Source organism: Pseudomonas sp. PME37.24/025, assembly GCF_055556615.1.
Map to the genome: position 1 here is coordinate 114,381 of NZ_JBVHNK010000003.1, position 113,912 is coordinate 228,292.

The following is a 113,912-nucleotide window of genomic DNA, read 5'->3' on the forward strand; positions in this document are numbered from 1 at the left end:
AACGATCGCGTCGATCAAATCCGCAGGCGTCACATCGAACACCGGGTTGAACGCATCGACATCCGCCCCCACCCGCTTGCCGCCGACTTCCAGCAACTCGCGGCCATCGCGCTCTTCGATGGGGATCTCGTCGCCGCTGGCCAGGTTCATGTCGATGGTCGAACTCGGCGCCACCACCATGAAGCGCACGCCGTGATGCATGGCGTTGACCGCCAGTTGGTAGGTGCCGATTTTGTTCGCCACGTCGCCATTGGCGGTGATGCGGTCGGCGCCGACGATCACCCAGGTCACACCCTTGGTTTTCATGATATGCGCAGCGGCGGAATCGGCATTGAGGGTCACTGGAATGCCTTCATTGGCCAATTCCCATGCGGTCAATCGCGAACCTTGCAGCCACGGCCGGGTTTCATCGGCATAGACGCGTTCGACCATGCCCTCGATGAAAGCTCCGCGAATCACCCCCAGCGCTGTTCCGAAGCCGCCGGTGGCCAGTGCGCCGGTATTGCAATGCGTGAGGATTGCCTGGGCGTTGCCCTGATGCTTGCGGATCAGATCGACACCCAGTTGGGCCATGGTCAGGTTGGCTTCGCGATCACTTTCATGGATGGCGATGGCTTCGGCCTCCAGCGCCGCCAGAGGGTCCGCGTCTTCCTTGAGGCGGTCCAGGCGGTCACGCATGCGACTCAAGGCCCAGAACAGATTAACCGCTGTTGGACGGGAATCGGCCAGCAACGCGTAATCCTCTTCCCACGCTGCCTGCCAGTCACCGCCCTCGGCAATTCGAGCGCGGGCTGACAGCACCATGGCATACGCCGCACTGATGCCAATGGCCGGCGCGCCACGCACCACCATCGAGCGAATGGCTTCGGCCACGCCCGCAGCGCTGGTGTAGGCGATCCAGGTTTCCTCGAACGGCAAAATACGCTGATCCAGCAGATACAGGGCGCCATCACGCCAATCGATGGCCTTCACCTTCTCCGCAGCCAACAGTCGATCGCGCATCCACTTACCCCGCACTCATGAACAAAAGCCGCCGATTATAGCGATCCCCCCGCGAAGACGCTCGGGTATACTTCGCCATCCTTTACAAAAGCACTGGAACCGACTTTCGATGCCGACCCCCACCGCTGCGCTCGACCTATTATTGCTGCCAACCTGGCTGGTACCCGTCGAACCGGCTGGCGTGGTCCTTAAAGAGCATGCCCTGGGCATCCGCGACGGTCGTATCGTATTCATCGGCCCGCGCGCGGCAGGCTTGAAGCTTAATGCAACCGAAATCCGCGAATTGCCGGACATGTTGCTCGCCCCCGGCCTGATCAATGCCCACGGTCATGCGGCAATGACGCTGTTCCGCGGGCTGGCCGATGATCTGCCGCTGATGACCTGGCTGGAAAAGCACATCTGGCCGGCCGAAGCTAAATGGGTAGACGAAGCGTTTGTACGCGACGGCACTGACCTGGCCATTGCCGAGCAGATCAAAGGCGGCATCACCTGTTTCTCCGACATGTATTTCTTCCCGAAGGTCGCCAGCGAACGCGTACATAACAGCGGCATTCGCGCCCAGATCGCCATTCCGATCCTCGATTTCCCGATTCCAGGCGCCGCCACGGCGGATGAAGCCATTCGTCAGGGCGTCGAATTATTTGGCGATCTCAAGCATCACGAGCGGATCAAAATCACTTTTGGTCCTCATGCACCCTACACCGTGGGCGACGAAACCCTGGAAAAAATCCGGGTGATCGCCGAAGAGCTTGACGCCTCGATTCATATGCACGTCCACGAAACCGCTTTCGAAGTAGCGCAGTCGGTCGAGCAGTGCGGCGAGCGCCCATTGGCCCGCCTTGGCCGCCTGGGCCTGCTCGGGCCGCGCCTCCAGGCCGTTCACATGACCCAGATCAGCGATGAAGACCTGGTGCTGCTGGTAGAAAGTAACACCAGTGTGATTCATTGCCCGGAGTCGAACCTGAAGCTGGCCAGCGGTTTCTGCCCGGTCGAGCGCTTGTGGCAGGCTGGGGTCAATGTGGCGGTCGGCACCGATGGTGCGGCCAGCAATAATGACCTCGATTTGCTCGGCGAAACCCGCACCGCTGCGTTGCTGGCCAAGGCCGTCGCCGGCTCAGCCACCGCGCTGGACGCCCATCGCGCCCTGCGCATGGCCACGCTCAATGGCGCCCGTGCGCTGGGGATCGAAGCTGAGACGGGTTCGCTGGAAGTCGGCAAAGCGGCGGACATCGTTGCGTTCGACCTGTCGGGCCTGGCACAGCAACCGGTCTACGACCCGGTTTCGCAACTGATCTATGCCACTGGCCGCGACTGCGTGAAACACCTTTGGGTCGCCGGCAAGCAACTGCTCGACAACCGCCGCCTGACCCGCCTGGATGAAGCGCAGCTGTGCGCCACTGCCAAGGCCTGGGGCCAGCGCATCAGCGGCCATACCGAATCGTAAGCACCGAATTGTAAGCACCCTGGACCAAAACCGGGGCAACAGGATTTTTCAAGTTTTAGAGGACTGACACCATGAGCAACGTCGACTACGCCGAAATCGCCAAATTCGAAGCCCTGGCCCATCGCTGGTGGGATCGCGAGAGCGAGTTCAAACCGCTGCACGACATCAACCCGCTGCGGGTCAACTGGATCGACGAGCGCGTCAATCTGGCCGGCAAGAAAGTTCTCGACGTCGGCTGCGGCGGCGGCATCCTCAGCGAAGCCATGGCCCAGCGCGGCGCGACCGTGATGGGTATCGACATGGGCGAAGCGCCGCTGGCTGTCGCTCAACTGCATCAGCTGGAATCCGGCGTGAGTGTCGAGTACCGGCAGATCACCGCCGAAGCCCTGGCCGAAGAAATGCCCGAGCAATTCGACGTGGTGACCTGCCTGGAGATGCTTGAACACGTGCCGGACCCATCGTCGGTCATCCGCGCCTGCTTCCGCATGGTCAAACCGGGCGGCCAGGTGTTCTTCTCCACCATCAACCGCAACCCGAAGGCCTATCTGTTCGCCATCGTCGGCGCCGAATACATCATGAAGTTGCTGCCGCGCGGCACCCACGACTTCAAGAAATTCATTCGCCCTTCGGAGCTTGGCGCCTGGAGCCGCATGGCCGGCCTGACCGTCAAGGACATCATCGGCCTGACCTACAATCCGTTGACCAAGCACTACAAACTGGCCGCCGATGTCGACGTCAACTACATGATCCAGACCCTGCGCGAGGAGTAAGCCGATGCGTATCAGAGCAGTCCTTTTCGACATGGACGGCACCCTGCTCGACACCGCGCCGGATTTCATCGCCATCTGCCAGGCGATGCGCGCTGACCGTGGTTTGCCGCCGATGAACGACAAACACATTCGCGACGAGATCTCCGGTGGCGCCAAGGCGATGGTCGCAGTGACCTTTTCCATGGACCCGGAATCGCCAGGTTTCGAGGCGCTGCGCCTGGAGTTTCTGGAGCGCTATGTCAAAGGTTGCGCGGTTCACAGCAAGCTCTTCGACGGCATGGGCGAATTGCTGGCGGACATCGAGAAGGCCAACCTGATCTGGGGCGTGGTCACCAACAAGCCGCTGCGTTTCGCCGAACCGATCATGCAGCAACTGGGGCTGGCCGAGCGCTCGGCGCTGTTGATCTGCCCGGACCATGTGAAGAACAGCAAACCGGATCCGGAGCCGTTGATCCTGGCGTGCAAGATGCTCGACCTCGACCCGGCCAGTGTGCTGTTTGTCGGCGATGACCTGCGGGATATCGAGTCCGGGCGTGATGCCGGCACCAAGACGGCTGCCGTGACCTATGGCTATATTCATCCGGACGATAACCCGCGCCATTGGGGCGCGGACGTGGTGGTCGATCATCCGCTGGAGTTGCGCCAGGTGCTGGATAGTGCCCTCTGTAGCTGCTGAGAACCGGTTTTATGCCCTGAAACTGGGTTGTCGGTGCTGACGCCATCGCGGGCAAGCCCGCTCCCACAGGTATTGCGAGATACATGTGGGAGCGGGCTTGCCCGCGATGGCCGCACCGCGATCTGTTTTCTGTTTTAGTCGAGGTTTTTTATGTTTGATTATTCCGCCCGCCCTGAATTGCTCAAAGACCGGGTCATCCTGGTCACCGGCGCTGGCCGTGGCATCGGCGCTGCTGCTGCAAAAACCTACGCCGCCCATGGCGCCACCGTATTGTTGCTGGGCAAGACCGAAGCCAATCTGACTCAGGTCTACGACGAGATCGAAGCGGCCGGGCATCCACAACCGGCCGTGATTCCGTTCAATCTGGAAACCGCACTGCCTCATCAATATGATGAACTGGCGGCCATGATCGAGACCGAGTTCGGCCACCTCGACGGCTTGTTGCACAACGCCTCGATCATCGGGCCGCGCACACCGATCGAGCAGTTGTCCGGCGAGAACTTCATGCGCGTCATGCACGTGAACGTCAACGCCATGTTCATGCTCACCAGCACCCTGCTGCCACTGCTCAAGCTGTCTCAGGACGCCTCGGTGGTATTCACCTCCAGCAGCGTCGGTCGCAAGGGTCGTGCGTACTGGGGCGCGTACGGCGTTTCCAAATTCGCTACCGAAGGCCTGATGCAAACCCTGGCCGACGAAGTGGATACGGTCGCACCGGTGCGCTCCAACAGCATCAACCCCGGCGCCACCCGCACCAGCATGCGCGCTCAGGCCTACCCCGGTGAAAACCCGCTGAACAACCCGACACCCGAGGAGATCATGCCGGTCTACCTCTACCTCATGGGTCCGGACAGTACCGGCATCAATGGCCAGGCATTCAACGCTCAGTAACGCCCGTGCGTCGCTTTTCTGCCGCGACGGCTTCCCGCCGCGGCACTCAAACTCGGTGGCAACTACCCCCTGTTCAAGTCAAATAAATGTCATCGCCCTTCGCAACTTCGCTTGTATGACCCTTCAGTATTTTGATTTTTAAAGCTTTTTTCTTCGACTGAACCGAATGGCACGACTTTCGCTCTAACTTTGTTCAGACACGCCGTGTGAAAGCAGACGGGGCAAAGCTTGAGCCGAGAGGTTACTAATCTTCGGCAAAGCGGACTAAACTCGTGCCAAATGTCCTACGGGACTGATGGACCAGTATGACGCGCAGCCCAAAGCCGCTCTCACCCAGCCTGTAAGACAGCCTTACTGCTTAGGGGCTCATGCCATATGAAATCACCTTCCCAGACCAACGCAATTGACTTCGACAGTGCCAAATTGCAACGCCTGGGCTTTGGTCAGCAGCCTCCCCTTCTGGAGCGGCCCGTCAGTCTTGCGCAGTTGCGCCAGGAGCTGGGCCTGCAACTGCAAACCAGTCTTGAGCCGCAACGCATTCTCGGACTCTTCTTCCGTGAAATTCAGCGCCTTGTGCCGCTGGATGCCTTGAGTTATGAACATCAGCCCAGCGACTTGCGCCTGCAATTCGGCTCACGGGGTCATCATTCAATCAGCTACAGCCTCAGTCATGAAGGCGAGCAATTGGGTGAGCTGGTGTTCCGCCGCAATCAGCGTTTCAGCGAACAGGAACAGGGCAACCTGGAGTCACTGTTGTCGACCCTGCTCTTCCCCATGCGAAACGCCCTGCTCTACCGAGCGGCGACCCAAAGTGCATTGCGTGATCCGCTGACTGATACCGGCAACCGCATCGCTATGGATCAGACGCTGCAACGGGAAATCGAGATGTCGCGGCGACACTCCCAACCTCTGTCGCTGTTGATGCTGGACATCGATCACTTCAAACACATCAACGACACCTACGGGCACAGCGCCGGCGATGAAGTGCTGAAGGCCGTCGCAGCCTCAATCAAAAACCAGTTGCGCAACGTCGACATGGTGTTCCGGTTTGGTGGCGAAGAATTCATGATCCTGCTGTCCAATACCAGTCGGGAAGCGGCAGCCATGGTCGGTGAAAGACTGCGGTTTGCAGTGCAGGCTCAGGACTATGAGGCCGAGGGCAAGATGATCGAGCTGACGGTCAGCATCGGTTGCTCGACCCTGCTACCCGGCGAGTCTGCCGAGAGTTTGTTGCGACGGGCCGACAGTGCGCTGTATGTGGCCAAGCGTGAGGGGCGTAACCGCCTAGCGATGGCGGGTTGATATTTCAGCAACGCTGCATAACCCATATGGGAGCGGGCTTGTGTGGCGAGGGGGCTTGCCCCCGTTGGGCTGCGAAGCAGCCCCCAAATCTCTGATGCACCAAAGATCTTGTGAGTGCTACGCACTCAAACGGGGGCGAGCCCCCTCACCACAGGCCCGCTCCCACATTTGGTTTGTGTTGCTTTCAGAGGATCAGCTTTCTGCCAACTCCATCCGCTCACGGACTACCGGGGTTTTCACTGCCAATTCCAACTGCATGCAACGTTCCAGGAACAGATACATGTAGTCGTAACTTTTGCAGACAGCCTGGCGCAATTCCACTTGCAGTGCCTTGCTCGGGTTCATCCCCGCCAGGGTGCAGATGATTTCCAGCGCTTCCCATGGATGGGCATCGTCATACTGGGCGTGCATCTTCAACCACTTCATGGCCCGCTTGCGATCTTCCTCGGGGAACGCCGCTGCGTAGACGCCAGTGGAACAGACCAGTGCCGACCACTCCCCCGTCGCCCCTTCGATGGCGTAGTTGGTGGCGGCGATGGCCACGATCAGCGAATCCGACGAACTGGTGTGCCAGCACCAGTGACTCAAGGCGTGAAGCTCAGGAGCCACCTGTTGGGCTTGCAGATCTTCCAGGCTGACACCGTGAGCACGGCTCCAGTGCACCCAGTAATCGGCATGGTTCAATTCGACGCGAATGTTGCGCATCAGCCAGCGACGCGCCATGTCTTCGCCAGGGTGGCGCGAAAAACGAGTCTTGGTCAGGTTCTGAGCCATGTATAAAGCGAACTGTTCGACCACCGGCCAGCCACCAATAAGGTACTGACGCATGGTTTTTGCACTGAGTTTGTTATCTCGCATGCGTTGATACAGTTCGTGTCCGACAACCCGGCGCTTGCTCTCGCTGCAATCCTGGATCAGTTGCTGAGCCCAGGCGGGATAACTTGCAGCTTCCATGAGTGGTCCGGTTCTGTTGAATGTGTCGATCACTGTCGCGCTCCTTTTGATTGTGATTTTTAGATCAGCAAGAGTTTCAACGGAACGTGCCGGGCGCCTTGAACAACAAAGGTCGGGGCCGGGCAGGACGACTTTGCAAACTATCCCAGGTAAACAGATGCGGGCGTTCAATCACATACCCTTGAGCGTAATCCACCCCGATCTCCAGCAATGCCTGCTCGATCTGAGGTGTTTCAACGAACTCGGCAATCGTGCGCTTACCCATGACATGACCGATGTGATTGATCACTTCGACCATGGCGCGGTTAATCGGGTCGTCCAGCATATCCTTTACGAAACTCCCGTCGATCTTCAGGAAGTCTACAGGTAAATGTTTCAAGTACGCGAATGAGGACATACCGGCGCAAAAGTCATCTAGCGAAAAATGACAGCCTAAGCCTTTGAGTTCATTGATAAATCTAATTGCACTACGCAGATTTGCAATCGCGCTGGTTTCTGTAATTTCAAAACAAATCATTTCAGGTGGAACTGAATATGCAACAAACTGTTCACGAAGGAAGTCCAGAAACGCCTCATCTCCGATAGTAATACCTGACAGATTTATCGCACACATGGCCAACGGCCCTTCGCGCTCTTGGGCGATGCACTGGGCAATGACTTTGAAAACGTTCTCCACCACCCAACGATCAATCGATGTCATCAAACCGTAACGCTCGGCGGCCGGAATGAAACTGTCCGGCAGAATCATGCGCCCCGCTTCGTCATGCAGGCGCAGCAGGATTTCGATATGCCCGCGGCCCTGCTCGTCAGCACCAAGGGGCGCGATTTCCTGGGCGTACAGGCAAAAGCGGTCTTCTTCCAACGCTACATGCAGACGCTGCACCCAGGCCATCTCGCCAAAGCGCAGGGACAGCTCCGAGTCGTCGGCGTGATAGACCTGAACCCGGTTGCGGCCCTTTTCCTTGGCCATATAACAGGCCATGTCAGCAGCACGCAGCGAAGCTTCGAGGGTGACCGGACTCTGGGCCACATGCACCAGACCGATGCTCACGGTGGTCACGAATGGCCGGCCTTTCCAGACAAAGTGCAGGTTCTGCACGGTCTGGCGCAGGCCTTCGGCGATTTTCTCGGCCGCTTCCGGTGCGCAGTTTTCCAACAGAATGCCGAACTCATCGCCACCCAATCGGGCCAGGGTGTCGCCTTCGCGCAAGCCTGATTGCAACAACGCACAGATATGCCGCAACAGCTCGTCGCCCGCCGCATGACCGCTGGTGTCGTTGACCAGTTTGAATTGATCCAGATCGAGAAACATCAAGGCATGACGCCCCACCTGGCGCGTCAGATTATGCAGGGCCTGTTCGAGGCGATATTCGAATTCGCGGCGGTTGGCCAGCCCGGTCAGGGCGTCATGGGTCGCCTGCCAGGACAGATTGGCGATGTATTGCCGCTCCTGAGTCATGTCGTGCAGCACCAGCACGGTGCCACTGACCTTGCCCGTATTGCGGATCGGGGCGCCGACCAGCGTGACCGAAACCGTGCTGCCATCCAGACGCTGGATCAGTTTGGAATGCTCGCTGCCACCGCTGAGCTGACCGCTCAAAATGTGCTCGATCAAGGTAAAACCATCAGCCTGAGCGTTCTCGTCCAGCAGATTGAACAACGCTGCCAATGGCAACCCCGCCGCCTGTTCGGCCTTCCAGTGAGTCAAGGCCTCGGCGGCCGGATTCATATAGGCAATCGCGCCCTCGACGTCCGTGGTGATCACCCCGTCGCCAATCGATTGCAGAGTGATCTGCGCCCGGTCTTTCTCCAGCTGCAACGCATCGGCGAAGGCATGGCGCTGCTTGAGCAGTTTATGAGTACGCAGCAGTGCCAACACAATCAAACCCAGCGCTGTGGCGAGGTTCGTCACCAACAGCAGCCGAAGAATCACCCGCGAGCCTTCGCCCAAGGCATCGCTGAACGCTTTGGCGGCAGGCGTCACGCCATCGTTGATGGCAAAAATCTGGTCCTTCCAGCGTTTGACGTCGGCATCGGTGGCCTGGCTATCGGCAATGCGCTGGTGCATCTCGCGCGCGACATCATCGAGTCGCACCAGGTATGCGTCACCGACCGTCCAGAGGTCGATGGCTTTTTCAAGGTAGCTGAAGTGCCGGAAATTGAGGTACAGCCAAATCACGCTGGCGACGTCGTCCGGGTGGTTGCCGCCCTTGAGGATCGCAATGCGCGCCGCGTCGATATTCGGTGGCTGATGATCCAGCGCCAGACGCAATTCATGGCCACCCTGAGGTACCGCAATCGCGTTCTGGTATTTGAGAAAAATCGTTTCGTCGCGACTGTCGGCGTAGAGATTGAGGTAATAGATGGCGTCTTTCTGGCCCTTGGACCACAGGCTTTCACCACCGACGTAGCCGCGAACCGCCGAAAGAACGTAAAGGCTGACGCCGCCCAACAATGCCTGAAATAACACGACAGCGATAAATGGCCAGACGATACCCAACAACCGTGGCGTTCCGAGAGTCCGCTTCTGCTTCATGAGGTCCCTTGCATGATCACTGCCTGATCTTCCATCTCTATCAGACCATCCCCTCAAGACTAGGAGGCGTTCCCGGTTCCGGCAAGCGGCGGATCGGCCTCATTGGAGTACAAGCGTCCCGGCATATAGGCATATATATGTACAGCCACAGCAGATTTGAAGATCGATTTACTGGGTACTCCAGGTTTTCCCTTTGTACGGGAACTCGTTCATAAGGAGTACGACATGACATCGACGTCTTTAGCTGCACCCGACACAGCCGCCAACGAAGAATTTCGCGCCAGACAAACGCTCGGACTTGATGACGGCCCGGATATCGACGCATTGATTCCCCAACCCACCACCCAGGACGGAAAACGGTTCAAGGCCTTAGTGCTCGCGACACCTGCCCTTGCGCAATCCATGACCATCGACATGTACAAGGCAAAACGCATCAATGCCCGAATCGTCGATACTGTAAAAAATTTCATGACCGGCAAGTCCTCGTTGATCCGTCACTTGAGCGGCGACATATTGCGTCTCGCGTCCGCCGAGGAACTGCGCGCGACGCCTTCGGTATTCCTCCAGCGGATACTGAACACCACCGAAACGCTCGATCTGGCAGACCGGCTGCTCAAGAAGCTCAAGTGGTACGGTGCACTGCCCGGCGAACAGACACCGGCCGCCGTACGCCATCAACTGGTTTGCAAAGCCATATGCCTTTACCTTCACGCGCCATCGGCCGACGAACCGCAAGAGCTCGCCGGCTTCCGCTGGCAAGACCCGGCACACTGGGGCAAAAGCTATCAGACCCTGCGCAGCGAATTCGAACAGCACTTACTGCACACCCGGCGTGTCATCAATACCCACGAGGCAATATTACTGGCGCACGTGTTCCAGACCCGGCTTTCAAAGGATTTCGCCGTGCGCGATATCCCGTCCGAACTTCGTTACAAGAGCTCGGTGGTGTGGGTGAACTTCATGCACGGTGTGCTATTGGCCGATGAGCTTGGCCTCAATCGATCGCAACCATTGTCCTTTCAACAGCTCGTAGACCTGCCTCTGGAGCACAGCGTCGGCGCCTCGCCCGAACAGCTTGAGACCATCGCGCGACTGCGGTTGAGTCCTGCTCTGGAATGGGCGGTCTGCATGGGGGTCGTAAAATCGCGCACGGCGTCGGATTACGACAAGGAGGATATCAAGCGGGCGATGGCAGCGCTGGCAAGCCAAAGCGAAAGCCTGAGCAAAGCCGTGATGACGCTGGATTTACCACCCCCTGAAAGAATGAAGATGGCCAAACAGGTGAAAGATGATCTGTTTGGTGCTGATACATTCGAATCGGACGGGCGCAGGTTCTTGCCTGAGGTGCAACCAAGCGGTTTGGGGTCCAAAGACATGCCGACTTTGAAACCGTCAGGCCACGCGTTTCTCGACCTCTATGCAGACGGCCAATTCGATGACGGAAAAACATGGTTTATCACCGGCTCCGATGGCAAAACGCGAACCGACCGAACGTTCATAATCGACGACAAGCGAAACTACCATGCAATGGGAAAGGACCACACTGGCGCTTCCAGAGAGATTACTTACAGGATGTCCCATAACAAGACGTTACCGGACATCAATGCGCAGTTTGAGTCCGACTTCAGAAACTATCTCACAACCATCAGGACGGCCTATCAGACCCTGATCGTCAGTCTACTGGCCTCATTGCCATTGGCTGACCGGCGGGCGCTGGAACAAGGTGACGTTCAGGTGTTGAGCCTGCGCCAGCAAGACAGGCCGGGTGGGCAATCAGAAAAGCGGCGAGCAAGAAAGGGTTTCGTTTTAGAGGTGACCCACAAGGGTGAAATCACCTATTACGAACTCATCCCGAGTGTCGGCGTCATTCGTCCACGAACCGGGTTGAGACTCTCGATAATCGACGGCGTTCGTACCGAATTCCCATTGCATGCTTCAATCCCCGGACAAACCTATGATCCTGAGCACAATATCAGCACTACGCTCCTGCTCGACTGGACCGCTCATTCAAAAGGCAATGCGCCCGCAGAACGGGTGTCCCACATAGGATTTCTCGATGTGGTGGGACATGTGCCGGCTGCTGTACTACCCGGCTCCACCGCGATCGGCAGTGAAGTATTAGCGCTGACATCCCGATTGAATGCCGTGGCCCACTACATTGCATCGAACTTTCTCTACGTCGATGAGCAGCAGTTGCGTGTCCAGGCTCGCGGGATGACGCAATTCGACATCATCAGAGCCGAAAGTGAGCAACGGCAAGAAGCGTTCGTAGCGCTTGTCAAAGGGTTCGTGCCTTTCTGGGGCAGCATTGAAGATCTAATGTCGGACGGTACCGCGAGCAAAATCCTCGGAGGGGTCGGACTCCTGTTTGATCTGGCCTCGTTCCTCTGCCCTATCGGAAAATTCATTTCGGGTTCGGTGCGTTTGATCAGGCTCGCAGCAGGGTCATCACGCATGGCCGCTAAAGCAAGCCTGCCGTCTTTTTCAACGTTGGCCGGCAGACTTCTGACCACTTCGCTGACAAACCTCAACCCGCTGGACGGCATTCCGTCGCTGCTGAAGACACTGGGAAGCGGCGCCAGGAACGGGCTGCTCACAGTTGGTCGCATAAGTCTTGGCGGCATCAAGAAACTGACAGGACATGCCGACAGCTACCGCCTGGTCCACAATATGCCCCAGGCAATCGAACCCGGGCGCTGGAGACCGCTGGCAAACAGTGATCAACTGGCGACAATCAACGGGGTTGATGACGTACTCATGCGCAATACCGGCCCGACGGGTTCGAAACGATTCCATCTCGTCGACCCGGTAACGTCCTTACCCTATGGCCCGCGTCTGCGCAATAACCACCGAAACCTTGTGCAGGGCCAATCAACCTTCAACACCCTGCCCTCTACCGAATCCCATGTGCTGGCAGAACTTCCGGAACACGCCCACGTCCGCGAAATACTTGAGGTTGATGGTCGCACCACGCTGTTGGTTGACGACATCCCCTATCAGCTGGAGGGCAATCAACTGCGCCGCGCCGACCTGATCGACGATCCGTCGCTGTTCAAAACCTTACCTTGCCGGGTACGGCGCATGCCGGGTTCCGACGTATGCAAAACCAGTTACGTCACCCGAGATCCGGCGCCGACGCCTGCCATCGGCAGTTTCGACGAAAACAAAGGCTGGGCGCCCTGGTTCGGAGACAGTATCTATACGCCAGCCACTGCGGATCGGGCGATGTTGCTTAAAACCTTGAAGAAAAAAAGCCGACTCCCGGCTACGGTGGAGTTCCAAAAAGGAATTTATGGGAGGATCAAGGTGAGTCTTCCCTACAGGAACCAGAATCAATTTGATACCTTTCAGGCCGGTGCCACCATCATCCCGGCGATAGACGACTCGAAGCGCTATGTGTTCACCCGGCTGGATGCTGGATCTTTTTACGTCGCCGAACTGGCACAAGGTCAAAGCATAAGAGACACGCTGAATTTCAAGAAAGCTTCCACATTGCCGGAAGATCTCAAAGCAGAATTGCTGACTGTCTACACCGGATCGTTGAATGCCAACAATATGGCAAGGATTTATGGCACGGAAGCGGTGGAACGTGCGTTGAAAACAATGGAAGAAATTGCCATTCCGATTGGCGGTCACGTGAACCCGCCCGATACGCTCAAGCTGCTCAAGGTCGATACCAGTCCTGGGGAGGCGGTTCTGTTCGATCACTCTACTCGAATGATCGTCACCCGACTGCCAGACGGTGCGAAAAACTGGGCACGCAGCAAGGAGGCACCGGAAGTGTTTCGCCAGAGGACGATAGAAATATTCGACACGTTGTTCCTTGCACCGACCATCAAACCGAGGAATGTGGACAGCGCCCTGCGGATCGACAGCACGATGCAAAAGCTCCAGAACCTGATCCCTCGAAGCCAGCGCGCTCGCAACCCGAGAAATATCGCGTACGCCGAAGTAACCACCGCGGCGGGAAAACGGGAAGTTTATGTCAGCGTTTCAGGAGCGCAGGGGACGACCGGGCATTTGCCATTGTTCAAAAAAAAACCGGGGGCAGATCATGTGAAGGTCGGAGAAACGACGTACTTCAATATTGATCTCAATCAGCCACCCCCCGGCACTTCTCTGAACGTGACACCCGAGGGCAAACTGCTGGCCGTGCCACACACTATAAAAGACATCGACACCTATACACCGACATTGACCAGCGCACCGACCTCACTGGACAGCGAGAGCAAGTTGATCGGTGTAATCCGCGAGAAATACCCCTCCCCCCAATCGATCAAATCAGTCGACGTCGCCACCACCATGCCACCTTGCAACTCGTGCTCGGTAGTGATGAAGGAGTTCGGTTTCGACGGCGGTGAAAATGCCCTGAACGTCCTGTGGCATTGATTCAATGCTGCTGCAAATGCCCATAAAGCCTGGCATACAAACCACCATCAGCAATCAACTGCTGATGGTCGCCATCCTCGGCAACTTGCCCACCATCGAACACCAACACCCGGTCGGCCTGCTTCACGGCCGACAAGCGGTGCGCAATGATCAGCGTGGTGCGGTTGCTCAAGAACCGCGCCAGTGCCTGGTGCAAGTTGTATTCGGTGGCTGCGTCCAGGGCGGACGTGGCCTCGTCGAGGATGACCACTTTGGGTTCGGCCAACACCATTCGCGCAATCGCCAGGCGCTGACGCTGCCCGCCGGATAAACGCACACCGGAGCGCCCGACAATACTGTCCAGGCCGTTGGGCAATTCACGCACCGTGTTGTGCAACTGAGCAATTTCCAATGCCTGCCAGCAGGCTTCGTCGCTACGTTCGCGGCCCATCGTCAGGTTGGCGCGCACCGTGTCGTTGAACAGTGCCGGATGCTGCAAGACCACGGCGACATTTTCACGCACGGTTTCCAGACCGATCTCTTGCTGAGTCGAACCACCGAAACGGATGGTGCCGGCCAGCGGCGTGTACAAACCCAGCAACAACTGCACCAGGGTGCTTTTACCACCGCCGCTGGCGCCGACAATCGCGACTTTTTCACCGGGGGCAATCGACAGGTTCATTTGGTTCAACACCAACTCGTCGCCGTAGCCGAAACTCAGCCCCTGAACTTCGATGCCTACCGTGTCTCGCCCCTGGAACGGGTCGACACTGCCGGTGTATTGCGGCTCATCGGCGCGGGCCAGCAACTCGTTGATTCGCGAAAGTGCACCGCCGGCGGCGTAAAAGGCGTACTGCAGGTTGAGCAGTTGCTCCACCGGACCGATCATGAACCACAGGTAGCTGAACACGGCCAGCATCTGGCCGATGGACAGGTCGGAAAACAGTACGGTGAGCATGGCCGCGGCACGGAAAATATCGATGCCGAACTGGAACAGCAAGCCGCTGGCACGGTTCGACGCATCGGTTTTCCATTGTGAGTTCACCGCGTAATCGCGCACCTCACGCGCCCGCTGGCCAAGCCGTCCGAGGAAAAACCCCTGACGATTACCGGCGCGCACTTCCTGGATCGCATCCAGGGTTTCGGTCAAGGCCTGGGTGAAGCGCGAGGTGCTGTCGTTCTCGAGTTTCTTCAGGTGTTTGACCCGTTTGCCCAACTGCACCGTGGCATAGATCACCAGCGGGTTGAACAGCAGGATCAGCAGTGCAAGTTTCCAGTGCATCCACATCAGGATGGAGGCGGTGCCCACCAGCGTCAGCATGGCCACGAGGAAACGACTGAGGGTTTCGCCGACGAATTTGTCCAGCGTGTCCAGGTCGGTGACCAGGTGCGTCGTCACCGTGCCGCTGCCCAGGCTTTCGTATTCACCCAGGGAGATACGCTTGAGCCGTTCGATCAGCCGCACCCGAATCCGATACACAATGTCTTTGGCCAGCGCCGCAAACAATTTCGCCTGCACTACGTTGAACAACAACGCCGCACAGCGTAGTGCCAGGGTCACCAATAGCATCAGACCAATGTAACCCGCAGCTTTCTGCCAGACGTCAGGCAGCGCGTGGTTCATGATTTTCAGCGCGGCATCACCGTGGCCCAGCAGTACTTCGTCGACCAGCAACGGCAACAGCAAGGGGATCGGCACGCTGCACAGCGTTGCCAACACCGCGACGCCGTTGGCGATCCACAGGGATTTTTTATGGTGAAGGGCCAGTCGACGGATTTCCGCCCAGCTCAGACGGTCGACACGTGCAAGGGCTGGAACGTCATCGGACAGCTCACGCACAGGCAGCGCGCTCCAGCCAGCGGCCGAGCAACGGTGACAACACACTCAAAGGCTGATACCCATTGGTCAGCAACGCCAATTGACCATCACGCTCCGCCAGCAAGGTCGGGAAACCGGCAATGCCCAGGTCCTGAACCCAGGTGAAATCGGCAGCGGTCGCGGCGTGCATATCGGCACGGTCGAACGCGGCGGCGAACTCGATGCGCGGCAAACCCGCCTGCTCTGCCAGCTCAACCAACACGCTGGCGTGGGTGACGTCGCGCCCTTCGGCGTAGAACGCGTGCTGGATCAACCCGAGCAATTTCCACGCGCAATCCGGTGCCAGGCTGCGCGCCGTCACCAGCGCCCGACACGCAGGCTCGGTGTCGTAGACGAACCCGTTGGGCAACGCGCCTTCAAATTTGAACGGTTGGCCGGTGGCCTCGGTGACCGCCTGCCAGTGTTCAAGGATGTAGCGCCGAGTGGTCGGCTCCAGCGCTGAGCCGCTGCCGGTGCGCAAACCGCCGACTACCAGATGCACGTCCACCCCCGCCGCCTGCGCCTGCTCGACCAGCGCGTTGGCCACTGGCGCAAAACCCCAGCACCAGGAACACATCGGGTCCATCACATAGAGCAGGCGACATGCAGACATGGTTCAAGCCTCGGAAGGAGTTTGCTTGTAGTTGTAACCGATCGGGTGCGGCATATTGCGCGCCTTGGCCAGTTCGATCTGCTTCTGCCGGTCGATGGCACTGCGACGGGTTTTCTCGCTCAGCTTATCCCAGCAATGCGGGCAACTGATGCCGGCCACGTAGTGCTCGGATGCGCGGTCTTCGACGCTGACCGGCGTACGGCAGGCATGACATTGATCGTAGTCGCCTTCGCTGAGGTCGTGACGAACGGTCACGCGGTTATCGAACACGAAGCAGTCGCCCTGCCATTTGGTTTCTTCCTGCGGCACCTCTTCGAGGTACTTCAGGATGCCACCCTTGAGGTGATAGACCTCATCAAAGCCCTGGCTGAGCATGTAGCTCGAAGCCTTCTCGCAGCGAATGCCGCCGGTGCAGAACATCGCGACTTTTTTGTGCACGGCCGGGTCGAAGTGTTCTTTGATGTAGTCGGGGAATTCGCGAAAACTGGTGGTCTTCGGATCGATGGCGCCTTCGAAGGTGCCGATCGAGACTTCGTAGTCGTTACGGGTGTCGATCAGCAGTACTTCCGGATCGCTGATCAGCGCGTTCCAGTTCTGTGGATCCACATAGGTGCCGACTTTTTTGTTCGGGTCCACGCCTTCGACGCCGAGGGTGACGATTTCTTTCTTGAGTTTGACTTTGGTGCGATAGAACGGCTGATCGTCGCAGTACGACTCTTTGTGATCGATGTCGTCCATGCGTGGATCGTTCTTGAGCCAGGCCATCAGCCCGTCAATGCCTTCGCGGCTGCCGGACACGGTGCCGTTGATGCCTTCTTCGGCGATCAGCAGGGTGCCTTTGATGCCGTTGTCGACCATTGCTTGCAGCAACGGCTCGCGCAGGGCGACGTAATCTTCCAGGGTGACGAACTTATACAGTGCCGCCACGACAATCTGTTGTGTCATCGGTAATTCTCCAGGTGGCTACCCTCGTAAGGGGTGAACCGGATGCGAAAAAAAAACGCGCCGGGTGAGCGGCGCGTTGCGGATTCTAGCAAAAACGGTGTGATTTTAGGACTGTGAGATGCCTTTGTGGCGAGGGAGCTTGCTCCCGCTCGGCTGCGAAGCAGTCGTAATGCTGGCGACTGCACTCTTTCAGACAGAATGCTGTTGCAGGTTTTGGGACTGCTTCGCAGTCCAGCGGGAGCAAGCTCCCTCGCCACAACAGCCCTTCAGCTCTTCAGCTCTTCAGCCCGTCACACTAATGCTTGCTACCGCCAGCACAGGTCGGCGAGGCCGGAGCCGCGTCGATCTGTGCCCATTCTTGCGGCGTGTAGGTATGCAGCGCCAACGCATGGAACTCGCCCATCAGCTCGCCCAAAGTGCCGTACACCTTCTGGTGACGCTTGACGCGATTGAGGCCTTCGAACTGCTGGCTGACCACCACCGCCTTGAAGTGGGTCTGTAACCCACGGCTGTGCATGTGGCTTTCATCCAGCACTTGCAGATGCTCGGGCTGTAGCAGCCCGAGCGTCGATTCGATGCGTTGTTGCATGGTCATCCCGAACTCCGCTTAAGGCTTTTTCTTGGCAGGAGCAGCGGCGCCTTTAGGCTCCAGCTCAGCCGTCATGTCAGCCAGCAGTTTGTTGACCACAGGCACCGCGCTTTCCAGCTTGGCTTGGGTCATCTGGGCCGATTGCTGAGTCAGCTGCGGCATTTTTTCCAGGACTTTCTTGCCCAGTGGAGACTGGTAGAACGCAACCAGATCCTTGAGCTCGGATTCGCTGAAATTGGTGGTGTAAAGCTTGACCATGTCCGGCTTCAGCTTGTTCCAGCCAATGGCTGCGTCCAGAGCAGCGTTGGCCTTGGCCTGGTAAGTTTCCAGCAGGGCTTTTTTCGATTCAGGGGCTTTGGTCTGTTCAAAGCGCTGAGCGAACATTTGCTGCACTTGCATGTACACCGGAGTGCCCAATTTGTCAGCGTGCGCCAGGGTCAGGAAAGCTTCGGCACTGGCGTTGTGGCTGGCGGTATCGGCAAAAACCTGGCCGCTGGCGCAAACCAGTGCAACCGCGGTACAGATGGCACGAAGACGAGTCATCGAGTTTCCTTTTCTAGCAGGCGAGGCAAAACCTCAAGGGCGTCCATTCTGCACCTAAAAAAGTGTGTCACTCAACCCCAAGCCTTGTCACGCCTGATTTAGAGGGGTTGAACGGTCAAATTCCAGACTGATGGAACCACAGCCGGCGATCACGGCCTAAACTGCGCTATCAGACCTACAGGAGTGTGCATGATGAGCCGTATTGAAACCGACAGCCTGGGCCAGGTAGAAGTCCCGGATGACGCTTACTGGGGCGCTCAGACGCAACGCTCGCTGATCAACTTCGCCATCGGCAACGAGCGCATGCCTCTGGCGGTGCTGCACGCCCTGGCCCTGATCAAGAAAGCCGCGGCGCGCGTCAACGATCGCAATGGCGACCTGCCCGCCGACATCGCCCGGCTGATCGAACAAGCCGCCGACGAAGTACTCGACGGTGACCATGACGACCAGTTCCCGCTGGTGGTCTGGCAGACCGGCAGCGGTACCCAGAGCAACATGAACGTCAACGAAGTGATCGCCGGTCGCGCCAACGAACTGGCCGGCAACCCGCGCGGTGGCAAGACTCCGGTGCACCCCAACGATCACGTCAACCGTTCCCAGAGCTCCAACGATTGCTTCCCCACGGCCATGCACATCGCGACGGCTCAGGCGGTGCAACAGCATTTGCTGCCGGCGATCAGCGAGTTGTCTGGCGGGTTGGCGGAGTTGTCCGCACGGCACATGAAACTGGTCAAGACTGGTCGTACCCATATGATGGACGCCACGCCGATTACCTTCGGCCAGGAACTCTCGGCGTTCATCGCGCAACTGGATTACGCAGAGCGGGCGATTCGCAGTGCGCTGCCGGCCGTCTGTGAGCTGGCTCAGGGCGGCACTGCGGTTGGCACCGGATTGAACTCCCCCCACGGTTTTGGCGAAGCGATCGCTGCTGAACTGGCCGCCCTTTCCGGCTTGCCGTTCGTCACCGCCCATAACAAATTCGCTGCCCTGGCCGGTCACGAACCGTTGGTCACCCTCTCCGGCGCACTGAAGACCCTTGCCGTGACCCTGATGAAAATCGCCAACGACCTGCGTCTGCTGGGCTCCGGGCCGCGAGCGGGGTTTGCCGAAGTGAAACTGCCAGCCAATGAACCGGGCAGTTCGATCATGCCCGGCAAGGTCAACCCGACTCAGTGCGAAGCGCTGTCGATGCTGGCCTGTCAGGTATTGGGCAACGACGTCGCCATCGGTTTTGCCGCCAGTCAGGGCCACCTGCAATTGAACGTGTTCAAACCGGTGATCATCCACAACCTGCTGCAATCGATCCGCTTGCTGGGCGATGGTTGCAGCAATTTCCAGCAGCATTGCATTGCCGGGCTGGAACCGGATGCCGAGAAAATGGCCGAGCATCTGGAACGAGGTTTGATGCTGGTGACGGCGCTGAATCCGCATATCGGTTACGACAAGTCGGCGGAGATTGCCAAGAAGGCTTACAGCGAGGGGCTGACCTTGCGCGAGGCGGCGTTGCAGCTGGGCTATCTGACGAATGAAGAGTTCGATGCGTGGGTGAGGCCGGAGGATATGTTGGAGGCGGGTGCCAAAGGCTGAGATCTCTGGCGCCGACAGTCAGTCTTCGCGGGCAAGCCACGCTCCCACAGGATTTGTGTCGATCCTGAATATTGTGATCGACACAAAACCTGTGGGAGCGTGGCTTGCCCGCGATGAACGATAACGCAGTCTAACTGGCCGCCATCCGCAACCGCCGGGCACGAAGCCCCGCCATCAACGATGGCCCCAACGCCACCAACACCGACCCGAGCACCACCAACACCGCCCCGCCATAACCCAAGCCATTGATCTGCTCGGCATGCACATACTCCGGCCATAACCACGCAGCCACGGCCACGGCGGCAAAGGTCACCAGCGGCGTGATCGCCAGCGTCGCACTGACCCGTGAGGCTTCCCAATGGGCCAGCGCTTCGGCGAAGGCGCCGTAAGCGATCAACGTGTTCAAACAGCACGCCAGTAGCAGCCAGCCTTGCAGCGGACTCAACTGCAGCGCCTCCAGCGGATGCACCCACGGCGTCAGCAACAGCGCACAGAACAGGTAAATCACCATCATCACCTGCAACGAATTCCACACCGTGAGCAACTGCTTCTGGCCCAAGGCATAGAAGGTCCAGACCGTGGACGCCAACAGCACCATCAGCACACCGACGGTGTAATCGGTCAGGGAGGTGAGCAACTCGCTCAAACGCTGATTGAAGAACAATGCAAAGCCGATCAGCAGCACCAACAGGCCAATCCCCTGCCCCACGCTAAACCGTTCCTTGAACACGAACAGACTGGCGATCAGCAACATGATCGGGCCCATTTGCACCACCAGTTGCGCGGTGCCGGGGCTGAGCAGGTTCAGGCCCATCAGGTACAGCACGTAGTTGCCGACCAGACCGAGTACCGCCATCAACACCAGCCAGCCGCCGCGCGGGCCGAGGGCTTTGCGACTCGGCAGGCGTTTGGTCGCCGCCAGATAAATGAACAGGCAACCGCCGGACACCAGCAGGCGAAACCAGGTCACCGTCACCGGGTCCATCACCAGTAGCACTTGCTTGAGCTTGATCGGCAGGATTCCCCACAGCAGCGCGGTCAGCAAGGCCAGGCACAGACCATAAACCCAGCGACCCGATGAAATATGCATGCTGACCCCGAAGCCGATTGGCGAAAACGGTCATTCTAGGCTCAGACCGGGGCGCGACACAGGGACAGTTGCCAACGGGCCGCGAATGAAACTGTGCAGGTCGCACCCTAAAGTTGACGATATGCCGTCGATCAGGTGGCCAGGCGGGGCAAGTGGTTCATGCATAAGCTCATTGAAACCGTCACCCGCAGGAGATCGCCCATGTACGGCATGCGCGCCCAAGACAACGCCCCCGCCACCCACTTTCGTTGTGACCGGTTGTGTCGTGTGAATGGAGAGCTGTATTTCACCACACGGGAACGCACGCTGGAGGGGCCGTTTGAAAACCGGGAAGCAGCGATGCGTGAGATTCAGGCGTATATCGAGCGGATGCAGTTTTTGTGCATGAGCCGATAGACCGCAGCGTCTTCATCGCGGGCAAGTCGAATCGTCGCACCGCCGCTCCCACAGGGTTTGTGGCGTTCGCAGTATTTGTGATCGCCGCCAATTACTGTGGGAGCGGCGGTGCGACGATTCGACTTGCCCGCGATAGCAATGCAACAGTCTCTACATAACCAGGGTACTTACCGCACCACCTCAAACAACCCCGTAGCCCCCATCCCGCCCCCCACGCACATGGTGACGATGCCGTAGCGCAGGTTACGCCGCTGCAACTCACGCACGATGTGCCCGACCTGACGCGAACCGGTCATGCCGAACGGATGGCCGATGGCAATCGAACCGCCGTTGACGTTGTACTTGTCGTTATCGATTTCCAACCGATTGCGGCTGTACAGGCATTGCGAGGCGAACGCTTCGTTGAGCTCCCACAGATCAATATCGGCAACCTGCAACCCCTTGGCCTTGAGCAACTTCGGCACCGAGAACACCGGGCCGATGCCCATCTCGTCCGGCTGGCACCCGGCCACGGCAAAACCGCGGAAGAAGGCTTTGGGCTTGAGCCCCAGCGCCAAAGCTTTTTCCAGGCTCATCACCAGAGTCATCGAAGCGCCGTCGGATAATTGCGACGAGTTGCCGGCGGTCACCGAGCCGTCTTCGGCAAACACCGGTTTCAACCCGGCCAGACTTTGCAACGTGGTGTCCGGGCGGTTGCAGTCGTCGTGATCGACGATGCCATCGAGGATCTGCACCTGGCCGGTAGCCTTGTCTTCAACGCGATACTTCACCGCCATCGGTACGATTTCATCGCTGAACAACCCGGCGGCCTGCGCCAGGGCGGTGCGCTGCTGGCTTTGCAGGGCGTACACATCCTGCTCTTGGCGACTGACATCGTAACGACGCGCGACAATCTCGGCAGTCTGGCCCATGGGAAAATAAATGCCCGGCACCTGCTCTTTCAGCAGCGGGTTGATCAGGTTGTCGGTGTTGACGCTTTTCATGGTCAGGCTGATCGACTCGACGCCACCAGCGACAATGATGTCGCTGCAGCCCGAAGCAATCTGATTGGCGGCAATGGCGATGGCCTGCAAGCCTGACGAACAGAAGCGGTTAAGGGTCATGCCACCCGTGCCGATACCCAGATGCGACAGCACCGCGACGTTGCGGCCGATGTTGAAACCCTGGGCGCCTTCGTTGGAGCCGGCGCCGACGATGCAATCCTCGACGCTGGCCGGGTCGACGTCATTGCGCGTGAGCAGCGCGTTGACACAGTGGGCCGCCATGTCGTCCGGACGGGTCATGTTGAACTTGCCGCGAAAGGATTTGGCCAGGCCGGTCCGCACGCTGTCGACGATCACCACTTCACGCATGGCATACACCTCATTGTTGTTGTCAGTCAGGAGTTGGACCGAGCATAAGTCCACCCTATGACTGACTGCGACAATCATTCACCCCGCGTATGCGCAGCCATCGGTTCAGCGCTTGCGCTTTTGCAGTTTCTTCTCGCGTTTGTCGGACTTTTCGAAGGCCTCTTCCAGCGCCTGGTTAATGGTGCGCAAGACCTTGACCCGCGCCCAGCGCTTGTCGTTGGCTTCCACCAGGGTCCACGGCGATATTTCGGTGCTGGTGCGATCGACCATATCACCGACGGCGGTGCGATAGTCATCCCATTTATCGCGATTGCGCCAGTCGTCTTCAGTGATCTTGAAGCGCTTGAAGGGGATCTCTTCACGCTCCTGGAAACGCTCCATCTGAGTCTGTTTGTCGATGGCCAGCCAGAACTTGACCACGATTACTCCGGCATCGGCGATCTGCTCTTCGAAGTCGTTGATCTCGCCATAGGCGCGCATCCAGTCCGCCTTGCTGCAAAAGCCTTCGATGCGCTCCACCAACACCCGGCCATACCAGGAACGGTCGAACACAGTGAATTTCCCCCGGGCCGGAATATGCCGCCAGAATCGCCAGAGATACGGCTGCGCCCGTTCCTCCTCGGTAGGTGCGGCGATCGGTACGATGTCGTACTGGCGTGGGTCAAGCGCTGCGGCCACCCGACGGATTGCTCCGCCCTTGCCTGCCGCGTCGTTGCCTTCGAACACCGCGATCAACGCGTGGCGACGCATGCGCTTGTCGCGCATCAGCCCGGAAAACCGTGCCTGCTCGGTAATCAGTTGCTCTTCGTAATCGTCCTTGTCCAGCTGCAGGGTCAAGTCCAGGCTGTCGAGCAGATTCAGTTGATCGACGCTGGGGAACAAGGGCGCCGCACTGACTTTGTGCGGGTGAATCCTCGGTCTCTTCAGCGCGCTCTGCAGGCCCTCGAGCAAGATCTTGCCGACCGTCAGGCTCCGATAGCGCGCGTCCACGCCGGCGATCACATGCCACGGCGCATAGTCGCGGCTGGTGCGGCGCAGCACCCGTTCGCCGTACTTCACGAACTTGTCGTAGGTCGCGGATTGTTGCCAGTCCAGCGGGCTGATGCGCCAGCTGTGCAGCGGGTCGTCGGCCAGCGCCTTGAGCCGCGCTTTCATTTGTTTTTTGGAGAGGTGAAACCAGAACTTGAAGATCAGCGCGCCTTCGTCGCACAGCATCTTCTCCAACCGCTCGGCCCCATTGATGCTTTGATCGAGTCGCGGATCCTTGAACAAACCATGAACCCGTCCTTGCAGCATCTGGCTGTACCAGTTGCCGAAGAAAATCCCCATGCGGCCCTTGGCCGGGAGCATCCGCCAGTAGCGCCAGGCCGGTGGTCGCGCCAGCTCTTCGTCGGTCTGCTGGTCGAACGTACGCACCTCGATCAGGCGCGGGTCCATCCATTCATTGAGCAACTTGACCGTCTCGCCCTTGCCGGCCCCTTCAATGCCGTTGATCAAAATGATCACTGGAAAGCGCTGTTGCTGCCGGAGTTCGAACTGCGCTTCGAGCAAAGCCCCACGCAAGGCTGGCACTTCGGCGTCATAGGTTTCTTTGTCGATGGCATGACCGATTTCGGCGGATTCGAACATAGAGAGCAGCTCCTTCCAGGATTGAGCAAGACTAGCGGATTGACTGCTCATGTGTAGGACAAATCAGTCTTTGGGGCTGATACAAATCCTGTGGCGAGGGAGCTTGCTCCCGCTGGACGGCGAAGCCGTCCCAACATCCGCCCCCCGCACTCCAGCGGTACATAGACAACCAACTTGCGGCTGCTTCGCACCCGAGCGGGAGCAAGCTCCCTCGCCACAAAAGCGACGATTTTCCCTGACACAACCAATGTGGCACTTGCCACGGATCAAGCGCCGCAGCAGCGATCGGCTAGAATGGCCACCTTGCCGTTACCGAGCCTGCCATGAAACCTGTATTGCCCCACGCCCAGCTCGACTGGGACGACCAAGGTCGCCCGCGTTCACGGGTGTTCGATGATGTGTATTTTTCCGACCTGTCGGGCCTTGAAGAAACCCGTTACGTGTTTCTGGAGCAAAACGATTTGCGTGACCGTTTCGCCGCCTTGCCGGTGGATGGTCGACTGGTGATTGGCGAGACCGGTTTCGGTACCGGGCTGAATTTTCTCTGTGCCTGGCAGTTGTTCGAACAGCACGCGGTGGCCGGTGCGCGGCTGCATTTTGTCAGTGTCGAAAAGTACCCGCTGAGCGCGCCCGATCTGCAACGCGCCCTGGCGTTGTGGCCGGAGCTCAAACCGTTTGCCGATCAATTGCTGGCGCAATACGTAGCGATCCATCAAGGCTTTCAGCGCCTGATGCTGGACAACGGCCGCGTCACCCTGACCTTGCTGATCGGCGATGCACTGGAGCAGTTGCCACAACTGGATGCGCAGATCGACGCCTGGTTTCTCGACGGTTTCGCCCCGGCGAAAAACCCCGACATGTGGACTGCCGAATTGTTTGCCGAACTGGCTCGCCTGGCGGCGCCCGGCTCGACCATCAGCACCTTCACCAGCACCGGCTGGGTTCGCCGCCTGTTGAACGCGGCGGGTTTCAAGATGAAACGCACGCCCGGCATCGGCCACAAGTGGGAAATTTTGCGGGGCACGTTCCTCGGTTGGCCTGAAGAGGCCACTAAACCAGCCGCGACAAAACCATGGTTCGCGCGCCCACAACCGCTGACCGGCGAACGCCGCGCCCTGGTGATCGGCGCCGGGCTGGCCGGTTGCGCGAGTGCCGCCAGCCTGGCCGCACGAGGTTGGCAAGTGAGCCTGCTGGATCGCCACGAAGCACTGGCGCAGGAAGCCTCGGGCAATCCTCAGGGCGTGCTGTACCTCAAGCTTTCGGCCCATGGCACGGCATTGTCGCAATTGATCGTCGGCGGTTTTGGCTACACCCGCCGCCTGCTGGAACAGTTGCAGCGTGGCGTCGACTGGGACGATTGCGGAGTATTGCAACTGGCCTTCAATGCCAAGGAAGCCGAGCGTCAGGCGCAATTGGCCGCGGCCTTTTCACCGAGCCTGGTGCACCTGCTCGATCAACCCCGGGCCCAGGCCCGGGCCGGTATCGAATTGGACCACGGCGGCTTGTTCTACCCTGAAGGCGGCTGGGTTCATCCGCCCGCGTTGTGCCAGTGGCAGGCGTCCTCAACGAACATCCAGTGGCTGCCCCATCGCGAGGTGCTGGAACTGCGCAAGATCGATGATCAGTGGCAGGCCTGGGACGGTGATGCACTGCTAGCCAGCGCGCCCGTGGTGATTCTGGCCGGTGCCGCCGAGATCAAGCGGTTTCCACACAGCGCCGATCTGCCCCTCAAACGCATTCGCGGGCAGATCACCCGGCTGGCACAAACCCCTGAAAGCCAGAGCCTGGCGACCGTCGTCTGCGCAGAAGGCTATGTGGCGCCCGCACGCTTGGGCGAACACACACTCGGCGCCAGCTTCGATTTCAAAAGCGATGAGCTGACCCCGACCGTCGCCGAACACCTCGGCAACCTGGCGTTGCTCGAGGAAATCTCCACTGACCTGGTCGCCCGTCTGCATGTTTCAGACCTGGACCCGCAGCAGCTTGAAGGGCGCGCTGCATTCCGCTGTACCAGCCCCGACTATCTGCCGATCGTCGGACCGTTGGCCGACCAGGCTGCCTTCGCCGAGGCCTATGCCGCGCTAAGTAAAGATGCCCGGCAAGTGCCCGATGTGCCCTGCCCATGGCTCGAGGGGTTTTACGTCAATAGCGGTCACGGTTCTCGCGGTTTGATCACCGCGCCGTTGTCTGGCGAGCTGTTGGCGGCATGGCTTGAAAACGAGCCGTTGCCCTTGCCGAAAGCGGTGGCTGAGGCCTGCCATCCCAACCGTTTTGCCTTGCGCCAATTGATCCGCGGAAAAGCCTAACCCACAGCCTTATAACTTATCGGTCTAAAACTCCAGGGATTCACATGGGTCAGTTTCCGGGTACCCGCCGTTTTTGGCGAGGTACCGATTGACCCTCCCCAACGGAAAAACCGGTAAGGACTTATGTGCGGATTAGCTGGAGAATTACGTTTCGACCATCAACCTGCGGACCTCGCAGCCATAGAACGAATCACCCATCACCTGGCCCCTCGCGGCCCTGATGCATGGGGCTTCCACAGCCAGGGGCCGATTGCCCTGGGCCATCGGCGCCTGAAAATCATGGACCTGTCGGACGGCTCGGCACAGCCGATGATCGACAACCAATTGGGCCTGTCCCTGGCCTTCAACGGCGCGATCTACAACTTCCCGGAACTGCGCACCGAGCTGGAAAGCCTCGGGTACGCCTTCTATTCCGGCGGCGACACCGAAGTGCTGCTCAAGGGTTATCACGCCTGGGGCGAAGCCCTGTTGCCCAAACTCAACGGCATGTTCGCCTTCGCCATTTGGGAGCGTGACGCCAAACGTCTGTTCATTGCCCGCGACCGTCTCGGCGTGAAGCCCTTGTACCTGTCGCGCACCGGTCAACGCCTGCGCTTTGCCTCGGCCCTGCCGGCATTGCTCAAGGGCGGCGACATCAACCCGATCCTCGATCCGGTGGCGCTCAATCATTATCTGAATTTCCACGCTGTGGTCCCGGCCCCGCGCACCTTGTTGGCGGGCATCGAAAAGCTGCCTCCGGCGAGCTGGATGCGCATCGACGCAGACGGCACCACCGAGCAGAAAACCTGGTGGACCCTGCCCTACGGCCCCCACGCCGACGAACTGAACCTGACCCTCGAAGACTGGCGCGATCGCGTGCTCGACAGCACCCGTGATGCGGTGGCGATCCGTCAACGGGCGGCGGTGGATGTCGGCGTGCTGCTTTCCGGCGGCGTCGATTCGAGTTTGTTGGTAGGCCTGTTGCGCGAAGTCGGGGTCGAAGATTTGTCGACCTTTTCCATCGGTTTCCAGGATGCTGGCGGCGAGCGCGGTGACGAGTTTCAGTATTCGGACTTGATTGCCAAACACTACGGCACCCAACACCATCAACTGCGCATCGACGAAAAAGAGATCATCGAGCAACTGCCTGCGGCGTTCCGCGCCATGAGCGAGCCGATGGTCAGCCATGACTGCATCGCCTTCTACCTGCTGTCGCGCGAAGTGGCCAAGCACTGCAAGGTGGTGCAAAGCGGCCAGGGCGCGGACGAGCTGTTCGCCGGGTATCACTGGTATCCGCAGGTGGATGGTGCGAGCGATCCGTACGCGGCGTATCGCGATGCGTTTTTCGACCGCAGCTACGCCGACTACGCCGCCACAGTGCAGCCGAAATGGCTGATGGCCAACGACGCGGCCGGCGACTTCGTGAAAGAGCATTTCGCTCAGCCCGGTGCCGATGCAGCCGTGGACAAAGCCCTGCGTCTGGACAGCACCGTGATGCTGGTGGATGACCCGGTCAAACGGGTCGACAACATGACCATGGCCTGGGGCCTGGAAGCGCGCACGCCGTTTCTCGACTATCGCCTGGTGGAATTGTCGGCGCGGGTTCCGGGCAAATTCAAACTGCCGGATGGCGGCAAGCAAGTCTTGAAAGAAGCGGCGCGGCTGGTCATTCCGAGTGAAGTAATCGACCGCAAAAAGGGTTACTTCCCGGTCCCAGGCCTCAAGCATTTGCAGGGCGATACGCTGAACTGGGTGCGTGAACTGCTGCTCGATCCGAGTCAGGATCGTGGTCTGTTCAACCCCGCCATGCTCGACCGCCTGCTGACCGATCCGCAAGGTCAACTGACCCCGTTGCGCGGCTCCAAGCTGTGGCAATTGGCAGCCCTGAACCTGTGGCTCAGTGAACAAGGAATCTGATCGATGAAACCTCACGCCACGGCTTATAGCCAACGCTTGTTGCGCGGTCAGGCGCCCTCCTACGAACGCTTGCAGGCGCGCCTGGCCGAAGACGGCAGTGAATTGGGCGCCGCGCCAATCGCGGTGCATTGCGGCTGGGGCCGGTTGCTGATCGGCCACACCTTTCCCGATGCGGCGAGCCTTGCCCAGGAGTTGCTCAATGAGCAGCCCGGTGAGCGGGACATTGCCCTGTACGTTGCCGCGCCCCAGCAAGTGCTGGGGCTGGAGCCGGCGCAGCTGTTTCTCGACCCGTCCGACACCTTGCGCCTGTGGTTCAGCGATTACCGTCAGGCCACCCGGGTGTTTCGCGGCTTCCGCATCCGTCGGGCGCAAAGCGAAGCGGACTGGCAAGCCGTCAATCAGCTGTATCAGGCGCGCGGCATGCTGCCGATTGATGCGAGTTTGCTGACGCCTCATCACCAGGGCGGCCCGGTTTATTGGCTGGCCGAAGATGAGGACAGCGGCGCGATCATCGGCAGCGTCATGGGCCTGAATCATAACAAGGCCTTCAACGACCCGGAAAACGGCAGCAGCCTGTGGTGTCTGGCGGTCGATCCGCAGTGTTCCCGCCCAGGCGTCGGTGAAGTGCTGGTGCGGCACTTGATCGAACATTTCATGAGCCGTGGCCTGAGCTACCTGGACCTGTCTGTGCTGCACAACAACCGTCAGGCGAAAAGCCTTTACGCCAAGCTCGGTTTTCGCAACTTGTCGACCTTTGCCATCAAGCGCAAAAACGGCATCAACCAGCCTTTGTTTCTCGGCCCCGGCCCCGAAGCCGAGTTCAATCCGTATGCGCGAATCATCGTCGAAGAGGCTCATCGGCGCGGCATTGATGTGCAAGTGGATGACGCACAAGCCGGTCTGTTCACCCTGATTCACGGCAGTCGTCGGGTACGTTGCCGCGAATCCCTGAGCGATCTGACCAGCGCCATCAGCATGACGTTGTGCCAGGACAAAAGCCTGACTCACAAGGTGCTGAAAAACGCCGGTCTTAAACTGCCCGCCCAACAACTGGCGGGAAGCGCGGACGACAATCTGGCGTTTCTCGACGAGCACCAACGGGTGGTGGTCAAACCGCTGGACGGTGAACAGGGCCAAGGTGTGGCGGTGGATTTACGCACCATCGAAGAGGTCCAGCAAGCCATCGAAAGCGCTCGTAAATTCGATAGTCGAGTACTGCTGGAAAGCTTTCACGAAGGCCTCGACTTGCGAATTCTGGTGATCGGTTTCGAGGTGGTCGCGGCCGCCATTCGCCGGCCGGCGGAAGTGGTGGGCGATGGTCAGCATTCCATCCATGCGCTGATCGAAGCCCAGAGCCGCCGCCGTCAGGCGGCGACCAGCGGTGAAAGCAAAATCCCGCAGGACCATGAGACCCAGCGCACGTTGCAGGCTGCGGGTTACGACTACAGCAGCATTCTGCCGGCCGGCGAGCATCTGTTCGTGCGGCGCACGGCGAATCTTCATACCGGCGGCATTCTTGAAGACGTCACGGCGATTCTGCATCCGACCTTGGTGGATGCGGCAGTGCGCGCGGCGCGGGCGCTGGATATTCCGATGGTCGGGCTCGACCTGATGGTGCCGGCCGCTGATCAGCCGGAGTATGTGTTTATCGAAGCCAATGAACGCGCCGGGCTGGCCAACCATGAACCGCAGCCGACGGCCGAACGGTTTGTGGATTTGTTGTTTCCGCATAGTCAGCCGGTGGTTTCATAAAGGTGTGTCGCCTGAACTGACGCCATCGCGGGCAAGCCCGCTCCCACAGGGTCCGCGGTCACTGTGGGAGCGGGCTTGCCCGCGATGGCGGCCTGACAGGCAATGCAGATTCCCCCCTCCTCATCGAAACCATCGATGCTCTCAACCCATCAGGAGTTTCCATGACCAGCAAAATTCCCGAACCGGATCTCAATTACCTGCAAAAAGTCCTGCTGGAAATGCTCGCCATCCCCAGCCCCACCGGGTTCACCGACACCATCGTGCGTTACGTCGCCGAACGTCTCGAAGAGCTGGGCATTCCCTTTGAGATGACTCGTCGCGGCACCATCCGCGCCACCCTCAAGGGCAAGAAGAACAGCCCGGACCGCGCCGTCTCCGCTCACCTGGACACCATTGGCGCGGCGGTTCGCGCGATCAAGGACAACGGTCGCCTGACCCTGGCGCCAGTCGGTTGCTGGTCCAGCCGTTTTGCCGAAGGCAGCCGCGTCAGTTTGTTCACCGACAACGGCGTGATTCGCGGCAGCGTGTTGCCGCTGATGGCCTCCGGGCACGCGTTCAATACTGCCGTGGATGAAATGCCGATCAGCTGGGACCATATCGAATTGCGTCTGGACGCCTATTGCGCTACCCGCGCCGATTGCGATTCGCTGGGGATCAGCGTCGGTGATTTCGTCGCCTTCGACCCGTTGCCGGAGTTCACCGAAAGTGGCCACATCAGCGCCCGCCACCTCGATGACAAGGCCGGCGTTGCCGCCCTGCTGGCAGCGCTGAAAGCGATTGTCGACAGCGGCGAAGAGTTGATGATCGACTGCCATCCGCTGTTCACCATCACCGAAGAAACCGGCAGCGGTGCGGCGGCGGCCCTGCCCTGGGATGTCAGTGAATTCGTCGGTATCGACATCGCGCCGGTCGCGCCCGGCCAGCACTCCAGCGAACACGCAGTAAGCGTGGCAATGCAGGATTCCGGCGGGCCTTATGACTATCACCTGTCGCGCCACCTGCTGCGGCTTGCCAGTGACAATGAACTGCCGGCGCGCCGTGACCTGTTCCGCTATTACTTCAGCGATGCTCACTCAGCCGTCACTGCCGGCCACGACATTCGCACCGCCCTGCTGGCCTTCGGCTGCGACGCCACCCACGGCTACGAACGCACCCACATCGACAGCCTCGCCGCCCTCAGCCGCCTGCTCGGTGCCTACATCCTCAGCCCGCCGGTGTTCGCCAGCGATGCACAACCGGCCAAGGGATCGCTGGACCGGTTCAGTCACCAGATCGAACACGAGACACAGATGGAAAGCGATACGCGGGTGCCGTCGGTGGATAGCCTCGTCGGACAGCGCTCGGATAGCTGAACTTGGCATTTTCTTCGCGTGAAAGATTGCCATCGCGGGCAAGCCCGCTCCCACAGGGAAATGCGGTCAACTAATGTGGGAGCGGGCTTGCCCGCGATGAGGACCGATCAGGCACCACATCAGGTCAAGGCTAGCCGCCCCCCTTCATTCGCCGTAGCATCGCGCCATTGTTTAGCCGAGGTGCCTTATGCTGATCCCCCACGACCAACTTGAAGTCGATACGCTGACCCGCCTGATCGAGGATTTCGTGACCCGCGACGGCACGGACAACGGCGATGACACACCGCTGGAAACCCGCGTCTTGCGTGTTCGTCAGGCATTGACAAAGGGCCAGGCGCTGATCGTCTTCGATCCGGACAGCGAACAATGCCAATTGATGCTCAAGCACGACGTGCCCAAGCATCTGTTCGACTGAGGTTCTTAACGAGCTTTGGCTTTGGCCTGTTTGATCTGGATGCGCTCATAGACCTCGGCGCGATGTACGTTGACCTGCTGCGGCGCTTCAACACCGAAGCGCACGCTGCTTCCGTTGACGGCGAGAACCCGCACGGTGATGTTGTCACCAATGGAAATCAACTCGCCCACAACGCGACTAAGTACAAGCATGGCATTCATCCTTCAGGGTTACCGGCCCTTGAAGATGCCCGGCGCGTAGCGGGTCTTCAATGCAACAGCAGCAAAACAGTCTCGCCCTACAGCGCAGAATGCATCGCCCTGACGGAAGCATCCGACAAACCGGTTGAATGAAGGACCAATCCTTCAGGAAGCGGAAAAACGCGGGCCAAACAGGATGACGCTCGCCCCGATCACACACAGCGCTACGCCAATCCAGTCCGAGCCCAGCGGACGAATCCGCTCGACCACCGCTAGCCAGCCGATCGAGGCAATGATGTAGATGCCACCATAGGCGGCATAGGCGCGGCCGGCGTAGCTCGCTTCGACCCGGGTCAGCAGCACCGCGAACAAGATCAGGCTGAGCAATGCCGGAATGATCCACCAAGCACTTCTACCTTGGCGCAACCACATCCAGAAGGCGAAGCAGCCGGCGATTTCGAACAGCGCGGCGAGGAAAAACCACAGGTAATTGAGCATGCAGACGTCTCGTGAGGATGACCGGTGCGGCCACCCTAACGACGGTATTGCGCACGGGCAAGTTCAGCCTGCGGATTGTTTGGCCTTGGCGCGCATTTTGTCGGCCATCACGGTCATTTCGTTGTAGAGCACTTGCGGGTCTTTTTGCTTGATCGCCCAGGCCATACGGCCCTGTTCGTGAGGCAGGATCAAGAATTCGCCGGCGGCGACCTGCTGATAGATGTAGTCGGCAATGTCGGCAGCGCTGATCGGCGAACTTTCCAGCAATTTACCGACCTGGGCTTTCATGGCCGGGGTCGGGCCGCGGAAGGAGTCCAGCAAGTTGGTCTGGAAGAACGATGGGCAAACGACATGCACGCTGACTTCCTCGTGGGCCAGTTCGATCAACAGACTCTCGGACAAAGCCACCACACCCGCCTTGGCCACGTTGTAGTTGCTCATGGCCGGGCCTTGCATCAGTGCCGCCATCGAGGCGATGTTGATGATCTTGCCTTTGCTCTTCTCCAGCAGTGGCAGGAAGGCCTTGCAGCCCTTGACCACGCCCATCAGGTTGATCGCGATCTGCCAGTCCCAGTCTTCCAGCGACAGTTCACTGAAGAACCCGCCCGAGGCCACACCCGCGTTGTTGACGATGACATCGATGCCGCCGAACTTCTCTTCACAGGCTTGGGCGAAAGCCGTCAGCTGGCTGTAGTCGCGCACATCGCAACGCTGGATGAAACCGTCACCGCCGGCTTCGCGAACCAGTTTCAGGGTTTCTTGCAGACCGGGTTCACTGACATCCGACAAGGCCAGCTGCCAGCCTTCACGCGCCCAGCGCAGCGCGATTTCGCGACCCAGGCCTGAGCCCGCGCCAGTGATCATCATGCGATTTTGCATAGCAAACAGCCTTGTTGTTCCGGGGAAGATGCACCGAGTGTAGCGAAGGATAATGCGCGACCCACGCTCCATCAGATTGCTGAATGGCCAGCAATGAACCACGGCGCGGTCCGGTTGTTTCAACTTTGATACGCCGTAAAAGAAATAAACGTGCTTTCCAAATACATTAAAAAAACCTGGAATTTTTCTTCATATCCATGAGTCGGATTTTGTAAGCAGCTAGGATTAATACAAGTCCAGCTGATGGCTAAAACCCTAGGTCAATCCACAACGCTTCCAACAAGGAAACAGACATGGGCACAATTCTTATCGTTATTCTTATCCTGTTGTTGATAGGTGGCTTGCCGGTCTTCCCGCACTCCAGAAGTTGGGGTTACGGCCCGTCCGGTATCATCGGCGTAGTGTTGGTGGTGCTGTTGATCCTGCTGCTACTGGGCAAGATATAAAGATTTTCCGGCAAAAAAAAGAGGCCCTGCGAAGGGCCTCTTTTCTATTGCGGTAAAACTTAGTCCGGTTTGCCGTGAACCACACCGGCGGTGTTATCGATCAGGCTTTTAGTGGCCGTTTGCAGGAACGCTTCGAGCTTGAGCTTCAGCTCGGCTGTACGCGGTGCATTCGGAACGATCTCGGCATGAGGCGTCGCGCCCAGTTCATACTGATACACCTTCGGCGCCATTTCCTTTTCCTTTGGCAGAACCAGAATCTGGTCATCCGTGATGATGGCGGTGGTTTGCTCGCTACCCGACGGCTTGATCACGCCAAAACCGGTGTCGCCTTCAGGCAGGTTGAGCAGGTCGCGTCCCCAACACTGATGACGCACTTCGCCACCAATGCGACCCATGATGGTCGGCACGACGTCGATCTGAGTGCCCACTGTATGGTCACGCTGGCCGAACTTCTCCTGGATGCCCGGTGCGATCATCAACATCGGCACGTTGAAGCGGCCCAGGTCCATTTCGGTGATCTGACGCTCGTTACCAAAACCGTGGTCGCCGACGATGACAAACAGGGTTTCCTTGAAGTACGGCTCCTTGCGGGCCTTTTCAAAGAATTGGCCCAGTGCCCAGTCCGCATAACGCATGGCGGTCAAATGCTCGTTCAGGCTGCCGCGATCGGTTACACGCTCAACCGGCAATGGCGTCGGCAAGGCATATGGCGTGTGGTTGGACAGGGTTTGCAGCAATGCATAGAACGGCTTGCCGTTTTCCCGCGCCTTGAGCTCTATCAGACCACGGTCGAACATGTCCTGGTCGGACACGCCCCAGGTCGGATCGGAGAACACCGGGTTCACGAAGTCGTTACGACCGATGAAGTTGGTCATGCCCTGGTTGCTGAAGAAACCCGATTGGTTGTCCCAGGCAAAGTCGCCGTTATAGACATATACGTCGCCGTAATCACGGGCGCTGAGCAACTGTGGCAGACCGGACAGTTTGTGGCTGCCTTCCGGAGTCTGCATCAGGTATTCGAAACCCGGCAGGTTCGGGAAGCAGGCCATGGTGGCGAACATCCCCTGGTGGGTATGCGTCCCGTTGGAGAAGAAGCGATCGAACAGCAGACCTTCTTTCGACAGTTTGTCGAGGTACGGCGTGATGTTGCCCGGTGCGCCCAAGGCACCCACCGAGTGACCGGCCATGCTTTCCATCAGGATCACGACGACGTTCTTGATCGGCAGGGTCTTGTCGGCCGGCGGCATGTAATCGCGACGCACCGCTGCGATATCGCCATCCACCAGTTTTTCGTCCGGCATCACCAGCATGTCACGCACGATTTGCTGAGCTTGCGGCTGTGGCAGCGTTGCCTTCCAGATATTGTCGCGATCTTCGGACATCCGGCTCTTGGCCGCCGCGATCAGCGATAGCGTGCCATTGAGACCTAGCTGGTTGGCGAAGTTGGAGTCGGTGGTGTAAACGTCACCCCAACGCAGCGGTGGGCCCTGACGCAGGGTGCCGCGAGCGGCGACCACGCAGACCAACAGGCAAACCACAAACACCACGCCACGCGCATACCACGGAGCGACCTGACGCGTGCCAATGCTGCCACCGCTGAACGGCCCGCGAGGACGCGTGGCGCGGTCGGCGCCCTTGAACGCGAGGGTCAGAATCAACGTGCCTACGGCCCAGGCCAACAGATAGCGAACCACCGGAAAACCGTACCAGAGCATGCTCATCACGGTTTTCGGGTCTTCCTTCACGTACTGGAAGACCAGACCGTTGAGGCGCTGGTGGAATTCGCGGTAAAAGTCCATCTCCATCAGGCCGAGGAACAGCGCGATGCTCGAGGCAACGGTCAACCACAGCCGGAAGAACCCGCGGGCGGCCATGGCCCGGGCGCTGAACAATGCCAGCAGCAGCGGAATGCTGAGGTAAACCACCAGACGCAAGTCGAAACGCAGGCCGTTGGCGAACGCTTCCAGAAAGGTCGAAGCCGGTGTGTCGAGGATCATCGAGCTGTTGTAGACCAGCAGCGCCACGCGCAGCAGGCTGAACATGACCATCATGACCAGGGCACACAACAGTGTGTAGGCCAGATGCGATTTGACGGTCGGTTGCAGCAGGCGACTAGAAGCTCGCTGCTGACTCAGGGCGTCCGGGTTTGCCATGTCGTTTTAGGACCCATTGGAAGTTGAAGTTTCAAAAAATACAGCGGCGTCTTGCCTGATGCTGGTCGGTTAACCTGTGGGAGCGGGCTTGCTCGCGAAAGGCGGCGGCGCAGTCAACATTGATGTCGTCTGACACACCGCTTTCACGAGCAAGCCCGCTCCTACATGGATTGCGTTTAACTGACCGGCATCAGCTGCCTCGCCCTCTGTTGGCCATCCTCGGCCCCGGGGCTTGCGCGGTGCGCAAATGTTGCACGATCAACCGCAGCATTACCATTGATTACTGACCCGCAGGCCAGACTGTCGCTTGTAGCGTTCTGGGACAAGAGACGTGGCGCAAAGCTGCGGAGGCTGACGGGTTGGGGCGCGGGTGAATTGTCTTGGAGACTTTGTGAAAATTTCGTTCAACGCATATCCAGAAACAAAATAAATCCTCGCCCATGGTAAAAACGCAAACGCCCCGATCAAATCGGGGCGTTGTCGAACAGGCCATATCAAAAGAGTTGGGTGGTTATTTCTCGGCGCGTTCTTTCAGGGCTTTGAGGGTATTGAATGGCGCGTCGACCACGAACTTGTTGGCCAACCACGACGGCACGCTGCCGCCGGGTTCGGTATGGGCCTGATAAGTCACTTCGACTTGATCGCCTTTAGGCACGAGCTTCCAGAAACCTTTGACCTGGGCGACCCGTACAAAACCTTTTTCTTCCGGAAGGTACTTCGGCTGTCCTTCCAGCTCGCGGGTCAGGCTGCCATCGGCGCTTTCAACGGTGGTGACATGCAACACGGAGTCGCGAGGAGTGACCGGCCAAGGGGTATTGAACTGGGTGTAGGTCCAGCTCTGATTACCTTCATGTTTGAGCAACTTCTGAGTCTTGCACTCGTGAATCCAGGCACAGGCACCCGGCACGTCTTCCTGCAATGCACGCAGTTTGGCCACGGTGGTCTTCATGACGGTCACGCCACGGTAAGCCTTGTATTGGGAACCGGCCACTTCACTCAAGGACACCTTGATGCCGTCTTCTTCCTTGGCGGTTTTCCATTCTTCGGCCTGGGCCGTGGAGGCCAGCAAAACCGTCAAACCACACAGCACAGCCATACGATGCAGCGAACCCATATTCTTATTCCTTATTGTTGAAGTTCCGTTCGTTGAACACATCACGCGGCCGTCATTTGCTCCCACCAGCCCAGCAACTTGATCGCTTCGTCGCTGCTGCTTCCGCAGACCTCGACATCGGCTTCAAATGCCGAACACACCGCAGGACGTTCCGGCTTGCCGAAAATGTTGCACAGGTTATCGGCAGACAGCTGTATGCAACGTTCTCCAGCGGCTTTGCCATTGGGCATTCCGGGAATCGGCGAACTGATGGAAGGGGCAATGCAACAGGCGCCACAGCCTTCACGGCATCTCATGACGACAAGCTCCTCGCGATGGGCAATGTATTAAAGGGACGTGGCACAGAGTAACGTCTAAAACGACTGTTTAAAATTACCTGAGCCCGGGTTTTTTCGTTCAAACGAACGTGACTGACCAGTCTCCGACAAAGCGTCTGGTCCGCGGGTCACGAATGGGAGGGATTTACTGCTTGAACTCGAATTCCAGCGCCGCGCCTTCAACCTCCCGACGCTCTTCATTACGCAGTTGCAGCTGCATTTCGTTGCTGAGCAGGCGTCCGTTGAGCTGGAACGGGCTGCTCTTGTCACCGAACATTTGCGGCAACAGCGCATCGTGTCGGGGCAACTGTACCGTGCCGACCGGCTTCAGTTCTTCGACCATGTCCTTGGGCAAGCTCAAGTCGAGATTTGCCGAAGGGAGTTTGGTTTTCACGACTTCACTGGCCGGTTTCGACTTGGAAGCAATGGGGGAACGTTTTTTGACCGCTGTAGCTTTCTTTTTGGCCGGTGTGGCCTTTTTGACCGGTGCCGCTTTTTTCGCGGTGGTGCTGGCTGTCGTTTTTTCCTGAACGGAAGCCGCCATGACGCCTTCCGGGTGACAGGTCATTAACAGGCAGATCAACAACCAGGCGGCAGAAAAAATCGACTTCATGGACCCAACGGCGTGAACGGCAGAAGGCTATATGCTCGCCTGTTGGAGACGACAAGACAAGCGGCCAGTTCAGAACTGCCCAGCCGCTCAAAAACCGCTCGCTGTTTCCTGACAAAGTTGCGTCGCCAGCAACCCCAACGTCATCAATGCACGCTCGGCCTCGCGGTTCCAGGGGATGCCACAGTTCAGGCGAATGCAGTGATTGAACTGCTCGGTATTACTGAAAATCAGCCCCGGCGCAATGCTGATGCCCTGCTGCAACGCGCGCACATGCAGTTCCTGCGTGTTGACCCGCCCCGGCAGGCTGACCCACAAAATGAAGCCGCCGGTGGGCCGGGTCATCTGCGTACCTTCCGGAAAGTACTGCTGCACCGCCAGCTGGAAAGCGCTGAGGTTCTTGCGGTATTCCTGACGGATGTAGCGCAAATGCCGGTCGTAACCGCCGTTCTCCAGATAGGCCGCGATGCCCATTTGCGTGACGCTGCAGGCTGAATGGGTGCTGAAAGTCTGCAAGCGCTGGATTTCCTGCTGGTACTTGCCGGCAATCATCCAGCCGATGCGCACACCGGGCGACAGGGTCTTGGAGAAGCTGGAGCAATAGATCACCCGATCCAGCCGGTCATAGGCCTTGAGCGATTTGGTGCGGCCCTGCTCGAACATCAGTTCGCCGTAAATATCGTCTTCGACGACCTGGATATCGAAATCCGAAGCCAGGCGCAGCAATTGTTTCTGCCGCTCTTCGGGCATGGTGCCGCCAAGGGGATTGCTCAGGCGCGTGGTCAGCACCAACGCCTTGATCGACCACTGGTTAGCCGCCAGTTGCAGGGCTTCGAGGCTCATGCCGGTAGCGGGATCGCTGGGGATCTCGATGACTTTCAGCCCCAGCAAGTCAGCCAGTTGCAGCAAACCGTAATAGGTCGGGGACTCGGCCGCGATCAGATCGCCCGGCCGGGTCAATACGCGCAGAGACATCTGCAACGCATCGACGCAGCCGTGGGTGATCACCACCTCCGACGGATCGACCACCACGCCGGCATCGCGCATGCGGATCGCCACTTGCCGACGCAACGGCTCGAAACCGGGGCTGAACATGTAGCTGAACGCCCGCGGGCTATGGAAACGGGTGACTTTGGCCAGCTGCTGATGCAGCGCCCGCACCGGTAGATAATCGACGCTTGGTACGGCGGCGCCCAACGGAAAGACGCCTTCGCGGCGGGATTCGACCAGGACTTGCTGAATGATGCTGCTGCGGGTGACAAGGCCAGGTCGCTCGACCCGGGCGATATCCGGGGTTGGCGCCGTGAGCGCTGGCGTCTGGTGAACGTAGTAACCGGATTGCGGCCGGGCACGGATCAGGCCCTGATCCTCAAGGTTGGCGTAGGCCTGCAACACCGTTGCATGGCTGACGTTGAGCTGCGAGCTCATCTTGCGCACCGAAGGCACGCGCTCCCCGGGTTGATAGACACCGCGGCGGATGTCTTCGGCCAGTTGCTGAGCAATTCGTTGATAGAGCAAGAGATTGGTCATGACGCAGCACTCGATTTCACGGGCATTTTATTCTTGTGTGAAACAATACCGGAACAGTTTAGAAGTGTACTGGGACAGTTGTCACAATAGTCGACCGTACAGTGCATTGTCAGCAAAAACTGTACTGTTTTTGTGGAGAGTATTGCGCTGATTGGCAGGCACAAAAAAACCCGGCACTGCTGACAGGCCGGGTTTTCCAGTAACGCGGCCCTTAGCGGGCGGCGCCGAGCTGGCCTTTTTCGTCGGAGAACACAATTTCCACCCGACGGTTCTGCGCACGCCCGCGCTCGGAAGCGTTCACGTCCACCGGGTATTCATCGCCGTAGCCTTCGACTTTGATGCGTTTGTCGTCGATACCCAGGTCCATCAGCACATCCGCCACCGATTGCGCACGGTCGCGGGACAGCTTGAGATTTTCCTGTTTACCGCCAGTGCTGTCGGTATAGCCCTCGATCCGCACCACGCGTTTGGGATTGAGCTGCAAGAACTGGACGATCTTCAGCACCACGCGGTTTGCCGAGCTTTTCAATTCTGCTTCACCGGTATCGAACAGCACATCGCCCAGCGTCATCACCAGACCACGGTCGGTTTGGGTGGTCGCCAGCGCTACAATTTGTTCTTCGAGCCACTTGCCCTGTTGCTGCACGCTGAGCAACTTGGACTCACGCAGGGCCAATTGCAGGCGCTGACGCTCGAGTTCGAGCTTCGCAGCGCTCTCCTCGTTGAGCACTTGTTTGGTGTGCTCCCGAGCAATTTCGCTGTAGCGCTGGCTCAGGTAGGCGTAATGCACAACGTCCGAACTGCTGCCCCAGTAGCTGGACAGACGATCGGCGCGGGCCAGGGACTCGCCGGCACGGATCACATCTTTGGGCGCAATGCGCAGCACGTTGGAGTCTTCCTTGACCTTCTGGAAGTCGGTACCGGCCTGCTGCAATGCGGCTTCGCTGTGTTGCCCGGCGCAGCCATAAAGGCCTGCGCAGCCGGCCAGGATCAAGCCGCCGAGTGCTTTGGTCTTCAGGCTCATTGGGCATCTCCCAGTTGCTTGCGCAGGCGAGTGATGCGGGTATTGAGCACGTTCAACTGCGCCTCGCTCTTGAGGGTCAGAACCCGGGCTTCGGCCAGACGCGCGTCCAGCTCGGCCTGCTCGGCCCGCATGCGCGCATTCTTGAAGGACTGATCGGTCATGTTGCCCTTGGCACGCTTGAACTTGTCTTCAGCCAGTTTCATCTCTGGCACTTCGTCGGCGGTAGCACCCACGGCCTTGGCTTGATCGAGGGCCTGTTCGGTCAGGCGTATTTGTTCATTCGGCGCCGGATCGGCTGCACAACCCGCCAGAGCCAGAACGGCCAGGGCAGCGAAAAGAGGTCGAATACTCACTAAGAATCCCTACTGTTTTGGGGTACTGACAGGTTGTGGCTGCGGTTGTGAGCGTTGCGCTTTCCAACGCTCGATATTGCGCAGCAGCGCAGCTTCCGTCAGTCCGGACGCGGGCAATTCTGTCATCTTTTTGGCCAGCTGTCCGCGCAACCAAGGATCGTTGCAGGCAGAGTTATGGGAAACCGCGAGATACAGGCCGGGTTTGTCGATGGGTTGTGGGTGAGCCATCAAGTCATCGGCCATCCCCAGCGTTTGCACCATGGCCATGCCCGAGTAGCGTCCGGCGAGGACAAATTCCACCTCGTTCAGCAGCAATTTCTGAAAGGCCTGGGTCAGATTGGGCGTACGCACCAGGGTCAATTGCTGTTCGGCAAAAGTGCCAAATGACGGGGTCACTCGAGCCTTTTCCGACAAGGCACCGGGATGACCGTGAAGGTCTTGCGCTTCGTTATAGGCCAGTAACGAGTCGTTGCGGGTCCAGACCAGATAATCGTTTTCCAGCAGCGGTGGATGGACGTAATCCAGATTTTCCAGCTCACTGACCGTCAACGGCGCATCGGCCAGCATGTCCATGCGCCCGCTGCGCACTTCATCCAGGGCCTGGGAGCGTTTGCCGGCGTAAAGCAGCTCGACCTTGATGCCTAACTCCCCCGCCACTTGCTGCAACAGGTCGGCGCTGGCGCCTATCAGGTACTTGGGATTTTGCGGGTCTTGCCACAGGTACGGCGGCGCGTCAGGGCTGCCGGTCACCACCAGGCGCTCGCATTTGCCCGCAGCGATGGACAGCCCCGGCAACAGCGTCAGGCTTAACCACAAACCCGACAAAAAAGAGCAGCCAAACCAGTGGCGCAGACTCATGGCAACACTCTCCCCACCCAAATCCGGAACAAAAAAAAGCCCGACCAAAAGGTCGGGCTCTTTATAAGTCAAGCCGCCGGATTAGACCAGCTTCTCGAACTCGGGGATAGCTTCGAACAGGTCTGCCACCAGGCCGTAATCGGCCACCTGGAAGATCGGCGCTTCTTCGTCCTTGTTGATCGCAACGATCACTTTGGAGTCTTTCATGCCGGCCAGGTGCTGGATCGCGCCGGAAATACCGACGGCAATGTACAGCTGTGGCGCAACGATCTTGCCGGTCTGACCGACCTGCATGTCGTTGGGTACAAAACCTGCGTCGACCGCGGCGCGGGAAGCACCGACGGCAGCGCCCAGCTTGTCGGCCAGGGCGTACAGGTGTTTGAAGTTGTCGCCGTTCTGCATGCCGCGACCGCCGGAAACGACGATTTTGGCAGCGGTCAGTTCCGGACGATCGGACTTGGCCAGTTCTTCACCAACGAAACTCGAAGTACCAGCGTCGTGAGCAGCAGCAACGGCTTCAACGGCAGCCGAACCACCTTCTGCAGCAACCGGGTCGAAACCGGTGGCACGCACGGTGATCACTTTGACCGCAGCGTTGGACTGTACGGTAGCAATGGCGTTACCGGCGTAGATCGGGCGCTTGAAGGTATCAGCGCTTTCGACCGAGATGATCTCGGAGATCTGATCAACGTCCAGCTGAGCGGCAACGCGCGGCAGGATGTTTTTGCCGTTCGAAGTAGCGGCAGCCAGGATGTGGCTGTAAGCCTTGCCCAACTCTGCAACCAGCGGAGCAACGTTTTCCGGCAGTTGGTGAGCGTAAGCGGCGTTGTCGGCCACAAGCACTTTGGCCACGCCAGCGATTTTCGCAGCGGCTTCAGCCACGGCGCCCACATTCTGGCCAGCGACCAGAACGTGAATGTCGCCACCAATTTTGGCGGCAGCAGCAACAGTGTTCAGGGTGGCAGGAGCCACAACCTTGTTGTCGTGCTCAGCGATTACCAAGATAGTCATGATTAGATTACCTTCGCTTCGTTTTTCAGTTTCTCGACCAGTTCAGCCACCGACTTGACCTTGATACCCGCGCTGCGTGCAGCCGGCGCTTCGACTTTCAGGGTCTTGTTGGTGGAGGCGGTGGAAACGCCCAAAGCGTCCGGAGTCAGCACTTCGAGAGGCTTCTTCTTGGCTTTCATGATGTTTGGCAGAGACGCATAACGCGGCTCGTTCAAACGCAGGTCGGTGGTGACGATGGCTGGCAGTTTCAGGGAAACCGTCTGCGCGCCGCCATCGATTTCGCGAGTCACGGCAACGCTGTCGCCGGACACTTCGACTTTCGAAGCGAAGGTGCCCTGACCGTAGCCGCTCAATGCAGCGAGCATCTGGCCAGTCTGGTTGTTGTCGCTGTCGATGGCTTGTTTGCCGAGGATCACCAGCTGAGGCTGTTCCTTATCGACAACAGCTTTCAACAACTTGGCAACCGCCAGGGAAGTCAGATCTTCAGCGGATTCGACGAGGATGGCGCGGTCGGCACCCAGAGCCAGCGCGGTGCGCAGTTGCTCTTGAGCGGTAGACGGGCCGATGGAGACGACGACGATTTCAGTCGCAACGCCTTTCTCTTTCAGACGTACGGCTTCTTCCACTGCGATTTCGCAGAACGGGTTCATCGACATCTTGACGTTAGCGAGGTCGACGCCGGAATTGTCCGCCTTGACACGAACCTTGACGTTGTAATCCACAACGCGTTTGACAGCTACAAGAACCTTCATGGATTCCTCGTTACTCTCCGGTGAAAAGAAAGTCGCCTAGGCGAACCTGGCGGTTGATGCTCATCGGCGCAAGGGCACCTCTAAAAACGCTGGCAGGTGTATCGGGTGAATGTTGCTCACGAGGCTGATAACCGTTCGTCAGTGGTGACCGACGAGTCATTCATTATCGCGGCGTGTAAACTGCGCGCCTGACCTGCGCTGCGCATCACCTTATACTGCCATCGCCCTGTCTTTAGAGGTGCTCTTGAAACCAACAGTCAGCCTACGGCGAGCGCAAAACCGCCCGTATCTTGACCGGAACGCCTATTCCGGTCAATACGGCAAAATAGCCGTTCATAAGCCGCGTGACTTTGATTTCTCTGGCTTTGAGCCAATTCAAACAAACGTTTGTATTGGACGCTAGGAGTGGTGTAGATATAATGCGCCACCTAGAGAGAAAGGTGGGTCATCCATTGTCCCTTCCGGCAAGTTGCCGGAAGAAATAATGGATGCAACGCCAAACCTCCAATTAGAAAAAAACTGTTGAGCCTTGAGTAGGAGATAGCCTGTGGAACGCGAATACATGGAATTCGACGTGGTCATCGTCGGTGCCGGCCCCGCTGGCCTGTCCGCCGCCTGCCGTTTGAAGCAGAAGGCCGCCGAAGCCGGTAAGGAAATCAGCGTCTGCGTGGTCGAAAAAGGCTCCGAAGTCGGCGCTCACATCCTGTCCGGTGCCGTGTTCGAACCACGCGCCCTGAACGAATTGTTCCCGGACTGGAAAGAACTCGGCGCGCCGCTGAACACGCCAGTCACCCGCGATGACATCTTCGTTCTGAAAAATGCCGACAGCGCGCAGAAAATTCCTGACTTCTTTGTGCCCAAGACCATGCACAACGAAGGCAACTACATCATCTCCCTGGGCAATCTGTGCCGCTGGCTGGCTCAGCAGGCCGAGAACCTTGGCGTGGAAATCTACCCGGGCTTCGCGGCCCAGGAAGCACTGTTCGACGAGAACGGCGTGGTTCGCGGGATCATCACAGGCGATCTGGGCGTTGACCGCGAAGGCAATCCGAAAGAAGGCCTGTACACCCCGGGCATGGAACTGCGTGCCAAGTACACGCTGTTCGCCGAAGGTTGCCGCGGCCATATCGGCAAGCAGCTGATCAAGCGTTTCAACCTCGACAGCGAGGCCGATGCCCAGCATTACGGCATCGGCCTGAAAGAAATCTGGGAAATCGACCCGGCCAAGCATCAGCCAGGCCTGGTGGTCCATACCGCCGGTTGGCCGCTGGACATCATGAGCACCGAGAACACCGGCGGCTCGTTCCTCTATCATCTGGAAAACAACCAGGTGGTGGTCGGTCTGATCGTCGACCTTTCCTACAGCAACACCTTCCTGTCGCCGTTCGACGAGTTCCAGCGCCTCAAGCATCACCCGGTGCTCAAGCAATACCTGGAAGGCGGCAAGCGCATCAGCTACGGCGCGCGTGCTATCTGCAAAGGTGGCCTGAACTCGCTGCCGAAAATGGTCTTCAAGGGCGGCGCGCTGATCGGTTGCGACCTCGGCACGCTGAACTTCGCCAAGATCAAAGGCAGCCACACCGCGATGAAGTCCGGCATGCTCGCCGCTGACGCCGTGGCCGACGCGCTGTTCGCTGATCTGGACGGCACGCAAGAGCTGACCACTTACGTCGACGCCTTCAAGAAGAGCTGGCTCTATGACGAACTGTTCGCCAGCCGCAACTTCGGCCCGGCGATGCACAAGTTCGGCCCGATCATCGGTGCCGGTTTCAACTGGCTCGACCAGAACATCTTCGGCGGCAAGCTGCCGTTCACCTTGCACGACACCAAGCCGGATTACGCTTGCCTGAAACTGGCGGCTGACTGCAAGAAGATCGACTACCCGAAACCGGACGGCAAGATCAGCTTCGACAAACTCAGCTCGGTGTTCATCTCGGGTACCAACCACGAAGAAGAGCAGCCGTGCCACTTGAAGCTGGCCGACGCGAGCATTCCGATCAGCAAGAACCTGCCGATGTACGATGAACCTGCCCAGCGTTACTGCCCGGCCGGCGTGTACGAAGTGGTGACCCAGGAAGACGGAGAGAAGCGCTTCCAGATCAACGCCCAGAACTGCGTTCACTGCAAGACCTGCGACATCAAGGACCCTGCACAGAACATCACCTGGGTGGCGCCGGAAGGCTCTGGCGGCCCGACTTACCCGAACATGTAAGTTGAATCGCTGAACATCAAGGCTCCCGAAACGGGGGCCTTTTTGTTGCCCGAAATTCAAGCGACATCACAGAACCTTGTGGGAGCGGGCTTGCCCGCGATGACGGTTTATCATCCAACATTAAAGTCGACTGACCCACCGCAATCGCGGGCAAGCCCGCTCCCACAGAGATTGTGTTGTCTTAAGCAGCGCGCTCATCCCCAGGATTACGCTCAAAGTAACGCTTGTACTCGCGACTGAATTGCGACGTGCTCTGATACCCCACCCGATGCGCCACCTGGGCCACGCCCAACCCTTCGCCCAGCAACAACTGCTGGGCCCTGAGCAAACGCAAACGCTTCAAATACTGCACCGGCGACAACAAGGTGCTGCGTTTGAAATGCTCATGAAACGTCGACGCGCTCATGTTCGCGCAACTGGCCAGGGTCTCGACGTTCAGCGGCTCGGTGTAATGCGCATGCAGATGACTCAGGGACGCCGCGATCCGCGCGAATTGCCCCTGTTGTTCCACCAACGCCCGCAACACATCGGCTTGCGGCCCTCGCAACGCCACGAACAACAATTCACGCAAGCGCGCCGGGCCCATGATCTGGCATTCAAGCGGATCGTGCAGGCAGCGCAACAACCGTTCCACACAACCGCGCATGGCATCGTCGAGCACCGCCGAGGTCATGGACTCGGGCGTCTGTGCGGGAACAGTGCGCCCCGGCGCCAGCCCCATGGCCAGCACCAATTCACTGAGCAGCACCCGGTCAATGGCGATGGAAACGCCCAGCATCGGGCCATCTGGTGCCGAAAACGTCTCGCATTCGAAGGGTACCGGCAACGCCTGAATCAGGTAATGCCCAGTGCCATATTCCAGCGTACGCGGGCCCAGATGCGCCAACTTGCCGCCCTGGGCGATGATGACCAGGCTTGGCTCGTAGATTTGCGGACCACGGGCGACATCGCAACTGGCTCGCATAAGCTGCACGCCCGGCAACGCGGTGGGCGCAAAGCCGTCGCGGGTGATCAGCGGCTGGATTAACGAAACCAGGGTGGCATTGGCGTCGAGATGACGGGTCAACAACATGGGGGAGCTCTTCACAAAAGAAGTCACAAAAGAAGTCACAAAAAAGTCGCGAAAAAAGGGATGAAAGCATCATCGCAGGTCTGATCGCCAATGCGACCCATCAACGGTGTAAGCCGGAGGATTAGGCATGACACCCGGAGGAATCGCCATGGCCGGTCACCCGTGCGGCGCCCAGAATTGCTCGCCTCACCTGTCACTGCTTTTGCGAGGTTCACCATGTACACCGCCATCGGATACGCCGCTCAATCAGCCACCACTCCCCTCGCCCCGATGAATTTCGAACGCCGCAGCCCACGGGCCGACGACGTTGCGATCGACATTCTTTACTGCGGCGTCTGCCATTCCGACATCCATCAGGCACGCAACGAGTGGGGTATTGCTGTTTACCCACTGATGCCCGGCCATGAGATCGTCGGCAAAGTGACCGCCATCGGCGCGAACGTTACCCAACACAAAGTCGGCGATCTGGTCGGCGTCGGCTGCATGGTTGACTCGTGCCGCCACTGCGAAGCCTGCCAAGCGGATCTGGAGCAATACTGCCTGGAAGGTCCGACCCTGACCTACGCCACCCCGGACCGGGTCGATGGCAGCAACACCATGGGCGGTTACTCCGACAGCATCGTGGTCAGCGAGCACTTTGTCGTGCGTATCCCGGAGAAACTCGACCCGGCCAGCGCCGCGCCGATCCTGTGTGCCGGCATCACCACCTACTCGCCGCTCAAGCACTACGGCGTCAAGGCCGGCGACAAAGTCGGGATTCTCGGCATGGGTGGCCTCGGACACATGGGGATCAAGTTCGCCAAGGCGATGGGCGCTGAAGTCACGCTGTTCACCCGCTCGGCGAGCAAGGCTGAAGAAGCTCGTCATCAAGGCGCGGACCACGTGATCGTGTCCACCGACGCAGAACAGATGAAAGCCGCCGCAGGACATTTCGACTTCCTGCTGGACACCATTCCGGTGCAGCACGACCTCAATCCCTACCTCGATACGCTGCGTTTCGACGGCGTACACATTCTGGTGGGCTTGGTCGAGCCGATCGATCCACCGGTTCACGCTGCCAAACTGATATTGGGTCGTCGCGTGTTGGCCGGCTCGCTGATCGGCGGTATCGCCGAAACCCAGGAAGTGCTGGATTTCTGTGCAGAGCACGGCATCACCTGTGACATCGAAATGCTCGACATCCGCCAGATCAACGAGGCTTACACCCGCATGATTGCCGGTGACGTGAAGTACCGTTTCGTGATCGACATGGCGACGCTGAAAGTCTGATCAGACCCGCTCGACTTATACCTTCAAGCCGAGCTCCGCCGACAGCCGGGCTGTGACCCCTTTGATCAGGGGAATCAGCTCGGCCATTTTTTCCAGCGGCATGTACGGCACGGTGCTGGCGATGCTGATACCGGCGACGATGCGCCTGCTGGCATCGCGGATCGGCGCCGCCACGCAGCGGATCGACGGTTCGTTGTCTTCAAGATCGAACGCATAACCGCCTGCCACATACTCGACCATGCGCTGCTGAAACTGCTCCCAGGACTGCTCCGGGTGCTGCGGCCAGAACTGATTTTTCCCACCCGCCGGCAAGCTGATTTCGTACAGCCGTTGCCATTCTTCCTGCGTGTCATCGAGCATCAACGCTTTACCGATCCCGGTACGCGCCAATGGCATGCGATGACCGACCCGCGAGCGCATTTCCGGACCATTGCGCCCCGGATTCTTGTGCAGGTACAGCACCTCGTCGCCCTCACGAATCGCCAAGTGAATGGTGTCACCGGTCAACGCCGACAACTCATCCAGATAGGGCCCCGCCAGCGTCACCAGTGGCAACTCTTCACGAGCCTGGAAACCCAGCTCGATCAGTTTCGGCCCCAGCAGATAACCGACTTGCGGCACCACCCGCAAATAACGCTCGTCCACCAGGCAACTGGCCAGGCGATGGGTGGTGCTGCGCGTCGTGCCGATCAACCGGGCGATTTCCTTGAGATCGCGGGCGCCACTGGCCACGGCCTGAACCACACCCAAACCACGAAGCAGTGTCTGGGTGCCAGTCGGCGCGGCGTCCTTGGCGATTTTTGGGGCGTCTTCCTGCATATCCAGCCTTTACCGTTGAGCGAGTGAACGGGCGGCATTATGGTCGCCCGATGGCCGCGACTACAACTTGATACGCTCGACCTTGCCCACCAGCAACACGTAGGAAAGCGCTCCCAACAATGCCAGAACCGAGATATAGGTAATCGCCGGGGCAAACGAATCACCGGAAGCGAGAAAACCGATGACGATGGGCGTGGTGATCGCCGCCAGGTTGCCGATGAAATTGAACACCCCACCGGTCAATCCAAGCAAACGCGCCGGGGCCAGGGTCGACACCAGCGACCAAGTGATCGAAGCCAGACCGTTACCGAAGAAGGCCAGCGCGAGGAAGGCAATCACCAGCGGCGTCGACTCGACAAAGTTGGCGCCGATGATTGAGGTGGAAATCAGCAGGCCACCAATGATTGGTAATTTGCGGGCGAAACCCACTGTGTAGCCGCGACGGATCAAAAAGTCCGAGAAGAACCCCGAACACAGCACACCAATGAAGGCCGCCAGAAACGGTAGCGACGCCAGCAAGCCAGACTTGATGAAGTCCATGCCGCGATATTTCACCAGGTAGGTCGGGAACCACGTCAGAAAAAACCACAAGGTCGAATTAAGGCAGAACTGACCGAGGTAAATGCCCCACAACTTGCGTTTGCTCAGGACAATCCCGAGATCGATCCAGCTGAATTTCGCCTTGGCCTTCGCGGTTTCAGCCTGGATATCCACCAGCCCGCCGCCTTCGCGGATCAGCTCGATTTCAGCGTCGTTGGCGCCCTTGAAATCCCGTGGCTCGCGATACACCGCGTACCAGATCACCGCCCAGATGATGCCCACCACACCGGTGCTGACAAACACCATGTGCCAGCCATATTGATGTTGCAACCACGCGAGTACCGGCGTGAGAAACGCCAGGCCGACGAACTGCCCGGAGGTGTAGAAACCGATGGCCGTGGCGCGCTCACGCTCAGGGAACCAGGTCGTCACCACGCGGCTGTTGATCGGATACGCCGGTGCTTCCAGCGCACCGACGGCCATGCGTAGCACGAACAGCGCGATGAAACTGGCAGCGAAGCCGAGCATCACCGTGGCCAGCGACCACAGCAGCAATGCGACGCTATACAGGATGCGCGGCGGCACTCGGTCCACCAGCCAGCCGCCGGGGATTTGCATGGCGGCGTAAGTCCAGCCGAACGCGGAAAAGATCAGCCCGACATGGATCGGATCGATGCCCAGATCGCTGGTCAGCGCCGGGGCGGCAATGGACAGGTTACTGCGGTCCAGGTAGTTGATCACCACGGTGATGAACAACAGGACCATGATGAAAAACCGCTTGCGGCTCGGCGTCACCAACGACGCCTGCCCGGTGAGGGTTTGCGGTTGCATGAGAGGTGCCTCTTCTTATGTTTATTGAGGTCGTATTGAAGACTTACGCTGCACCCTGTGGGAGCGGGCTTGCCCGCGATGGCGGAGGTACATTCAGCATTGATCTGACTGACAAGACGCTATCGCGGGCAAGCCCGCTCCCACAGGGATTTGTGTTGAGTCAGGAGAAACTCACCACTCGGCAAAGCTGCCATCGGCATGGCGCCAGATCGGGTTGCGCCAGCGGTGGCCGACGGCGGCGCGTTCGATCACGTATTCCTCGTTGATCTCGATGCCCAGGCCCGGGCCGTTGGGGATTTTCACGAAGCCCTTGTCGTAGTCGAACACCCGCGGATCTTTCACATAATCGAGCAGGTCATTGCTCTCGTTGTAATGGATGCCCAGGCTCTGTTCCTGGATGAACGCGTTGTAGCAAACCGCGTCCAGTTGCAGGCACGCCGCCAGGGCAATCGGGCCCAACGGGCAATGCAGCGCCAGCGCCACGTCGTAGGCTTCAGCCATGTTGGCGATCTTGCGGGTTTCGGTGATGCCGCCCGCGTGGGAGGCATCCGGCTGGATGATGTCGACGTAGCCTTCGCTGAGCACCCGCTTGAAGTCCCAGCGCGAGAACAACCGCTCGCCGAGGGCAATCGGCGTGCTGGTCAGCGGCGCCAGCTCTTTCAGCGCTTCATAGTTTTCGCTGAGCACCGGCTCTTCGATGAACATCAGTTTGTACGGGTCGAGCTCCTTCATCAGCACCTTGGCCATGGGCTTGTGTACCCGACCATGGAAGTCCACGCCGATGCCGACATTCGGGCCGACGGCATCGCGTACGGCGGCGACGTTGGCCAAGGCCAGGTCGACCTTCTCGAAGGAATCGAGGAATTGCAGTTCTTCGGTGCCGTTCATTTTCACCGCGGTGAAACCACGGCTGACCGCTTCTTTCGCGGCGCGAGCAGTGTCCGCCGGGCGATCACCACCGATCCATGAATAAACGCGAATCTTGTCCCGCACCTGACCACCCAACAGATCGCTGACTGACACACCCAGAGCCTTGCCCTTGATGTCCCACAACGCCTGGTCGATGCCGGCCAGCGCGCTCATGTGGATCGCGCCGCCACGGTAGAAGCCGCCACGGTAGAGCACGGTCCAGATGTCTTCGATGTTGCGTGGGTCCTTGCCGATCAGGTAGTCGGACAATTCCTCAACCGCAGCGGCGACGGTGTGCGCGCGGCCTTCGACCACGGGCTCACCCCAACCGGTCACGCCCTCGTCGGTTTCGATCTTGAGGAAGCACCAGCGCGGCGGAACGATGAAGGTCGTGAGTTTGGTGATTTTCATCTTTTATCTCTCTTATAGATGTAGCGCGCTCGGCGCCAAAAAGTCTTAACGCAGAGCGTTCCAGGCAGCGACATACGCCTTGGCGTTTACTGCCACTTGCTCAGGTGTCATGCCCGGTTTGAACAACCCGGAACCGAGGCCGAAACCTTTGACGCCGGCCTCGACAAACACCTGCATGTTGTCCGGCGTAATCCCGCCCACCGGCACCAGCACCGTCCCTGCCGGCAACACCGCCAGCCAGGCTTTCACAACGGCGGGGCCCATTTGTTCGGCCGGGAACATCTTCAGCACATCCGCCCCCTCGGCCAATGCAGCAAAGGCTTCGGTCGGCGTCGCCACGCCCGGCGACAGGAACAGCCCCGCCGCTTTCGCCGCACGCAACACCTTGGCATCGCTGTGAGGCATGACGATCACTTGGCCGCCCGCCGCTTTCACTTGCTCGACCTGTTCCGGCGTCAACACCGTGCCCGCGCCGATCAGGCAATCGGCGGGCAACGTGCTGCGCAGGATGCGGATACTTTCGTACGGCTCGGGGGAATTAAGCGGCACTTCGATGACGCGAAATCCGGCTGAGTACAGGACTTCGCCGACGGCTGCCGCTTCTTGCGGACGCAGGCCACGCAGGATCGCGATCAGACCGTTTTTTGCCAGTGCTTGCTTGAGCATGTCAGACCTCCAGTCAGGTTTAACGGGATGGGGGTGTCGTGATCATTCCGGCGGCGACCGCCAACTGCCACAACCCGCGTTCGGTGGCCAGCTCGGCCAGAGTCACCCGGGCAAAACCGCAGGCGTCGAGCGCCCGGCTGTAGCGGGCGCAGAGTTGCGCGTTGCCGATGAGGATGATCGAAGGCAGGTGCACGCTGTTGCGCCGACGACGCTGAACGTTGGCCAGGGCGGATAGTTCATGGCCGATCAACAGACCGGACAGATAGTCCGGCTGAGCGACGGCGCTGAGTTCACCGGTCAGCCCCAGACTGCGGGCACTGAACAGCGTCGACAGCGGCCCGATCTCGCCGTCCGCCGACAAGGCCACCCGCACGCCACGATCAAACGCTTCGCCATCAAAGGACGCGCCGCGCTGCTGAGTGCGCCCCAGAATGCTGTGTTCACTGAGGACGGCGAAGACTTCGCCAGTCATGAAAGTATCGAAATGCACGATGCAGCCGTCGGCCACTTCCACCCATTTCGAATGGCTGCCCGGCAAGCCGATCAACAGATCGTTGCCCGCCCCGCTCGGCAGATTCTGCAACACGCCGAGGACTTGGGTTTCCTCGCCGCGCATCACGTTCGGCAAACGCGAACGCTGAATCACACCCGGCACGATGTGCACATCGACACCGCGAAGACTGCGAACGGTTTGTAGGGAAGTTCCGAGATTGGCGACGTTCGCCGGCGTGTCGCAGTAGGCCGCTTCGCGCCAGCCCTGAGCACTGCCGACCATGCCACACGCAATCACCGGCAAATCGGGCTGTGCGTCGAGCCAGTCACCGCACGCCTCATCGAAGGCCAATTCAAAACCGTCGGCGCATTCCTGCCCGGCGATGATTCGCGGCGTCTTGGGCAGCTGCATGATCCCGGACGACAGCGTGCGCTGTTCCAGCACCTGGCCACCGAAGCCGAGTTTGTAAGCACGTAATGAGGTTGTCCCCCAATCGAGCGCGATCAGTTGCGCCAGCATCGCTTCACCTGTTTTGTTTTTTGGGCAGTGAGTGAGCTGGACTATAAACCTGAACGAAATAAAATCTCAATATATAAATATCACTCCCATATTATGGGATTTACAAGTGTGACAAGATTTTCTCCGACAACGCCCTAAAATGCCCCCTGCGCCCATGCGGGTGCCAGCGCCCCCGAATGTTCAAGGAAGAAAGATGAAATCGGCTTTAAAGGTATTGTTGTTTTGCAGTGCGCTCTGGACCAACGCTGTGTTCAGCGCAGCACCAGCATTGAAGGAAGGTGACATCTGGGCCTACAAAACCCGCCCCGGTGAAGAGGCCTCGACACTGACCATTCTGAAAATCGAAAATTATCCAAAATATGGCAAGGTCGTGCACATCAGGGTCGACGGCATCCGGATGATCAACCCGGTAGTCGGCAATGAATTCAACGAAATGCCTCACCTGCCCTTCCAGGCCAAAGCCCTGCAACGCAGCCTCACTCGCCGTGTGGGTGAGACCGCAGAGATTCCGGATTTCAGTCAGGGGTATGCGTACTGGAAAACGGCCTTTGACGAAGAGAGGGCCGGTGCTTTCAAGATCACCGTGCGGCAGGCACTTGATGGTTTGCTGAGCGGCAACTGGAAAGAGACTGATTAGAAATGAAAAGCCCCGAGCCTAATGCCCAGTTAAGGTGTGGAACCTGTGGGACGCGGCGGCGTAGCGATCCTACATGGATCGCGCTTTAACTGACTGGCATTAGTCCCGAGACTCCTCGTTTCCTGACAAGAGGGCTCGACGAGTACTGGATATTCGTATCAGATCGCCGCGAGCGGTCAACGCCCCTCGGCAAACTCGCGCAACACCGCCCCATCCATCCGATACCGCACCCACTCTTCTTGCGGCTGCGCGCCGAGGGATTTGTAGAATTCGATCGCCGGTTTGTTCCAGTCCAGCACGCTCCATTCGAAACGGCCGCAGTCATTGGCGCAGGCGATTTTCGCCAAGTGGCGCAGCAAAGTTTTACCGGCGCCACCGCCCCGTTGTTCGGGAGTGATGTAGAGGTCTTCGAGATACAGGCAGTTGCTGCCCAACCAGGTGGAATAGCTGAAAAAGAACACCGCAAAGCCGATCGGCAAGCCATCGCGCAGGCAGATCAGGCCATGGGCGGTGGCGCCTTCACTGAACAGGCTGCGCTCGATGTCAGCGACGCTGGCGATGACTTCGTGGCGGGCACGTTCGAAGTCCGCCAGTTCAGTGATGAACGCGAGGATTTGCGGAGCATCGCTGGGGGTTGCCGGGCGGATTTCGATCATCATGAACGTGCCTTGTCAAAAGTTGAAAACGCCATACTAAGTCCGCGTGCGATGCTCGTCACATTTGAATGCAAAATGTCATATAGCATCGCTGTTTTTGTGGCGCTTTGCATGAACAGGCCGGCCTGCGAAATCAGCGTGACTGTGCTGACGTATTCGCGGGCAAGCCCGCTCCCACAGGGGGCTCATTGATCACAAAAACCGAGTCGAATCCAGGGATTTCCATGACCACCATCGCTTTCGCGCCGCTGCACACTCTGGCTTCTGAACTGCTGCCTCATGCACTGGAGCCTGGCGAGGACGGTGCCCATGATCTGTCGCACTTGCAGCGGGTGTGGCACAACGTGCGCACGCTTCATGCCGAAGAAGGCGGCGATCTTGAGGTGCTGCTGGCAGCCGTGCTGTTGCACGATTGCGTGGCGGTGGAGAAGAACTCGCCACTGCGCTCCCAGGCATCACGGCTGGCAGCGCAGAAAGCGTCGACAGTACTGATAGCAATGGATTGGCCGGGCGCAAAAATCACAGCGGTCGTCCACGCCATCGAAGCCCACAGTTTCAGCGCCAACATCACGCCCACCACCCTCGAAGCGAAAATTATCCAGGACGCCGACCGCCTCGACTCCCTTGGCATGCTCGGCGTGGCACGTACCTTCTACATTGCCGGGCGCATGGGCAGTGCGTTGTACGACCCTTTGGACCCGGAGGCAAAAGAACGGGACTACGACGACAAACGCTTTTGCCTCGATCATTTCCAGACCAAGCTGTTGCACCTGGCGGACGGCTTCCAAACGACCACCGGTCAACGTCTGGCACTGATTCGCCACGGACGCCTGAAGGGTTTCATGGAGCTGTTCAAGGAAGAAATCGGCGTCTGCTGAGAGCATTACTCCGGCCTCCACTAACCCTGAAATCGGTAACCACAGACCTATCATCGGTACCTTGCGTGATAGATAGATGACATTCACTTCTATCGGGTCAAGGAACCGCCTCATGTCTACCGCCGCCCCACCCGTCTCAAGCAGGTTGTTCAGCCTGTTCTGCCTCGCCAGCTATTTGTTGTCGCTGTCCTATGGCTCGACTTTTTTACTGTCGCTGCTGATCGGCTCTCGTGGCGGCAACGAACACGACGCCGGCAGCGTGATTTCGGCGGCGATGCTCAGCACCTTTGCTGCAGTGATTGTCTCCGGTCACTTGTCCGACCTGCTCGGCGCGGCGCGCTCCATTGCACTGTTCAGCCTCTTGCTGGTGGCCGCCAGCCTGGGATTTGCCTTGACGCCAGGCATTGGCAATCTGCTGCTGTTTTTTGGACTGATGCTCGGGTTGGGCTGGGGCGTTTTCTACACGCTCGGACCGATCATCGTCGCGAGCCTGGTGACGCCTGCGCAACGAGCTAAATACTTTGCGCTGCTGTCGGGCAGCATGATGACCGGGATCGGCAGCGGTCCATTGTTGGGCCGTGCTGCCAGTGCTCTCGGGTATCCGGTGACGGCAGCGTTTTACCTCGCGGCGCTGGCCAGCCTGATCGGTGCTTTGCTGTTCTGGCGGCTGGATGTCCAGCTCAAAAAAATGCCCTCGGCATCAGCGTCAGTCGCACGAATATCCTGGCGCGCAACGGCTCGGGTGTTGTCCTCCAGAGCCATGTTCCCGATCATCATGGTCGGCCTCGGCGGCTGTGTATTCGGTGGCCTGTCGAGTTTTCAAACCAGTTACGCGGCGTCCCGTTCACTTGATTATTCACTGTTCTTTTTCGGCTTCATGGGCGCGGCGATCAGCAGCCGAATGTTGATTGCCGGGTTCGTGGTCAAACGCGATCCATTGCGTGCCTCCTGCCTGTTGTCGGGCCTGATGATGGTTTCGATCCTGATGTTCGGTTTTGTGGTCGACGACGGGTTCAGCTACGTGCTGGCGGCGATGATGCTAGGAGTCGGTTATGGGCTGACGTATTCGGTGATCAATGGCTTGGCGGCGAACGAAGCGCCGTCCGGCACCACCTCGCAGTCCTTACTGTTGTTCAGCCTGTCCTACTTCGTCGGCGTGTTCGGTTTTCCGTTGCTGGCCGGGAGAATCATCGTAGAACACGGGATGATGCCACTGTTGCTCACGGTACTGACGATCGCCCTGATGAACTGGCTGATCACCGTAGGTCGGTTGATCTGGCGTCACGTCAGCAGGATCAAAACGTTGCAGCACGCCCCCTGGACCACTCGTCGCTCATCAGGCACCAATCCAGGTCGGGAAGGACCAATATCAGATAAGGACTCGCCGATGCGAGCGAGGAGCAACACTCGTCCATCCCAACCAAGAGGTAACCATGAACGCCGATAAAAACCTGGAAAAAGAAGTCCTGACCCGCCTGCTGCACGCCCACCCGAGTGGCTTGGGCAAGGAAGTTCTGGACAATTACCGGGGGGAGAAAGTCGTGGCCAGCACGCTCGCCACTCTGCAGGAGCGCGGGCTGATCCAGCATGGTCATGTGATCTGCAACGAAGCCGGCGAGCACTCGCTGAACCTGCCGATCAAACTCAGCGCCGCAGGGGTTGAGGCCGCGCGCAAGCTGGATATCTAACCGAGTAGGCGCTGCAGCAGGTTGCGATTTTTTGCCTGTGAATGTTTGAAGAGCAAATGTAAGATTTTAGGGCCCCATCGCGAGCAGGCTCGCTCCCACAGTTGATTCGTGTGAACCGCAATATTGGCGGCTGGCATAAATCCAATGTGGGAGCGAGCCTGCTCGCGATAGCGGCCAATCAGGCGCCATAGGTCTCGCGAATCAACGCATCCACCTCAACCGCCCCCGGCGAAGTCGCCGGCCCCCAGCGAGTGACCGCCAATGCCGCAGCCGCATTCGCCCGCCGTGCCGCTTCGACCGCCGATAATCCGTGCGCCAACCCGGCGACAAAAACTCCCGCGTGAGCATCCCCCGCGCCGTTGCTGTCCACTGCCTCGACCTTGAAGCCCGGCACGTGCTGGTGATCGCCGCGCTGGCTGATCCAGCACCCTTGCGGCCCATCGCGTACCACCATCAGTACCTCGGTCGGCAGATGATCAGCCAACCGATTCAATGCCTCGCCGATGTCTGTCGCCCCGGTAAACCGCAGCGCCTCGACACGGTTGCTGGTCCACAGATCGATGCGCGACAACAAGGCCTTCATCAGCGATGCGTCTGGCGAATCCACCAACGGCCCCGGATCGAATACCACCTTGATCCCGTCCGGCAAATCCAGCACCCAATCCACCAGCGCTTGAGCCTTGCCGCCATGCAGCAGGCTATAGCCGCTGACATAGACAAAATCGCCCGCCTCGGCTGGCACACTCGCCAGGTCTTCGGCGGCCAATTCGCCTTCGGCACCGATGCAGGAAATGAACGTGCGCTCGGCCGAGGCTTCGGTCAGCGCGACGCACAGCCCGGTGTCGCGCTCGGTGCTCTGGTCGATGCCGATCCGAATGCCTTCAGCCGTCATCGCCTCTCGGGCCATGTCGCCGAAACGGCCCTTGCCATGGCCACCGAGGTAAACCACCGGCAAGCCGTTTCGCCGGGCCGCAGCCATCACATTGAAGCCACCGCCAGCCTCGAAACGGGCGGATTGCGCCAGCACGTCACCGCCCGATTGAGGCAATTTATCCACGGCCATGACCAGATCGATCATGACCTGGCCGGTATGTAACATTTTAGGCATGAGCCGGCTCGATCAACGCGGCGCGACGGTCCTTGGCACCGCCGAGTACTCGGTAAATGCCACCGGCCACCAGGAACGTCACGATCCAGCCCAGGCCGTTGTGGCCCAGCCAGGAGTCGGATAAAAAGCCCCGGAACCAGACATCTTGCTCAGTAGTACCGATGGTGGTGAAACTGAAACCCAGCACAATCGCCAGCGCCCATGCACCGAAGGCGCGCCACTCGACGCCGCCGCGATACCAGTAGGCGCTGCTCGGACTGACGTCCAGCAGGTCTTTGGGGCTGTAGTAATGCCGGTGAATCAGGTCGACCACGAAGATCCCGACCCACGCGGTGATCGGCACGGCCAGCAAGGAAATGAAGGTGATGAACGGGCCGTAAAAGCTCTCGGCGATCAGCATGAAGTAGATCGAACCGGCGAAGATCGCAATGATATCGAGCACCACCGCATACACGCGCTTGACCTTCAGGCCGAGGGTCAAGGTAGTCAAACCGGCGGAGTACACCGACAGGTTGTTCGACAGCAGCAGCCCGCCGAATGCGGTGATCAGGTACGGCACGGCCATCCAGGTCGGCAGCATGTCGCGGATCGCGACAATCGGGTCAGTGGCCGAGGCCAGATCATTGTTGCCCACTGACAGCAGACCACCGAGTGTGATCAGCAGCACCAGCGGAATCCCCGCACCGAACGCCGCCGACGCCACCAGACTCACGGCTTTGACGCTGCGGTGCTGATAGCGCGACATGTCGGCACCGGCGTTGGCCCAACCGATCCCGGTGCCGGCGGCCATGGTACCGATGCCGATGATCATTGCGCTCAGGGGCGCTGGCGTGGCGTTGAATACAGCGCTCCAGTCGATGGTCGCGCAGAGGAAACCGCCGACCAGGATGTTCAACGCACCGAACACGTAGGTCGCCCATCTCTGGATCACCAGCAACGTGGCGTGACCGAGACCGGACACCGACAACGTCAGCAGCACGAAAATCGCGATGAACGCGAGGGTCAGCAGCGGCGCGCTTTTGGCTTCCACCGGCGAGCCGAACAGAATCGAGCACAACGACAGCAAGACGAACGCGGCGGTGGTGGTGTTGACGGTTTCCCAACCCAGTCGCGACATCAGCGAGACCAGCGTCGGGCCGATATTGCCGCGTACGCCGAAGATTGCTCGCGACAGCGTCAGGCTTGGTGCGCGGCCACGACGACCGGCAATGGAGATGATCCCGACCACCGCGAACGAACCGGCGGCACCGAGGATGGCGACGATGATCGCCTGCCAGATTGCCAGGCCGCGAAAGGCCACCAGCGTGGCGCCCAACGGCAATCCGAGAATGGAAATGTTCGCTGCGAACCAGACCCAGAACAGTTGCAGTGGGTGACCGTTGCACTCCCCTTCCGGCACTGGTTCAATGCCACGGGTTTCCAATTGCCCGGCACTTTGCCCGGTGTTCGATGAACTCATGAAAACTGCTCCTGTTGCCGTTGTTGTGGTTGTGGTTGCGGGCAATTCGGAAGTCGACATAACTTTCCGGCGGTCCTGGCCATGTTTGTGCGCTCCATTGCGGGTGAAAAATTTTAGTATGCGGCGCGCCTGTCGCGGGCAAGCCCGCTCCCACAGGTACGGCGTGTATCTCAGGTTTGTACTATTCCTGTGGGAGCGGGCTTGCCCGCGATGGCGTCAGTACAGTCAACGCAGAGCCAACAGCCCCTGCACCAACGGCTCCAACTGTAGATCATTTACCGCTTTAACCTGCTCGATCATCGCCACCGGCCAACTCTCAAGCCCCAGACAAGCCCCAAGCATGGCGCCGAGAATCGCCGCGATGGTGTCAGTATCGCCGCCCAGGCTGGCAGCCATACACAGCGCTTCGAAAGCCGTCATCTCCTCGATAGCCACTTGCCGAGCCAGCGCAAATGACACCACCACCGATTCCTGCGAGGCCACCGACGTGCCGATCACGTCATACAGCAAGTCCGCCAGCAACGCCTTGTCGCTGTCGACGCTGATGCTCCACGCCCAACTGATGCGGGCGGCGATACGTCCGCCAGCGACCCAGTGGCCATGGTTTTCGGCTTTCTGAGCGGTCTGCTGGCCGAGGTTCAATGCCTCGCCCAGGTCCATGCCATTGATCCCGGCAGAAACCACTGCCGCCACCGCCGCCGCACTGGCAATTCCCAGCGTGGTGTTGTGGGTCACCTGACAGGCTTGCACCACGGCGCGGATGAAACGTTCGGGGTCGGCAACATCGGCCGCAATCCCCACCGGCATGATGCGCATGGCCGCGCCATTGGTGGTGCCGTAGCGCCCTGCCTCTTCCAGCGAGTGGCCGGCGAGGATCATCTCGATCGCGCGTTTGGTCGAGGGGCCGAGCAAATCCTGCGACCCCTTGGCTTGCATCCCGGCTTCCCATTCGATCAGGCGCTGGGCCAGCACCTCCGGTTCGATCCGGCCCTCGCCTTCAATCAACAACCGACCGACCAGGATCGCCTGCTCCGTATCGTCAGTGATCGAGCCTTTGGGCATGTTTGCGGCGATCGGTTGATCCGGGCCAGCGTCTTGCAGATCGGTGATCTCGCCGAAGCGCGCCTTGATCTCGGCGCGGCTCAGGGATTGTGTCGGCATGCCCAACGCATCGCCCAGGGCCAGCCCATAGAAGGCGCCCAGCGCACGGTCGAGCGCGGTCATTTTGAGGTTCCAATTTGCAGGTGCAGACGAAAATGCACCGGATCTAGCAGGCTTTCGACCTGCTCCATGAAGCGGTTCTGACGGTCGTAAGTGGTGCGCAGGGCCTTGAGGAACACCGTGCCCTCCGGGCGCCCGAGCAATTCGGCGTCTTCGGCATTCAAGGATTCGGCGCCGATCCACTGATCGCCGTGGTCGCCAATGTAGCCGTAGGCGGCCAGCGTGATGGTCAGGGAGTCATCGATCAGACCGACTCGCGGCAGGCCTTCCAAGCCTCCGGTGGCGGGCATCAATGAACGTTCAAGGGACACCAGCGTGCCATCGGTGCCGCGGCGACGACGGTCGAGGGTGATGAACTGATCGGTGCCGAAACGGGGCAGCAGGTCAGGACGGGTCACCGCCTCCAGCCGCAGCACTTCGGTATTGATCAGCGCCCCATTGTCGGCCAGCGCCTGGGCCCAGCCGCTGCGCTGATCGAGTACCACACCGTCGAACGTGACGATGGACCCCACCCCGCTTTGCGTAGCGATGTAGTGGCGCCGTTTCAGTTCGGCCAGGGCTTCACGCAGCGTGCCTCGGCTGACCTTGAATTCTTGAGCCAACTGATGTTCGCCCGGCAATAGAATGCCGTCCTCCATGAGGCCGTTTTCGATGCGCCGAACGAGCTCGTCGACCACCTGTTGTTTCTTGTCAATTCGTACCGGTCTAATCATGTACACCTCGGGTGTACCGTCATAGCTGAAACGGGTTGGGGCGAGCAAGGGATATTTTGTGAAAGTGTTTGAAGGATACCGGTTAAAAATCGACCGCTGCGCGGTCATCGCGAGCAGGCTCGCTCCCACACTGGATCTTGGTGGTACACAAAATCTATGTTCACTGAAGATCAAATGTGGGAGCGAGCCTGCTCGCGATGGCGTCGACACATTCAATCTCAATGTGTCAGAAAGCCCACTCCCACAAGGAAAAATCAGCGTTGTTTCAACCGGTCAATCACCACTGCCAGCAGCAAAATCGAACCACGAATCACATACTGATAAAACGTATCGATATTCTTCAAGTTCATCGCATTCTCGATGATCGCCAGAATCAGCACCCCGGCAATCACATGCCGAATCATCCCGATCCCGCCACTCAGCGATACCCCGCCGAGCACGCAAGCCGAGATCACCGTCAACTCGAAACCCTGGCCAATCATCGGCTGACCAGACGTCATGCGCGACGCCAGAATCACCCCGGCCAACGCGCCGATCACACCGTGTACGGCGAAGATGATGATCTTGGTCCGGTCAACGTTGACCCCAGCGAGCAACGCCGCTTCCTGGTTGCCGCCGATGGCCATGGTGTTGCGCCCGTAGGTGGTGTAATTCAGCAACCAGCCGAAAAACAGGAAGCAAACGATGGTGATCAGAATCGGCACCGGCACACCGAACAACTGACCATTACCGAACACGAAGAACTGTTCCTGCGAAACGCCCACCGCTTTGCCGTTGGCAAAAATGTAAGCCAGGCCACGAACGATCTGCATGGTCGCCAGCGTGGTGATCAACGCATTGACCCGCAGCTTGGCGATCACGATCCCGTTGATCAGCCCGACAATCAGCCCCATCACCAGCGCCGCACTCACACCGAGGAACACGCTGTCGGTGTCGCGCATTACCACTGCCGCAACCACGCCGGCGCAGGCAATCACCGAGCCCACCGACAAATCGAAATGCCCGGATGCCAGGCAATACAACATGGTGCACGCGGCAATCCCGGTAGTGGAAATTGCCAGGCCCAGGCCGCGCATGTTCAGCGGCGACAGGAAGTTGTCGATCAGCAAGGTGCAGAGCACGAAGATCCCGACGGCCGCCAGCAGCATCACCCAGTCATCGAGAAAGCGCCGCAAGTCCAGAGGTTTGCGCGGGGTTGGCAAAGCATTGTTTTGGATGGTCATAGTCACCTCTCAGTTCACCACGTCGGCAGCGCGTTGGCGTGGCAACGCCAGTTGCAGCAGGTTGGATTCATTGGCTTGTTCACGGGTCAGTTCGCCGCGCATCGCGCCTTCGCAGAGCACCAGGATGCGGTCGGAAATGCCCATGACTTCCATCAGGTCGCTGGACACCACAATCACCGCGATGCCGCTGGCCGCCAGGTTATGGATGATCTGGTAGATCTCGGCTTTTGCACCGATGTCGATGCCCCGGGTGGGCTCGTCGAGCAGCAGGACTTTCATCGGCATCGACAGCCAGCGACCGAGAATCGCCTTCTGCTGATTGCCGCCAGACAGGTACATGATTTTCTGCGCCGCGTTGGGCGTTTTCACCTTCAGCGCCTTGATCTGCTTGTCGGCATTGTCCTTTTCCCACAAGCCGCGCAAAAGGCAACCGAAGGTGGAATGAGAGCCGCGAGCGCTGATATTGATGTTCTCGGCGACGCTGGCGAGCGGCAGGATGCCCTCCTTCTTGCGGTCCTCGGGACACAACAGAATCCCCGCCGCGATGGCATCGCGGGGTGAATGCAATTTCAGTTCACGACCGCGCAGCTCCAGGCGTCCGGCGGTGTTGCGCGTCAACCCGCTGAGCATCCGGAACAGCTCGGTGCGCCCGGCGCCGACCAAGCCGAACAGCCCGAGAATTTCGCCCTTGTGCACCTCGAAACTCACCGGCTCACGCAAGCCTGGCCCCAGTAACCTATCGACCTTGAGCGCCACCGCGCCACGCGGACGACTGCGGTAATCGTAGATGTCCTGGATGTCGCGACCGACCATGCACGTCACCAACTGGTCATGGCTCAGCGCGCTCATGTCTTCGAAGGTGCGCACGTAACGACCGTCCTTGAACACCGTTACCGCGTTGCAGATGCGGAACACTTCTTCCATGCGATGGGAGACGTAAAGCACCACTTTGCCTTCGTCGCGCAGGCGCCCGATGATCGCCATCAAGCGATCGATTTCCCGCGCCGACAGGCTGCTGGTAGGTTCGTCGAACGCAATCACATGCGCGCCACGGGATAACGCCTTGGCGATCTCCACCAGTTGCCGCTGGCCGAGGGACAAGCGCCCGACTTTCTCTTGCGGATCGATTTCATCGGCCAGGCCTTTGAGGCAGGCCAATGCCTGTTGCCGCAAAACGCCGCGATTGATCAGGCCGAAACTCGCCGGCAGATGCCCGAGAAACAGGTTCTCGGCGACGGTCATTTCCGGCACCAGGTGCAACTCCTGATGGATCACCGCGACCCCGCTGCCAATGCTGTCGGCGGTGGACTTGAAGACCCTCGTCTGCTCGCCGATCTGCAGATCGCCGCTGCTCGGCGTGTAAGCACCGCCAAGGATTTTCAGCAGCGTGGATTTACCGGCACCGTTCTCGCCCATCAAGGCGTGAACCTGCCCCGGATGGGCGACGAAGCTGATGCCGTCCAGCGCCTTCACCCCGGGAAAGGTTTTGCCGATCCCGTTGAAGCGCAGGCTGCCGCCAATGCCCTGTAGATCTGTCTGTACTTGTGCGTGCATAAACCCACCTCATCACACCGGTCAGGCAGCCCCGTCGCCAGGGCTGCCGATGAAATCAACCGCGCCTCAGTTCCACAGGCCGATCTTTTCCAGTTCCTGCTTGAAGTTGTCACGCGTGATCAGCGTAACGTCGTCCATCGCGGTGTATTTCGGCGGTTCTTTGCCGGTGGTGACCCACTCGTACATCATGCTCGCGGTGTTGTAGCCCTCGATGTGCGGGCTCGGCAGCATCGAGCCGAAAAAGCCGCTGTTGGGCTTCTTCAGTTCGCCGATGGCATCGGTGCCATTGATGCCGATGCCAATCACGTTGGCCGCGGCAAAACCGGCGCTTTCGGTGGCGCGCACGCCGCCCAGCACGGTGTTGTCGTTCATGCCGCCAATGATCAGGTTTTTCGCCGCACCCGGAAGCTTCACCAAGGCCGAGTTGGTGGCGTCCATGCTGCCCGGTACGTCGAGGGTTTTCAGCGCCGAGAAGAGGATGTGGTCTTTCGGCATACCGGCGTCTTCCAGCGCTTTGGCGGAACCGTCAGTGCGTTTTTTGCCAGTGTCGAGTTCGTTGTAGGTGTTGATCACCGCGTAGGTGTCTTTCCAGTCCCAGCCGCGTTTTTTCGCTTCGGCGGCCATGGCGGCGCCCTGCTTCTGGCCGACTTCGAAGGCTGCCATGCCAAGGTACGGCACGTGCTCCATGAATTTGCCACCGGCATCGACGAAACGGTCATCGACGGCGATCACTTTCAAACCGTTAAGCTTGGCCTTGGCCATGATGGCCGGGCCGAGGGAGACGTCCGGCGGGCAGATCACAAAGCCCTTGGCGCCGTTGGCCGCCAGGCTGTCGATGGCCGAGAGGGTTTTCTCGCCATCAGGCACGGCGATTTTTATGACGGTGAAGCCCTTGTCCTTGCCGGCCTTTTCGGCGAAGGCCCATTCGGTCTGGAACCAGGGCTCTTCCGCTTGCTTGACCAGAAAACCGATCTTCACTTCCTCGGCCGCCAACAACGTACTGCTCAGGCTGACCGCGGTAACCGCCAAAGCGGCACAGCACAGGGAACGGATCCCACGACGACGTTTCATAAGCTGACTCCTTGTTATTTTTTTTGAGCGTTATTTGAAAGCCAATACAGCGGTCGAAGCATGCAGCCAATAGTCATATCGTATGATGATTGGATTTCAGGCGTAGTTTCGCGCTTGAAACCGGAGTTATTCAGTCGTGGTACATGACCGAGCGCCCACCATCGATGGTGATACATGAAGCATTAATGAACGGCGCTTCATCGCTGGCCAGGAACACAGCGGTCATCGCCACTTCAATCGGCTGGCCGATGCGCCGCGGTGGATGCAGGTCGAAAGCGCGCTGACGTTCGGCATGGGGGTCGGCAAAACCGTTCCAGTAATCGACGTTCAGTTGGGTTTCGATGTAGCCCGGCGCGATAGCGTTGACGCGAATGCCTTTGGGTGCGTATTCGATGCCCAAGGCGCGGGTCAGCCCGAGCAAGCCATGTTTGGCCACCGGGTACGGGAAGCAGCCGGGAATGATGTGAGTGGAATGGGTCGAGGCGATGTTGATGATGCTGCCGATGCCCTGTTCGATCATTTGCGGCAACACGGCTTTGCAGCCATACCAGGCGCCGTCCAGGTCGATGGCGAAGCAGCGATGCCAGTCTTCCTCGGTCATTTGCAGCGGATCGCGGAACACGTTGACCCCGGCGCAGTTGACCAGCACGTCGATCCGGCCGTGAAGTTCGATGGCCAATCTGGCCATGGCGTGCAGGTCGTGCTGGCGCGACACATCGGCCTTGATCGCCACCACATCTGCGCCTTGTTCACGCCAATGCGCCGCGACTTTCTCGACTTTCTCGGCCTGGATGTCGCTGATGATCAGCTTGGCCTGCTGAGAGGCGAAGGTTGCAACAATCGCTTCGCCGATACCTTGAGCGGCGCCGGTCAGCAGCACGACCTTGTTTTTCAGGCGCTCACCCTTGGGCGGTTCGGGCACCGGTGGCAAGGAAAGAGGTTCAGCCATGGATCAACACTCCTGTTCGAAGGCACGACGAAAACCGGGCATCTGTCGATGTCCGGTCAAAAAGCTGTTGGGAATAGACAGGCAGGCGCGAAAACGCCTGGGTGCCGAGGCGGCCTGAAGCACTGACTCCGTAAGGGAGTGCGGTGGAATATCGCTGCATCACTTCACCTGTTTTGTTTTTTTAAGTGTGAGTGCGTGTAACTGATGGGGCCGACTATAAACCCGACCACCAAATAATCTCAATATATAATTTTACGTCCCATATTTTGGGATTTATCCAGCAAACCGCTGACAAGCTTTTCCGGGCACATCCACTCGAATCGATAACAGCGCGCCGTCCAACGGGTGATTGAGCGGGCTTGCGGCGCTGGTGATGTACAGGGTTTTGAAGTCTTCGCCACCGAACACGCAACTGGTGGGACGGCTGACCGGCAGTTCGATCACCCGATCCACATAGCCGTCCGGATTCAGCCTGAGCAGACAACTGCCGTCCCAACGGGCATTCCATATATAGCCCTCGGCATCCATCGCCGAGCCGTCGGGGCCGCCACGTTCATGGGGGCCAAGCCAGACATAGGCAGTGTCCAGATTGCCGTCGGTATGGATGAAATGCCGGTAAAGCGTGCTGTCGAGGCTGTCGGCGAAATACAGAGTTGTGCCGTCGTCGCTCCACAGCAACGTGTTGGGAATGCCTAATCCTCGAAGCAGCGGCGTGACCCGAGCATCGCGGTCGATGCGAAACAGGCCCCCCGAGCGGCGCACGACGGGCAAATCTTCGCCCTGCTCACCGATGTTGTTTTGCATGGTGCCCAGCCAGAGCCGGCCCTGGGCATCGCAGCGGGCTTCGTTGGGGCGATTGCCGGGTTGCGGATCGGCGACGCAGAACAAGGTCAGCCGAGGTTCCAGGCCTGGAGAATCCAGATCCAGCCGATAAACCCCACTGCTCAATGTCACCAGGGCATCGCCGCTTTCACAGGGGATGAATGCGGACACGTGCTCCGGCATCTGCCAGATTTCCACATTGGCGCCGATCAGCCTGAGCGCTTGTTTACCGGCGATATCTACCCAATACAGCGCCTGGGTCGGTGCATCCCAGAACGGGCCTTCGCCGAGTTGCGCACGGTGTCCGGTAACCGCAGTCCACGTCATGAAACCTCCTTTTTATTGCTTTTATGTGAGAGCGAACCTGTGTGGCGAGGGGGCTTGCCCCCGTTCGGCTGCGAAGCAGTCGTAAACTCGTTACATGCGGTTTAACTTTGAAATGCCGGGGCCGCTTCGCGACCCAACGGGGGCAAGCCCCCTCGCCACACAGCCCGCTCCCACTGGATTCTTTATGGTTAGCTGGCCTTCTTGTCGGCCATGACCTGGGGGTAGAAGCGCTTGATCGCCAGGTCCGCGTTATCGATCAGGGTCATGCAGGCCCATACACCCCGCGCGGCATCCCGGGCGGCGATGGCGTCGGCCATGTCTTTGTGGATTGGCAAGGTTCGGCGCAGTTCGTCCGGGTCGGCGGCAGACACTTCGAAAGACACTGCCAGCAACGCGCCAAGGGCCGGGACCATTTGTTCGATGAACTGATTGTGGCTGGCGGCGAGGATGCACTCATGGAAGAACTGGTCGGCGCGGTTGTAATCAATGCCGCTGTCCACCGCCCGTTCCAGCGCGTTATAGGCCTGGAGTACGGCTTGCACTTGTTCCACCGTCGCCCGCTCGCAGGCCCAGCGCACCGCCATGGGTTCGATGGTGCGGCGTAGGTCGAGCAAGTCGTCGACGAAGTTTTCCGGCAAGCCGCTGCGCGACAGCCAGCCAACGACTTGCGGATCGAAGAGATTCCAGCGCCGCACCGGCAATACGCGTGTGCCGACCTTCGGCCCGACTTCGAGCATACCTTTGGCCACCAGGGTTTTGATGGCTTCGCGAATGACCGTACGACTGACACCGAGCTGCTCGCCCAGATCGGCTTCGACCTTGATGGTTTCGCCGGGCTTTACCTGGCCGGCAGCGATCCAGCACCCCAGCCAGTCGACCGTCGACGCATGAAAACTGCTGGACATGGGCACCTCGTCGACCGGTGATAAAAAACAAACGACACAAAGCCGTTCACATGGGTGCCCACGCTAATCATCATATGATTGGGTGTCAATTGGATTTTCAGCTGCCCCGCCAATGCGGACATGGCTGTTCGTCCGAATCCCGCTCGAAGCGCTTTGATCCCATCCACTTTGTAAACTACGGTTAGCCGCAACAGATCGGGCACTCAGCGATCTGCTCCTTCAAATCCGCTATCGACAGGTATGAACATGGACATGGATGCGTCTACGAAATACCCCATTGTGTTGGTTCACGGACTTTTCGGCTTCGATAAAATCGCCGGTTATCCCTACTTCTTCGAAATCGAGGAAGCCCTGGAACGTGCCGGCGCCCAGGTGTTTGCCGTCAATATTCCAACCGTCAACGGTAATGAGGAACGCGGTGAAAAACTGCTCGAACACGTCAACCGCATTTTGCTGGAAACCGGAGCCGCCAAGGTCAATTTGATCGGCCATAGCCAAGGCCCCTTGGCCGCACGCTACGTAGCAGCCTTGCACCCGGAAAAAGTCGCTTCGGTCACGTCTGTCAGTTGCCCCAATCATGGCTCCGAGATTGCCGACCAATTGCATAAGGCACTGACACCCGGCGAGTTGCCCGAAGCGTTCGTATTAGCCTTGTTAAGCGCAGTCGGCACCTTCATTTCGTTGATCAGTGGCCACCCGGAAAATCCCGTGGACCCTCAAGCGGCGTTTGAATCGCTGACCAGCGCAGGATTGGCTGCCTTCAATCGCAAGTACCCGCAAGGGATGCCAAAGGTTTGGGGCGGGGAAGGCAACGAAATTGAAAACGGCGTGTATTACTACTCCTGGAGCGGGATCGTGCAGAACTTTCAAAGCCTGCAACTCCTCGACCCTACCCATTTGAACTGTAAAGTGCTGTCGAAATTATTTTATAAAGAGAAGCACGCCAACGATGGACTGGTCGGTCAATACAGCTCGCATCTGGGCAAAGTGATCCGCTCGGATTACCCCATGGACCATTTCGACGCAGTCAATCAGATGGCAGGGATCAACAGTTGGAACGTGAGCCCGGTCATGCTCTACCTTGAACATGCCGCGCGACTCAAGAGCAAGGGTTTGTAAGCCCATAAAAAAACGGCCCGTTGCAATAACGGGCCGTTTCGTTTCCAGCGCTCAGCCCCTTACGGCTCAAGCCCGATAGGGAAGAATTCGCCACCGCTCCACACGCCCAGCCAACGCTGCCCGTCGATTTCACGACTCACCGCCAGCTCCACCAGTTGGTAGAACACATTGCGGTGAATCAGCGCTTCAAGGTTGGTGCGCACATGCACGTACGGCGCGGGTTCCTGAGTTACCGGATCGATCACTACACGCATAGGGTGCTCGGCGCCGGCATCGGCCGTTTCATCGACGTTGGTGGTAAAGCGCAAGACCTGGGCTTCACCCTCGCCTTCGACCTCCACGGCAATCGCCACGAACGGCGCGTCGTCGACCTTGATGCCAACCTTTTCGACCGGGGTAATCAGAAAGTAATCATCGCCATCGCGGCGAATGATGGTGGAGAACAGCTTGACCATCGGCTTGCGCCCGATCGGCGTGCCCAGGTAATACCAGGTGCCATCGCGGGCGATGCGCATGTCGATATCGCCGCAGAAGTCGGGGTTCCACAAGTGGACCGGCGGCAAGCCTTTGGTTTTGGGGATTTGCCCCAACAGATCGTTGGCTTTTTGCGGGTCACTCATGGCGTTCTCCTTTAAATTACTGGTCGCTGAGCCCCAGCAGGCTACGAGCGTATTGCTCCAGCGGCGGACCCAGCAAGTCTTCTGGCTTGTTGTCGTGGAACGTCAGTAAACCGCCACGACTCTTGATACGTGCAGTATCAATCAAATACTGGGTGCTGGTCTCGATCAACATGATCTGAATCACGCCGTTGTCGATGCCAAGGCGATCCACGTGTTCCTGGTCGAGCCATTCGTCCGAGTTGCCGATGCGGTCGTCGGCTTTGGCGAAACGCGTGTAAAGCAGGTAATGGGCACCAGCGGCACGGGCTTCGCCCATGGCAGCGTCGAGGCCTTCCGGCGCTCGGGCGCGACGGACCATCGGGAAATATTCGATAAAGCCGTTGAAGGCCTCTTCGGCCACCACGTTAGGACGCGGGTAGGCATTGCCCGGCGGCACGAAAGCACCCTGGGCGATGTAGATGAACGAGTCCGGCTGAATGCGGAAGTTATTCACCCGACGGCTGTCGCTGTGGTCCAGCAGGCCCGCGTCGCTCATGTGGTAGCGAGTCCCTTCGGCCATATCGCTGACATTCATGCAGCCACCAAGCGCCAAAACGGCCAGCAGCAAAACCAGGCTACGCATCCTACCCTCCAGAGGCCGGTGACGGAAAACCGGCGAATGGCCATGGGATGCAGCTTCCGAGCCAGCTCAGGTCATGTGCATTTTCGGGCTGAGAATACAGACCTGTGGCGAGGGAGCTTGCTCCCGTTCGGCGGCGTAGCCGTCGTAGAGCGATGAATGCGCTAATTCTGACGAAACGGGGATTTTTTTTGGGGCCGCTTCGCGACCCAGCGGGAGCAAGCTCCCTCGCCACAAGGCCCGATCAGCCGCCGATGATTTTCATGATGGTCGCGCCACCGGAGAACGCCACTTCCTGCTTGTCCCCCAAGGCTTTGACCAGCAGTCGTTGCAACGCCGGCAGCGCCTGATGACGAGGCTTGTCCAGCAGGTCACCGACATAATGGCGATTGCTCGACGACAGGCAGCCATGCAGCCAACCAGTGGACGACAAACGTAGACGCGAACAGGTGCGGCAAAACGGAACGCTTTCGTTGGCGATCACGCCGAAGTGGCCCAGCCCCGGAATCTGGTAGCGCACCGCCGTGGCATCGACCGGCGCATCGGCCTGAAGGTACTCGTAGCGCTCACCGATCAGGCTCAGCAACTGCTGAAGGCTGACGAACTGCTGCAGGAAGGCGTTGGAGTCGCTGGCCAGGTGGCCCATGCGCATCAACTCGATGAAGCGCAACTCGTAACCGCGCTCCAGGCAGTAGTCGAGCAACGGCATCACCTGATCCAGGTTCTGCCCACGCAACGGCACCATATTGACCTTGATCTTTATCCCAGCTGCGGCGGCTTGGTCCATGCCGTCGAGAACGGTCGCCAGATCGCCGCCGCGCGCAATGCTGCGAAAAGCGCTGGCATCCAGGGTATCGAGGGAAACGTTGATGCGCCGAATGCCGGCGTCCACCAGTAGCGGCAGCTTCTTCGCCAGCAACTGACCATTGGTGGTCAGGCTGATATCCGCCAGGCCCATCTGCCCGACGGCGGTCATGAAGGCTTCGAGTTTGGGACTGACCAGTGGCTCGCCACCGGTAATGCGCAAACGCTCGATGCCCGCAGCCTCGATCAGATAGGCCACACCGCGTGCCATGGCCTCCGCCGACAACTCATCCTGCGCAGCCACCAAGCGCTTACCGTTGGGCACGCAGTAAGTACAAGCGTAGTTGCAGGCTGAGGTCAGACTGATCCGCAAATTGCGAAAACGCCTGCCTTGACGGTCAACGATCATGGATCACTCCGGCGAAAGAAGATTCGAACGCGCAAAACTTGACTCACAAATCAAGTTTTAGCAAGCCCTATGCCTGAGTATATTCCTGCGGTACTGCGCCATGTAGCTAAATCATGGCGCAATAAGGCAACTGAATGGTTCAGCTGCTCGGCGTGTCGGTATCGCGCTTGCGCTTGTTGCCCATGCGCACGCCGATGTCCATCAGGAACTGGAAGAAACCTTCCTGATCTTCCAGCACGTTGCTCCAGAACGGCGAGTGATACAGCGCCACGGCGCCGTGCACCAGCGCCCAGGCCGCGCAGTAATGGAAGTAAGGCGGCACGTCTTCGAGCTTGCCTTCGCTGATCCGGCCCTTGATCAGCAGGGTCAGGCGTTCGAAGTTCGAGGCGCGGATCTTGTGCAGTTCCTCGACCATCTCCGGCACCTGGTTGCCCTTGACCACCTTTTCTTCCAGGCGATCGAACAACCGATAGCGTTGCGGATCGCGCATGCGGAATTCGAAGTAGGCCCGGGACAGGGCTTCCTTGTCCTTATCGACATCGGCCGAATGCAACAGCTCGTTCAAATCGCGCTCGTAATCGAGCATCAGGCGCAGATAGATCTCCGCCTTGGATTTGAAGTGCTTGTAGATCGTGCCTTTGCCGATACCGACGGCATCAGCAATCATCTCGACGGTGACACTGTCTTCACCTTGGTCGAGGAACAGCTTGAGCGCGGTATCGAGAATTTCTTGCTCGCGGCGACGAAACTCACGGACCTTACGAGGTTCTTTATGCATAAGAAAAGGTCTGTAGGGGTCAAAATTCGAAGCCGCGTATTATGCCTAACTTACGCCAAAATGCACGGATCATCCGACCATATATGTGTTTCTTGATGAATTCGCACACCCTCGCCGGTTGATGAGAACTCAACCGAAGCGCGCGTATTCCAAATTTGTTTAAAAACCCGACCAGCTAAACTGGACTCGGCGCAATACTGATCAATACTTCAACTGTCGGCGAGGCATCTCCCCCAAGTGTCGCGCCGATGAAGGTACCAAAGGATTGCGTGCCTTTGTTTTACTCCTAATGGTCTTAACCCGGATTCACCCCCCAGAACCCGGGTTTTTTTTGCCTGCGATTCAGCGGCCAAAAACCCCATAGGCTGCGATCTTTTCTAACGTTACACCGATGCCCTGACGTGCGCCAACGGGAATAAACGCTTGAAATTATCGGTGGTCTGCTCGGCAAATCGCTCGTAGGACTCACCTCTCAACATTGCCAGAAATTCCGCTACCTCACGCACGTATTGCGGCAGGTTCGGCTTGCCGCGGTAAGGGATCGGCGCCAGGTACGGCGAGTCGGTTTCCACCAGCAACCGGTCAGCCGGCACCTTGCTGGCCACATCCCGCAGGGCATCGGCATTGCGAAAAGTGACAATACCGGACAAGGAAATGTAATACCCCATGTCCAACGCAGCCCTGGCCATCTCCCAGTCTTCGGTGAAGCAATGCAGCACGCCCGCCTGAGGCAGTGCCGCTTCGCGCAGCAGCTCAAGGGTATCGGCCCGCGCGCCACGGGTATGGATGATCACCGGTTTGCCGGTCTGTTGCGCCGCTTGCAGGTGCAAGCGGAACGATTCCTGCTGCAACGCTGCCGCTTCCGGCTCGTAGTGATAATCCAGACCGGTTTCACCGATCGCCACCACCCGCGGATGATTGAGTTCGCGCAACAGCCAATCCAGCGCCGGTGCGGCACCCGGCTGCACATCGAGTGGATGCACGCCGACCGAACAGTCGACATCGTCGTAACGTTCGGCCAGGGCTTTGACGTCGGCGGCGTTATCGGCGCTGACGCCAATGCACAGAAAGTGCCCTACCCCGCGCTCACGTGCCGCATCGAGCGCGGCATCCAGGGAGCCGTCATGGGCGGTGAGGTCGAGGCGATCAAGGTGACAATGGGAATCTACGAGCATAAAAGGACTGCAACTTACATCGTATGAGTGGGACGGTCGGACTTCAGGGCTCCGGCCAGATGGGTTTCGATTCGACTGCGCGCGGTGTTGTCGCCTTCGTTGAATTGCACGCCAACCCCGGCGGCGCGATTGCCCTGGGCACCTTTGGGGGTGATCCAGGTGACCTTGCCGGCGACCGGAATTTTTTCCGGTTCGTCCATCAGGTGCAGCAACATGAAGACCTCATCGCCCAACTTGTAGCTCTTGTTGGTCGGGATAAACAGGCCACCATTCTTGATGAATGGCATGTAGGCCGCGTAGAGCACGGCCCTGTCCTTGATGGTCAGGGACAAGATGCCGTTGCGCGGCCCTGGACTGACAGGTTCATTCATACTGACCTCCATTTCGGATGATCAGAGTCTAGTCACTTCTGGGTAGGCAAGGATACCCATTGCACCAACAGCGCCTCTAGCAACAACGCAGGATTGAGGTTGGCTTTGCTCATCACTTTCTGCCGCTGGGCGAGAATCCAGTCCTGGATATTCAGGACTTTGTCCTGAGCGGATTTCTGCGCCAGGTATTGAATCACCTTGCGCATATCTGCCAGCCCCAGCCCTGCTTCATCCTGAGTCAATTGATAACGCAGGATCAGGCTCGACCAGTCGCAGAACCAGTCGAACAGCAGCAACATGGGAATGGTTTTCCACTCCTCGGCCAACTGGGTCGGCGATTGCTGTTGCTTGAGCAACTTCTTCACGCCCTCGACCACCAAAGCCCGCTGCTCGCGCACGCCCTGCGCCTGCAACTTGACCGCGGCCAATGGCGAACCGGCGGCAAGGGTCAGCAGTTCAATGCGCTCTTCTTCCGAACAGTCCGGCAAAGCGCTGGCCAGCCAAGCCAGACTCATCGCTTCGCTTGGCAACGGACAGGCCTGCTGCACGCAGCGGCTCTTGATGGTCGGCAACAGACGGCTGGTCTGGTGGCTGACCAACAGCAAAACGGTATCGCCGGACGGCTCTTCAAGGCTTTTCAGCAAGGCGTTGGCGGCGTTGATGTTCATCGATTCGACTGGCTCGATCAGCACCACTTTGCGACCACCCATCTGCGCGGTCTGAACCACGAAGCTGACCAGATCACGCACCTGATCGACCTTGATCGCCTTGTCTGCCTCTTCCGGCTCCAGGATGTAGTTGTCGGGGTGACTGCCGGCCTTCAGCAACAAGCAGGATTTGCACTCACCGCAGGCGTCTTGGGCGGTCGGGCGCTGACACAACAAATGGGCCATCAGACGCTCGGCCAGCGCACGCTTGCCGATCCCGGCCGGGCCATGTAGCAAATAGGCATGGGCGTGCTGGGCACGTCCGGCCAATTGCTGCCAAAGACTGTCCTGCCATGGATAGGCTTCAGCCACGGGTCAGCTCCAGCAGACGTGGCAACAAGGCATCCAGAGACTGCTGAACTTGTGCCAGCGGCTGAGCGGCATCCACCAGGACATAACGCGCAGGATCCGCTTTGGCACGCTCGAGGAAGGCAGTGCGCACCGCATCGAAAAACGCTCGGCCTTCGAGCTCGAAGCGATCCAGTCGACCGCGGGCGCTGGCGCGGGCCAGGCCCACTTCTACCGGCAAATCGAAGATCAGCGTCAAGTCCGGGCGCAGATCGCCCTGGACGAACGTTTCGAGGGTCGCGATGCGCTCCAGCGACAAACCACGACCACCGCCCTGGTAGGCATAGGTCGAATCGGTAAAACGATCGCACAAGACCACAGCGCCACGGGCCAGCGCCGGACGGATCACCTCGGCCAGATGCTGGGCTCGCGCGGCGAACACCAACAGCAACTCGGTGTCGGGGTTCATGACCTCATCGACCGGCGCCAACAGCACGTCACGGATCCGTTCGGCCAAGGGCGTACCGCCGGGCTCCCGGGTCAACACCACCTCGATCCCGGCAGCGCGCAGTCGCTCGGCCAGGTATTCGCGATTAGTGCTCTTGCCGGCACCTTCCGGGCCTTCCAGGGTAATAAACAAGCCAGTCACAGGCAGTCCTTAGTCAGAGTCATTGCGGGCTTTGCGGCGCGGGCACATCCGCTTCGGGTGCTGGCGCAAGTTCTTGTGCGGGGTCTTCCATGGAGTCTTGCGGCGCTACTGGCGGCATGTCTTCGATCACCGTATCGGGCGAAGCCGCCGGGATCGGCGTCTGAGCATCCTCCGTCGGCGGCGTAACAGTCGGCGCCGGGCTGGAACGGTAATCGGCACGTCGATTGATCTGGAACTCGCGCACCGCATTGTTGTGGGCGTCCAGATCATCGGAGAACACGTGGCTGCCATCACCGCGCGCGACAAAATACAGGCTGTTGCCGTCCGCCGGATTCAACGCCGCATGGATCGCTTCGCGGCCCACCATCGCAATCGGCGTCGGCGGCAGACCAGCAATCATGTAAGTGTTATACGGCGTCGGCTCCTTGAGATGAGCGCGGGTCAACTTGCCGTTGTAACGATCACCCAGACCGTAAATCACGGTTGGATCAGTCTGCAACAGCATGCCCATCTCCATACGCCGCACGAACACGCCGGCGATCTGCCGACGCTCCTGCGGCACACCGGTTTCCTTTTCCACCAGCGAGGCCATGATCAGCGCCTGATAGGGCTCGGTGTAAGGGACGTCGGCAGCGCGCTGGTTCCACTCCTTGAGGAGGACCTCGTCGAGGCGGTCGTAAGCTTTCTTGAGCAGATCGACGTCGGTCATGCCGCGCACGAAACGATACGTGTCGGGGAAGAATCGCCCTTCGGGGAAAATCCCGCTGTGCCCGAGCTTGTCCATCACTTGGCTGTCGCTCAGACCGTTGAGGGTCTGCTCGAGTTTTTCATCCTTGACCAGGGCCGCGCGAACCTGATGAAAATTCCAGCCTTCGACCAGCGTCAGGCTGTACTGCACCATTTCTCCACGTTTCCACAGGTCGATCAGCCCGTTGACCGTCATACCGGGCACCATGCGGTATTCGCCGCTGTGCAGCGGTTGCCCTGCCAGATTAAAGCGCCAATACACGCGCAGCCAGAAAGCGTCCTTGATGACACCATCGGCTTCAAGTCGAAGGAAAGTGCGGTTTGGCGTAGTGCCTTTGGGCACTTCCAGCAGCTCTTCCTGGGCGATATTCAGCGGCTGTTCCAGCGCCGAATCGATTTTCCAGGCGCAAGCGCCCGCCAACAGCCCCGCCAGAACCAATCCGGTTTCCAGCAGCAGCAAGAATTTACGTCTCACGAATCAAGCATCCAGTAGCGCACGAGCAATGGTTTGGAGTTTACGGGTGAGCGGCCCAACCGGCCAGCTCAGTGCGGCATAGGCGCGCACCGGCCAAACGCCATACACGCTGTTGCAGACAAAGACCTCGTCAGCCCATTGCAGCTGCTCGAGGGTGATATCGGTGATTTGCGTGGGAATCCCCAATGACTTGGCTTGAAACAATAATTCGGCACGCATCACGCCCGCCACGCCACAGCGTTTGAGATTGGCGGTCACCAGCACGCCATCGCGCACCAGGAACAGATTACTGAACACGCCTTCGATCACCCGCCCGACCTGATCCAGCATCAAGCCTTCGGCATGCTCGGTGTCCTGCCATTCGGAACGGGCGATGACCTGCTCCAGACGATTCAAATGCTTGAGACCGGCGAGCAATGGTTGTTTGGAAAGCCGTGTCGCACAAGGAAACAGGCGAACACCCTGCTCCGCATGAACAGCCGGATAAGTTGCAGGAGGGTTGCCTTGCAGAATACGTCGAGCCTGAGCCGAGGGATCGGCGGCATAACCGCGCAGGCTGTCGCCGCGGGTGAGGATGAGTTTGAGCACGCCCTCGCCCAGCGCGGCGGCGTAGGCCAGCAGCTCCGCGCGGATCAGTTGATGATCGGCGGCAATCGCCAAGCGCGAACAACCCTCCGCCAGGCGCGACAAATGTCGATCCAGTAGCAGCGGCTGCCCGCTCTTGACCAAGAGGGTCTCGAACAGACCATCACCGTAAGCCAGGCCGCGATCCTTCAGCGACACAGCGTCAGCCGGTTGACCGTCGACCCAGTTGTCCATCAGTCAGCGAACCGGCGGAACACCAGCGAGCCATTGGTACCGCCAAATCCGAAGGAGTTGGACAGCACCACATCGATATCCATGCCACGCGCGGTGTGGGGTACGAAGTCGAGGTCGCAGCCTTCGTCCGGCTCATCGAGGTTGATGGTCGGCGGTGCTACCTGGCTGTTGATTGCCAGCACGCTGAAAATCGCCTCGACCGCGCCCGCCGCACCCAACAGGTGACCGGTCATGGACTTGGTCGAACTGACGGCCAGCTTGTAGGCGTGATCGCCGAACACGGATTTGATCGCACAGGCTTCCGCGAGGTCGCCAGCCGAGGTCGAGGTGCCGTGAGCGTTGATGTACTGAACCTGATCGCCATTGATCTTCGCATCGCGCAAGGCATTGGTAATGCAACGCGCAGCACCCGCGCCATCGGCCGGTGGCGAGGTCATGTGGTAAGCATCGCCACTGGTGCCGAAACCGATCAGCTCGGCATAGATGGTCGCGCCACGGGCCTTGGCATGCTCCAGTTCCTCGAGAACCAGTGCGCCGGCGCCGTCGGACAGCACGAAGCCATCACGCCCCTTGTCCCATGGACGGCTGGCACGGGTCGGCTCGTCGTTGCGGGTCGACAGTGCGCGGGAGGCACCGAAGCCGCCCATGCCCAGACCACACGCGGCCATCTCGGCCCCACCGGCGATCATTACGTCGGCTTCGTCGTACATGATGTTGCGTGCTGCCATGCCAATGCAGTGCGTACCGGTGGTACACGCCGTGGCGATGGCGTAGTTAGGTCCCTGTGCGCCCAAGTGGATGGACAGGAAACCGGAAATCATATTGATGATCGAGCCAGGCACGAAAAACGGAGATATCCGTCGTGGGCCGGAATCATGCAGCGTGCGGCTGGTTTCTTCGATATTGGTCAGACCGCCAATACCCGAACCCATGGCCACGCCGATGCGCTCACGGTTGGCGTCGGTGACTTCCAGACCGGCGTTACGAACTGCCTGAAAACCTGCGGCCAGACCGTATTGAATGAACAGGTCGAGCTTGCGAGCTTCCTTGACCGACAGGTATTCCTCGACATTGAAGCCCTTTACCGAGCCGCCAAAACGGGTGGAATAGGCAGAAAGGTCGGTGTGTTCGATCAGACCAATGCCACTGCGGCCAGCCAGAATGCCCTGCCAACTGCTCGGCACATCCGTGCCCAGTGGCGACAACATACCCATACCGGTGACTACGACGCGTCTACGCGACACAGCACTCTCCTTTTTCAAATGACGACTTTGCATCAGGCCTAAAGAAAAAACCGCACGCCGTGATGGCAGTGCGGTTTTTCCATGACAGCAAGCAACGATTACAAGCTATTAAGCCTGGTGGTTAGTAACGTAATCGATTGCGGCTTGTACAGTAGTGATCTTCTCAGCTTCTTCGTCAGGGATTTCGGTCTCGAATTCCTCTTCCAGAGCCATCACCAGCTCAACGGTGTCAAGGGAGTCGGCACCCAGGTCTTCAACGAAGGAAGCAGTGTTGACCACTTCTTCTTCTTTAACGCCCAGTTGCTCAGCAACGATTTTCTTGACGCGCTCTTCGATGGTGCTCATACCTTGTTTTCACTCCTAATGGACAAATTCAGGCAGCTGGCCGGTGGGTAAGTGTATAGAAAGACTTTTCAGTTTTTCAACTGAAAGCTTCACTCCTCAAACCCGGCGACCCTCTGTCTATAAATAGATTGCAGCTTTATAACGGATTTTAGACAGCTCGTATGACATTTTTTTGAAGCAACCCGTCACATTTAACTCATGTACATCCCGCCGTTCACCGGGATTGTAGCCCCAGTAACGTAAGCCGCACCGTCGGACGCAAGAAAAGCGACCACAGACGCGATCTCTTGAGCTTGCCCCAGACGACCCAGCGGAATCTGCGTCTGCAAGGCTTCACGCTGCGCCTCGGGCAGTTCACGGGTCATATCGGTGTCGATGAACCCAGGGGCCACCGAGTTTACCGTAATCGAACGCGAACCGACTTCACGCGCCAGTGCACGGCTGAAACCTTCCAGACCGGCCTTGGCGGCAGCGTAGTTTACTTGGCCTGCGTTGCCCATGGCACCCACAACCGAACCAATACTGATAATTCGTCCCCAACGGGCTTTGGTCATACCGCGCAAAACGCCCTTGGACAGGCGGAACAGACTGTTCAGATTGGTATCGACGACGTCATGCCATTCGTCATCTTTCATGCGCATCATCAGGTTATCGCGGGTGATACCGGCATTATTGACCAGGATCGCTGGCGCACCGAATTGCTCCTGAATGCTCGCCAGAACGGCCGCCACGGACTCGTCGCTGGTGACATTGAGTTCCAGGCCAGTGCCCTGAATACCATTCTCTTTCAGGGTCGCAGCGATACGCTCAGCCCCCGAAGCGGAAGTCGCGGTGCCGATAACAATGGCACCCTGACGACCCAATTCCAGAGCGATAGCCTGGCCGATACCACGGCTGGCACCGGTGACCAATGCAACTTTACCTTGCAGGCTCATGCAAGCTTCTCCTTGTTCAGGCCAGCGCTGCACGGGCGGCAGCGAAAGCGTCTGGGGTATTGAGGTTAGAGGTCGACACGCCTTCGGCGCAACGTTTGTTCAAACCGGCAAGTACTTTGCCAGGGCCGCATTCGACCAGTTCGGTCGCGCCCTTGGCAGCCAGCGCCTGGACCGACTCGACCCAGCGTACAGGCTTGTAGAGCTGTTCAAGCAGATCGCGCTTGAGGGTTTCCAGATCGGCCGGCACGTTGGCGCTGACGTTCTGTACCACAGGGATCTGCGGCGCCTGCCAGTCGATCGCTGCGATCGACTCGGCGAACCGCTCGGCGGCTGGGCGCATCAATTCGCAGTGGGACGGCACGCTGACCGGCAATGGCATGGCGCGCTTGGCGCCACGCGCCTTGCAGCCTTCGATGGCGCGCTCGACCGCAGCCTTGGCGCCAGCGATCACTACTTGGCCCGGGGAGTTGAAGTTCACCGCGCTAACCACTTCGCCTTGCGCCGCTTCGGCACAGGCCGCCAATACGTCGGCGTCTTCCAGGCCAAGGATCGCGGCCATGCCGCCCTGCCCGGCCGGAACAGCCTCTTGCATCAACTGACCGCGACGCTCTACCAGCTTCACCGCGTCGCCCAGGCTCAGACTGCCTGCAGCCACCAGGGCGCTGTATTCGCCCAGACTGTGACCGGCAACGTAAGCCGGACGCGCACCGCCTTCAGCCAGCCACAGACGCCACAAGGCGATCGAGGCGGTCAGAATGGCCGGCTGGGTTTTATCGGTTTGATTGAGTTGCTCTTCCGGCCCTTGCTGGGTCAGCGCCCACAGGTCGTAACCCAGAGCATCGGAAGCTTCTTTGAATGTTTCGAGGACCACCGGATGTTGCGCGCCCAACTCGGCCAGCATGCCGAGGGACTGCGAACCCTGTCCTGGAAAGACGAATGCGAGGGAAGCAGACATGTAACAAGCCCCTAATGATCTTGTCGTCGGAGAATTGACGTCCCGCTTGTGGAACGCAAGAAACTGACAGTTGGATGGCAAATTGAACTGAGCGGTCACATTTAAGCATTGTCCGACGAAAACGCCTAAGGCAACAAATCTTCCAGGCGCCCATGAAGCCGCTCCGGCAGGTTTTCCTGGATCTCGATCAACGCACGTTGAATCGCACTCTGAAAACCCTGCACCCCCGCCGAACCGTGGCTTTTCACGACAATTCCCTGCAAACCGAGGAAACTTGCGCCGTTATGGCGTGCCGGCGCCAGCTCGGCCTGCAAGCGTTTCATCAGCGGCAGCGCCAACGCGCCCACCACTTTCGACGCGAGATTTTTCTTGAACAACGCCTCAATGCGCCCGGCAATCATGGTCGCCAGACCTTCGCTGGACTTGAGCAGGATATTGCCGACAAAGCCGTCACACACCACCACATCCGCTTCGCCACGGTACAAACCGTCACCTTCGACAAACCCGATGTAGTTGATACCACGAGCACTCTGCAACAAGGTGGCCGCCAGCTTGACCTGCTGATTGCCCTTGATGTCTTCGGTGCCGATGTTCAGCAATGCGACCCTTGGGCGAACGATGCCCAGGGTTTCTGCCGCGACCGAACCCATCAGGGCAAACTGCAATAAATGCTCGGCGCTGCAATCGACGTTGGCACCCAGATCGAGCAACTGGCAGTAGCCTTTCTGCGTCGGAATGGCCGCGATCATTGCCGGCCGATCGATGCCCGGCAAAGTCTTGAGCACAAACCGTGACAACGCCATCAGCGCACCGGTGTTGCCCGCACTGACGCAGGCCTGGGCCTTGCCATCGCGCAGCAACTCCAGCGCCACGCGCATCGACGAATCGGGTTTGCCGCGCAAGGCCTGGGCAGGTTTTTCGTCCATGGTGATGACTTCGGACGCCGGCGCAATCGACAGGCGCGCGCGATCCACAGCCGATTGGCTGGCGAGCAATTCTTCAAGAAGGGAGGGTTGACCGACGAGGGTCAGGTGCAGCGAGGGCGTAGCAGACAGACAAGCAAGGCTGGCCTGAACAATGCTGCGGGGACCGAAGTCCCCGCCCATTGCGTCAATCGCGATGACTTGAGCGGACAAGGATTACTCGTCAGCGCCCTTGTCGATCACTTTACGACCACGGTATACGCCTTCTGGCGATACGTGGTGACGCAGGTGAACTTCACCAGTGGTTTTTTCTACAGACAGGGTGCTAGCCTCGAGAGCGTCGTGCGAACGACGCATGTCACGGGCAGAGCGGGATTTTTTGTTCTGCTGAACAGCCATAATTGATTAACTCCTAAACGTTTGGGTCACGCTTTAACTGCGCCAATACACTGAACGGGTTGGACCGCGTTACCTCGTCCTCGCTCGGTTCGGGCTCATCGAGACCCGCCGGCTGCTGGCATTCTTCCGGATGATGAGCAGGCACAATGGGCAAGGCGAGCAAAAGCTCCTCCTCGATCAGTGACTGCAGATCCAAAGGATCTTCGCCCAGTTCCAGCACGTCATAACCTTTCGGCAACGACTGGGTATTCGCACCCTCCTTCACCACAGCATAACTGCATTCGCTATGGATCGGCAGGGTGACCAGCTCAAGACAACGCTGGCAAACCATTTTGACTTCGGTGTCGATAAAGCTGTGAATTACCACAGATTTACGTTCATCTCGTTCAAAAACGAATTTAGCCTGCACCGTACCGACAGTATCGGAAAGCGGGTCGCAGAGTCTCTCCAAATCGGCCAGCAGCAGTTCACCTTGAAGGGTGGTGCCACGGTCAGCCAATTTGCGCGGGTCAACGTGAGGTGGAATCGGGTCATTCAACATAGGCGCAGCATTATAGGGATGCCCCCAGCCATGTCAAAGGAAATTCAGCCCTGTCCGTCACTTGCAAGCCTCGCTAGAATTCGCCCCTGCTCTTTGGAGATGCGCATGCTGCCTTTATTACTTGCTTCAAGCTCGATCTATCGCCGGGAATTGCTGGCCCGCTTGCAGCTGCCGTTCACGTGCAGCTCGCCGGATATCGACGAAAGCCATCGCCCCGACGAATCAGCCGTCGAACTGGTAAAGCGTCTCGCCGAAGAAAAAGCCCGCGCACTTGCAGGCAGTCATCCAGCCCATCTGGTCATCGGCTCGGATCAGGTCGCCGTACTCGGCGAGCGGATTATCGGCAAGCCTCACACTTTCGAAAAGGCCCGCGAACAACTGCTGGCATCGAGCGGCGCCAGCGTGACCTTCCTGACCGGCCTGGCAGTGCTCAATAGCCAGACCGGCCACTGCCAGGTCGACTGCGTGCCCTTTACCGTACACATGCGCACACTCGACGCAGCGCGCATCGAACGCTACCTGCGCGCCGAACAGCCCTATGACTGCGCTGGCAGCTTCAAGGCCGAAGGGTTGGGGGTGAGCCTGTTTCAAAGCACCGAAGGCCCTGACGCCACCAGCCTGATCGGCCTGCCGTTGATTCGCCTGATCGACATGCTGCTGGCTGAAGGCGTGCAAATACCCTAAAGCTCAAAAAATCGCAGCCTTCGACAGCTACATGGATTGGCGGAACTGCCGAAGGCTGCGATCTTTTGATTTGAAAAAAAACCGGCCACGCAGGCCGGTTTCTTTATGCAGCCAGGTGATCAGCGCAGCGAAGGCCCTTGAAAACCCATCCACATCGCCAAATGCTCAGCCACGCTGGCGCCGAGCTTTTTCGAGAAGCGATCGAACGGCGATTCCTCAACAGTGAAATCCACCAGTTCTTTCTCGCCGATCACATCACGCGCAACCGAACTGGCATTGCCCAGACCATCGATCAAGCCCAGCGACAGCGCCTGCTCACCCGACCAGACCAGCCCGGAGAACAACTCCGGATGCTCTTTGTCCTTCAGGCGATCACCACGACCCTTCTTGACGCTGCTGATGAACTGCTGATGAGTGGTATCGAGCACACTCTGCCAGAACTGGGTTTCCGCGGGCTTCTGCGGCTGGAACGGATCGAGGAATGATTTGTGCTCGCCAGAGGTGTAAGTACGACGCTCGACACCCAACTTCTCCATGGTCCCGACAAAACCGTAACCGGCCGCTGTCACACCAATGGAACCCACCAGGCTCGCCTTGTCGGCGTAGATCTGATCCGCCGCGCTAGCAATGTAATAGGCACCGGAAGCGCCCAGATCCGAGATCACCGCATAAACCTTGGTATCCGGATTCAAGCCGCGCAAACGACGGATCTCGTCGTAGACATAACCCGACTGCACCGGGCTGCCGCCGGGGCTGTTGATCCGCAGAATCACACCCTTGACCTTCTTGTCCTCGAAGGCTGCACGCAGACTGCCGACGATATTGTCAGCGCTGGCCGGTTCTTTGTCGGCAATCATACCCGTCACATCGATCAGCGCCGTGTAGCCAGAGCCGAGGCTCGCGCCTTTCTCCATGCCTACCAACGGCGATAACAGAATCAACGCGCCGAGCAGGTACAAAAAAGTCAGCGATTTGAAGAATATCCCCCAGCGACGAGACCGGCGCTGCTCCTGCACCCCAGCCAGCAAGGTTTTTTCCAGCAGCTTCCAGCTTTTCTCGTCACCGCTTTCCGCGCTCGCCTTGGCGGGCGCTTTCCATTCGTCGGTCATGCCATGTACCCCAGCAAAAAAACCAATTAAACCCGCTGACTCAGCCAGGTGTGCAACTCTGAAAAACGATCAATGGCCAGTCTCGGCTCAAATAGCTTCAAGGCGTCGATCGATTGAGCGCCATAGCTGACCGCTACCGAATCCATGCCCGCATTGCGCGCCATTTGCAGGTCGAACGACGAATCGCCGACCATCAGCGCCTGCTCCGGACGAACTTCGCAATGAGCAAGAATCTGCTCGAGCATCAGCGGATGGGGTTTGCTGGCGGTTTCATCAGCAGCACGGGTGATATCGAAATAATCTTCCCAACCGTGAGACTTCAGCACCCGATCCAGCCCACGACGAGCCTTGCCGGTCGCTACAGCCAAATGATACCCCTCGACACGAAACGCTTCGAGAGACTCGATAACACCCTCAAATAGCGGAGAAGGCACGGCCTCCGCCGCAATGTAGTGATCCGCATAATGCTGACGGAATGCCACCAGTTCGGCGTCGCCAATCTCGGGATACAGAGTGCGAATCGCTTCCGGCAAGCCCAGACCGATTATGCCTTTGACAGCAAAATCATCACGCAACTGAAAACCGGACCGCTCGGATGCGACATGCATCGCCTCGACAATCCGACCAATGGAGTCAGCGAGCGTGCCGTCCCAATCGAAAATCAGCAGTTTGTAATCAGTAGGGCGCACTCAATCGCTCCACGGTTTTGGCCCACATCTCGTCGACCGGCGCCTGCAACTTGAGCTCACCACCATCAGGCAGCGGCACAGTCAGCATGTAGGCGTGCAGAAACAGACGCTTGCCGCCCAGATCACGAATCTCTTTGCTGAAACCCTCATCGCCGTATTTGGTATCACCAGCAATGCAATGCCCCGCATGCAGAGTATGGACGCGAATCTGGTGAGTGCGACCGGTGATCGGCTTGGCTTCGATCAGGGTGGCAAAGTCACCAAAACGACGCAGGACCTTGAACACGGTCACAGACTCTTTGCCCTCCTCCTCGTCGACCTCGACCATACGCTCGCCGGAGCGCAGATTGCTCTTGCCGAGCGACGCCCGGACTTGCTTGATCGAGGCCGCCCAGTTGCCGCGGACCAGCGCCATGTAGCGCTTGTCGACGCCATCGCCGCGCAATGCCGTGTGCAAGTGGCGCAACATGCTGCGCTTTTTGGCAATCATCAGCAGGCCGGAGGTATCACGGTCGAGACGGTGAACCAGTTCGAGCTCTTTGCAATCGGGACGCAACTGACGAAAGGCTTCGATCACCCCGTAAGTCAGGCCGCTGCCGCCATGAACCGCGATGCCGCAAGGCTTGTTGACCACGATCAGCGCCTTGTCTTCGTAGACAATCGAGGCCTCGAGCCGTTGCAACAGACCCTGGGCCAGCGGCACAGGCTCGTCACGCTCAGGCACGCGAACCGGCGGCACGCGCACGATATCGCCCGCCTGCAGCTTGTATTCGGGCTTGATCCGACCTTTGTTCACCCGCACTTCGCCCTTACGCAAAATGCGGTAAATCAAGGTCTTGGGCACGCCTTTGAGCCGAGCGAGAAGGAAGTTATCAATACGTTGGCCGGCATATTCCGGCGAGACCTCCAGCAGTTGTACGGCTGGGGTCGAAGGGGCAGTAGTCGTCATGGCGCGGATGATAACAATTTTTTATGGAATTGAAGCACTTAATCATTGCTGCTATAGTCGCGAACGCCGCCAAAAGTGGCCTGGACAGCGGACTAACGGTCAAAAACCGGCCCTGACCAACGCAATTCATGAGGACGAGAGGCCGTCCTACGGGGCTTTCGCTACGTAACGGCAGAGTTTGCAGTTGTAACGAGCGCAGGTGACATAAGGCCTGAATCATGCCGCAAAGCAGAGTTTTCACTCGCCTTCCGAGCAAATATTCACGGCCAGTTCACAAAGTGCAGTCAGCTGCAAACGACCCCGAGCGAACGCTTCGGAAACACCGCCTAAATTAGCCATGATGCGTGACCTCCCCTTTCGGAGCTCACGGTAAATGCCAACCCGCTGCGGATTCTGCGCGCGGCAGCACCCGAATTATCAGGGATACGTGTAGGGTGGAGATGCACAACCGCTGGACTGTGTAGCAATAGGCTTTATCAAGACGCTTCATCTCGTCCACAGCCGCCGGTTGATTCCTCCTCCTGACTGAGTGCTTAAGTAGCCACAGCAAGCAGGACGCGTACGTCGCGACACCGGCCCAATTGGTTGGGGTTCGCTAGACACTGGAGTGGCCAACCACTCCTGACGCACCTGACACCGACCGTGAGAAGTCGTGTGTGCCGAACGCCGTTTCCGGCAGCCCGGAAACCGACGGTACTACATGAAAAGAATGCTGATTAACGCAACTCAACCCGAAGAGTTGCGTGTTGCACTGGTAGATGGCCAGCGCCTCTACGACCTGGACATCGAATCCGGTGCACGCGAGCAGAAGAAGGCCAACATCTATAAAGGCCGGATTACTCGCATCGAACCAAGCCTTGAGGCTGCCTTTGTCGATTTCGGCTCTGAGCGCCATGGCTTCCTGCCCCTCAAAGAAATCTCCCGCGAATACTTCAAGAAAGCCCCCGAAGGCCGCGTCAACATCAAGGACGTCCTGAGCGAAGGCCAGGAAGTCATCGTTCAGGTCGAAAAAGAAGAACGTGGCAACAAGGGCGCCGCCCTGACCACCTTCATCAGCCTGGCCGGTCGTTACCTGGTTCTGATGCCGAACAACCCGCGTGCCGGCGGTATCTCCCGTCGCATCGAAGGTGAAGAGCGCAACGAACTGCGTGAAGCCCTGAACGGTCTGGTTGCCCCGGCCGACATGGGTCTGATCGTTCGTACTGCCGGCCTTGGCCGCAGCAGCGAAGAAATGCAGTGGGACCTCGATTACCTGCTGCAACTCTGGACCGCCATCAAAGAAGCTTCGCTGGATCGTTCCGCGCCGTTCCTGATCTACCAGGAAAGCAACGTGATCATCCGCGCCATCCGCGATTACCTGCGCCAGGACATCGGCGAAGTGCTGATCGACAGCGTTGAAGCCCAGGACGAAGCCCTGACCTTCATCCGCCAGGTGATGCCGCAGTACGCCAGCAAGATCAAACTGTATGAAGACAGCGTTCCGCTGTTCAACCGTTTCCAGATCGAAAGCCAGATCGAAACCGCTTTCCAGCGCGTCGTCGAACTGCCTTCCGGCGGCTCCATCGTTATCGATCCGACCGAAGCCCTGGTGTCCATCGACATCAACTCGGCGCGCGCCACCAAAGGCAGCGACATCGAAGAAACCGCTCTGCAGACCAACCTTGAAGCCGCCGAAGAAATCGCCCGTCAGTTGCGCTTGCGCGACATCGGCGGCCTGATCGTCATCGACTTCATCGACATGACCCCTGCCAAGAACCAGCGCGCCGTGGAAGAGAAAGTCCGCGAATGCCTGGAAGCCGACCGCGCTCGCGTGCAAGTCGGTCGCATCTCGCGCTTCGGCCTGCTGGAAATGTCCCGTCAGCGCCTGCGTCCATCGCTGGGCGAAAGCAGCGGCATAGTCTGCCCGCGTTGCAACGGCACCGGCATCATCCGTGACGTTGAATCGCTGTCGCTGGCGATCCTGCGCCTGATCGAAGAAGAAGCCCTGAAAGACCGCACCGCCGAAGTTCGCGCACAAGTGCCGATTCCGGTTGCAGCTTTCCTGCTCAACGAAAAACGCAACTCGATCACCAAGATCGAACTGCGTACCCGCGCCCGCATCGTCATTCTGCCGAACGATCACCTCGAAACGCCGCACTTCGAAGTTCAGCGTCTGCGTGATGACAGCCCGGAAGCCGCGGTCGGCCAGTCCAGCTACGAAATCGCTGCTGCCGCTGCTGAAGTCGAAGAAGTTCAGCCAGCCGCTGCGACCCGCACCCTGGTTCGCCAGGAAGCCGCGGTCAAAACGGCTCCAGCCCGCGCCAACGCTCCGGTTCCGACCGAAGTCGTCGCCGCTCCGGTGGCCGCACCGGCCGTCGCTCCAGAGCCAAGCCTGTTCAAAGGCCTGGTGAAGTCGCTGGTCAGCCTGTTCGCCACCAAGGAAGAGCCTGCTGCGCCGGTTGTGGTTGAAAAGCCAGCCACCGAACGCCCTGCTCGCAACGAAGAGCGCCGTAACGGCCGTCAACAGAGCCGCAACCGTAACGGTCGCCGCGATGAAGAGCGCAAGCCTCGTGAGGAACGTGCACCGCGTGAAGAACGCGCACCACGTGAGCCACGCGAAGCCCGCGAAGAAGCCCCAGTAGTCGCCCAGGAACGCGCTCCGCGTGAAGAGCGCGCACCACGCGCCCCTCGTGAAGAACGTGCACCGCGCGCCCCGCGTGAAGATCGCAAGCCACGTGGCGAGCGTGAAGAACGTCCGGTTCGTGAACTGCGCGAGCCTCTGGATGCCGCTCCGGCCGCCGCTGCCAACGCTGAAGAGCGTCCAGCCCGTCAGCCACGTGAAGAACGCGCTCCACGCCCACCGCGTGAAGAACGTCAGCCACGTACCGAGCCAGCCGCTGCTGCCGTTGCTGAAGAAGAGTTGACCACCAACGAAGAGCAACTGCAGGAAGACGGTCAGGAAGGCGCCGAAGGCGATCGTCCACGCCGCCGCTCCCGTGGCCAGCGTCGTCGCAGCAACCGTCGTGAGCGTCAACGCGATGCCAACGGCAACGTGATCGAAGGTTCGGAAGAGTCCGAATCGGCTGAAAACGCCGAAGCGCCAAGCGCTGCCGATCTGGCCGCCGGCCTGGCTGTTACCGCAGCCGTTGCCAGCTCCGTGATCAGCGCACCTGCTGAAGCACAAGCCAATGAGCAAGCTGAACGCGCCACTGCCGCCACTCTGGAAACCGCTCCGGTTGAAGCTCCAGTGGTTGAAGCGACCACGCCGGTAGACGTCACCGCCGCTCCGGAAATCGAAGTGGCACCGGTTCGTGAAGCCCAGCCTGAAGTTGAAGCTGCCGCTGAGCCGGCCGTCGTCGCTGAACCGGTAGTTGCTGCAGAGCCTGTGGTTGAAGCGCCGGCTGAACCGGTACGTGAGGTTCGCGAAGAACAAACCACGTTCAACTGGGTTGCCGAGCCACCTGTAGCGGTCGAAGCTCCAGCGTCAGTCGCTGAAGCCCCGGTTGCTGAAGCCATGGTCTCCGAGCCAGTGGTTGCTGCTGCCGAACCTGCTCCAGCGGTTGTTGAAGCGCCAGTCGCTGCCGAAGAGGCTGCACCGGTGGCTGAAGCCGCCCCTGCCAGCGCTCTGACCCCAAGTGGCCGTGCGCCGAACGACCCACGTGAAGTACGTCGTCGCAAGCGTGAAGAAGAGCGTCTGCAGAAGGAAGCCGAACTGGCCTCCACTGCTGCTCCGACTGCTGCCGAGCCAGCACCGGTTGTTGCTGAAGTCGTCGAGGCAGCCCCTGCCCCGGCCGCTGAAGTCGCCGCCGAGCCAGTTGAATCGGTGATCGACGAAGCACCGCGCTCCGTTCAGGAAGCGGTAGAGCAACACGAGCAAGCCCAGGAAAAAGAACACGAGCCTAAACCCCTCGTCTGATTCCATCGGCCACTAAAAAGCCCCGCCTGGTGATCCAGGCGGGGCTTTTTTATGTCCGTTGTAACGCAGGAAAACCGCGTTACCGTTCATCGCGGGCAAGCCACGCTCCCACAGTTTTTGTGTCGTTCAGAAGAGATTATGCTAGACGCAAAACCTGTGGGAGCGTGGCTTGCCCGCGATGGCGGTGTGTCAGGCAAATACTAATGCATCAGGCACATCCACATCCCACAACACCCCGGGATCCTCAACCTTCACCTCGATCACCCTCGCCTGCGCGAACAGCGACTTGGCGCCGTGATCACCGGTCAACGCCATCAATCCCGGACCGAAGCTTCGCCCGAACCCCACCGGGTGCCCATATTGCCCCTCATACACCGGCACGCTGATGGCATCCTCGGCAATATTCACGACAACCTGCTCAATGCTGGACGGCAGGATAAACGGCATGTCCCCCAGCACAATCAACCAGCCACCGAGTTGCGAACACGCCGCCACACCCGCCGCAATGCTGTCGCCCAGGCCGGTCGACTCGATCCGCACAATCTCGCACCCATAGGCCTGAGCCATGCGAATCACTTGCGGGCGATCCGCCGTGGTTACCAGCACGCGCTTCTCAAGCGCGGCCGGCAGATTCACCAGCACCTGCTCGATCACCGAATGCACGGTGACGCCGTCACGACCGGTGCAGTCCACTAGCAGCTTGTCCTTATCGTCACCCGCTACCTGTCGAAACCTCCTGCCCTGCCCCGCGGCCAGAACGATAACGCCAATGGAGTCGCTCATACGCCCTCCTGCAACGGCCTCTTCTGTTTCAGCTCGACGCCGTTCTTGATCGCCACAATTTCGGCCAGCAGCGACAAGGCGATTTCCGCCGGTGTATGGCTGCCGATGTGCAAACCGATCGGGCCGTGCAAGCGCTCGATGGCCTGTTGTGACAAGCCTAGCTGAGCCAGGTTGTCCCGGCGCTTCTGGCTGTTGACTCGCGAACCCAGCGCACCGACATAAAACGCCTTGGAGTCCAGTGCCGTGAGCAGCGCCATGTCATCCAGGCGTGGATCGTGGGTCAGCGCGACGATGGCTGTGCGCTCGTCGGTCTGGATAGATAGCACCGCTTCGTCGGGCATGCCCGGGACGAAGCGACCGTGTTGCTCTTCCCAGCCGTAGACGAACTCGGTGCGCGGATCGCAGATCAGCACTTCGAAATCCAGCAGCCGGGCCATCTCGGCAACGTAGCGCGACAGTTGGCCGGCGCCGATCAGCAACAACCGCCAGCGCGGACCATAAATGGCGCGCAAGGTCTGGCCGTCGAACATCAGCGCATCCGTCTTGTTCGCCGACTGCAAAACCACTTCACCGGTCGCAATATCCAGCGAGCGCGCAACGATTTCATGGGCCTCGCAGCGCGTCAGCAATTCGGCGACCCACGCCGGATCGCCGACGCGCTCCTCGGTCAGGCGCAATGTGCCGCCGCACGGCAAACCAAACCGTGCGGCCTCCTCTCGGGTGACGCCATAGGTAATCAATTGCACCGGCGGCCCCTCGGCCGGGATACGGCCATCGTGCAGCCGGGCAATCAGGTCATCCTCGACGCAGCCACCGGACACCGAGCCAATCACCACGCCGTCTTCACGCATGGCCAGCATGGCGCCAGGTGCCCGGGGCGCGGTGCCCCAGGTCTGGACCACGCTGTACAACACCACCCGCTGACCGGCGCGGCGCCATTCCAGCACGCTGCGCAGGACGTTCAGATCGACGCTGTCCATCAGGCTTGCGCCTTCTGCCAGCCTTGCAGCTGATAGCGTACCGGCAAGTTACGGATGCGTTTACCGGTTGCAGCAAAGATCGCGTTACACAGCGCTGGCGCGATCGGCGGCACGCCCGGCTCACCGACCCCGCCCAACGGCACATTGCCCGGTGGCGTGACCAGGTGCACGGCAACTTCTTTTGGTGCCAGCGACATGCGTGCCACCTCGTACATATGGAAATTGTCCTGCTGAACCTTGCCGTCCTTGAAGCTGATTTCCCCCAACACCGCGTTGCCCAGGCCCATCACGCAGGCACCTTCGAACTGCGAGCGAATCCGCTCGGGGTTGATCTGCGGGCCGCAATCCACGGCGATGTCGGCCTTGTGCACGATCAACGTGCCATCGTCTTTGACTTCCACCTCGATCACCGCCGCCACATAAGTGACAAAACTATAGTGCACCGCCAGGCCCAAGCCTCGTCCCTTGGGCAACTCACGCCCCCAACCGGCCGCTTTGGCGGCGGTTTCCAGCACGGTGCGCATCCGTGCGGTATCGATTGGATAACGCTCGGGAGATTCGCCGTAGTTCCACTCTTCACTCAAGGTGCGCGGATCGATCGATCTGTCCGGGCCGAGTAGTTTGATCTGGTACTTGAGCGGATCCTGGCCAGCCTTGTGAGCCAGTTCATCGACAAAGCTCTGAATTGCAAAGCCGTGTGGAATGTTTGATACCGAGCGATACCAGCCGACCCGGGTATGGACTGTCGCTTCAGGGTTTTCCAGGCGCACGTTGGGGATCGCGTAAGCCATGTTGGTAAAGCCCATGCCCAGCTCGAAAGCCGCCTCATGGTTCATCCCCGGCGCGAACAGCGCTGTGATGCTCGGCGCCACCGTGCGGTGCAGCCAGCCGGACGGCAGGCCGTCCTTGTTCAGGCTGGCCTTCAGGTATTCGGCCGACACGGTGTGGAAATAGGAGTTGTGGATGTCGTCTTCACGGGTCCATTGCACCCGCACTGCCTTACCCGGGAACTCCTTGGCCAGAATCGCCGCTTCAACGACGAAGTCCGGCTTGGATTTGCGCCCGAAACCGCCGCCGAGCAAGGTGACATTGAACGTGACGTTATCGAACGGAATGCCGAGGCGCTCGCCGATCCGTTCACGGGTGACTTGCGGTGCCTGGCTTGGCGCCCAGGCTTCGCACACACCGTCCTTGAAACGGGCGATGGCGACCATGGGCTCCATTGGCGATTGCGCCAGGTGCGGCAGGTAGTAAGAGGCTTCTAGGGTGCTGTCGGCGCTGCTCATGGCCTGGTCGATGCTGCCGGTATTGCGCACCACTTTGCCAGGTTTGAGGGACGCGGCTTCGAGCTCCTTGCGGTAGGCGATCGAGTCATAACTGGCGTTGGGGCCGTCATCCCACTCGATTTTCAGCGCCTCGCGGCCCTTGATCGCAGCCCAGGTATTGCTGGCCACCACGGCCACACCGCCCACCGGCTGAAACTCGGACGGCAGTGGATGGCTTTCGACTTGCAGGACCTTGATCACGCCCGGGACTTTCATCGCGGCGCTGGCATCGAAGGCTTTGACCTTACCGCCATAGACCGCTGGACGCGCGATGGTGGCGAAAAGCATGCCGTCGAAATGCACATCGGCGCCGTAGACCGCGCGACCATTGACGATGTCCGCACCGTCGATAGCCTTGGTGCCTTCCTTGCCGATGTAACGGAATTCTGATGGCTGCTTGAGCCGCAGGCTGTCGCGGGCCGGCACCGCCAAGGCCCCGGCAGCAGCGGCCAATGCGCCGTAGCCCAGTTCACGACCGGTCGGTTGGTGAATGACTTTATGCAGTTGCGCACGGCACTCGCTGACCGGCACTTTCCACTGCGCGGCGGCGGCTTGCTCAAGCATGGTCCGCGCGGCAGCACCGCAACGGCGCATCGGCTCGTACCAGTGACGCATGCTGCGCGAACCGTCGGTGTCCTGATTGCCGAAACGCACTTCGTCGCCCGGCGCCTGTTGCACTTTGACCAGCGCCCAATCGGCCTCCAGTTCATCGGCCACTACCATGGTCAGACTGGTGCGCACGCCCTGGCCCATTTCCGAGCGGTTGCAAACCACGGTCACGCTGCCATCGGCGGCGATGCTGACGTAAACCTTAGGATCATCGATCCAGCCGTTGGGCATGCCGTCAGCGCCGAACTTCTTGTCTTTTTCGGCGGCAAGCGCGTCCTGCCAGCCCCAGCTTGCCGCCAGCACCAGGGCACTGGTGGCGCCCACGCCTTTGAGGAAGCCACGACGACTGAGGTTGCTCAGCGCAAAGTCATTCGGTAACTGGCTCATGCCTTGGCCTCCTTCAGGTGAGTGGATGCCTGGCGGATGGCGGTCTTGATCCGGTTGTAGGTGCCGCAACGGCAAATGTTGCCGACCATCGCCTCTTCGATCTGCTCGTCGCTGGGGCTCGGGTTGGTTTTCAGCAATGCCGTGGCCGACATAATCTGCCCGCCCTGGCAGTACCCGCACTGAGCCACGGCGCTGTCGAGCCAGGCTTGCTGGACGACTTTGCCAACCGGGTCGGCGTGCAGGTTATCGATGGTGGTGACGTTCTGGCCGACTACCGAACCGATCGGCGTGATGCAACTGCGCGCAGGCGCGCCGTCGATATGAATGGTGCAGGCGCCACACAGGCCCATGCCGCAGCCGAATTTGGTGCCGTTGTAACCGGCCACGTCACGGATCGCCCAGAGCAGCGGCATGTCCTCGGTGACATCGAGTTGATGATCTTGTCCATTGAGTTTCAGGGTAATCATGGGCACGCCCGCATAGTTATAGAGGTTATGGGGTCGAGCAATCTGCCGCGTGGGTTCCTTCACGCAGATCGACTCAGGCTAATGGGCTCTCTTATGCGGACGGCAACGTCTGCACCGGGCCTTTGGTGGAGCAAATGCTTGCATCGTTAGGTAGCTAAGTTAACCCAGCATTAACAAAAAAGCCCTGCACATCTGAAGATGTGCAGGGCTTTGGAATCAGCCGTGAAAGCGTAGCCTCAATACCGATTGGGCTCCATTTCCAGGTCGACGTGGAAACGTTCTGAAATGTCTTTTTGAATGCGTTGCGCCAGGTTCAGCAATTGCAGGCCCGTCGCGGTGCCGTAGTTGACCAGCACCAGCGCCTGTAATTTATGCACACCGGCATCACCGTCGCGAAAGCCTTTCCAGCCGGCCCGTTCGATCAGCCAGCCCGCCGCCAGTTTCATTTGCCCGTCAGGTTGCGCGTAGGCCACCAGTTCCGGGTATTGCTCCTTGAGTTGCGCCACCAATGTCGTCGGCACCAAGGGGTTCTTGAAGAAGCTGCCGGCATTGCCGAGCACCGCCGGGTCCGGGAGTTTTTCGTTGCGAATGCTGCAAATGGCCTGGCTGACATCGGTAGGCGTCGGGTGATCAATGCCCAGCGACGTCAGGCGCTGGCGAACCGGCCCGTATTCCAGGTGCAGGTGCGCGGTGCGCGTGAGGGTGAAACGCACCCGCAGGATCAACCAGCGCCCCGGTTCCTGTTTGAACAGGCTGTCGCGGTAGGCGAAGTTGCACTCGGCCAGCGTGAAATCCCGCAGCTCGCCGGTCTGGCGATCAAGGGCCGTCAGGCCGGCAAACACGTCTTTGATCTCGACGCCGTAAGCGCCGATGTTCTGCATCGGTGCCGCGCCCACAGTGCCAGGAATCAGGCTGAGGTTTTCCAGCCCCGACAACCCTTGCGTCAGCGTGTGCTGCACAAACGGATGCCACGGCTCGCCCGCCTCGGCTTCGATCACCACCTGGTTGCCGTCATCGCTCAGTAGGCGAATCCCTCGCGTGGCCATGCGCAGCACCAGTGCCTGGACATCAGCGGTCAGCAGCAAATTGCTGCCGCCACCGATCACCAGCACGGGCACATCATGTGCCAACCCATAGGCCAGGGCTTCGCGCACGTCGGCATCGCTATGGGCTTCGGCAAACAGCCGGGCCTGAACATCCACGCCAAAGCTGTTGAACGGCTTGAGCGACACCAGCGGATGGACCTGCAAACTCATAACCGTCCCTTCAATTCGATCACCAGCAGGTCGCTGGCGCGCTCGATCAGGTCCAGTACCTGTTCGAAACCCTGGTCGCTGTCGTGATAAGGATCCGGCACTTCATCGATTTCCGACTGGAAGCGACGCAGGAACAGGTCCAGTTCGGCCTTGCCCTTGGCAGGTTGCAGGGCCTTGAGGTGACGCAGGTTGCTGTTGTCCATCGCCAGAATCAGGTCGTAGGTGGCGAAATCGGCACGACTGACTTGCTGCGCACGCTGGGCCGACAAGTCATAACCGCGCAACTTGGCCGCGGCCTGGCTGCGCTTGTCCGGGGCCTTGCCGACGTGCCAGTCACCGGTGCCTGCGGAAGCCACCTCGACTTGATCGGCCAGCCCCGCCTCACGCAGTTTGTGCCGCAATACGCCTTCGGCCGTGGGGGAACGGCAGATATTGCCCAGGCAGACGAACAGAACCCGCATCAGGCCTCCAGCAAGCGACGAACGCGCTCGAGGTCTTCAATGGTATCGACGCCGGTGGGCGGCGCGATCAGCGCATCGGCAACGTGAATCCGTACACCGTGCCAGAGCGCCCGCAGTTGCTCCAGAGATTCGGTGTTTTCCAGCCAGCACGGGCCCCAGGCGACGAAGTCATGCAGAAAACCGGCGCGATAGGCATAAATGCCGATGTGGCGGCGATATGGCACACCTTCCGGCAATTGCTCGCGGCTCTTGGCGAACGCGTCGCGAGCCCACGGCAAGGTGGCACGACTGAACGTCAGCGCCAGGCCATTGAGGTCACTGACCACCTTGACCACGTTGGGATTGAACAGGGTTTCCACGTCTTCGATCGGCTCGGCCAGGGTGGCCATGCGCGCTTCGGTGTGGGCAGCCAGGTTAGCGGCGACCTGATCGATCACGCTCGGCGGAATCAATGGCTCGTCGCCCTGAACGTTGACCACGATAGCGTCCGGGGCCAGGCCCAGTTTTGCCGCGACTTCGGCCAGACGGTCGGTGCCGGAATTGTGGTCTTCGCGCGTCAGCACCACTTCGGCGCCAAAGCCTTTGCAGGCCTCGATGATGCGCGCATCGTCAGTGGCCACGACCACGCGCTGGGCACTGCTTTTGCTCGCCTGTTCCCAGACGTGCTGGATCATCGGCTTGCCGGCGATCAGCAGCAGGGGTTTGCCCGGCAGACGGGTGGAGGCATAGCGCGATGGAATGACAACGGTAAAGGCTGTGGTCATTTATCCAGACGCTCGTCGGTGGTCAGGGTGCGCGCTTCACTTTCGAGCATCACCGGGATGCCGTCGCGAATCGGGTATGCGAGGCCAGCGCCCTTGCTGATCAGCTCGGTTTTGTCGGCGCTGAGCTTGAGCGGACCTTTGCAGATCGGGCAAGCGAGAATATCGAGCAATTTGGTGTCCATGAACATTCCCTGGATAGAAACGGAGTTAAGGCAAAAGACGAGCCGGCAACAGGCGTATCAGCTGCGTATCGAACCAGGCCACGAAGGCCGGCGATGGCGCAGCATCGACCGCCAGGTACCACCAATCGGCGGCGGCGAAGGCACGGCACTTCACCGCGTCCTTTTCCGTCATCACCACTGGCAATGACGGTGTGAAATTCAAGGCCTGCACGCTGTACTCGGCGTGGTCGGCAAATGCATGCGGCACTGGCCGCCAGTGTAGCGTTTCGAGGGTCGTGAAGAAACGCTGGGGATTGCCAATCCCGGCCACGGCGTGAATGGCCTGGCCTGCGGGGAAGTGGTCGAGAGGCCGGCGTTCGCCGCTTTGCAGATTGACCAGCGCGGTGGGTTGCAGCTGGAAGGCAAAACCGTCGATGCGGTCGGCCGCGGCGCCGTTATAAAGCACCGCATCGACGCTTTGCAGACGCTCGATCGGTTCGCGCAACGGCCCGGCCGGCAGGCAACGCTGGTTGCCCAGCCCCCGGGCGGCATCGATCAGCACCAGTTCCAGGTGCCGGGCCAGCCGGTAATGCTGCATGCCGTCGTCGGAGAGGATCAGGTCCAACGGCTCACTCGCCAGCAAGGCTTTGACTGCGCGGCTGCGGTCCGGGTCGATCATCAGCGGCACGCCGGTGCGCTGAACGATCAACAACGGTTCATCGCCCGCCACGTCCGCACTTTGATTGGCCTCGACCCGCCACGGCAGTTGCGAAGGTTTTGCACCGTAACCACGGCTGACCACGCCGACCCGCAGCCCGCTGCGCTGGCAATGCTGGATCATCCACAGGATCAGCGGCGTCTTGCCGGTGCCGCCCACCGTGATGTTGCCGACCACGATCAGCGGCACCGGCGGTTGGTAGATCTCGCCCTCGCCCGCTAAAAAGCGCTTGCGCTTGCCGGTAACCACGCGCCGATACAGCCATTCAAGCGGCTGCAACAGCTTCAACGCCGGATGACCTTCATACCACGCGGCGAGCAATCGATCGGACATGGCCATCAGGACGCCGGCGCCGCCTCGACAGTGGTCATGCGCAAGTGACTGAAGCCGAGCTTGCCGGCAGCGTCCATCGCAGTGATGACGGACTGATGGGGGGTCTTGCCATCGGCACTGATGGACAATGGCAAGTTGGTGTCACCATTGGATTCTTTCTGCAGCGCTTCCATCAGGCTGGTCAGGTCATTCTTCGGCAATAACTGGTTGTTCACGGAGAACACACCTTCGGCGCTGATGGCGATGTCCAGTTGCTTGGCCTGCTGGTCCTCGGCCGGGGAACCGCTGACTGCTTCCGGCAAGTCGACGCGCAACTGGGTTTCACGGGTGAAGGTGGTGGTCACAACGAAAAACAGCAGCAGGATAAACACCACGTCGATCAACGACGCGAGGTTGATGTCTACCGTTTCCCGCGGTTTACGACGGAATTTCACGCTTTGCCCTCAGCCAGATCCACGTCGCGGTCACCCTGCACTACCTCGACCAGCTTGATCGCTTCCTGCTCCATGCCCACCACCAGTTCATCGATCCGGCGTTGCAGGAAACGGTGGAAGAACACCGCCGGGATACCGACCATCAGACCGGCGGCGGTGGTGATCAGCGCCTTGGAAATACCCCCGGCCAGCACTGAGGCGTTGGTGCCCATGCCCGAGCCCATGAACGCACTGAAAATATCGATCATGCCCAGTACGGTACCCAGCAACCCCAGCAATGGGGCCATGGCGGCAATGGTGCCCAGCGCATTGATGTAGCGCTCGAGCTCATGAATCACCCGCGCTGCAGCCTCTTCGATGCACTCTTTCATGATCTCGCGACCATGCCTGGAGTTCGCCAGACCGGCGGCCAGGATCTCGCCCAACGGAGAGTTGGCGCGCAGTTCCTTGAGTTTTTCTTTATTGAGTTGTTTGTCTTTGATCCAGACCCAGACCTGCCCGAGCAAATGCTCCGGGGTCACGCGACTGGCACGCAGCGTCCACAGACGCTCGGCGACGATCGCCATGGCGGCGATGGAACTCAGAATGATCGGCAGCATCATCCAGCCGCCGGATTTGACCAATTCCCACACAGTGACAGTCCCCTCGAAAAGTGCGCCACTCTAACATAGGGGGTGGACGCACCGAAGACCGGGATGTCGCATCCGGTCGGGCTTCAATAGTTCGGGTTACTGGCTGGAGGGTGGCGGACCGCGCCAGAAGCGCCGTTCTTGAAGCATCGTCCACGGCGGCTTGAAGCGTCCCAGTTGCAGACGAATGGCACCTTGCTCGGCGCTGTCATAGATCACCACACCGCGCTTTTGATACCGCGCCACGACCGTGGGATGGGGATGGCCGAAAGAATTGCCATTGCCACGGGAGATCAGCACCGCTTTGGGTTGCAATACGCTGAGCAACGCCATTGAAGACGAACTGCGACTGCCATGGTGCGGGGCCTGCAGCCAATCCGTCGGCACCGCCAATGGACCGTCGAGCAGCGCCCGTTCGGCTGCGGCATCGATATCGCCGGTCAGCAGCAATCGCTCGCCGTTGGCCTCGATCTGCAACACGCAGGATTTCTGATTACTGTCGCTGGCAGACGGCCACTGCCAGAGCTGAAACTTCACGCCGTCCCAGGTCCATTGCTGACCGCTCTCGCAGCCCTCGGCGTGCAATTCGTCTGGCAAGCCCAGGTGATCGCCACTCAGTACTTGCTTCACCGGTATTGCGCTGGCAATTGCTCGCGCACCGCCGGCATGATCGGTATCGGCATGGCTGATCAGCATCAGATCGAGCCCGTTCACGCCCAGTTTGCGCAATGACGGCAGCACCACCCGTTCACCCAGGTCGATATCGCCGAACCGTGGCCCGGCGTCATACAGCAAGGTGTGATGGCGGGTACGCACCAGGATTGCCAAACCCTGACCGACATCCAGCTGCCAGACCTCGGCCATGCCTTCGGGTAACGTGTGCCGGGGCGCAAAAACCAGTAACAGCAACATCGGCCAGCCCAACGGGCGCAACGGCACGCCTCGCGGCAATAACAGCAAAAAGGCCCCCAACATGCCGATCGCCCATATCCACAACGTTACCGCCACCGGCACCCACGCGGGCAATTGCCCGGCGATCAACGCCAACCCCTTGAATAGAAGGTCGATCAGACCGCCAGCCAACCACAGCAATCCTTCGCCCACATACGGAACGGGCAACAACACCGTCCCAAGCAGAGCCGGCGGCAGGACCACCAGGCTGACCCATGGCACAGCCAACAAATTGGCCAGCGGCCCGCTGAGACTGATCGGCAACCCCAGCACCAACAGCAGCGGGCACAGTCCGATCGCGATCAGCCATTGGGCGCGAGTCCAGGTTTGCCACCAGCGCCACGCCCCCAATCGCCCGCCAAAAGTAAAAATCAGCACCGCGACCGCCGCAAAGGACAACCAGAAGCCCGGTTGCAGGCTCGCCAGCGGGTCCAACAGCAAAACACCGTCAAGCGCCAGCAACAGCGGCCACCATGCGCCAAGGTGACGAAACCGTAGTCGCCATAACAGCACCAGACCGATCATCAGGCAGGCTCGCCGCACCGGCACTTCGAAGCCGGCCAGCAGCCCATAACCGAGCGCCGCCGCGAACGCCATTCCGCATGCCCAAGGTAACCACGGCAAGCGCTTGGGCCACAAACCATAACGAGCCAATCCGGCAATCAGCAGATACACCACTCCCGCCAGCAAACCAATGTGCTGCCCGGAAATCACCAATAGATGCACGGTGCCGGTGTCTTGCAGCACCTGCCAGTCCTCACGACTCAACCCGGCGCCATCCCCCAACACCAACGCCGTCAGCGCCCCCGTTCGTCCCTGGGCATCCACGGCCTGCAAACGCTGGCGGATGCCGTCGCGCCAGGCCCACTGTGCTTCCATCAATCGCTGGCCATCTTTGACGGTGCCGGTGGCACCGATATGTCGGGCCAGTAACCAGGCGTCGTAATCGAACGCATGCGGATTGAGCAATCCGGCAGGCCGCTTCAATTTGACGGCCAGTCGCCAACGTTCGCCGCTGTTGACGGGCGGCCCGCCATACCAGGCCAGGCGCAGATGCCGAGGCAGTCTGGTGCGACGCGACTGACTGTCCGTCAGTTCAAAACGCACCACATTCTCGGCCTGTTGCGGTAACCCGCTCACACGACCTTCGACCCAGCGAGTCTCGCCATCAAGATTCAGTGCCAGGCGATCATTCAGCGCCCACTGTGCATTCACGCCCGCCCAACTGAAACCGAACAGAAAAAATGCCAGGGGAAAGGTGCGAAACGGCAGCAACATCAAACCCGCTACCGGCAGCAACAGCCACAACCCCGCCGGCGGTAATGCCGGTAAAAAACGCAGGGCCAGCAGACCCAACGCCAGCGCCATCATCCCTGTGCGCATAAGCCCGTCCTTGAGAGTCCCCTCCCTAGGCTTAGCCGGTGCGCCGCACGTCTGTCGTTATCAATTGTCACAAAGTCTGAATGGGCGGTTCGTAGAATCCAGACATACTTGCCGCCTGAACCGACCGAGAAGCCTTATGCCCCGGCGCTTATTCAAACGTTACATGCCAGACCCGACCAGCATCAGGGAACACAAATCCTTACGCTTTCTCGGCACCCTGCTGCATGACCCGAACCTCTGGCACCTCAATCGCCACTCCGTCGCACGGGCCATGGCGGTCGGTTTGTTCGCGGCGTTCCTGCCCATCCCGTTGCAGATGCTGTTGGCGGCCATCCTTGCGATTGTGGTGCGCGGCAACATGCCGATTGCCGTCAGCCTGGTCTGGCTGACCAACCCGATTACCATGCCGGCGGTGTTCTTTTGCACTTACCAGACCGGTGCCTGGTTGATGGATGTTCCCGCCCGCAGCCTGCCGGATGAATTGACCTGGGAATGGATCAGCGGCGAACTTTCGAGCCTGTGGCAACCGTTCTTGCTCGGCTCGGTGGTCACGGGGTTGGTGCTGGGTGCCCTCGCCTATTGTCTGGTGATGATGTATTGGCGCTGGTGGGTTGGGCGGCAGTGGAAGCGGCGTAAGAAAAGCCGGATGTAAGAATGAAAAACGGCCTCCAATGCGGAGGCCGTTTTTTTTTGCGGTGTCTGGGCTGACGTCATCGCGGGCAAGCCCGCTCCCACAGGGATCTGTGTCGTTCACAAATGATGTGGCCAACTCCAATTCACTGTGGGAGCGGGCTTGCCCGCGATGAAGGCGACTCGGTCTTCCTTAGGTACGCATCCCACGCCCACTCACCAGTAACCGCGCACAACCGATATACAGCACAACAGTCGCTATCAGCATGAAGGTGATCGCCACGCTGATCTTGATATCCGACACACCGAGGATGCCGTAACGGAAGGCGTTGACCATGTGCAGCACCGGGTTGGCCAGCGACACGGTCTGCCAGAACGGTGGCAGCAAGCTGATCGAGTAGAACACCCCGCCCAAGTACGTCAACGGCGTCAGCACGAACGTCGGGATAATCGAAATATCATCGAAGTTGCGTGCAAATACCGCGTTAATGAAGCCCAGCAGCGAGAAGATTGTCGCCGTCAGCACCACCACCAGAACGGTCACGCCCAAGTGATGCACCTGTAAATGAGTGAAAAACAGCGACAGCAGGGTCACGATGATCCCGACCATCAACCCGCGCAGCACGCCGCCCAGGGTGTAGCCGATCAGAATCGTATGCGGGGACACCGGCGACACCATCAATTCTTCGATGGAACGCTGGAACTTGCTGCCAAAAAAGCTCGACACCACGTTGCCGTAGGAGTTGGTGATCACCGACATCATGATCAGCCCCGGCACGATGTACTCCATGTAAGTGAAGCCACCCATGTCGCCGATCTGCCGACCGATCAGGTTGCCGAAAATCACGAAGTACAAAACCATGGTGATGGCCGGCGGCAGCAGGGTCTGCGGCCAGATCCGGGTGAAGCGCTTGACCTCACGGTAGACGATGGTATTGAGGGCAACGAGGTTGGGTTGCAGCTCGGAACTCATACCGCCACCTTCGACAGATTCTTCTCCACCAGGGACACAAACAACTCCTCGAGGCGATTGGTTTTGTTACGCAGGCTCAACACTTCGATGTTCTGCTGCGCCAATTGGGTGAACAGAGCGGTAATGCCCATGGCCTTGTCGACCTGAACTTCCAGGGTATGACTGTCGATCAGTTTGGTCGGGTAACCGAGCAACTGCGGGGCCACTTGCAACGTGTTCTTCATATCCAGCAGGAAGGTTTCGACATGCAGTTGGCTGAGCAACTGCTTCATGCTGGTGTTCTCGACAATGGTGCCGTGGTCGATGATGCCGATGTTACGGCACAACTGCTCAGCCTCTTCCAGGTAGTGGGTGGTGAGGATGATGGTGATGCCTTTCTTGTTCAGTTCGGTGAGGAACGTCCACATCGAGCGACGCAATTCGATGTCCACCCCCGCCGTCGGTTCGTCGAGGATCAGCAGGCGCGGTTCGTGCACCAGCGCACGGGCGATCATCAGTCGGCGCTTCATGCCGCCGGACAGGGAGCGCGACGGCACATCGCGCTTGTCCCACAGGCCCAATTGGGTCAGGTACTGCTCGGCGCGTTCCTTGGCGATTTTCGGCGGAATGCCGTAGTAACCGGCCTGGGTCACGACGATGTCGAAGGTTTTTTCGAACTGGTTGAAGTTGAACTCCTGGGGCACCACGCCGATGGAGCGTTTGAGTGCTGCAGGATTCTTGTCCAGGTCGTGACCGAAAATGTTCACCGTTCCGCTGGTCTTGTTCACCAGGGTCGAGAGAATGCCGATGGTCGTGGATTTGCCGGCGCCGTTGGGGCCGAGCAAGGCGAAAAAGTCACCTTCGGCGACGTCCAGATCGATACCACTCAAGGCCTGGAAACCGTTGCCGTAGGTTTTGGTTAGCTGCCGGATGGACAGAGCGGAACTCATATCGGATTTACGCACCAAGAAGGGAAGAAAGGAATAAATAAGGGCGGGCGGCGAGCAATGCAACCGCGGCGCATGAGCGCAATGGTGCTTGTCGCTGCCGCACAAGTACAGTCAAGCGTGTCGATAGTGAGTATTAAGTCAACGCGGTCATGACGGCTTTGCGATATGCCGGACGCTGTTTCAGGCGCTCGTACCAAGCCTGCAAATGAAGCTGCGGCGCACGCTCGATCGGCATCTCGAACCAGGCATAAATGAAGCTGCCCAAGGGAACGTCGCCCATGCCGATCTCATCGCCGGACAGATACGGTTTAGCCGCCAGCGCTTGATCGGCCATCGACAGCAGATCGTCGCACTCCTTGATCGCAGCCTTGATGGCCGGCCAGTCCTGCTGATCTTCCGGGGTGCGCAACACGCCCCAGAACACCGTGCGGAACGGGGTAGCAAAACTTGAGGTAGTCCAGTCCATCCACTTTTCGGCAGAGGCACGGGCCTGCAGGTCTGTCGGGTACCAGGCAGTACCACTGGCATGCCGAGCCATCAGATAACGGACAATAGTGTTGGATTCCCACAGCACAAAACCGTCGTCTTCAATCACCGGCACACGGCCGTTGGGATTCATCGCGCGGTACTCAGGCGTGTCGACCACGCCAAAGGCCCCGCCGGCGTCGATGGCTTCATAGGCCAGGCCCAGTTCTTCGGCGGCCCATAACGGCTTCCTGACATTCGACGAATTTTTCCGACCCCAGATCTTCAGCATGACCGCCCCTTTTTGGATGAATGCGCAGGCAGCATACGCCGGATCAGACGTGACTCAAATCGCTCTGCATGTCACCCAGCAGCACTGGCAGTTGCTCACCGAACAGATGCGGATAGCACTTTTCCAGGTGTTCGAAAAAGAACGCTTCAGGCACATCGGTGAACTGGCCGTGATCGATCAGATATTCCATCAACTGCTCGCCATCACGGTTGAAGGGGTGGAACACGCTGTCGTTGATCCCGTCGAACTCCAGCGGCGCGACGTTGAACAGTTCACAGAGTTGTTGATTGAACGCTGGGGTGGCTTTGACCCAACGATCGTTCAGATATAACTCGGTGTAGCCGTGCATGGCGAACACATCGCTTTTGAGCAATTCGAGCAGACGTGGCGTCGACAAATGATTACGCACATCCGCCAGACCGATACGCGCCGGGATCCCGCAATGCCGGGCTGCACCTGCCAGCAGCGTGGCCTTGGGCACGCAATAACTCTCCCCCGCCGCCAGCGCATAGCTGCCGCGCAAGGTCTCTGGATCGCGACTGAAGGTGTAAGGGTTGTAGCGCACGGCCTCACGCACTGCGTAATAGAGATTGATCGCCTGTTCGAGCGGATCGCGCCCGGCGCCACGATGTTTTTCGGCGAACTCCACCACCGAGGGGTGGTCACTGTCGATGAAGCGGCCGGGGCTCAGACATGCGTGCATGGGAACAATCTCCTGGGGGAAGCCACGAGTCTAGCGACACCTTCAGCACAGAGATAACGACGTTTCGGCCAAATATCAGCGTTTGCCGCCCTGTCGACAAAAGCGCTTAACCGTCCGCCCTCGAAATAACTGACGAATTTCAGCCGTTGCTTCCTACACGCTCAGACTCATGCTCTGACCACCCATTTTTATGGATGCCGTCTAAGCTCTGAAAGTGGTTTGGTCCCTGGCTTCATGGAGAATTGAATATGTTGCTGTTGTGGATACTGATTCTGGTGGTCGGGATTGCCTACCTGGCACATCGCCGCACTGCGCCTCTGCCCGCCTTGGGCATCATCGCTGTCTATCTGCTGGCGATGGGCATCTTCAGCCATGCGAGCCATGCCCCCGTCTGGTTAATGCTGATTTTGTGGGTGATGCTCGCAGCCGTGGCTGCTTTCCTGTTGCTGCCGGATCTGCGCCGAAAACTCTTCACGGCGCCAATATTCGGCTGGTTTCAAAAAAACCTGCCACCGATGTCGCAAACCGAACGTGAAGCCATTGAAGCCGGCACGGTCTGGTGGGACGGCGAGCTGTTCAGTGGCCGCCCGGACTGGAACAAGCTGCTGGCTTATCCAAAAGCGCAACTGAGCGAAGAGGAACAAGCCTTCATCGATGGCCCGACCGAAGAGCTCTGTGCCATGGTCAGCGATTGGCAGATCAGCCAGTTGATGGATCTGCCGCCCAAGGCTTGGGAGCACATTAAACAACATGGCTTTTTTGCCCTGATCATCCCCAAGGAATACGGCGGCAAAGGCTTCTCGGCCTATGCCCACTCCCAAGTGGCGATGAAACTGGCGACCCGCAGCGGCGACCTGGCATCCACCGTCATGGTGCCCAACTCCCTCGGCCCGGCGGAACTGCTGCTGCATTACGGCACCGACGAACAACGCAATCATTACCTGCCACGGCTGGCACGCGGCGACGATATTCCCTGCTTTGCCCTGACGGGTCCGATGGCAGGCTCCAACGTCGGCGGGATGACCGACACCGGGGTGATCTGCAAAGGTGAATGGGAAGGCAAGGAAACCCTCGGCCTGCGCCTTAACTGGGAAAAACGCTACATCACCCTCGGCCCGGTGGCGACCTTGATCGGCCTGGCGTTCAAGGCCTATGACCCGGACCATCTACTGGGCGACAAAGTCGACCTGGGGATCAGCCTCGCCTTGATTCCAACCCAGACCCCCGGTGTAGAAATCGGTCGCCGTCACCTGCCGCTGGGCGCCTCATTCATGAACGGCCCGAACTCCGGCAAGGATGTGTTCGTACCGCTGGAATTCATCATCGGCGGTCAGGAGATGCTCGGTGAAGGCTGGATGATGTTGATGAACTGCCTGTCAGTCGGGCGTTCCATTTCGCTGCCCGCCATCGGTACCGCTGCGGGTAAGTTCACCAGTCTGGTGACGGGCCAGTACGCGCAGGTTCGCGAACAATTCAACGCACCGCTGTCAGCCTTCGAAGGCATTCAGGAAGCACTGGCGCGGATCGCCGGCAGTACCTGGCTGATGGACAGCGCACGGATGCTCACCGCCAACGCGGTCGACCTCGGCGAAAAACCGTCGGTGCCCTCGGCCATTATCAAATACCACCTCTCCGAACGCGGCCGCGAATGCATCAGCCACGCCATGGATGTTCACGGCGGCAGGGCCATCATCATGGGCCCGAACAACTACCTGGCGCGTAGCTGGCAAGGTGCGCCCATTTCGGTCACGGTCGAAGGTGCGAACATCCTGACACGTAACTTGATGATCTTCGGCCAGGGCGCTATTCGCTGCCATCCGTTCGTGCTCAAGGAAATGGCCCTCGCCCACCGCGAAGACAAACAACAGGCACTGATCGAGTTCGATGCACTGCTGCTCGACCACATTGGTTTTGCCGTGAGCAACGCCGCCAGCACCCTGGTGCTGAACCTCGGTCTTGGGCATTTCGAACACGTGCCCGGGGACAAGCTCAGCCAAGGCTATTTCCGCGCCCTCAACCGTCAGGCCGCGGCCTTCGCCCTGCTTGCAGACCTGAGCATGATGCTGCTGGGCGGTGAACTGAAGCGCCGCGAACGGCTGTCCGCACGTCTGGGCGATGTACTCAGCTACCTGTATCTGGCCTCCGGCGCACTCAAGCGTTATCACGATCTCGATTCGCCCGAGCATATGCACCCGCTGTTCGCCTGGGCTATGGAAGAGAGCCTAGGCCAGTCCGAACGTGCGCTGGACGAACTGCTGACCAACTTCCCGAACAAGGTGCTTGGATGCTTGCTGCGGGTGATGGTGTTTCCGTTCGGTCGTCGACACAGAGGCCCATCAGACAGACTGGCCGCCCAAGTAGCAGCCGTCATCAGCCGCGCCAAGGGCGATCCAACGCTTGAAGAGTTACTGGGCGGCTGCTATCGCCCGCAATCACCAGAAGACTCGGTCGGCGCCCTGCAGCACGCTTGCGATTTGCTGAACGCCGCCAAGCCGCTACAGAAAAAACTCAATACGGCACTGAAAAGTCGCCAGGTCAAACCCACTCTCGGAGAATCTGTCATCGATACCGCCCTGGAGGCTGGCGTCTTGCAACCGGTTGAAGCCCAGACCTTGCGCGAGGCAGAAGTGGCACGACGCAAGGTGATTGATGTCGATGATTTCGACCCAAAGGAACTGGTATTGGCCAAAGGCAAGGTCCGCTGATCCGGCGGACCCTGTGTCTTGCATGGGACTCTTTATCATGTGAAAAAGGGGCGCAGGAGCTTATACTCTCGCGCCCGTTTTGCTCTTGAGGACTTATCTCGTGTCCAATGTCGTTGCCGATCATCTCGTCTTGCTCGACCACCTGCGCAGCATCCTGGTCGCCGTAGGTGAGGCCGAACAGGTTCCCGAAGAAAGCCATGCCTTGTTCCTGGAGCGCTTCGACGAACTGCGTGCATTGCTGCCGGTCGACCCGATCGAAAGCCAATACCTGGGCCAGGACATTCTGTGTCAGGTGATCACTCGTTATCCGCAAATCGCCCACCTGGTCCCGCGCGACCTGCTGTGGTACTTCGCCGGTGACTGCCTGCATTACATGCCCGATGATGAAATCGACCTGTACCAGGCCCTCGAAGAGCGTCGCTTCGAAGCCGAACAGAACGACGAACCGTTCGACTGGAATCAGGAAAAACAGCTGCTGGCGATGTCGAACCAGGACAGCAAGCACTGATCCCACAGTCAGTAATGCAAAAGGCCCGCATGGTTGAATATGCGGGCCTTTTTATTGGTTCGTGAAAGATCAAAGCAACCCGTCACTCTCGGGTAACTCATACTCCGCCGCGACCTTGCCCAATGCACCTGGCTTACCCGGCCTGCTCAAGGTTGGCTCCTTCTCCAGGCATTCCACCAGATAGTCGATAAGCACCCGTAATTTGGGCGGTAGATAGCGGGTTGGCGAATGCAGCAGCCAGGCGCCTCCATGGTAGGAGGCCAGAAAAGTCCAGTCCGGCAGTACCTGCACGATCAGCCCTTGTTCCAGCGCATAACGGGCGGTGAAGTACGGCAGGCTGCCGATTCCGATGTGTTGCAATACCGCGCCCAGTCGCACGCCCGTGTGATTGGCGGCGTAACGTCCGCGTACGCCGACGGTCACGGCTTTGCTGCCTTTCTTGAATTTCCAGCGCGCATCGCTCGGGGTTTCACCCAGATAAATACAGCTGTGGTTGAGCAAGTCATGGGGATGAGTCGGCGTGCCGTGCTCAGCCAAGTACTGCGGCGTTGCGCAGAGCAAATGATCGATGGTCAGCAACTGCCGCCCCACCAGCCCTGCAGGCGGTCGGTCGGTAATACGGATCGCCAGATCGACGTTGTCGTCGATCAAATCCACCTGACGGTCCTCGAGCAACAACTCCACATTCACTTTGGGATAGCGCCGCAGAAATTCCGGCATGTGCGGATGAATCACGAATCGCCCGACGGCCTTGGGCACGCTGACGCGCACCAGCCCTTCGGCTTCATGGGTGAACTGACCGCTGATTTCCATCACCGACTTCGCTGCGCTGACCATCTCCTGGCAACGCTTGAACACCTCTTCACCACCGTCGCTCAGGCGCAGCTTACGCGTGGTTCGTTGCAGCAGCCGCGTGGCGAGCGCCTTCTCCAAGCGTGAAATGCTGCGACTCACCGCGGAGGGTGAAGAGCCCAATTGACGCGCCGCTTCGGAGAAACTGCCAGTCTCGACAACCTTGACGAAAATCGCCATTTCACCGAGCAGCGGCAGGGGAAGATTTATGCTCACAGCGCAACAGTCCTTTGATGATTGAAAGGATTATCACGCAATTCCACGGTTCATATAATAAAAATAGAAACTTTAATAAGAGCATGGAATATGACGCTTCGCCTCTTCTTCCATAGTGATGAGCTCAAGGCCAATGTGGAAGTCCTGGAATGTACACCCCAGGAGAACGAATTCGCTGTGGTACTGCGCGCCACACTGTTTCATCCCCAAGGCGGCGGGCAACCCTGGGATACCGGCTGGATCGGCGAAAGCCAGGTGCTGCGCGTGGTTCAGGACCCGGACCGGATCATCCACTTCGTCGACCACCCGGTAAAACTCGGCATGATCCAGATCCGGGTCGACGAGCAACGACGCCGGTTCAACACACGCATGCATTCGGCGGGTCACCTGATTGGTCACTTCGTCCAGGCGATGGGCTGGATGCCGATCAAGGCTCATCACTGGCCGGATGAAGGACGTGTCCAGTTCAAGCCGGCTGAAAGCGCGCAGGAGGTCGATGCCCAGACGATTCAACACGGCATCAAGCAATGGATCGCCCATGACCTGCCGCGCCTGACGTCGTTGCGCGAAGGCGCCCGGGAAATCGGTTTCGGTGAACTGCCCGCCTACGGCTGCGGCGGCACCCATGTACGGAGCCTGAAGGATTTGGGCACGGTCACGATCGCTTCCCTTTCACAAAAAAAGGGAGCGCTGTCAGTCCACTACAGCGTGGATTGAGCATTTGGGCGATGTCGGCCCTGTCATCGCCTGACGCCGGGGGAGCCTGCATTCGCGGGCTCTGTTGACTATCGATAGATGGACCTAAAAACATGATGCTTGACGTCGAGCGTCTCGATGAGACGTGCATACAAAAACTGGCCAACGAAGAAGTCCTCGCCATCCGCGTCAAAGGCTTGTTGCCTCAGCCACTGGCGATCCAGATCGGCGACAAGATCCTCGCCCCTGGCTTCGAAGGCTACATCAACGCGCCGAGCATCGGTCGCATTGGCATGGCGTTTTATGAAGCGGAAAACCAGCCGCTGCTGATCGAGGATTACTTCGAGCGCGCCACCAGCAATATCGCCGAATTGCGCAGCCGTTGTGCGCCCTACTCCTCTCCTGTCGACACGTTGCGCTGCATGCTCGACGAGTCTTGGCCGGCGGGGGCGCATCTGGAAAATCTCTATGGCCGCAAGATGTATGTGGGGCTATCCCGGGTCGTGAAACCCGGGGTGTGCTTCCTCGCCCATCACGACATTTTCGCCAAGGATGCCCCGGACAGCTTCCAGGCCAAAAGCCTGGAAGCGCAGTTCGCCTGCAACGTCTATCTGAACATGCCGACCGAGGGCGGCGCGTTGCAGATGTGGGACCACGACATTTCTCCGGACCAGTTCGACGAAATGCGTGGCGACAGTTACGGCATCGACCCGGCCTTGCTCGGCCCCCCGACCCTGGAGATTCGTCCTGAGCCGGGTGATTTCATCATGTTCAATTCGCGCTGCATGCACTCGGTGACCCCGGGGGTGGACGACCCGCGATTGAGCCTTTCCTTCTTTGTCGGCTATCGCGGCAATGCTTCACCCCTGACTTTCTGGAGCTGAGATGTTTTCGAATTACCTGGGCGAGTTTCTGGCGCTGGCAACGATCCACTTTCTGGCCGTGGTTGCTCCCGGACCGGACTTCGCCGTGACCATCCGCCAAAGCGTGCGTTTCGGCCGCTTAGTGGGGATTTGCACGGCGCTGGGCATCGGCGCGGGCATTTCCGTGCATGTGCTTTACACCTTGCTCGGCGTCGGCGCGCTGATGCACACCACGCCCTGGTTGTTGACGGTGGCCAAGGTTGTGGGGGGCGCCTACATTTTGTACCTCGGCGTGAGCTTGATACGCAGCAAACCCAAATCGGCAATTGAAGGCGACAAGGGTGCAGAAGCGTCAGCTGAACGACAGACCTTGTTCAAGGCCTTCAGCACGGGGTTTCTGACCAACGCCACCAACCCCAAGGCCACGCTGTTTTTCCTGGCGATCTTCACGACCATCATCAGCGCCACGACGCCGCTGCAGATTCAGGCGCTGTACGGGCTGTGGATGTGTTTCGTGAATGCCTTGTGGTTCGTGATCGTGGCGCTGTTTTTTTCCAGCGCGCGGGTGCGATTGCTGTTCATGCGCATGGGGCACTGGTTCGAACGAACCATGGGGGTGATCCTGATTCTGTTCGCTGGCCGGTTGATTCTGTCGATGTAAAACAAACGGCCCGCTCAGCTTGACTGGCGGGCCGTCGATATCATTTCCTGTTCGATAACCGAGACACTTACCAAAGCGCCAGGGATGCCACGGACAAACAATGAATACTGCTCAACAATCGATTCGACAGTACATAAAAGCCAAGGACGGTAACCGCCCCCATTTGTTGCCCCAGGCTTTTGCGCCAGACGCGATACTGGACATGGTCGTGCACACCGGGTCTATCTCATTTCCACCCCACGTTGAAGGCCTTGGGCCCATCGGCGATGTGCTGGTCAGACGATTCGGCCAGACCTTCGAAAACGTCTATACCTTTTGCCTGGGACTCCCACCTGAACCACAAGCCAAAACATTCCAGTGCAAATGGCTGGTCGGCATGTCCGACAAGAGCGGCGGCGAAGTCCGGGTCGGTTGCGGTCTGTATGAGTGGCAGTTCAGCCCCGAGTCGGGGCTTGTCGAGAGGCTCACTATCACCATTGAGCACATGAAAACCCTGCCGGCGACTGATCTGCACTGCATCATGGAGTGGGTATCGCATCTGGATTACCCATGGTGCAGTTCGCAAGCGTTAGTGAACAATGCTCCTGA

108 protein-coding genes (2 of these 108 cut by a window edge) are annotated in these 113,912 nt (G+C 59.3%); 30 read left to right on the plus strand and 78 right to left on the minus strand.

Annotated features, from left to right (window positions below):
* Positions 1–1,002, minus strand: the 5' portion of a protein-coding gene (gene mtnA / locus ACZ3HH_RS06535) for an S-methyl-5-thioribose-1-phosphate isomerase (protein WP_123357749.1). It extends 75 nt beyond the left edge of the window; only the first 1,002 of its 1,077 coding nucleotides appear in the window; it begins with the start codon at positions 1,000–1,002; its stop codon lies off the left edge, out of view.
* A gap of 109 nt (positions 1,003–1,111) precedes the next feature.
* Between mtnA and ACZ3HH_RS06540 the strand changes: the two genes are divergently transcribed.
* The 5 genes from ACZ3HH_RS06540 to ACZ3HH_RS06560 all read left to right on the plus strand — a co-directional run bounded on the left by ACZ3HH_RS06540 (position 1,112) and on the right by ACZ3HH_RS06560 (position 6,085).
* Positions 1,112–2,446: a TRZ/ATZ family hydrolase gene (locus tag ACZ3HH_RS06540; protein WP_465803535.1), complete on the plus strand. Its 1,335-nt coding sequence runs from the start codon at positions 1,112–1,114 to the stop codon at positions 2,444–2,446.
* A 71-nt stretch (positions 2,447–2,517) separates the two neighbouring features.
* Positions 2,518–3,216 (plus strand): bifunctional 2-polyprenyl-6-hydroxyphenol methylase/3-demethylubiquinol 3-O-methyltransferase UbiG, encoded by a 699-nt coding sequence (gene ubiG / locus ACZ3HH_RS06545; RefSeq protein ID WP_046042598.1) that lies wholly within the window; start codon positions 2,518–2,520, stop codon positions 3,214–3,216.
* A 4-nt stretch (positions 3,217–3,220) separates the two neighbouring features.
* Positions 3,221–3,892, plus strand: a complete 672-nt coding sequence (gene mupP / locus ACZ3HH_RS06550; RefSeq protein WP_465803537.1) for an N-acetylmuramic acid 6-phosphate phosphatase MupP — start codon at positions 3,221–3,223, stop codon at positions 3,890–3,892.
* Positions 3,893–4,042: 150 nt separating this feature from the next.
* Positions 4,043–4,783 (plus strand): YciK family oxidoreductase, encoded by a 741-nt coding sequence (locus ACZ3HH_RS06555; RefSeq protein ID WP_007899713.1) that lies wholly within the window; start codon positions 4,043–4,045, stop codon positions 4,781–4,783.
* Positions 4,784–5,158: 375 nt separating this feature from the next.
* Positions 5,159–6,085 (plus strand): GGDEF domain-containing protein, encoded by a 927-nt coding sequence (locus ACZ3HH_RS06560; protein ID WP_465803539.1) that lies wholly within the window; start codon positions 5,159–5,161, stop codon positions 6,083–6,085.
* Positions 6,086–6,277: 192 nt separating this feature from the next.
* Here the strand turns inward: ACZ3HH_RS06560 and ACZ3HH_RS06565 are convergent, their stop codons facing one another.
* Positions 6,278–7,039, minus strand: coding sequence for a TenA family transcriptional regulator (locus ACZ3HH_RS06565; protein ID WP_465803541.1), 762 nt, complete (start codon positions 7,037–7,039; stop codon positions 6,278–6,280).
* 76 nt (positions 7,040–7,115) lie between these two features.
* The gene (locus ACZ3HH_RS06570; protein WP_465803542.1) at positions 7,116–9,575 is read right to left on the minus strand and encodes an EAL domain-containing protein; all 2,460 of its coding nucleotides are present in this window, start codon (positions 9,573–9,575) and stop codon (positions 7,116–7,118) included.
* A 225-nt stretch (positions 9,576–9,800) separates the two neighbouring features.
* On the opposite strand from ACZ3HH_RS06570, the gene ACZ3HH_RS06575 reads away from it, so the two are divergent.
* Positions 9,801–13,964, plus strand: a complete 4,164-nt coding sequence (locus ACZ3HH_RS06575) for a hypothetical protein (protein WP_465803544.1) — start codon at positions 9,801–9,803, stop codon at positions 13,962–13,964.
* Between the two features lies 1 nt (position 13,965).
* Here ACZ3HH_RS06575 and ACZ3HH_RS06580 read toward each other — a convergent pair whose 3' ends face one another.
* From ACZ3HH_RS06580 to ACZ3HH_RS06600, 5 genes are all read right to left on the minus strand, one after another.
* Positions 13,966–15,783 carry an ABC transporter ATP-binding protein gene (locus ACZ3HH_RS06580; protein WP_465803546.1) on the minus strand — a complete coding sequence of 606 codons (1,818 nt, stop codon included), beginning with the start codon at positions 15,781–15,783 and terminating at the stop codon, positions 13,966–13,968.
* Positions 15,776–16,378, minus strand: coding sequence for a DsbA family protein (locus ACZ3HH_RS06585; RefSeq protein WP_465804027.1), 603 nt, complete (start codon positions 16,376–16,378; stop codon positions 15,776–15,778). The genes ACZ3HH_RS06580 and ACZ3HH_RS06585 overlap by 8 nt, the downstream gene beginning before the upstream one ends.
* A gap of 39 nt (positions 16,379–16,417) precedes the next feature.
* A complete protein-coding gene (trhO, locus tag ACZ3HH_RS06590) occupies positions 16,418–17,359 on the minus strand; it encodes an oxygen-dependent tRNA uridine(34) hydroxylase TrhO (RefSeq protein ID WP_460145066.1) in 942 nt (313 codons plus the stop codon).
* Positions 17,360–17,654: 295 nt separating this feature from the next.
* Complete coding sequence (locus ACZ3HH_RS06595; protein ID WP_008005913.1) at positions 17,655–17,954, minus strand: BolA family protein; 300 nt, start codon at positions 17,952–17,954, stop codon at positions 17,655–17,657.
* A gap of 12 nt (positions 17,955–17,966) precedes the next feature.
* Complete coding sequence (locus tag ACZ3HH_RS06600) at positions 17,967–18,491, minus strand: DUF2059 domain-containing protein (RefSeq protein ID WP_008005911.1); 525 nt, start codon at positions 18,489–18,491, stop codon at positions 17,967–17,969.
* 192 nt (positions 18,492–18,683) lie between these two features.
* Between ACZ3HH_RS06600 and ACZ3HH_RS06605 the strand changes: the two genes are divergently transcribed.
* Positions 18,684–20,078, plus strand: a complete 1,395-nt coding sequence (locus ACZ3HH_RS06605; protein ID WP_465804029.1) for a class II fumarate hydratase — start codon at positions 18,684–18,686, stop codon at positions 20,076–20,078.
* A gap of 130 nt (positions 20,079–20,208) precedes the next feature.
* Here ACZ3HH_RS06605 and ACZ3HH_RS06610 read toward each other — a convergent pair whose 3' ends face one another.
* A complete protein-coding gene (locus ACZ3HH_RS06610; RefSeq protein ID WP_465803548.1) occupies positions 20,209–21,168 on the minus strand; it encodes a DMT family transporter in 960 nt (319 codons plus the stop codon).
* Between the two features lie 201 nt (positions 21,169–21,369).
* Here ACZ3HH_RS06610 and ACZ3HH_RS06615 point away from each other — a divergent pair, with 201 nt between their 5' ends.
* Complete coding sequence (locus ACZ3HH_RS06615; RefSeq protein WP_465803549.1) at positions 21,370–21,564, plus strand: DUF6316 family protein; 195 nt, start codon at positions 21,370–21,372, stop codon at positions 21,562–21,564.
* Positions 21,565–21,731: 167 nt separating this feature from the next.
* Here ACZ3HH_RS06615 and ACZ3HH_RS06620 read toward each other — a convergent pair whose 3' ends face one another.
* Together ACZ3HH_RS06620 and pap are read right to left on the minus strand one after the other, a co-directional pair.
* Positions 21,732–22,916, minus strand: a complete 1,185-nt coding sequence (locus tag ACZ3HH_RS06620) for a thiolase family protein (protein WP_465803551.1) — start codon at positions 22,914–22,916, stop codon at positions 21,732–21,734.
* 105 nt (positions 22,917–23,021) lie between these two features.
* Positions 23,022–24,545 carry a polyphosphate:AMP phosphotransferase gene (gene pap / locus ACZ3HH_RS06625; protein ID WP_465803552.1) on the minus strand — a complete coding sequence of 508 codons (1,524 nt, stop codon included), beginning with the start codon at positions 24,543–24,545 and terminating at the stop codon, positions 23,022–23,024.
* A 323-nt stretch (positions 24,546–24,868) separates the two neighbouring features.
* Here pap and mnmC point away from each other — a divergent pair, with 323 nt between their 5' ends.
* The 5 genes from mnmC to ACZ3HH_RS06650 all read left to right on the plus strand — a co-directional run bounded on the left by mnmC (position 24,869) and on the right by ACZ3HH_RS06650 (position 32,266).
* Positions 24,869–26,851: a bifunctional tRNA (5-methylaminomethyl-2-thiouridine)(34)-methyltransferase MnmC2/FAD-dependent 5-carboxymethylaminomethyl-2-thiouridine(34) oxidoreductase MnmC1 gene (gene mnmC / locus ACZ3HH_RS06630; protein WP_465803553.1), complete on the plus strand. Its 1,983-nt coding sequence runs from the start codon at positions 24,869–24,871 to the stop codon at positions 26,849–26,851.
* A 123-nt stretch (positions 26,852–26,974) separates the two neighbouring features.
* Positions 26,975–28,747, plus strand: coding sequence for an N-acetylglutaminylglutamine amidotransferase (locus ACZ3HH_RS06635; RefSeq protein ID WP_465803555.1), 1,773 nt, complete (start codon positions 26,975–26,977; stop codon positions 28,745–28,747).
* Between the two features lie 3 nt (positions 28,748–28,750).
* Positions 28,751–30,499: an N-acetylglutaminylglutamine synthetase gene (gene ngg / locus ACZ3HH_RS06640; RefSeq protein WP_465803556.1), complete on the plus strand. Its 1,749-nt coding sequence runs from the start codon at positions 28,751–28,753 to the stop codon at positions 30,497–30,499.
* 161 nt (positions 30,500–30,660) lie between these two features.
* Positions 30,661–31,851, plus strand: coding sequence for an osmoprotectant NAGGN system M42 family peptidase (locus ACZ3HH_RS06645; RefSeq protein ID WP_465803557.1), 1,191 nt, complete (start codon positions 30,661–30,663; stop codon positions 31,849–31,851).
* Between the two features lie 187 nt (positions 31,852–32,038).
* Positions 32,039–32,266 (plus strand): YheU family protein, encoded by a 228-nt coding sequence (locus tag ACZ3HH_RS06650; protein ID WP_025212539.1) that lies wholly within the window; start codon positions 32,039–32,041, stop codon positions 32,264–32,266.
* Between the two features lie 5 nt (positions 32,267–32,271).
* On the opposite strand, the gene csrA is transcribed toward ACZ3HH_RS06650, so the two are convergent.
* From csrA to ACZ3HH_RS06665, 3 genes are all read right to left on the minus strand, one after another.
* Positions 32,272–32,457, minus strand: a complete 186-nt coding sequence (csrA, locus tag ACZ3HH_RS06655; protein WP_030132007.1) for a carbon storage regulator CsrA — start codon at positions 32,455–32,457, stop codon at positions 32,272–32,274.
* Positions 32,458–32,610: 153 nt separating this feature from the next.
* Positions 32,611–32,943 carry a YnfA family protein gene (locus tag ACZ3HH_RS06660; RefSeq protein WP_008012017.1) on the minus strand — a complete coding sequence of 111 codons (333 nt, stop codon included), beginning with the start codon at positions 32,941–32,943 and terminating at the stop codon, positions 32,611–32,613.
* A 63-nt stretch (positions 32,944–33,006) separates the two neighbouring features.
* Entirely contained in the window at positions 33,007–33,822 is an 816-nt protein-coding gene (locus ACZ3HH_RS06665) for an SDR family oxidoreductase (protein WP_007899657.1), read from the minus strand.
* A 293-nt stretch (positions 33,823–34,115) separates the two neighbouring features.
* Between ACZ3HH_RS06665 and ACZ3HH_RS06670 the strand changes: the two genes are divergently transcribed.
* Positions 34,116–34,268 carry a DUF3309 family protein gene (locus ACZ3HH_RS06670; protein ID WP_008012020.1) on the plus strand — a complete coding sequence of 51 codons (153 nt, stop codon included), beginning with the start codon at positions 34,116–34,118 and terminating at the stop codon, positions 34,266–34,268.
* A gap of 59 nt (positions 34,269–34,327) precedes the next feature.
* On the opposite strand, the gene ACZ3HH_RS06675 is transcribed toward ACZ3HH_RS06670, so the two are convergent.
* From ACZ3HH_RS06675 to ACZ3HH_RS06720, 10 genes are all read right to left on the minus strand, one after another.
* Entirely contained in the window at positions 34,328–36,421 is a 2,094-nt protein-coding gene (locus ACZ3HH_RS06675; RefSeq protein WP_465803558.1) for an LTA synthase family protein, read from the minus strand.
* Between the two features lie 511 nt (positions 36,422–36,932).
* On the minus strand, positions 36,933–37,535 hold the full coding sequence (locus ACZ3HH_RS06680) for an START domain-containing protein (protein WP_465803559.1): 603 nt from the start codon (positions 37,533–37,535) through the stop codon (positions 36,933–36,935).
* A gap of 41 nt (positions 37,536–37,576) precedes the next feature.
* The gene (locus ACZ3HH_RS06685; RefSeq protein ID WP_367372517.1) at positions 37,577–37,831 is read right to left on the minus strand and encodes a YkgJ family cysteine cluster protein; all 255 of its coding nucleotides are present in this window, start codon (positions 37,829–37,831) and stop codon (positions 37,577–37,579) included.
* Positions 37,832–37,997: 166 nt separating this feature from the next.
* A complete protein-coding gene (locus ACZ3HH_RS06690; RefSeq protein WP_465803560.1) occupies positions 37,998–38,465 on the minus strand; it encodes a translation initiation factor 2 in 468 nt (155 codons plus the stop codon).
* An 87-nt stretch (positions 38,466–38,552) separates the two neighbouring features.
* Positions 38,553–39,992, minus strand: a complete 1,440-nt coding sequence (locus ACZ3HH_RS06695) for an aminotransferase-like domain-containing protein (protein ID WP_007903895.1) — start codon at positions 39,990–39,992, stop codon at positions 38,553–38,555.
* Positions 39,993–40,203: 211 nt separating this feature from the next.
* Positions 40,204–41,016, minus strand: a complete 813-nt coding sequence (locus ACZ3HH_RS06700) for an OmpA family protein (RefSeq protein WP_465803561.1) — start codon at positions 41,014–41,016, stop codon at positions 40,204–40,206.
* Positions 41,013–41,369 carry a DUF4398 domain-containing protein gene (locus tag ACZ3HH_RS06705; RefSeq protein WP_465803563.1) on the minus strand — a complete coding sequence of 119 codons (357 nt, stop codon included), beginning with the start codon at positions 41,367–41,369 and terminating at the stop codon, positions 41,013–41,015. Before ACZ3HH_RS06705 ends, ACZ3HH_RS06700 begins: the two co-directional genes overlap by 4 nt.
* Positions 41,370–41,378: 9 nt before the next feature.
* Positions 41,379–42,227, minus strand: a complete 849-nt coding sequence (locus ACZ3HH_RS06710; protein WP_465803564.1) for a substrate-binding periplasmic protein — start codon at positions 42,225–42,227, stop codon at positions 41,379–41,381.
* 81 nt (positions 42,228–42,308) lie between these two features.
* Positions 42,309–43,238 (minus strand): electron transfer flavoprotein subunit alpha/FixB family protein, encoded by a 930-nt coding sequence (locus ACZ3HH_RS06715; RefSeq protein ID WP_465803566.1) that lies wholly within the window; start codon positions 43,236–43,238, stop codon positions 42,309–42,311.
* A gap of 2 nt (positions 43,239–43,240) precedes the next feature.
* Positions 43,241–43,990, minus strand: coding sequence for an electron transfer flavoprotein subunit beta/FixA family protein (locus ACZ3HH_RS06720; RefSeq protein WP_003226982.1), 750 nt, complete (start codon positions 43,988–43,990; stop codon positions 43,241–43,243).
* A gap of 547 nt (positions 43,991–44,537) precedes the next feature.
* Between ACZ3HH_RS06720 and ACZ3HH_RS06725 the strand changes: the two genes are divergently transcribed.
* Positions 44,538–46,202 (plus strand): electron transfer flavoprotein-ubiquinone oxidoreductase, encoded by a 1,665-nt coding sequence (locus ACZ3HH_RS06725; protein WP_465803568.1) that lies wholly within the window; start codon positions 44,538–44,540, stop codon positions 46,200–46,202.
* A 181-nt stretch (positions 46,203–46,383) separates the two neighbouring features.
* On the opposite strand, the gene ACZ3HH_RS06730 is transcribed toward ACZ3HH_RS06725, so the two are convergent.
* Positions 46,384–47,274 (minus strand): AraC family transcriptional regulator, encoded by an 891-nt coding sequence (locus ACZ3HH_RS06730; protein ID WP_465803570.1) that lies wholly within the window; start codon positions 47,272–47,274, stop codon positions 46,384–46,386.
* A gap of 216 nt (positions 47,275–47,490) precedes the next feature.
* Between ACZ3HH_RS06730 and ACZ3HH_RS06735 the strand changes: the two genes are divergently transcribed.
* Positions 47,491–48,543, plus strand: a complete 1,053-nt coding sequence (locus tag ACZ3HH_RS06735; protein WP_465803572.1) for an NAD(P)-dependent alcohol dehydrogenase — start codon at positions 47,491–47,493, stop codon at positions 48,541–48,543.
* 15 nt (positions 48,544–48,558) lie between these two features.
* Here ACZ3HH_RS06735 and ACZ3HH_RS06740 read toward each other — a convergent pair whose 3' ends face one another.
* The 5 genes from ACZ3HH_RS06740 to ACZ3HH_RS06760 form a co-directional block, all read right to left on the minus strand.
* Entirely contained in the window at positions 48,559–49,362 is an 804-nt protein-coding gene (locus ACZ3HH_RS06740) for an IclR family transcriptional regulator (RefSeq protein ID WP_465803573.1), read from the minus strand.
* A gap of 60 nt (positions 49,363–49,422) precedes the next feature.
* Positions 49,423–50,733, minus strand: coding sequence for an MFS transporter (locus ACZ3HH_RS06745; protein WP_465803574.1), 1,311 nt, complete (start codon positions 50,731–50,733; stop codon positions 49,423–49,425).
* A gap of 171 nt (positions 50,734–50,904) precedes the next feature.
* Entirely contained in the window at positions 50,905–52,053 is a 1,149-nt protein-coding gene (gene dgoD, locus ACZ3HH_RS06750) for a galactonate dehydratase (protein ID WP_030131992.1), read from the minus strand.
* A 45-nt stretch (positions 52,054–52,098) separates the two neighbouring features.
* Positions 52,099–52,719: a 2-dehydro-3-deoxy-6-phosphogalactonate aldolase gene (locus ACZ3HH_RS06755; protein ID WP_465803576.1), complete on the minus strand. Its 621-nt coding sequence runs from the start codon at positions 52,717–52,719 to the stop codon at positions 52,099–52,101.
* A 19-nt stretch (positions 52,720–52,738) separates the two neighbouring features.
* Positions 52,739–53,731, minus strand: coding sequence for a 2-dehydro-3-deoxygalactonokinase (locus ACZ3HH_RS06760; protein WP_465803578.1), 993 nt, complete (start codon positions 53,729–53,731; stop codon positions 52,739–52,741).
* 193 nt (positions 53,732–53,924) lie between these two features.
* Here ACZ3HH_RS06760 and ACZ3HH_RS06765 point away from each other — a divergent pair, with 193 nt between their 5' ends.
* Positions 53,925–54,368 carry a hypothetical protein gene (locus ACZ3HH_RS06765; protein WP_465803579.1) on the plus strand — a complete coding sequence of 148 codons (444 nt, stop codon included), beginning with the start codon at positions 53,925–53,927 and terminating at the stop codon, positions 54,366–54,368.
* 176 nt (positions 54,369–54,544) lie between these two features.
* On the opposite strand, the gene ACZ3HH_RS06770 is transcribed toward ACZ3HH_RS06765, so the two are convergent.
* Positions 54,545–55,027: a GNAT family N-acetyltransferase gene (locus ACZ3HH_RS06770; protein WP_465803581.1), complete on the minus strand. Its 483-nt coding sequence runs from the start codon at positions 55,025–55,027 to the stop codon at positions 54,545–54,547.
* Positions 55,028–55,248: 221 nt separating this feature from the next.
* Here ACZ3HH_RS06770 and ACZ3HH_RS06775 point away from each other — a divergent pair, with 221 nt between their 5' ends.
* The 3 genes from ACZ3HH_RS06775 (at position 55,249) to ACZ3HH_RS06785 (ending at position 57,590) form a co-directional block, all read left to right on the plus strand.
* Positions 55,249–55,902 carry an HD domain-containing protein gene (locus tag ACZ3HH_RS06775; protein WP_465803583.1) on the plus strand — a complete coding sequence of 218 codons (654 nt, stop codon included), beginning with the start codon at positions 55,249–55,251 and terminating at the stop codon, positions 55,900–55,902.
* 112 nt (positions 55,903–56,014) lie between these two features.
* The gene (locus ACZ3HH_RS06780; protein WP_465803584.1) at positions 56,015–57,349 is read left to right on the plus strand and encodes an MFS transporter; all 1,335 of its coding nucleotides are present in this window, start codon (positions 56,015–56,017) and stop codon (positions 57,347–57,349) included.
* Positions 57,336–57,590 (plus strand): hypothetical protein, encoded by a 255-nt coding sequence (locus ACZ3HH_RS06785; protein ID WP_465803586.1) that lies wholly within the window; start codon positions 57,336–57,338, stop codon positions 57,588–57,590. Before ACZ3HH_RS06780 ends, ACZ3HH_RS06785 begins: the two co-directional genes overlap by 14 nt.
* Before the next feature lie 178 nt (positions 57,591–57,768).
* Here the strand turns inward: ACZ3HH_RS06785 and ACZ3HH_RS06790 are convergent, their stop codons facing one another.
* The 10 genes from ACZ3HH_RS06790 to ACZ3HH_RS06835 form a co-directional block, all read right to left on the minus strand.
* Positions 57,769–58,698 carry a PfkB family carbohydrate kinase gene (locus ACZ3HH_RS06790; protein WP_465803588.1) on the minus strand — a complete coding sequence of 310 codons (930 nt, stop codon included), beginning with the start codon at positions 58,696–58,698 and terminating at the stop codon, positions 57,769–57,771.
* A complete protein-coding gene (locus ACZ3HH_RS06795; RefSeq protein WP_465803589.1) occupies positions 58,691–60,157 on the minus strand; it encodes a purine-cytosine permease family protein in 1,467 nt (488 codons plus the stop codon). The genes ACZ3HH_RS06790 and ACZ3HH_RS06795 overlap by 8 nt, the downstream gene beginning before the upstream one ends.
* Before the next feature lie 225 nt (positions 60,158–60,382).
* Positions 60,383–61,381 carry an ADP-ribosylglycohydrolase family protein gene (locus ACZ3HH_RS06800; protein ID WP_465803590.1) on the minus strand — a complete coding sequence of 333 codons (999 nt, stop codon included), beginning with the start codon at positions 61,379–61,381 and terminating at the stop codon, positions 60,383–60,385.
* Positions 61,378–62,091 (minus strand): GntR family transcriptional regulator, encoded by a 714-nt coding sequence (locus tag ACZ3HH_RS06805; protein ID WP_465803591.1) that lies wholly within the window; start codon positions 62,089–62,091, stop codon positions 61,378–61,380. The genes ACZ3HH_RS06800 and ACZ3HH_RS06805 overlap by 4 nt, the downstream gene beginning before the upstream one ends.
* Before the next feature lie 254 nt (positions 62,092–62,345).
* Positions 62,346–63,314: an L-arabinose ABC transporter permease AraH gene (gene araH / locus ACZ3HH_RS06810; protein WP_123357792.1), complete on the minus strand. Its 969-nt coding sequence runs from the start codon at positions 63,312–63,314 to the stop codon at positions 62,346–62,348.
* A 9-nt stretch (positions 63,315–63,323) separates the two neighbouring features.
* The gene (araG, locus tag ACZ3HH_RS06815; protein ID WP_465803593.1) at positions 63,324–64,868 is read right to left on the minus strand and encodes an L-arabinose ABC transporter ATP-binding protein AraG; all 1,545 of its coding nucleotides are present in this window, start codon (positions 64,866–64,868) and stop codon (positions 63,324–63,326) included.
* A gap of 66 nt (positions 64,869–64,934) precedes the next feature.
* Positions 64,935–65,939, minus strand: coding sequence for a substrate-binding domain-containing protein (locus ACZ3HH_RS06820; RefSeq protein ID WP_465803595.1), 1,005 nt, complete (start codon positions 65,937–65,939; stop codon positions 64,935–64,937).
* Between the two features lie 130 nt (positions 65,940–66,069).
* On the minus strand, positions 66,070–66,888 hold the full coding sequence (locus ACZ3HH_RS06825; RefSeq protein ID WP_465803597.1) for an SDR family oxidoreductase: 819 nt from the start codon (positions 66,886–66,888) through the stop codon (positions 66,070–66,072).
* Between the two features lie 273 nt (positions 66,889–67,161).
* Positions 67,162–68,037 carry an SMP-30/gluconolactonase/LRE family protein gene (locus tag ACZ3HH_RS06830; protein ID WP_465803599.1) on the minus strand — a complete coding sequence of 292 codons (876 nt, stop codon included), beginning with the start codon at positions 68,035–68,037 and terminating at the stop codon, positions 67,162–67,164.
* Between the two features lie 188 nt (positions 68,038–68,225).
* Positions 68,226–68,942 (minus strand): FadR/GntR family transcriptional regulator, encoded by a 717-nt coding sequence (locus ACZ3HH_RS06835; protein ID WP_050683259.1) that lies wholly within the window; start codon positions 68,940–68,942, stop codon positions 68,226–68,228.
* Between the two features lie 246 nt (positions 68,943–69,188).
* On the opposite strand from ACZ3HH_RS06835, the gene ACZ3HH_RS06840 reads away from it, so the two are divergent.
* Positions 69,189–70,061 (plus strand): esterase/lipase family protein, encoded by an 873-nt coding sequence (locus ACZ3HH_RS06840; protein WP_465803600.1) that lies wholly within the window; start codon positions 69,189–69,191, stop codon positions 70,059–70,061.
* A gap of 59 nt (positions 70,062–70,120) precedes the next feature.
* Here ACZ3HH_RS06840 and ACZ3HH_RS06845 read toward each other — a convergent pair whose 3' ends face one another.
* The 17 genes from ACZ3HH_RS06845 to ACZ3HH_RS06925 all read right to left on the minus strand — a co-directional run bounded on the left by ACZ3HH_RS06845 (position 70,121) and on the right by ACZ3HH_RS06925 (position 83,864).
* Positions 70,121–70,681, minus strand: coding sequence for a DUF1285 domain-containing protein (locus ACZ3HH_RS06845; protein WP_465803602.1), 561 nt, complete (start codon positions 70,679–70,681; stop codon positions 70,121–70,123).
* Between the two features lie 16 nt (positions 70,682–70,697).
* Complete coding sequence (locus tag ACZ3HH_RS06850; RefSeq protein WP_007903975.1) at positions 70,698–71,303, minus strand: DUF4823 domain-containing protein; 606 nt, start codon at positions 71,301–71,303, stop codon at positions 70,698–70,700.
* Between the two features lie 241 nt (positions 71,304–71,544).
* Complete coding sequence (locus ACZ3HH_RS06855; protein ID WP_465803604.1) at positions 71,545–72,513, minus strand: GTP 3',8-cyclase MoaA; 969 nt, start codon at positions 72,511–72,513, stop codon at positions 71,545–71,547.
* A 139-nt stretch (positions 72,514–72,652) separates the two neighbouring features.
* Positions 72,653–73,291: a TetR/AcrR family transcriptional regulator gene (locus ACZ3HH_RS06860; protein WP_186611511.1), complete on the minus strand. Its 639-nt coding sequence runs from the start codon at positions 73,289–73,291 to the stop codon at positions 72,653–72,655.
* A gap of 383 nt (positions 73,292–73,674) precedes the next feature.
* A complete protein-coding gene (locus tag ACZ3HH_RS06865; protein ID WP_465803606.1) occupies positions 73,675–74,466 on the minus strand; it encodes a TatD family hydrolase in 792 nt (263 codons plus the stop codon).
* Between the two features lie 14 nt (positions 74,467–74,480).
* Entirely contained in the window at positions 74,481–74,837 is a 357-nt protein-coding gene (locus ACZ3HH_RS06870) for a PilZ domain-containing protein (RefSeq protein WP_305502880.1), read from the minus strand.
* A 32-nt stretch (positions 74,838–74,869) separates the two neighbouring features.
* Positions 74,870–75,856, minus strand: coding sequence for a DNA polymerase III subunit delta' (locus ACZ3HH_RS06875; RefSeq protein ID WP_052964848.1), 987 nt, complete (start codon positions 75,854–75,856; stop codon positions 74,870–74,872).
* The gene (gene tmk, locus ACZ3HH_RS06880; protein ID WP_008067785.1) at positions 75,849–76,481 is read right to left on the minus strand and encodes a dTMP kinase; all 633 of its coding nucleotides are present in this window, start codon (positions 76,479–76,481) and stop codon (positions 75,849–75,851) included. Before tmk ends, ACZ3HH_RS06875 begins: the two co-directional genes overlap by 8 nt.
* A gap of 19 nt (positions 76,482–76,500) precedes the next feature.
* Positions 76,501–77,703, minus strand: coding sequence for an endolytic transglycosylase MltG (mltG, locus tag ACZ3HH_RS06885; protein WP_465803608.1), 1,203 nt, complete (start codon positions 77,701–77,703; stop codon positions 76,501–76,503).
* Between the two features lie 3 nt (positions 77,704–77,706).
* Complete coding sequence (gene pabC, locus ACZ3HH_RS06890; RefSeq protein ID WP_465803609.1) at positions 77,707–78,522, minus strand: aminodeoxychorismate lyase; 816 nt, start codon at positions 78,520–78,522, stop codon at positions 77,707–77,709.
* Positions 78,522–79,766 (minus strand): beta-ketoacyl-ACP synthase II, encoded by a 1,245-nt coding sequence (gene fabF, locus ACZ3HH_RS06895; RefSeq protein ID WP_052964851.1) that lies wholly within the window; start codon positions 79,764–79,766, stop codon positions 78,522–78,524. The genes pabC and fabF overlap by 1 nt, the downstream gene beginning before the upstream one ends.
* 108 nt (positions 79,767–79,874) lie before the next feature.
* Entirely contained in the window at positions 79,875–80,111 is a 237-nt protein-coding gene (gene acpP, locus ACZ3HH_RS06900; RefSeq protein WP_003442511.1) for an acyl carrier protein, read from the minus strand.
* 191 nt (positions 80,112–80,302) lie between these two features.
* Entirely contained in the window at positions 80,303–81,046 is a 744-nt protein-coding gene (gene fabG, locus ACZ3HH_RS06905; protein WP_008014356.1) for a 3-oxoacyl-ACP reductase FabG, read from the minus strand.
* Between the two features lie 16 nt (positions 81,047–81,062).
* Positions 81,063–82,001 (minus strand): ACP S-malonyltransferase, encoded by a 939-nt coding sequence (gene fabD / locus ACZ3HH_RS06910; protein ID WP_052964852.1) that lies wholly within the window; start codon positions 81,999–82,001, stop codon positions 81,063–81,065.
* A 125-nt stretch (positions 82,002–82,126) separates the two neighbouring features.
* A complete protein-coding gene (gene plsX, locus ACZ3HH_RS06915) occupies positions 82,127–83,137 on the minus strand; it encodes a phosphate acyltransferase PlsX (protein ID WP_465803613.1) in 1,011 nt (336 codons plus the stop codon).
* Positions 83,138–83,140: 3 nt separating this feature from the next.
* Positions 83,141–83,323 (minus strand): 50S ribosomal protein L32, encoded by a 183-nt coding sequence (gene rpmF / locus ACZ3HH_RS06920; protein ID WP_003179396.1) that lies wholly within the window; start codon positions 83,321–83,323, stop codon positions 83,141–83,143.
* A gap of 13 nt (positions 83,324–83,336) precedes the next feature.
* Positions 83,337–83,864, minus strand: a complete 528-nt coding sequence (locus tag ACZ3HH_RS06925) for a YceD family protein (protein WP_004371317.1) — start codon at positions 83,862–83,864, stop codon at positions 83,337–83,339.
* 105 nt (positions 83,865–83,969) lie between these two features.
* Between ACZ3HH_RS06925 and ACZ3HH_RS06930 the strand changes: the two genes are divergently transcribed.
* Positions 83,970–84,548 (plus strand): Maf family protein, encoded by a 579-nt coding sequence (locus ACZ3HH_RS06930; RefSeq protein WP_465803628.1) that lies wholly within the window; start codon positions 83,970–83,972, stop codon positions 84,546–84,548.
* Between the two features lie 119 nt (positions 84,549–84,667).
* Here the strand turns inward: ACZ3HH_RS06930 and sppA are convergent, their stop codons facing one another.
* Genes sppA through rluC form a run of 3 tightly spaced genes read right to left on the minus strand, consistent with a single transcriptional unit; the run spans position 84,668 to position 87,295 of the window.
* Positions 84,668–85,657 carry a signal peptide peptidase SppA gene (gene sppA, locus ACZ3HH_RS06935; RefSeq protein WP_465803630.1) on the minus strand — a complete coding sequence of 330 codons (990 nt, stop codon included), beginning with the start codon at positions 85,655–85,657 and terminating at the stop codon, positions 84,668–84,670.
* A 26-nt stretch (positions 85,658–85,683) separates the two neighbouring features.
* Positions 85,684–86,346: an HAD-IA family hydrolase gene (locus ACZ3HH_RS06940; RefSeq protein ID WP_465803631.1), complete on the minus strand. Its 663-nt coding sequence runs from the start codon at positions 86,344–86,346 to the stop codon at positions 85,684–85,686.
* Positions 86,333–87,295, minus strand: coding sequence for a 23S rRNA pseudouridine(955/2504/2580) synthase RluC (gene rluC, locus ACZ3HH_RS06945; RefSeq protein ID WP_008014368.1), 963 nt, complete (start codon positions 87,293–87,295; stop codon positions 86,333–86,335). The genes ACZ3HH_RS06940 and rluC overlap by 14 nt, the downstream gene beginning before the upstream one ends.
* Before the next feature lie 700 nt (positions 87,296–87,995).
* Between rluC and rne the strand changes: the two genes are divergently transcribed.
* Positions 87,996–91,190 (plus strand): ribonuclease E, encoded by a 3,195-nt coding sequence (gene rne, locus ACZ3HH_RS06950; RefSeq protein ID WP_465803633.1) that lies wholly within the window; start codon positions 87,996–87,998, stop codon positions 91,188–91,190.
* A 189-nt stretch (positions 91,191–91,379) separates the two neighbouring features.
* Here the strand turns inward: rne and ACZ3HH_RS06955 are convergent, their stop codons facing one another.
* The 12 genes from ACZ3HH_RS06955 to ACZ3HH_RS07010 form a co-directional block, all read right to left on the minus strand.
* Positions 91,380–91,973 (minus strand): nucleotidyltransferase family protein, encoded by a 594-nt coding sequence (locus ACZ3HH_RS06955; protein WP_465803635.1) that lies wholly within the window; start codon positions 91,971–91,973, stop codon positions 91,380–91,382.
* The gene (locus ACZ3HH_RS06960) at positions 91,970–92,953 is read right to left on the minus strand and encodes an XdhC family protein (RefSeq protein WP_465803637.1); all 984 of its coding nucleotides are present in this window, start codon (positions 92,951–92,953) and stop codon (positions 91,970–91,972) included. Before ACZ3HH_RS06960 ends, ACZ3HH_RS06955 begins: the two co-directional genes overlap by 4 nt.
* The gene (locus ACZ3HH_RS06965; protein ID WP_465803639.1) at positions 92,953–95,274 is read right to left on the minus strand and encodes a xanthine dehydrogenase family protein molybdopterin-binding subunit; all 2,322 of its coding nucleotides are present in this window, start codon (positions 95,272–95,274) and stop codon (positions 92,953–92,955) included. The genes ACZ3HH_RS06960 and ACZ3HH_RS06965 overlap by 1 nt, the downstream gene beginning before the upstream one ends.
* Positions 95,271–95,741, minus strand: a complete 471-nt coding sequence (locus tag ACZ3HH_RS06970) for a (2Fe-2S)-binding protein (protein WP_465803640.1) — start codon at positions 95,739–95,741, stop codon at positions 95,271–95,273. Before ACZ3HH_RS06970 ends, ACZ3HH_RS06965 begins: the two co-directional genes overlap by 4 nt.
* Before the next feature lie 236 nt (positions 95,742–95,977).
* On the minus strand, positions 95,978–96,997 hold the full coding sequence (gene murB, locus ACZ3HH_RS06975; protein ID WP_465803642.1) for a UDP-N-acetylmuramate dehydrogenase: 1,020 nt from the start codon (positions 96,995–96,997) through the stop codon (positions 95,978–95,980).
* The gene (locus ACZ3HH_RS06980; protein WP_465803643.1) at positions 96,994–97,458 is read right to left on the minus strand and encodes a low molecular weight protein-tyrosine-phosphatase; all 465 of its coding nucleotides are present in this window, start codon (positions 97,456–97,458) and stop codon (positions 96,994–96,996) included. The genes murB and ACZ3HH_RS06980 overlap by 4 nt, the downstream gene beginning before the upstream one ends.
* Positions 97,458–98,222, minus strand: coding sequence for a 3-deoxy-manno-octulosonate cytidylyltransferase (gene kdsB, locus ACZ3HH_RS06985; protein WP_465803645.1), 765 nt, complete (start codon positions 98,220–98,222; stop codon positions 97,458–97,460). Before kdsB ends, ACZ3HH_RS06980 begins: the two co-directional genes overlap by 1 nt.
* Complete coding sequence (locus ACZ3HH_RS06990; RefSeq protein WP_003174668.1) at positions 98,219–98,404, minus strand: Trm112 family protein; 186 nt, start codon at positions 98,402–98,404, stop codon at positions 98,219–98,221. Before ACZ3HH_RS06990 ends, kdsB begins: the two co-directional genes overlap by 4 nt.
* A 25-nt stretch (positions 98,405–98,429) precedes the next feature.
* Positions 98,430–99,440, minus strand: a complete 1,011-nt coding sequence (gene lpxK / locus ACZ3HH_RS06995) for a tetraacyldisaccharide 4'-kinase (protein WP_465803649.1) — start codon at positions 99,438–99,440, stop codon at positions 98,430–98,432.
* Positions 99,440–99,868: an ExbD/TolR family protein gene (locus tag ACZ3HH_RS07000; protein WP_427627264.1), complete on the minus strand. Its 429-nt coding sequence runs from the start codon at positions 99,866–99,868 to the stop codon at positions 99,440–99,442. The genes lpxK and ACZ3HH_RS07000 overlap by 1 nt, the downstream gene beginning before the upstream one ends.
* Positions 99,865–100,500: a MotA/TolQ/ExbB proton channel family protein gene (locus tag ACZ3HH_RS07005; protein ID WP_465803651.1), complete on the minus strand. Its 636-nt coding sequence runs from the start codon at positions 100,498–100,500 to the stop codon at positions 99,865–99,867. The genes ACZ3HH_RS07000 and ACZ3HH_RS07005 overlap by 4 nt, the downstream gene beginning before the upstream one ends.
* A gap of 96 nt (positions 100,501–100,596) precedes the next feature.
* On the minus strand, positions 100,597–102,831 hold the full coding sequence (locus tag ACZ3HH_RS07010) for a DNA internalization-related competence protein ComEC/Rec2 (RefSeq protein ID WP_465803653.1): 2,235 nt from the start codon (positions 102,829–102,831) through the stop codon (positions 100,597–100,599).
* Between the two features lie 136 nt (positions 102,832–102,967).
* Between ACZ3HH_RS07010 and ACZ3HH_RS07015 the strand changes: the two genes are divergently transcribed.
* Positions 102,968–103,483 carry a DUF2062 domain-containing protein gene (locus ACZ3HH_RS07015; protein WP_429428960.1) on the plus strand — a complete coding sequence of 172 codons (516 nt, stop codon included), beginning with the start codon at positions 102,968–102,970 and terminating at the stop codon, positions 103,481–103,483.
* A 171-nt stretch (positions 103,484–103,654) separates the two neighbouring features.
* Here the strand turns inward: ACZ3HH_RS07015 and ACZ3HH_RS07020 are convergent, their stop codons facing one another.
* From ACZ3HH_RS07020 to ACZ3HH_RS07035, 4 genes are all read right to left on the minus strand, one after another.
* The gene (locus tag ACZ3HH_RS07020) at positions 103,655–104,434 is read right to left on the minus strand and encodes an ABC transporter permease (protein WP_052964869.1); all 780 of its coding nucleotides are present in this window, start codon (positions 104,432–104,434) and stop codon (positions 103,655–103,657) included.
* Entirely contained in the window at positions 104,431–105,363 is a 933-nt protein-coding gene (locus tag ACZ3HH_RS07025) for an ABC transporter ATP-binding protein (RefSeq protein ID WP_465803654.1), read from the minus strand. The genes ACZ3HH_RS07020 and ACZ3HH_RS07025 overlap by 4 nt, the downstream gene beginning before the upstream one ends.
* A 133-nt stretch (positions 105,364–105,496) precedes the next feature.
* On the minus strand, positions 105,497–106,120 hold the full coding sequence (locus tag ACZ3HH_RS07030; RefSeq protein WP_465803656.1) for a glutathione S-transferase family protein: 624 nt from the start codon (positions 106,118–106,120) through the stop codon (positions 105,497–105,499).
* Between the two features lie 43 nt (positions 106,121–106,163).
* Positions 106,164–106,823: a transglutaminase-like domain-containing protein gene (locus ACZ3HH_RS07035; RefSeq protein ID WP_465803657.1), complete on the minus strand. Its 660-nt coding sequence runs from the start codon at positions 106,821–106,823 to the stop codon at positions 106,164–106,166.
* A 248-nt stretch (positions 106,824–107,071) separates the two neighbouring features.
* On the opposite strand from ACZ3HH_RS07035, the gene ACZ3HH_RS07040 reads away from it, so the two are divergent.
* A complete protein-coding gene (locus tag ACZ3HH_RS07040) occupies positions 107,072–109,528 on the plus strand; it encodes an acyl-CoA dehydrogenase (protein WP_465803659.1) in 2,457 nt (818 codons plus the stop codon).
* Between the two features lie 100 nt (positions 109,529–109,628).
* Entirely contained in the window at positions 109,629–110,036 is a 408-nt protein-coding gene (locus tag ACZ3HH_RS07045) for a PA2817 family protein (RefSeq protein ID WP_007905217.1), read from the plus strand.
* 69 nt (positions 110,037–110,105) lie between these two features.
* Here ACZ3HH_RS07045 and ACZ3HH_RS07050 read toward each other — a convergent pair whose 3' ends face one another.
* Positions 110,106–111,104: a LysR family transcriptional regulator gene (locus ACZ3HH_RS07050; protein WP_123494604.1), complete on the minus strand. Its 999-nt coding sequence runs from the start codon at positions 111,102–111,104 to the stop codon at positions 110,106–110,108.
* A 90-nt stretch (positions 111,105–111,194) separates the two neighbouring features.
* On the opposite strand from ACZ3HH_RS07050, the gene ACZ3HH_RS07055 reads away from it, so the two are divergent.
* From ACZ3HH_RS07055 to ACZ3HH_RS07070, 4 genes are all read left to right on the plus strand, one after another.
* Complete coding sequence (locus ACZ3HH_RS07055) at positions 111,195–111,821, plus strand: alanyl-tRNA editing protein (RefSeq protein ID WP_465803662.1); 627 nt, start codon at positions 111,195–111,197, stop codon at positions 111,819–111,821.
* Positions 111,822–111,913: 92 nt separating this feature from the next.
* The gene (locus ACZ3HH_RS07060) at positions 111,914–112,684 is read left to right on the plus strand and encodes a 2OG-Fe(II) oxygenase (protein ID WP_465803663.1); all 771 of its coding nucleotides are present in this window, start codon (positions 111,914–111,916) and stop codon (positions 112,682–112,684) included.
* A 1-nt stretch (position 112,685) separates the two neighbouring features.
* Entirely contained in the window at positions 112,686–113,324 is a 639-nt protein-coding gene (locus tag ACZ3HH_RS07065; protein WP_052964877.1) for a LysE family translocator, read from the plus strand.
* 100 nt (positions 113,325–113,424) lie between these two features.
* Positions 113,425–113,912, plus strand: the 5' portion of a protein-coding gene (locus tag ACZ3HH_RS07070; protein WP_465803665.1) for a hypothetical protein. It continues 70 nt past the right edge of the window; the window shows 488 of its 558 coding nt (coding positions 1–488); the start codon lies at positions 113,425–113,427; its stop codon lies off the right edge, out of view.

Coding starts and splice junctions, on each gene's coding strand:
- ACZ3HH_RS06840 (WP_465803600.1), top strand. CDS start 69,189: ATGGACATGGATGCGTCTACGAAATACCCCATTGTGTTGGTTCACGGA.
- ACZ3HH_RS06700 (WP_465803561.1), bottom strand. CDS start 41,016: ATGAGCCTGAAGACCAAAGCACTCGGCGGCTTGATCCTGGCCGGCTGC.
- ACZ3HH_RS06680 (WP_465803559.1), bottom strand. CDS start 37,535: ATGGGTTCGCTGCATCGTATGGCTGTGCTGTGTGGTTTGACGGTTTTG.
- fabD (WP_052964852.1), bottom strand. CDS start 82,001: ATGTCTGCTTCCCTCGCATTCGTCTTTCCAGGACAGGGTTCGCAGTCC.
- ACZ3HH_RS06615 (WP_465803549.1), top strand. CDS start 21,370: ATGTACGGCATGCGCGCCCAAGACAACGCCCCCGCCACCCACTTTCGT.
- ACZ3HH_RS07015 (WP_429428960.1), top strand. CDS start 102,968: ATGCCCCGGCGCTTATTCAAACGTTACATGCCAGACCCGACCAGCATC.
- ACZ3HH_RS06955 (WP_465803635.1), bottom strand. CDS start 91,973: ATGAGCGACTCCATTGGCGTTATCGTTCTGGCCGCGGGGCAGGGCAGG.
- ACZ3HH_RS06845 (WP_465803602.1), bottom strand. CDS start 70,681: ATGAGTGACCCGCAAAAAGCCAACGATCTGTTGGGGCAAATCCCCAAA.
- araG (WP_465803593.1), bottom strand. CDS start 64,868: ATGCACGCACAAGTACAGACAGATCTACAGGGCATTGGCGGCAGCCTG.
- ACZ3HH_RS06775 (WP_465803583.1), top strand. CDS start 55,249: ATGACCACCATCGCTTTCGCGCCGCTGCACACTCTGGCTTCTGAACTG.
- ACZ3HH_RS06570 (WP_465803542.1), bottom strand. CDS start 9,575: ATGAAGCAGAAGCGGACTCTCGGAACGCCACGGTTGTTGGGTATCGTC.
- ACZ3HH_RS06765 (WP_465803579.1), top strand. CDS start 53,925: ATGAAATCGGCTTTAAAGGTATTGTTGTTTTGCAGTGCGCTCTGGACC.
- rne (WP_465803633.1), top strand. CDS start 87,996: ATGAAAAGAATGCTGATTAACGCAACTCAACCCGAAGAGTTGCGTGTT.
- ACZ3HH_RS07040 (WP_465803659.1), top strand. CDS start 107,072: ATGTTGCTGTTGTGGATACTGATTCTGGTGGTCGGGATTGCCTACCTG.
- dgoD (WP_030131992.1), bottom strand. CDS start 52,053: ATGAAAATCACCAAACTCACGACCTTCATCGTTCCGCCGCGCTGGTGC.
- ACZ3HH_RS06760 (WP_465803578.1), bottom strand. CDS start 53,731: ATGCTGGCGCAACTGATCGCGCTCGATTGGGGGACAACCTCATTACGT.
- fabG (WP_008014356.1), bottom strand. CDS start 81,046: ATGAGCCTGCAAGGTAAAGTTGCATTGGTCACCGGTGCCAGCCGTGGT.
- ACZ3HH_RS06795 (WP_465803589.1), bottom strand. CDS start 60,157: ATGAGTTCATCGAACACCGGGCAAAGTGCCGGGCAATTGGAAACCCGT.
- mnmC (WP_465803553.1), top strand. CDS start 24,869: ATGAAACCTGTATTGCCCCACGCCCAGCTCGACTGGGACGACCAAGGT.
- ACZ3HH_RS06980 (WP_465803643.1), bottom strand. CDS start 97,458: ATGCGGGTTCTGTTCGTCTGCCTGGGCAATATCTGCCGTTCCCCCACG.
- ACZ3HH_RS06830 (WP_465803599.1), bottom strand. CDS start 68,037: ATGACGTGGACTGCGGTTACCGGACACCGTGCGCAACTCGGCGAAGGC.
- ACZ3HH_RS06805 (WP_465803591.1), bottom strand. CDS start 62,091: ATGATTAGACCGGTACGAATTGACAAGAAACAACAGGTGGTCGACGAG.
- ACZ3HH_RS06610 (WP_465803548.1), bottom strand. CDS start 21,168: ATGCATATTTCATCGGGTCGCTGGGTTTATGGTCTGTGCCTGGCCTTG.
- ACZ3HH_RS06730 (WP_465803570.1), bottom strand. CDS start 47,274: ATGTTGTTGACCCGTCATCTCGACGCCAATGCCACCCTGGTTTCGTTA.
- csrA (WP_030132007.1), bottom strand. CDS start 32,457: ATGCTTGTACTTAGTCGCGTTGTGGGCGAGTTGATTTCCATTGGTGAC.
- ACZ3HH_RS06825 (WP_465803597.1), bottom strand. CDS start 66,888: ATGGCTGAACCTCTTTCCTTGCCACCGGTGCCCGAACCGCCCAAGGGT.
- ACZ3HH_RS06735 (WP_465803572.1), top strand. CDS start 47,491: ATGTACACCGCCATCGGATACGCCGCTCAATCAGCCACCACTCCCCTC.
- ACZ3HH_RS06965 (WP_465803639.1), bottom strand. CDS start 95,274: ATGAGCCAGTTACCGAATGACTTTGCGCTGAGCAACCTCAGTCGTCGT.
- ACZ3HH_RS06575 (WP_465803544.1), top strand. CDS start 9,801: ATGACATCGACGTCTTTAGCTGCACCCGACACAGCCGCCAACGAAGAA.
- ACZ3HH_RS07010 (WP_465803653.1), bottom strand. CDS start 102,831: ATGCGCACAGGGATGATGGCGCTGGCGTTGGGTCTGCTGGCCCTGCGT.
- acpP (WP_003442511.1), bottom strand. CDS start 80,111: ATGAGCACCATCGAAGAGCGCGTCAAGAAAATCGTTGCTGAGCAACTG.
- lpxK (WP_465803649.1), bottom strand. CDS start 99,440: ATGGCCATGTCCGATCGATTGCTCGCCGCGTGGTATGAAGGTCATCCG.
- pap (WP_465803552.1), bottom strand. CDS start 24,545: ATGTTCGAATCCGCCGAAATCGGTCATGCCATCGACAAAGAAACCTAT.
- ACZ3HH_RS06715 (WP_465803566.1), bottom strand. CDS start 43,238: ATGACTATCTTGGTAATCGCTGAGCACGACAACAAGGTTGTGGCTCCT.
- ACZ3HH_RS07060 (WP_465803663.1), top strand. CDS start 111,914: ATGATGCTTGACGTCGAGCGTCTCGATGAGACGTGCATACAAAAACTG.
- ACZ3HH_RS06675 (WP_465803558.1), bottom strand. CDS start 36,421: ATGGCAAACCCGGACGCCCTGAGTCAGCAGCGAGCTTCTAGTCGCCTG.
- ACZ3HH_RS06785 (WP_465803586.1), top strand. CDS start 57,336: ATGAACGCCGATAAAAACCTGGAAAAAGAAGTCCTGACCCGCCTGCTG.
- ACZ3HH_RS06860 (WP_186611511.1), bottom strand. CDS start 73,291: ATGCATAAAGAACCTCGTAAGGTCCGTGAGTTTCGTCGCCGCGAGCAA.
- ACZ3HH_RS06820 (WP_465803595.1), bottom strand. CDS start 65,939: ATGAAACGTCGTCGTGGGATCCGTTCCCTGTGCTGTGCCGCTTTGGCG.
- mupP (WP_465803537.1), top strand. CDS start 3,221: ATGCGTATCAGAGCAGTCCTTTTCGACATGGACGGCACCCTGCTCGAC.
- ACZ3HH_RS06740 (WP_465803573.1), bottom strand. CDS start 49,362: ATGCAGGAAGACGCCCCAAAAATCGCCAAGGACGCCGCGCCGACTGGC.
- ACZ3HH_RS07025 (WP_465803654.1), bottom strand. CDS start 105,363: ATGAGTTCCGCTCTGTCCATCCGGCAGCTAACCAAAACCTACGGCAAC.
- ACZ3HH_RS06855 (WP_465803604.1), bottom strand. CDS start 72,513: ATGATCGTTGACCGTCAAGGCAGGCGTTTTCGCAATTTGCGGATCAGT.
- ACZ3HH_RS06690 (WP_465803560.1), bottom strand. CDS start 38,465: ATGAAGTCGATTTTTTCTGCCGCCTGGTTGTTGATCTGCCTGTTAATG.
- ACZ3HH_RS06595 (WP_008005913.1), bottom strand. CDS start 17,954: ATGACCATGCAACAACGCATCGAATCGACGCTCGGGCTGCTACAGCCC.
- ACZ3HH_RS06685 (WP_367372517.1), bottom strand. CDS start 37,831: ATGAGATGCCGTGAAGGCTGTGGCGCCTGTTGCATTGCCCCTTCCATC.
- ACZ3HH_RS06835 (WP_050683259.1), bottom strand. CDS start 68,942: ATGTCCAGCAGTTTTCATGCGTCGACGGTCGACTGGCTGGGGTGCTGG.
- ACZ3HH_RS06540 (WP_465803535.1), top strand. CDS start 1,112: ATGCCGACCCCCACCGCTGCGCTCGACCTATTATTGCTGCCAACCTGG.
- ACZ3HH_RS06645 (WP_465803557.1), top strand. CDS start 30,661: ATGACCAGCAAAATTCCCGAACCGGATCTCAATTACCTGCAAAAAGTC.
- ACZ3HH_RS06665 (WP_007899657.1), bottom strand. CDS start 33,822: ATGCAAAATCGCATGATGATCACTGGCGCGGGCTCAGGCCTGGGTCGC.
- ACZ3HH_RS07035 (WP_465803657.1), bottom strand. CDS start 106,823: ATGCACGCATGTCTGAGCCCCGGCCGCTTCATCGACAGTGACCACCCC.
- ACZ3HH_RS06925 (WP_004371317.1), bottom strand. CDS start 83,864: ATGTTGAATGACCCGATTCCACCTCACGTTGACCCGCGCAAATTGGCT.
- ACZ3HH_RS06990 (WP_003174668.1), bottom strand. CDS start 98,404: ATGGACACCAAATTGCTCGATATTCTCGCTTGCCCGATCTGCAAAGGT.
- ACZ3HH_RS06960 (WP_465803637.1), bottom strand. CDS start 92,953: ATGGACAGCGTCGATCTGAACGTCCTGCGCAGCGTGCTGGAATGGCGC.
- ACZ3HH_RS06930 (WP_465803628.1), top strand. CDS start 83,970: ATGCTGCCTTTATTACTTGCTTCAAGCTCGATCTATCGCCGGGAATTG.
- ACZ3HH_RS06695 (WP_007903895.1), bottom strand. CDS start 39,992: ATGACCAATCTCTTGCTCTATCAACGAATTGCTCAGCAACTGGCCGAA.
- ACZ3HH_RS06970 (WP_465803640.1), bottom strand. CDS start 95,741: ATGATTACCCTGAAACTCAATGGACAAGATCATCAACTCGATGTCACC.
- ACZ3HH_RS06710 (WP_465803564.1), bottom strand. CDS start 42,227: ATGAGTCTGCGCCACTGGTTTGGCTGCTCTTTTTTGTCGGGTTTGTGG.
- ACZ3HH_RS06560 (WP_465803539.1), top strand. CDS start 5,159: ATGAAATCACCTTCCCAGACCAACGCAATTGACTTCGACAGTGCCAAA.
- ACZ3HH_RS07055 (WP_465803662.1), top strand. CDS start 111,195: ATGACGCTTCGCCTCTTCTTCCATAGTGATGAGCTCAAGGCCAATGTG.
- ACZ3HH_RS06755 (WP_465803576.1), bottom strand. CDS start 52,719: ATGCTCAAGCAAGCACTGGCAAAAAACGGTCTGATCGCGATCCTGCGT.
- ACZ3HH_RS06555 (WP_007899713.1), top strand. CDS start 4,043: ATGTTTGATTATTCCGCCCGCCCTGAATTGCTCAAAGACCGGGTCATC.
- araH (WP_123357792.1), bottom strand. CDS start 63,314: ATGACCATCCAAAACAATGCTTTGCCAACCCCGCGCAAACCTCTGGAC.
- ACZ3HH_RS06800 (WP_465803590.1), bottom strand. CDS start 61,381: ATGACCGCGCTCGACCGTGCGCTGGGCGCCTTCTATGGGCTGGCCCTG.
- rpmF (WP_003179396.1), bottom strand. CDS start 83,323: ATGGCTGTTCAGCAGAACAAAAAATCCCGCTCTGCCCGTGACATGCGT.
- ACZ3HH_RS06865 (WP_465803606.1), bottom strand. CDS start 74,466: ATGCTCGTAGATTCCCATTGTCACCTTGATCGCCTCGACCTCACCGCC.
- rluC (WP_008014368.1), bottom strand. CDS start 87,295: ATGACGACTACTGCCCCTTCGACCCCAGCCGTACAACTGCTGGAGGTC.
- trhO (WP_460145066.1), bottom strand. CDS start 17,359: ATGACACAACAGATTGTCGTGGCGGCACTGTATAAGTTCGTCACCCTG.
- ACZ3HH_RS06660 (WP_008012017.1), bottom strand. CDS start 32,943: ATGCTCAATTACCTGTGGTTTTTCCTCGCCGCGCTGTTCGAAATCGCC.
- pabC (WP_465803609.1), bottom strand. CDS start 78,522: ATGGACAACTGGGTCGACGGTCAACCGGCTGACGCTGTGTCGCTGAAG.
- ACZ3HH_RS06585 (WP_465804027.1), bottom strand. CDS start 16,378: ATGTGTTCCTGGTGCTGGGGTTTTGCGCCAGTGGCCAACGCGCTGGTC.
- ACZ3HH_RS06605 (WP_465804029.1), top strand. CDS start 18,684: ATGAGCCGTATTGAAACCGACAGCCTGGGCCAGGTAGAAGTCCCGGAT.
- ACZ3HH_RS07065 (WP_052964877.1), top strand. CDS start 112,686: ATGTTTTCGAATTACCTGGGCGAGTTTCTGGCGCTGGCAACGATCCAC.
- kdsB (WP_465803645.1), bottom strand. CDS start 98,222: ATGACCACAGCCTTTACCGTTGTCATTCCATCGCGCTATGCCTCCACC.
- ACZ3HH_RS06720 (WP_003226982.1), bottom strand. CDS start 43,990: ATGAAGGTTCTTGTAGCTGTCAAACGCGTTGTGGATTACAACGTCAAG.
- murB (WP_465803642.1), bottom strand. CDS start 96,997: ATGAGTTTGCAGGTCCATCCGCTGGTGTCGCTCAAGCCGTTCAACAGC.
- ACZ3HH_RS06780 (WP_465803584.1), top strand. CDS start 56,015: ATGTCTACCGCCGCCCCACCCGTCTCAAGCAGGTTGTTCAGCCTGTTC.
- sppA (WP_465803630.1), bottom strand. CDS start 85,657: ATGACCGACGAATGGAAAGCGCCCGCCAAGGCGAGCGCGGAAAGCGGT.
- ACZ3HH_RS06600 (WP_008005911.1), bottom strand. CDS start 18,491: ATGACTCGTCTTCGTGCCATCTGTACCGCGGTTGCACTGGTTTGCGCC.
- ngg (WP_465803556.1), top strand. CDS start 28,751: ATGAAACCTCACGCCACGGCTTATAGCCAACGCTTGTTGCGCGGTCAG.
- ACZ3HH_RS06870 (WP_305502880.1), bottom strand. CDS start 74,837: ATGAATGAACCTGTCAGTCCAGGGCCGCGCAACGGCATCTTGTCCCTG.
- ACZ3HH_RS07020 (WP_052964869.1), bottom strand. CDS start 104,434: ATGAGTTCCGAGCTGCAACCCAACCTCGTTGCCCTCAATACCATCGTC.
- ACZ3HH_RS06635 (WP_465803555.1), top strand. CDS start 26,975: ATGTGCGGATTAGCTGGAGAATTACGTTTCGACCATCAACCTGCGGAC.
- ACZ3HH_RS06565 (WP_465803541.1), bottom strand. CDS start 7,039: ATGGAAGCTGCAAGTTATCCCGCCTGGGCTCAGCAACTGATCCAGGAT.
- ubiG (WP_046042598.1), top strand. CDS start 2,518: ATGAGCAACGTCGACTACGCCGAAATCGCCAAATTCGAAGCCCTGGCC.
- ACZ3HH_RS06790 (WP_465803588.1), bottom strand. CDS start 58,698: ATGCCTAAAATGTTACATACCGGCCAGGTCATGATCGATCTGGTCATG.
- ACZ3HH_RS07030 (WP_465803656.1), bottom strand. CDS start 106,120: ATGCTGAAGATCTGGGGTCGGAAAAATTCGTCGAATGTCAGGAAGCCG.
- ACZ3HH_RS06745 (WP_465803574.1), bottom strand. CDS start 50,733: ATGCAACCGCAAACCCTCACCGGGCAGGCGTCGTTGGTGACGCCGAGC.
- ACZ3HH_RS06620 (WP_465803551.1), bottom strand. CDS start 22,916: ATGCGTGAAGTGGTGATCGTCGACAGCGTGCGGACCGGCCTGGCCAAA.
- ACZ3HH_RS06850 (WP_007903975.1), bottom strand. CDS start 71,303: ATGCGTAGCCTGGTTTTGCTGCTGGCCGTTTTGGCGCTTGGTGGCTGC.
- ACZ3HH_RS06650 (WP_025212539.1), top strand. CDS start 32,039: ATGCTGATCCCCCACGACCAACTTGAAGTCGATACGCTGACCCGCCTG.
- ACZ3HH_RS06670 (WP_008012020.1), top strand. CDS start 34,116: ATGGGCACAATTCTTATCGTTATTCTTATCCTGTTGTTGATAGGTGGC.
- ACZ3HH_RS06770 (WP_465803581.1), bottom strand. CDS start 55,027: ATGATGATCGAAATCCGCCCGGCAACCCCCAGCGATGCTCCGCAAATC.